Genomic DNA, 115,343 nt, shown 5'->3' on the forward strand with positions numbered 1-115,343 from the left:
GAAGATCTGGATATCCGATAGAATCGCTTTCGATCTTTTTCAGATTTTCTTGAAGCACCTTCTGATAAATTGGAAGGAATTGAAACGGCAGCTCGTCTCATTTGACTTGTTAAGCCAAAAGTTTCAGCCTTTGGATAATTTTCAGTTAATCTGTAAATCTCACTAACTAATTCGACACTTTTTTTGTAAACGTTTAACTGTTTGTGATTCAAATTGATCATAATACCCCGTGTTGATTAATGATTCACAAATAAATACTTAAAAAAATTCAATCTGAAAAGTCAGCAAAGTTCACCTTTGCCTTTTCACTTTTCACCAAATAGAAAAGACATGAAAAACTTAAAACTCACGGAACGACTCGGACTTGTAAGCTATCGTAATCAGGCAAAGTCGGAGATAAAGGCACATATTGTTGTTGATACGGACATTTGTAATTCAAGCTGTCCGCATAAATGTACTACCTACGTTTGTCCCGCAAATTGCTATACGATGGACGACAACGGCAAAGTTCACTTTCAGGTAGAGGATTGCATTGAATGTGGCACCTGCATGTATGCCTGTGACCAGGGAGCGGTAGACTGGAATTATCCGGACCCTGAAATCGGCCGTGGTGTTACCTGGAATTTCGGGTAATTAAAAACCTAAATTCTGAAGCTTATCATCCTTTGTAGCCAGGGGAAATTCATTCAGCAAGGCCGTTGCTACAATTAAACGATCGGCCGGATCATCTGGAAAATCGGCAGGTAATTTGTCCTGGGCTAAAATCACATCCTGATCAATCGGTATCACTTTACAAACCTGAGGCCTTGTAGCCATTTCAATCCATTTTTTGAAAGAAGGCTTCAGGTCAATCACTCCTTTTCGGGCCAGCATTTCCGTTTCCCAAACCGAAGCGGCTGAAATGGCAATTTCGCGTTGCGCTGCCGACTCATCCAAAGTTTCCCTCTCCTCCTTAGTTAAAGGTCCTTCATCCAACAGCCACCACAACCAGACGTGCGTATCAAGTAAAATCATTCTTCAAATCCTGATTTATCGGCGGAAAGCCCGGACGCTGTTCCCTTCCCTTTTAAATCTTTCCAGGGAGTACCCTGAACATCCTTCGTTTGGTCAAGCTCATTGGTTAATGACCGGATGATAAGGTCTTTGAGGCTAATGCCTTCTTCAACAGCCTTTATTTTGGCTTTTTTCATCAGTTCGTCGGGTAAATCTACAGAAGTTCTCATGCCGCTAAACTATGCATATTTATGTTTATATGTCAACGTTATAACATCTCGTATTTTTTTGAGTAGAAAAGATGATTATGTATCCTTCAGGATCTAAAATAATGCAACCATCAAGACATGAAATTTTCGAAATTCTGCTTTCTGTTTGTCACTTTTTTCACTTTTATCCTATGCAATTTTACGGCTCAGGCAAAAGAATATTCCATACCTGAGCTAAGGATAGAAGTATCGGTAAATCCCGATGGCACTGTCACCATTACCGAGCACCGGACTTATGTATTTGATGGGGACTTCTCGTGGGCCAATTATGAACTTCCCAAATCCGGCTTTTCAGCCATCCGGAATATCCAGGTTTCTGAAAACGGATCTGAATATGTAAACCTGAACTCAGAAGAGCCCGGCACTTTTCTGGTGGAAGAATCGAGCCGTTCGTTCAATATTAAGTGGTTTTATGAGGCGGAAAATGAGGAAAGAGTGTTCACTATTTCCTACACCCTTGAGGGAGCGGTAGTAATAGGGCCGGAGTGGAGTGAGTTGTTTTGGAACTATGCGGCTGCCGGGCGGGAGAAATCCACCGATGAGTTATCCATTCTCTTTCAACTGCCTGAGGTGGTTGCCGACTCCAATGTGCATTCCTGGGTGCGTGAACCGGCCTGGGAGATAGAGTCAACTTCTTTCGATAGAGGGCTGCAATTTACCGGTTCTGATATTAGTCGTAGTCAGGCGGTAGTGATAAGAACTGTATTCCCTACTTCTGTTTTTGATCCCAGCCGTATCAGTATCACCGACCGGGGTTTTTCACTTGCATGGGCCCGGAATGACGAGGCCAATTACCGGGAGCAACAAATCGCGGAAGCGGAAGAACGCGAACGCATGATGACCTACGGCATTGAGTTGGCTGTAATCATTGCTGGTTTAAGCATCCTGTGCTTTATCTATTTTTATCGAAAATATGGAAGCAGACATCAGATCAATTTATCCCGCAATGAAAGCTTAATGATTCCCGGAAAGCAACAACCCGCGGCCATTGGCTGGCTTCTCATGCACCGAACGATCACCGGCGCACATGTAACGGCCACTCTTCTCGATTTAGCCCGGCGGGCATATTTTGTGATCAATGAAGCCGAACCTGAAAAAGATGACAGCTGGTTTGCGAGTGCTTCTACTGAAAACACCTTCCATATTACAGACGCTCAAAAAGAGCCGGATTCAACCCTTACAGAGTGGGAGTTGTCTCTGCTCAGTTTCGTAAAAGAACGGATTTCAGAGGGACATAACGACATCAGCAAAATATTTAAGTTTACCGATGGTAACGTTTCCAAGTGGTATAGCAGCTGGAAAGATGAACTTAAGTCCTTTGCCGAGAAACAGGGCTGGATAGATGCGGCAAGCTATAAGGGAGCCTGGTGGAATTTCGGCATTCAAATGATCTTCATGCTGACAGCTTTGGCCGGTATTTTCATCCTTCATCCCGTAGCTGGCCTGGCAGCGATTGTTGTATTTGTAGCTTCAGTATTATCCCTTTCTATCATCCGCAGAACGCCGAAGGGTGAAGAGTTGTACAAAAGCTGGAAAAATTATCAGGAAGCACTAAAAAATGCCAAGGATTATTCCATACCCGACCATCACCTCGGCCGGCATTTTATTTACAGCATCGCATTTGGATTGAGTAAAGATCATATCGAGCACATTTTTGAGCAGAATCCCGGGGCCGCATCTGCTATTACCTGGATAATTATTATGCCGGGAAGCGACAGTACACCGGCGAGTATTGCCACCTCATTCAGTAATCTCGCGGCAACCGGAACAATATCCTCGGGTGGAGGGGTTTCCGGTGGGGGTGCTTCGGCAGGATCAGCCGGTGGAGGCGCCTCAGGTGGAGCCGGTTAAATAAATAATTTACTTTGCCTTACAACACTATATTAGAATCTACCCCTTATTTGAAACTTAAGTAGTTCACACTTGTTGGAATAAGTGAAATTCCAATCAATCAACCACAAAAATGAACTACTTATTCAAGAGACTTAGATTTTTATCGCTATTAACGGTACTTATAGGTGTATTTGCTTTCACCGCGTGCAACACGAACAGTGGATCGGGTACCGGAACTATGAAAATTTCTTTGACCGATGCTCCCGCTGCTTATGATGAAGTTAACATCGAAATTCGGCAGGTTCTTGTAAATCAGGATGAAGATGCTGATGAACCCAACGATAACGGTGAAGACAATGATGAAGGTGAGGAAGACAACGGATGGTACTCCATTCTGGATGACTCCATGACCGTGAACCTGTTGGACTATCAAAATGGAAACACCCTTGAGTTAGGTGAGACTGAACTTGAAACCGGACAATATAATCAGGTTCGTCTGATACTCGGTGATGATAACACCGTGGTAGTAGATGGCGAAACTTACGCTCTTGCCACGCCGAGCGCACAACAGTCGGGACTCAAGCTTTTGGTGAACGCCAATGTAGAAGAGGATCAGGTATATGAGTTAGTTATCGACTTTGATGCTTCTCAATCTATTGTAGAAACCGGAAATGGGAATTACATCCTTAAGCCGGTACTCCGCACTGTTAATTTAGAAGAACAGGCGAGTATTGCAGGAACCGTTCTGCCGGTGGAAGCCGAGCCCTTTGTGTACGCCATAGTTGGGCAAGATACTGTTGGGACTCAGCCTGACAATGAAGGTAATTTCAAACTTGTAGGGCTTGAAGATGCCACCTACAACGTATCCTTCAACCCCACTAACGATGCCTACGCCGATTCCCTTGTAGAAGGAATTGAACTTGAAGACGGTGAGGAATTTGAGTTTGAGGAAACCATTGAGTTAGAAAGTTCCGGAGTTCTCAACTAATCCAATTCGTTAATTATATCGTATATAACAAAGCCCGCTTTTTTAGCGGGCTTTTTTTACATCAACTATTCACAAATTAATTTGTTATGCTATGAACCGCATATAACCCATTTGCAAACCCACAATTATGAACGCCCAAGAGTTTTACGAAAAACTGAATACCGTTTTTTCTTTCCGGGAGGTTTCTGATCATTCTTTATATACCCCCCTCCCTGACGATTGGTACATTGCCCTCGCTGATGTGAGAGGATCAACAGATGCTATACGCCTTGGGAAATATAAAGAAGTAAACATGGCGGGTGCTTCTATCATCGCGGCATTGAATAACCTCTATAAAAAAGAAGACCTCCTTCCCTACCTTTTTGGTGGTGACGGATCTCTGATAGCACTTCCGAATAAGAAAATTGAGAAGGTCAAAGGCGTATTGGCATTCTGCCGTAAAGCGGTTAAAGATGCCTACGGACTTGAAATGGCCATTGGCATTATACAGGTAAAAGAAATCCGGGAGATGGGACATGATGTAAGTGTAGCCCGGCTGGCTCTGTCCGAATATTTGGATCAAACCATTTTTTGGGGAACCGGGGTAACCTTTGCCGAACAGCTGATAAAGCAAGAAGACCGGCTTAAGGATACTGACCCGGTTGAGGCTGACTTTACCGGATTGGAATGCCGATGGAGCCAGGTGCCCAGCGATAAAGATGAGGTGGCTGCCTACATCATACAGTCATTTAAAAAAGATGATGAAAGAAGTGCTGAAATATACGAGCAGTGTTTTGAGAAGATCGAGGAGATTTACGGCACCGAAGACAGCTTTCATCCCCTGCGGGAAGACGATTTACAAATGACCACCAACCCACTTCTTCTTGGGGTGGAGTGGAAACTCCGAACCCAGCCGCCTTCCCTGTTCAAAAAACTGAAACATATTGGGATGATGATCTTTCAGCTTGTCACCGGGCTATACCTGATGAAGTTCAAAAAGAAAACCTCTGCCACCAACTGGGGAAATTACAAACCCGATTTAGTGCGCCACGCTGATTACAAGAAATTCGGAGACGGCTTGCGCTTCGTGGCCTCCGGCACCATTCAGCAACGAATGGAAATGACTGAGTTTTTGGAGGGCTTATTTAATGAAGGCAGTGTTGTTTACGGAGTTCATGCATCCTTCGCAGCAATGGTAACCTGCTATGTAAGGAGTTACCAAAGCAATCACATTCACTTTGTAGATGGTACCGAGGGCGGCTACGCAAAAGCTTCTCAGGAGCTTAAAAGCCGGAGGGCTCAACTTGAAGCTCAGGTCCATTAAGCAGGAGAAGCCTGATTCAATTTTTTACGAACGACCGGAGCAACTTCTTTGGCAAAGAGCTCAATAGAGCGTAAAAGCTTTTCATGCGGAACGCTTCCCACGCTCATCTGAAGCAGGAACCGGTCATGATTAAAGATCTCATGCTGGTACATAATTTTATCAATTACATCCTGTGGGCTTCCTACTACATTTGCTCCTTTTAAAGTGATTGATGCATCAAACTGCTGTCGACTCATCGGAGGCCACCCTCTCTCCTTTCCGATTTTATCCATGGTAGTTTTAAAAGCCGGAAAAGCAATATCAGCGGCTTCCTGTGTGGTTTCTGCGATGAAACCGTGGGAGTTTATACTCAATGCAGGTTTGGGTTGATTGTGCTCTTCGGCAGCACGACGGTGGAGATCGGCTATTTGTTTAAACTGAGCCGGTTGACCTCCAATAATGGCAATAGCCATAGGCATTCCCATTGCTCCCGCTTCATAGGCCGACTTTGGCGTTCCGCCAACTGCCCGCCATACCGGCATTTTATCCTGATAAGGCTGAGGATATACACCCCTGTTATTAATGGATGGTCGATATTTACCCTGCCAGGTGATTTTCTCTTCTTCCCTAAGCTTCATCAACAACTTCAGTTTTTCGGAAAAAAGCACTTCATAATTTTGCAAATCGTAGCCGAATAATGGAAAAGACTCAATAAAAGAACCGCGACCTACCATAATTTCTGCCCTTCCTTCCGTAAGCAGGTCAATGGTCGAAAATTGCTGAAACACCCGAACCGGATCCTCCGAACCGAGTACAGTAACCGCACTGCTCAACCGGATATTTTTGGTACGGCTCGCAGCGGCTGCAAGCAGCGTTGATGGTGAAGACGAAACGTACTCTTCCCGGTGATGCTCCCCAATGGCATAAACATCCAGCCCAAGTTCATCGGCCAGTTCAATTTCTTCCATCAGGTTTTCAAGCCGTTGAGACGGATGTAACGTTTTCCCGCTTTCAGCATCAGGGGTGTTTTCTACAAAGGTATATATCCCAAATTCCATAAATAAATATATGTCTTCACAACTACGATTATCTAAAAAGGTCAACTCAATAAACTTTGGAGAAGTTCGATTGAATTGCTTGCCTAAAGTATAGAACCGATTTCACATTCTCGGTTCCAAAATATCGAGCTCATTTCTTAACGTGATTTTATGGTTCGTTTAGTCACCAAACTGAATAGAATCGAAAGGATTTATTCTGTTCATTAATTTATGTACTCTAAGTGGCAAACTAAGACTTCTGAAATTGCCTAAAGTGAAATATTAACTCAGGTATTCATGTATATGAATGACAAAGAAGAAAAAAAGCATTCAACTTCACTTAACACCAAGCAAATTGAGTGTATAAGAAATGCATGTATCGAAGCAGCAAAGGAAGGTTTCACGGATGCTTCTATGAGTGGGCTTTGTATGGAAGGTGCTATTGAGGCTGCTATCGGGTCTATTCAATCACTGGATATTCAACAGAAGATTAAGGAAAAGCCTAACGGTGATTAAACTAAAAAGGGTATATCAGGAACCGGCTGAGGATGATGGCTACCGAATTCTTACCGAACGGCTGTGGCCACGCGGGGTTTCTAAAGAGCGTGCTAACCTGGACGAGTGGATGAAAGGGGTAGCACCCAGCCACGAGTTAAGAAAATGGTTCGATCACGACCCTGAGAAGTGGGATGAATTCAAAGACCGCTACCGGAAAGAGTTATTTGGTTCTGAGGCTGTTCAACAACTTATTGACACGGTAGAAAAAGAAGATGTCGTTACCTTTGTATTCGCATCCAAAGATGAGGAACACAACAGCACAGTTGTTCTGAAAGAGTTTATAGAACAACTTCTTTCCGAATAACTTCTACGGATTGATGTTCCTGATCAACCATCTTTTTCAGTTTAATCCAGAAAAACAGAACAGATATAACCGGGAAAATCGCGGCTAAAGCCAGCACGTCAAAAATCCAAGGCCCGCTAAGAGATTCCGGCCATAGTGTAGTCATCAAAACAAGGCTCATTATCAGCAATACTACAGATCCCAGTACAAAGTAGAAGTACTTCTTTTGCATGTTGGCCATGTGATGGAGAAACCAAATCACGCCAACCGTGAATGCTCCCAATAAAGTGGTGTGCAGGTATAGTATTCGCGTACCATGATCAGAGAGCCACATTTCCATTGGTGAAACAGAGGCCACAAGCTGCATCACCGACTTAATCACGAGAAAGAGTAACGGCCAGATCCAGATTGAGATATTACTCCACCTGTTCTTTATAGCGGAATAGACAAACAGCAACACCCCTTCTGCTATAAGTACGCCTCCGGTACGGGCAGCCACCGACAAGTCGAAATTAATAAGTCCGTCAGCAATTCCATACGGGAATGTGAGCGGTGCCCCGATGGCAATCAACCCAATTAACACTGTGGGGGAGACTTCAAATTCATCTTCCTTTAATTGCAAAGCTTTGGCAACCAACCCCATCAAAACTAAAATTACCCACCCTTCAATAAAGGTTGCGAGGAAGAAATGCGTGAGTGCTTTGGGTAACAATACCCCGCCAAAATTTGTCACCTGTAATACTCCAACCGACCAGGCGCCAAGGGAGCTCACAAATAACATCACCAGGGCGCCATCAAAAAATGGATTCGGTGTATATCCTTTCTTTCTTCGGCGGGTGATCCAATATCCGGCCATAAATCCATACCAGCCCAGCATTACCATCCCCGAAAAAATAACAGACAAGGGAAGGGAAGCGTCACCAATAGCTATGGGTTTATACCCATAAAGCAGAAACGGGGGGAAGGACAGTAAGCCAAATATAACAATCCACCAAAGTGCGTTTTTCATTAAACGAACCCCAAAAGCGGCGTGGTAGCCCGAAACGATATCCAGCTTAATCAGGTATAGCGGTAACAGAGACGCCCACCCGAAAAACATCAGGTGTGAATGGGCGTGCCTCATATTCTCCAGGTTCAGATCCACCGGTAGTGGCTCTACAAAACCAAACCGGAAAAGAAAGCCTGTGAAGCCAGCCAGCACAAAACTGAACATGGCCCACTGCCAGATTCCTGAATTTTTTGCTAATGAAGTCATCAAACAATCCCTCTGTTAATTTCTACTGACAAAGAATACATCCATTTCATTAAGGTTAGATGAAGATGTTGCTTATAGTTAATCATACGGTTTTAGAAAACAAGTTCTCTCTGGGCTTGCTTTCCTGAAGTTTGCGGTCGAAGGCCATACAGATATTTCGTACAAATGGAATTCCTTCTTTTGTAACCGTCACTTTACGGCCGTTTATATGAACCAGTCCGTCAGATACCAATTCTTCTAAATCTTCCTTGATCATTTCGAATAAAGGATAATCACCCTCAAACTCCGTTTCAAAACGACACATGATGTTCAGGATATTTTCGCGTAGCAACAGGTCTTCCGTACTCAACAGGTGTCCTCTAAAAACGGGTAAATTTCCCTCTTCCACTTGCTGCCGGTAATCTTTAAGCTTCTTTTCGTTCTGGGCAAAACTATACCAGCTGTCGCTAATGGCCGACATTCCCAAACCGATTAAGGCTTTTGTTGAACCGGACGTGTATCCCATAAAATTACGATGCAGGTCCCTGGCCTTCATTGCCTGATACAAGGAGTCGGACGGCAAAGCAAAATGATCCATACCTATTTCCCGGTATCCGTTTTCAAAAAACATGTGTTTTCCCAGCTCATACAACGCTCGCTTTTCATGATCTTTGGGCAGGTCTTTTTCATCAAACCCCCGCTGACCGTTCCCCTTCATCCAGGGCACATGCGCATAACTGTAAAAGGCAATCCGATCCGGGCGGAGCTCATTCGTTTTTTCAATGGTATTCTCTATGCTTTCCCGTGTTTGATGAGGCAGCCCGAATACCAGGTCATGATTTACAGAAGTGTAACCAATTTCCTGTGACCAATCATGAACCCGTTTCACATTTTCAAATGGCTGAATACGGTTGATGGCAAACTGTACCTGCGGGTCGTAATCCTGAACTCCATATGAAACCCTCCGAAATCCCAGATCATACAAAGTCTGCAGATGCTCTTTGGAGGTATTATTCGGATGCCCTTCAAAGCTGAATTGATAATCTTCTGCGAGTTCCGCTTTCTCCAGTATTCCATTGATAAGTCTTTCAAGATTGGATGTACTGAAAAAGGTGGGCGTTCCTCCACCCAAATGGATTTCCCGAATCATCGGAGTAAGCGGTAGAAAATCCTGGTATAACTGCCATTCCTTTAGTACTGTTTGTATATAAGGAACTTCCACGTCGTGGCGCTTGGTAATTTGCTTATGACACCCGCAAAAAGTGCACAAGCTTTCACAGAACGGAAGGTGAATGTACAGGCTAATCCCATCCGCATAGCTTTCCACGAACGAACTTATCAGGGTAGATTCCCAGTCAGTGGTAGTAAACTCTTGCTCGTTCCAAAACGGAACCGTTGGATAGCTGGTGTAGCGCGGACCTGGTACGTTATACTTTCTGATTAATTTGGTATTCATCATGCCTCATAGATTTATGAAGCCATAATACCCGTTGTTTTTGAAGATTTGGTGAATTCTCAGTTTAAAACATCGAACAAGGAACAACGAACATCGAACTTTGAACTAATGTAGAAAGACACCTTAAACGTTAAAAGTTGGATGTTCCTTGTTGGGTGTTCTTTCAACCCCAGGTTTTAAGCATTAAAAATACCAGTACCCCGGTCACTGAAACATATAGCCAGATGGGGAAGGTCCACCGGGATACTTTTTTGTGGGTTGAAAACTTGCCGCTTAGTGCAAAGTAAAAACTGGAAAGCACCAGCGGCACCACAAAAACGGAGAGGACGATATGCGTTATCAGTATGAAGAAATAAACAGGACGGATAAAACCTTCGCCCATGAACTTGGTATCTCCCAGAAAATGGTGGTACACCACATAGCTCACCAGAAATAAAGAGGAAGTCACAAAAGCTGCGAGATTAAACCGCATGTGTTTCTGAAAATCCCTGCGTTTTATTTCCCGGAAAGCCAGCACTAAAAAAATGGTACTCAGAAAATTCAACCCCGCATTTACGGCCGACAGGTTCTTAATCCATGGAACCGGAGCCTCGGCCCCTTCCTTAAAATAGATCAGCCAAAAAAGAAAAAGTACGGCCACAATACTCAGCCCGGCTATCAGTCCGATGGCCTTCTTCGCGCTGATTTGTTCTAATATTTTTGATGATTCAGGTAAGGTGAAATTTTCAGGCATGTCTAATTAAAACTGTACTTGTTGGGAAAATATATAAATGCTATAAACAGTAATCACCCGTTCAAAATTTCATCAGGCTATAAATTCATCAATCTCTAAAGGTGTTAAACCCGTTTATTGTGCGAAATAAAAAAAGCCTCCCGAACTTAATCAGGAGGCTTTGGTAGTGGCGGGGGCAGGATTCGAACCTGCGACCTTCGGGTTATGAGCCTTACCCATTCTGGCATGATATGGCCTCAAATGTATTCAAAATACCGTTTTACAGCTATTTAAAGCGCACTTGAAAACACACCATATCAAGTTAAACCGCCAAATGTTTGACCTATGTTGTACCCATTTTAGAAAAAGAATCCTTATGTTGTCTCAGGCACTCATTAAAGCAACGTGACTTATGGCTTCTTTAAAGGTACTACTGCGGACAAATAAACAAAAGAAAGACGGCACCTCTCCCCTCGTCTTGCGGATTACGCACAACCGTAAATCACGGTATATATATTTAGGTCAATATCTGGAAGAGAAGTATTGGGACTTTGATAATCAGCGTGTCAAAAAATCCCATCCCAATTCTAAGCGTCTGAATAATCTTATTCTAAAGAAATTGTCAGAAGCGAACGATACTGTCCTTGAGCTTGAGACCAAAGATGATCCGGTCTCTGTTAAACAGATCAAGAATAAGGTCAAAAACAGTAATGCTGATATAAGCTTTTTTGATCTGGGTGAGAAACGTATCAAAGAATATGAAGATAAAGGTACGTTCTCAGTAGCCCGTGCCGATCAGTCGATCTTGAACAATGTTGAAAAGTTTAATGGTGGCAAAGACCTATACTTCCATGAGATAACCGTTTCCTTCTTAGAGAGATTTAAAACCTACTGCCTAACGGAACTCAAACACAAGAAGCGTACGGCCACAAATCAACTGATGCTGATACGCACTCTATATAATAGGGCTATTAAAGAAGGTATTGTGGATGAGAAGAACTATCCCTTCGGTGGTGATAACGTCTCGATTAAATTGAGTTCTGGAAACAAGATTGGATTAACCGAAGAAGAAATCAGAACTATTGAAGAGATGGAGTTCGAAAAAGATACATCCATCTGGCATACAAAAAATATCTGGCTCTTCTCATTCTACTTCGCCGGAGTGCGAATATCAGATGTTTTATCATTAAGATGGTCTGACATTAAGAATGACCGTCTCTACTATGAAATGAGTAAGAACGAAAAGCCTGTCTCTTTAAAGATCCCGGATAAAGCCATTGAGATACTAGAGGCATATAAACCCGATAAACAGTCTAAGAACGATTACGTGTTTCCTTACTTAAAGGAAGCCGATCAAGATGATGAAGAGGATATATTTCGAAAGTCACGGAATGCGGCTCGTCTATTTAATAAGTGGCTGAAAAGAATTGCTGAGCAAGCTGAGATAGATAAGAACTTATCCAACCATATCTCCCGTCATTCCTTTGGTAATATTGCTGGAGAGAAGATTCACCCGCTCATGCTTCAAAAACTTTACCGTCATTCCAACCTTAAAACGACAATTAATTACCAGGCTAACTTCATCAATAAAGAGGCGGATGACGCACTTGATAAGGTCATAGACTTCTAAAAAAAACTACGACATTATTTAATCTTCAAATTGACATTTGCGCTTTATCGATATAGCTTTAAATAGGCTTTACAGGAGCCCGACACTCACCGTCTCGAAGCGCAAAGCACTGTTTATGAGTAATATTCTAATTGTATTAACCTATTGATATGCGAATAGCATTTGGTGAGTGATGTTTGATGCTTATTAAAAAAAGGAAATACAATGAATTCCAATCTACTTCTCATAAAAAAGCTAGCCAAGAAAATAAACAAAGAAGAAGCTTTGCCCCACCATAAAGCTTTAGACAAAGCCTCAATAGAATACGGCTTTAATAATTGGAAGCATGCTCTGAATTCTCATGAATACAATGATGAAGTACCCAGTATACTCAAAAAAGGTACATTGGTATATCTCAAAGAGGCTGGCATTGATGGTATTGTTTTTAATGACGATTCAAGTTTGATTGAATTATGCACCGATAGAGGTGGAAATGTGCTTGCCACTAGAAATGATATTAAAGTTTATAAGAATCAGTCTCGGGCAAAAAGCTTTATGCCACTCAGACTCTACTTGCCTTACGGAATTTGGTATAAAAAAGATGGCACAAAGGTCTTATTCAATAGAAACTATAACCCAATTTGGTCAAAATCTCCGGATGGAGAAATCTCCAAGTCTGATCCAAAAATGTGGGTTGATTTCATTGACGATAAAATCTTTTATGAAGGTACGAGCCTATATTGGGATCATCCTAAAATTATCGAGATCGCAAAAAAGGTGCTTTTGGATTGGGGAATTTCTCCAAAAGATAGTCCCATCAACTGCAACTCATACAATGAAGCACTCAAATTAGGAGATTCATCTCTTATAAATGAAGCTTTTTATGGTGGTAGATAGTAAAATAAGCACATTTAAATAGCTTAAAATTAATTCCTTACAAAGTTTTTTGAGAAATTTTGTAAGGAATACCATTCTCATCGCTCTAACTGTATAGGGGATACTATAGTTATTTCGGGTAGTTCTATACTCCATTCATAATATTTATAATTAAGGTACAGACATATGGCAGATCGAAGAGTAAAGAAAACGGGCAAAGATAGTGACGGGGATATTACATCTCTTTGTGGCGATTGGGGTGAAGCCACAAAAACACAAGCGATCAATCACATAGATGGAAAGATTCACACCTACTATGTTGAAGAAGCAGGCTATAGATCAGATGTTCATACCTATACTGAGAATGGTAAGAAGCACCTTAAAACCTATGCGGATGCCACGTCCGATAACAATCTGGACAATCTTCCAGACTGCTAATCAGCAAACAACTCTTACATGGAAGTCATCTGTCTTGAGACAGAGGCGTTTTATACTCTGATCGACACGGTCGTAGAGCGTCTTGAATCACAATCACCGGACATTGAGAATAAATGGATTGATACTGAAGAGGCCATGAGCCTCCTTGGTATCAAATCTAAAACCACGTTACAAAAGTATCGGGACAACGGGGATATACGTTTTACTCAGCCCCGTAAGAAGATCATACTGTATGATCGGGATTCCATCTTAGATTTTTTGGAGGGGAATGCGAAAGAGACCTTCTAAAATATCGCTGAATTCACTGCAATTAATGAACGGTGCGATCACTGTCGATAATATCCTCTGGCCGTTTCATTTTACGGTACCTGAAATTATGAAGCGATCTCGACGTCTCTTTGCTCATTTCAATGTTTCCCAAAACTTGTTGTCTGAGACTGTCGAATTCACTCCAAGTAATATCTCCCTGATCGGCTTCGGTCAAAAACTCAGCCAACATATGTGTGTACCACTCTTGGTCAATGTCATTAATAAAATATTCTGGGAACTCACCACCGAAATGCTCAAGCAACATTTTGTGTGCTCTTTCCATGTTCTTTTCTGGGATTTCTTCTGGTTTCAAATTCTTCATAGTCGTCCCCTTAATTTTCATAATTATACCATAGATGTCTGAACGTAATCAATACATATCCCTGCTAAGGCAACTCAAAGAGGATGAGCAAAAAGCTATGAATAGGCTACTCCTGCGCCAAGAGGCTGAATATGAAGGTCGAGGCATACGCCCGGGTGAAGACGCATCATTGGATAACAAATTCATTTCACAAATTGAGGCTTTAGAAGACACCTTTGATGAGAGACGATCATCTTTAAAAGATCACAGGAACCAAGATAAGCTCAATGAATTTTACCAAGAATTTATACAAGAGCCTGATCCCTACGGCTTAGGCCAAACTCCGGACGGGACTGACCGCCCTATCGAACCAGATGCAGAATCCGATTATTTCAAAGGCTTTACTCAAGGCTATAAACTTCAAGAGCTAGCCCCTGATATCAATGAAGCTTTTATCAATTCAGGTAATCCGAATGATGAGCGTATTCAGGGTATGAAAGATGGTCGTGAGCAACACGGCAAGGATAAGGATTTGGAGTCTAATATCTCACCTGAGATTTGGGATGAGTTGAATACCAATAAGGGTGAAATCGAAACTGGTCGCTCCCAAACTAAAGAGCCTGATAAGGGCAAGGATATAAACTAATCTTAATTCTGACGTTATTGATCTCGACACAACCATACTAACCTTTCCAAATTCTGGTAACACACCGGATGATATCTGGACACTTCGCGATGCGGTTCAAGGTGTTCAGGTTTTTGGTGGTATTGGGTCTGGTAAGTCTTCGGGGTCTGGTGCAACACTGGCTAAAAAGTATCTCTCCCTTGGTCTTGGTGGATTGGTTTTAACGGTTAAGCCTGATGAGAAAAACACATGGGTTGAATACTGCACCCAAACCAACCGCTTAGATGATCTCATTATCTTAGAAAAGGATGGTGAATACCACTTCGACTTTCTTGATTATGAGTACAATCGGTCGGGTGATGGCTCCGGCATTACCGATAATATTGTGAATGTTCTAAAGACGGTTATACATGCCGGAAAATCAGAACAAGGTCAGATGGCTAATGAAGGGTTCTGGGAAGATGCTCTTGATATGCTTTTATTCAACGTGGTTGATCTGTGTGTGCTTGCTCATGGCAAGCTTAAGATTGATGATCTGTACATTGCGGTTCAAAACCTTCCTAAATCTAAATCTGATGTTGTCCTACCAACATCAGATGCTGATGATCCGTTTGCTCAACTACTCTATCAGGCCAAGCTGAATGTTGCTCGTCAGGCCGAACAAAGAAAGCAGATATTTAAGAAGAATAATCCTGATAAAAGTTTTGATGTTAAGTCCGATAAAGGCTTGGCCTCTTTTAAAAAGGTCATGCATTATTTCATGTCTGACTTTCCGGGCTTAAGTGATAAAACTCGCTCGGTGGTTGAACACTCTTTTTTCGGTTTACTGTTTCGTCTGATCCGTGAACCGATTAAAAGTTTAATCTGCTCCTCTACGCCTAACTTTTCTCCCGATGATTGTTTTAACGGTAAGATCATCCTGATTAATCTACCGATTAAACAGTTCGACAAAGTCGGTCGAGATGCTCAAATATTATTTAAATATGTCTGGCAAAGAGCGATGGAGCGCCGGACAACTAATAACAATAAGATGCCCGTTTTTCTCTGGGCTGATGAGGCTCAAAATTTCCTCCATGAACATGACATTGATTATCAGGCCACCGCTAGAAGCTCAAAAGTTTGTACCGTCTATTTGACTCAAAATCTGCCGAATTATTTTGCGCATTTAGGAGGGCGTTCTGGTGAGTTTCAGGTCAAAAGTTTTCTGGGGACAATGGGGACTAAAATCTTCCATGCCAATGCCGACATGGAGACAAATAAATACGCTTCTGATTTAATCGGTCAACAAGAGATTTGGAAGGAGAATAAAGGCTCACAATTTGTCGGTGGATTTACGATGTCAGAAGGCACATCTCAGGACAGAGATTTTGTTATTCATCCCGAAGATTTTACAGCCATGAGAACGGGTGGACCGATCAACAAATATCTGGTCGATGCCAGGATTCACAGGCAAGGCATGCCGTGGTTTTCTACAACAAGAAATGACAGAAAAATCTCCTTCAAACAATTTATCAATAACAATAAATAACGAGGTACATCATGAAGCAAAAATCATACTTCAAACAAGTGTTCAGACGGACAAACTTTAAACTTGGCTTTCTGTCATTTTTCTACAGCATATGTTCAGTTCCCCGACTTCTCCTTGAGGTCTTTATCCGAAAAAATATGGGGTCAAGATATTTCAGTTTTGGGCTAAGTATTATTCTCTTTTTACTCTTTCTCATCACGCTATTATTTAGTGCTTTCTCACAAGCGGCATCCTATTCAGCTCTTGGTAGTAATGGCTACGGGCTTGGTATATTTGGGATACTCTTTTTTGTCTTTGCTAATAAACGTCGATCAGAAATCAACAGTGACCCGACGCATGTCAGCTTTGATGAATTCAGTTTGTCCACAGGTGAATTGACGGGTTGGTTTAAGTCAAGAAAAGAGAATGGAACAAGTTTACGAAGGATTGAAATCTGGTTTGAGCCCCTTCCCTTTTTTATTGGTGGTTTGGTATTAATGTTTATTCCATTTACTCGAATACTTGGACTCCTTCTTCTCCTTTCCAGTGTGCTTTATTCACTGAGTTACATGGGCGCTTATGCGTTAGCCAGAGATTTTATCATGGATAAAATTGATGAGAAAATTGCCGGAGAAGAAATGGGACAAGCTCTTAAATCTGGTTTCGCCGGACATGAAGCCAGAGGCTTTACAAATCGCTCCCCCATACCAACCGATCAAGAGCATAGAGATCAGCTCTACAATCTGATTTTAAAGCGAGATAAATCAGGTGAACCAACAGCCGTTGCGCAATAAAAATTAAAGAGACATGACAGTGCGTAAACGCCTGTCTCATCTTTCCGAAGCACTGCTTAGGGGAGATGTCTGATAGAATTGCGCACTGCATAACCTTACGCACTGTCATAAGTCAATCTAACGCACTGCACGTTACGCACGAACACCGTATGAGCGTAGGAAACCTGTGATGTTTATCCCATAAATAGACCTTCACTCTAGAGGGAATATCACCGAGAAAATATTATGATACGAATGTTTCAAAGTCAAACTGTGGAGCAGGCTAAGACCTACTTTAACGAAGCTCTCAGTAAGGCGGATTATTACATTGATGACCAGGAATTGAACGGACGCTTTCATGGAAAGCTGTCCGCTCGTCTTGGTATTGAAAATGATATTGTTGAACGCACTGTCTTTCACAAACTGTGTGATAACATTCACCCCATCACGGGGGACAATCTAACACCTCGAACGGTTGATAATCGCCGGGTTGGATATGACATTTCGTTTCACTGTCCAAAGTCTGTCTCCATCCTTCACGCCTTCGGTGATGACGACAGAGTTTTGGATTCCTTTAGAAAAAGTGTTCATGAAACAATGCGAGAAATGGAAGCTGATATGCAGACCAGAGTTCGCATTGATGGACAAAATCATGACCGAGATACCGGGGAATTATTATGGACAGATTTTATTCATCAAACGGCAAGACCGGTTGATGACCATCCCCCTGATCCGCATCTGCATTGTCACTGTTTTACCTTTAATGCGACATGGGATGAGACCGAACATCGTATTAAGGCCGGACAATTTCATAACATCAAAAGAGACATGCCGTGGTACCAAGCCAGGTTCCAAAAAAGGTTAGCCGATAAACTGTCTGAACTGGGTTATGGGATACGAAAAACGGGCAGAAGTTTTGAGGTGTCAATCGTTCCCCAAAAAGCGATTGAGCACTTCTCAAAACGCACCAATGCTATTGGTCAAACGGCTAAAGAATTAGGCATTACTGATCCAGAAGAACTCGATCAATTAGGGGCGCGCACCAGAGGCAAAAAACAATCCTCACGATCAATGCCTGAGCTTAAAAAATCATGGGTCGGGCAGCTGAAAAATGTCGGCATAGATCACCACCTAAATGAAGAGATTGAAACCACGCTCCCAGACCTGAATTCAGGTCAATGTATTGACCATGCTTTGAGTCATTCATTTGCTAGAAAATCGGTTGAACGAGACCGTAGAATTTTGGCTGAAGGATACCTGCATGGTATCGATTCAAAAGCCGTGTCATTGGATGACATTGACCAAGCATTTGAACAAGATGATCGGGTATTCAAAGTCCCTGATGGGAAAGATAAATTATGTACCACTATTCCCGTGCAAGCGGAAGAAAAACGCATGGTTAAATTGGCAAAGGATATGCGAGGCACTGTCAATCCAATCAGCCCGATTATGAATGAAACCGTATTCGAGAATTTAAATGATGAACAAGCGGTTGCCGTCAAACATATCCTCAAATCCAACGACCGTTTGATAATGGTACGTGGTGGTGCGGGAACGGGTAAGACCACCATGATGAAATCGGCTGTCAAGCTCATAGAAGAGACTGAGAGACGTGTCTATGCCTTTGCCCCGACTGCGGACGCCTCACGGGACATGTTGCGCTCTGAGGGCTTTGAAAAGGCTGATACCGTTGCTCGGCTTTTAAAAGATGACAAGCTACAATCAGAGATTAAAGATCAAGTCATTTGGATTGATGAGGCCGGAATGCTTGGTACAAAAGATATGGGTGATATTTTAGAGTTAGCTGATGATCTGAATGCCCGGGTGATACTGACCGGGGATACTCGTCAGCACACGTCAGTCCAACGTGGTGATGCCATGCGTATCCTAAGACAGGTGGCAGGGATTCCAATCCCCTCTGTAAACCGTATCTATCGCCAAAAAGGAAAAGAATATCGTGAAGCTGTTGAGGCCATCAGTTCAGGGGATATATCAGGGGGATTTGATAAACTGGAGTCATTGGGATGTATTGAAGAAATTGAAACCAATGACGTCTCAAAACAATTGGCCAATGATTATTTACAAGCCCAAAAAGAAAAGCGTTCTGCACTGGTGATCTCTCCCACCAATGAACAAGCTCAACTGGTAACGGATGGCATAAGACAAGGATTAAAAAACAGTGGTGAATTAGAAGACAAAGATCGCCCCTACTCTCGATTGAAAAACCTCTACTATTCGAATGCACAAAAGAAAGACTGGCGTTCTTACTCTAAAGGTCAAGTTGTTCAGCTTCATCAGAATATGCCGGGATTGAAAAAGGGATCACAAGCCACAGTCAGTTATGTCGATGATAAGAACGTTAAGATCGCCCAAGATGGTCAGACGCATTCACTCGATTTATTCCGCCCTGATGATTTCGATGTTTATAAATCTTTTGAGATTAATCTCTCTAAAGGTGACCGTATTCGCATTACCAAGAATGGCTTTGATAACAATGGCCGTCGCTTGAATAATGGTAAGATTTTGGAAGTGGACAGCTTTAGCCGTCAGGGTGATATTCGATTAAAGACGCCAAATCGCAGAAATGGCACTGTGTATGAAATTGATAAAGGTTTTGGCAATTTCAATCATGCCTATTGTATTACTTCCTATGCCTCCCAGGGCAAGACAGTAGATCGGGTATTGATTGCTCAACCCTCTGCCACCTTCCCGGCCTCCAACATGAAACAGTTCTATGTTTCAGTCTCTCGTGGCCGTGAGGCTGTCAAAATCTATACCGATGATAAAAAGGATCTTCTGCAAACGATCCACAAAGAAGGTGACCGTATGTCAGTCCATGAACTTGAAGAGTTAGATCAAGGTCGTACCCAATCCAAAACAAAAACCATCACACCTAATAAAGGAGATTATGAACCGGATATCTAAAGAAATACTGGCCGAATTGGATGGTCAGGATAAAGAAGAGTTAGAAGAAAAGGGTTTTAAGTCCGGTGATGTCGGAACCATAGATTTTATCAAACAAGATGGCACTCGCCAGATGTTTCCTTACTCTCAACTCATCACAACTTGGACAGAAAAGTCAGATGAGCATAATCTTATAAAGTTATTCTTTTCCACCCACCACGTATCATTAAAAGGTTTCAATCTAAGCACTCTTTATGAACTTATCAGACAGCAGAACTTGGAAATATTGATTGCCAGAGATGAACGGTATTTGAATACTTCAAAAGACAGTCAGCCATATGTTATTGGCATTGAGATTGAATGGAAAGGAGAGAAAGAGTGAGTATTATTGAGGAAAAAAGCTTTTGATAAATTTTGAAACCTTACCTTTGCCTGTATTAGAGCTTTTAGGCAAATGCATTTTACTCCCATGTAAATTTGCTAAATAGTATAAAATCCTTTTTGCATTTCTATGCTTTTGAAGCAACAAGATATGATCGTCTGGTAAAACCGCACCATATCTTCTTTCTTTTTGAAGGTCTGATAGATCAGAAATTTCTTCCTCTGTTAAAATAAGCTCCTCAGGATCAATAGGTTTTTCTAACTCTTTTCTATTCTTCTTCATTCTTCTTCTTGTTTTGAAGTGCTCGGTAATTCTTCTTCCGGTTTCGAGGAAACATGCGAAGAAATTGCTTCTTTTTCTACTTCGCATTTTAGAAGATTCCTTTCAATCATCCGTTTATATATGATTGCATGGTTGGCAAACACATATGAAATATTACACATAATAAATATGATAAAGTTGCGAACTCGTTTGTCAATTACTAAGCCGTCCTTAATTAACTCAATATTTAAAACTCCAATAAATTCGTCTTTATCAATTATTGGAATACTTATAATGCCAGTTATTGTTTCTCCTATTTCATTAAAATAGTTAATTACTCGTTCTGATGGAGGATCAAACAAGGTAATATGATCGTTTTCTTCGACGTATTCTTTTGTTTTAATAGATACATCATCAAAACGTTTATGAAAGGCATTACGATCCAAATCTTTCAGGTTTGAGTAATATCTTGCATAATGTCCGATAGATTTAAATAGATTATCTCTGACTGTAAAACCATTTTTAATAATTTGAAATGCTATTTTAGGCGCAATAGGAAGAACATTTTCGATCTTCTTTGCAACATTCAGATATATTGATTTGTATTCTTCTGGTCGGTCATATCCCCCCAGACCAACAAGTAATAATCTTCCAAATATTGACTCCTTACCTGAGTAATGGTCAGCCCCACTGACTGGATTGTAAGGTTCATCAGCTTTAGCATTACTGTATTCTAAAATTCTTGATATATCTTCTTCTGAAAATTCCGAACTGTAATAAATCATTAGATTACTTGAAACGGAAATGTTTGAATAAAGTTCTGAGTCGATACTTTGAAAAAGCTGCTTTAAACTGACTTCTAAAGTGGTTGCTGTTTGAGTAAAATTTTCACGCCACTTTTCTGGAGTAATGTCATACTGCTCGATTGGGCTAGTTTCATTCAAGGCTACGTAAAACTCAAAAGCTTTTCTTGAATAATAAGGGTGATCCGCCTTTTCTTGTTGTGATCTCCATAGACATAGTAATCCGCAACCAACGACCACAGCGGATATAGAAAACAATATTGTATCATTAGCAATAATATCCTTAAACACACCTAAAACAGGTATAAGGATGAAATAGCTACTTGATAAGAATTTGTAATATAATATCTCCCTATCTCGGTCCTCCTGCTCTTTTGAATTCCACTCAATAAAGTCAGCCATAGTTTATAATAATAGAAAATTTACTATCTCAATTTATTGGAAGTAAGCACCTAATAAAAATTCATTTTTTTCGTGACATACAGCTAATAGATGCACTAGCATGAACTATGTAAATATATACCAAGGTTGTTGAGCGAATGTCTGTAGGAAATCAAATAAATCAATTTTTTAAGAATCTGAAAGAGTTAGTGAAGCCAAAATTAAGCTCCCAAAAACAGATAAATAGTAGCCAAATAGACAATGACTCTCTTACTCTAAGAGAAAAAATTCAAAGAGATAGAGCAAGAGGTGTAAGCACTATTGGTCATTACAGAAAACGTTCCGAATTTATTGTTGAAAAAACTGAACGCTTTCTTGATGAAGAGGCACGACAAAGAGGCTTTAAAAGAAACCGTGATCTTAAACCTCTCTCAAACAGCCACAATTAAAGTAATCAATAGCCCCATCTGAACAGCAAAGGCCATATAAATTCTATTGAGAATTCTTACTTCCAACTTTGCCAGAGCAGTTTCTAAATCTTCATTATCCAAAAGACCATTAGTCCGAGCCTCAATAACTCGGACAATGGCTTTGATCTGTTTTTGAGAAAACTTGGCGTTTCTCAGAATATGTTCTGGTGAATAACTCACGGTCTCATTTCTTGGCTTTTCACTGATTTTGAAGTCTTATTACTTTGTTCATCAGCTTCACGCACAACCAATTCGACATTGAATCCAAAGAATTCAATTTTCTGGGTCAAACCTTTTTCATCTTTGTGTTCCCAAGCGGCTCCGACCTTTTGCCAGAACTGCTCACCGTCTTTGTTGTCCTTTATAAAAAAGACATTGTGCGTTGGTTGTTTACTCTGTCCATTATCAGACATATTTCACTCCTTTGTTTGTGGGTAGATGCGAAATATGTCACAGAGCGTCATAGTTGACTACGCACATAGAAAAAGCCCGGTTTCCCGAGCTTTTATCTAATTGATGAACAGATGATGTTCATCATGTTCTGTTTGAATGGAATAAAACTCACCATTGAGTTCCATGTCTTGAGCCATAGAGTCATAGTCGATATAGTATTCCAAGCATCGGGGAATATCATAGCATCCAGATGTTAGCTCTTCTGCATAATCAGAGAGGCTTTCATAGCAACCAAGATAGTTGTCTTCCAATACCTCTTTCGCTTTATCAATATCACCATGAATATCTAAAAGCTCTGCGCCAAGGATATCATGCTCTTCAATGAACAGTGCAAATTGGCTGAGTTTCTCTGGCGGATAACCACTTGGATCAAAACCACAGAAATATTCAAAGTCATGGATTTGCCACTCTTCAGCCATTTCAATCGGTGAGGCTTTTAGCATCTTTTGGATATCTGTTTCGATATCCTCCGGATCATTTGCACAATCAATCCATGAACCATGAAGTATGCCGTTATTGTAAGAGGCTAAACAGGCTACATAAACACAAGGTGTATTCATCGTTTTATCCTTTCTTGAAAAAGGAAGAGAGCACTAAGCTCTCTCCTGTTTATTGTTGTTTTCACGGACAACCAATTTGGTTTCTAATCCAAGTAGGCTAATACTTTGATTTAACCCTTTCTGATCTTTGTGAGTCCAAGCAACGCCAACTTTATTCCAGATGGCATTATCACCTTCACCGGATACGGTATAGATAGTGTGCGTAGGTTTTTTAGTTTGATCGACTGATTTCATAATAAACTCCTTTTCTGTTATTGGTTTCGAAATCGAGAAATGACCAATCCAAAATTAGAGACGAGATGTCATGAGCCACACGTTTAAGCGGGCAAGCGTATTGACATGGAGTCGATTTGGATAAATTGACCCGATTCAGAGAAACCAATGCACAAAAGGACTATCAGAGTCGATCTTGAAAAAATACGCACAGACTAAGGAGATAATAGTGATAAGAGCATCGTCTGTGAATTAATTCATATCACCACTTGACTCTGTACCATACTACAACCCTTATATTGATGATGAGCAATAATCAGAACAGAAAAAAGGAGACATTATGCCATTTGTAAAAGGTGAAATTTATCAATGCCCAGACGATAATTGTGGTTGTGAAGTTACTGTTACCAAAGGAGCCCCGGCTTCTTGCAGTGGCAATCAAAACCCGACCTGTTGTTGTGGAAAAACGATGGAAAAGAAGAATTAGCATAATGAAAGGGCACCGAATTCAGGTGCCCTTTCAATTATTAAGGCATAATATAAAAACAAGACTCAATATGGCTTATCATAAATGGCAACAAAACCTTTCATCGTTCCTTGCTCTTTTTACATCATCAGGAACCTTAATTTGTTGTGCAATACCTGCATTAGTTGCAACAGTTGCAGGGGGTGCTGCAGTTAGCTCAATGATTTCGACAATGCCGTGGTTGGTATCTTTTTCTCAATACAAAGAGTGGATTTTTTTGATAGCCGGAATTATGACTGCTTTAAGTGGCCTCCTGATTTTTTTTCCAAAAGGTAAGGTTGCCTGCTCGATAACAGGTGGACAAGGATGTGACGTTGCTGGGAGATATACCAAAGCACTCTTTTGGTTATCAGTAACTATGATAACCATAGGGGCATTCTTTGCTTATGGATATTATCCCATCTTAAGAGTACTGGAGGGTTTATGATAAAGCTAACAACTCCTTTTATACTCATAATAGCGTTTATTATATCAACACCTGTACATGCTCAGGGTGGTCACGGCCCTGTTTTTACACTGGCAACACCTACCTTGGGACAAGGCGAATTGAGTTTTGATGCAATGGCTATGTCAACCAAACATGACAAACAAGCATGGATGCTTCGCCAAAATTGGCATTACGGGGTAACAGAAGATATTCAGCTAAATCTGTCCATTCCAACAAGTTTAAGAAAAATTGCTGCCCCTCCTCATGGCCGTTTGGGAACGATGATGGGAAGTTATGGTGATTTGGAATTATCTGCCCTGTTTCGCTTCTTTAAAACATATCCTGGTGTTGGCAAACGATTTGAATCAACTGTTTTGCTTGGCGGATCAATACCCACAGATACCAAGAGAGGTGGTATAAAAGTAGGCCCAAGTGTAAACGCCGCACTTGTTACGGGATATGCCTCACGATCATTTTATTTTTGGCTCGGTGGCGGTTATCAATACTACGATAAGAGAGGAAGCGACCAGCTTGGCGATATTAAATATATCACTGGCGTTATCGGTTACCGCCCACCAACTTTTCAGCATGATTATCCCAAACCCGATTGGCGGGTATTTCTTGAGAGTGTCACAGAATGGGTCGGTAGCAGTCAATTGAATGGCAACAGTTTATCTGGTTCTGATGGTATGAAAACGCTGATCGGCCCAAGTGTACTTGGCTTGTTTGGAAAGTGGGGTGTCTCGACTGGAATTATGTTTCCGCTATATAACGATTTTAATAACGGAGCCAATAGAGAAGATTATCGCTTGTCTGTTGTTGTCTCCTATTGGTTCTAACATTTAATAAGGTGCTCTTATGAAAAAACTCATTTTACTTTTACTTACCCTCATTCTGTCATTGCCAATTACCGCAAATGCTCAGCTTCTAAAGGTTGAGCAAACAGTATTTGGAATGGACTGTGCTCCATGCGCCTATGGCCTTGAAAAGCGGATACACAAACTTGATGGCGTTGCTAAGGCTAATGTTAGTTTGAATAAAGGGCTTCTCGAAATTTTCTTACTCGAGAATAATAGCCTTACTCTGTCGGTGATTAGAGACGCTGTTAAAGATAGTGGGTTCGAACCTCAATCTGCCGAAATTACAGCCAAAGGTGTATTAAGAAAAGACAACGAAGGCCGTTTTGTACTGAACGTCTCTGAACAAAGTCAGTTATTGCTTCATCATGACAGTTCATTATTTAATAAACTCAATGAAATGATTGGAAAGTCGATAGTTGTTTCTGGTGAGATAGGTGAAGATTCGAACTCTAAATTAAATGTATTAACCTATACGCTTAATGAGTGACATTAGCTCCTGAATTTAGTGTGATTGGATAAAGAAAGACAAATTATGTGGAATACCCCAGACAATAAATATAGTGATATCACGACCTTTAAAATTGGAGAGGTCGCACGTCGTGCAGATGTTAATAAAGAGACGGTTCGCTACTATGAAAAACGAGGGCTAATCCCTGAACCTGACCGCAGGCGTTCCGGTTATCGGATTTTCACGCAACGGCATATTGACCAGATTAAGTTTATAAAACGCTCCCAAGAGTTAGGCTTTACATTAAATGAAATTCAGGAGCTGCTTGACCTTCGAATGGATGAAGAAACGACCTGTTCCCAAATTAAAACCGAAGCGGAAGAAAAATACCAGGATGTGGTATCAAAAATCAGAGATCTCAAAAGGATCAAAGCTACTTTGACTGAACTCATTGATTCCTGTTCGGGGCAAGGCCCCAAAGGGGATTGTCCGATATTAGAAGCATTGGAAGGTGATAGTGAGACAGGCAAAAAACTGAGATAGATTCTATACATATATGAAAGATATACTTCTGCTATCCACAATTACCTGCCCCACATGCGGTATCAAAAGAGAACTAAAAATGACGGATGATGCTTGCCAATTTTTTTGGGAATGCCCCAGTTGTAAATCGGTTATAAAACCAAATCAGGGTGACTGCTGTGTGTTTTGTTCTTATGGTGATGTACCCTGTCCTCCAATTCAAAAGAAGAAAAATTGCTGTTAACAGGTCATGACCAATGCACCGCTACAATCATCCATTTGCCATTCTCACGCTTTAAAACAGCAAGCTCGAGGCTTGTTCTATCAATTTCCCGGTCATTATAGGTTCCCGTCATCTTTGTTAGAGATGTAACCCAGGCTATATTGCCTTCGGTTTTAATCTTTTGTGACAATTGTTTTCTTTCAATTGCACTTAAAAAACGACCGTCAGAGTGAAAATGGTGAGATAAGTACTGCTCTTTGGTCTCGCTTCCTTGTCCTTCTAAGATCACAACCTCATCGTGAAGTAATTGGGACGCTGTTTCGGTATCGTTTGTAATGATAGCTGTCTTAAAATCGTTAAGTGTTTTTTTGATGGCTGCGTTTTGTGAACTGTCTTGAGCCAAGACTGTCATTGATGTTGAAACGAGTATGATGAGTAATAATGGTATCTTTTTCATGTGTTTATTATTTAGAGTTGAGAAAATTCTATGTTTTGAATTTTGATTGTACCGCTTCCTTTAATTCTCAGACCGACATTACCCTTTTCAGGTGTATCACCATGTCCGTGCACCGCCATTTCTTTATTGATATAACCTCTAAAATGGGTGCCATCGCCAACGGCTCTGATAAATTTTAAATCATCGTTTTGATATGCCTTATCAGCAAAGATTTCGGTTTGGCCGTTCTCAATTCGCCCTTGCACAATCTCGCCGTTGGATGTAAGCGTTACAAAGTCATAGTTTTGGTCATCTTGAAGGTGATGGACAAGTTGTATCTCGCCATTAAAAGATGTGATATCAATATAAACATCAAGTTGGATGTTTTGATACGTAGAATGCGTTACGAACAGATTATCAATTTCTTGTTGAGCAGTAATAGTCAGATACGTTGTATTGTTTTCTATTGAGACAGTAGGATTTAACTGGTCGATATCCCCCTTAATCCAATGGAAGTTTTCTTCAAGATCATTCACCGCACTGGCGCTCATATCCCATATCCAGTCTCCATTTTCTTTCTTGATAAAAGTTGACGTGATACTCGTATCTTGGGTGGCCACAGTTGGCTCAGGATTTGATTTCTCAGCCTCTTCTAGGTACTGTCCGGTTCCTACTCCGTAACCATAGACCATAGTTGCTCCATGCTCTCCGGTTTGGAAGAGAAGAAATAGACCTGGCAGAGCTAGAAGAAACATCAGCATTGGTGTGGCGCTTTGTTTCATTTTATCAACCCAATGCAAAATAAGGCGACAGCAAGAGTAGATAGAGAAAAACAGAACAGTGTATAATGCCCAATCAGCATGATTTGTGAGCACTGACTGTGCTTGCGTTGGTAGAAAAACACTATCTGCTGCTGATTGGCCTGTGAAATAGGTGATAATGGCTGATAGTGAACCAAGGACATAAAGTAATGTTGTCTTTTTCTCATCCCACCATTTTTCAGGAAGAAAAAAAGCGATGAGGTTCAACCCAATAGCCAGTATGAGTATGGCTATAGGAAAATGAACAATCATAGGATGAATATTGGGGGCGTAATCAAATAATTCATTCATGGTAAGACCTAGTTTATAAGAGTTGAGTAGCCGAAGGCGAGAATTCCGACTACATTGATGAGAATAAAGAGAGTAACGGCTGCTTTTTTAATCTTCCCACCACCGTCCATTTGCATATCCATGCCTGAGCCATGATGTTTCTTATGTTGCTTATAGAGATAGATCATGCCCCCCGTTACAAATAGAAAGACCATATTCATCCAGAAAGTGTAGTCGATTTTAAATTGTGTGACATCTTGGACGGCTTTTGCTGAGTCGGGAATAATACCGAAGAAGCTAAAACCTGCGTTAAGGATAAGTGCAGTTGCCACAATACTGACGAACATAATTCCTGCAATGTAAAGAGCCACCTTCCAACCATAGTATTTGGCATTGATATGAACCAGTGGCGGTACCATTAGATCGGAATAGATAAAGCCCATGATCCCGGCAAATAGAACACCGTTTTCATTGAGAACTGTAGCGAGTGGAATATTCCCCATAGAACCAATGAATGTGGCTCCGGCGACGAAAGGTGCGACTAAAGCATTTTCTAAGGTGACCAACCAATCGGGAATACCTGTTGCATCAACCAAAAATAAGCTTGACCAAAAACTTTCCGGTACGAGAACAGCGACAAAACCCGCAATGGTAAAGCCGATCAGGATATCTTCCCATGCCATTTTCCAGTCATTAACAAATTTTTGACCAACCAGATGCCATCCCTTTTTACTGGTGATGCGCTCTTTCCAGTTAAAATCGTCTGACATAGCCTCATCTTCATCTTCCAATTTCTCCCGTGCGTGATGAATCCATTTTTGAGGATAGGTCAGCTTAATGAGAATACTACTGATGAGGATAAGAACCAATCCACCAATAATCTCGGCAAGCAGGAATTGCCATCCCAAGAAAATCATAATTAGAATGCCCAATTCAATGACCAGATTGGTGGAAGCAAACATAAAAGCGACGGCTGCTACAAAATGAGCACCTTTTTTAACAAGTGATCGGGCTGCTGCCAAAGCTGCAAAAGAGCATGAGGAGCTGGCCGAACCAAATAATGTAGATAATGAAATGCTTTTGAAGTCCGCATCACCCATATATTTGGTCATTTTCCCTTTAGGCACGAAGGCTTGAATCATCCCGGATACGAAATACCCTAAGATAAAAGCCCAGCCTGATTTCCAGAAAAACCCCAAGGCTGTCTTTGTAGACTCTCCATAAAGTTGAATAAATTCACTCATAATTTTTTATTGTCCTCATATTTTTATTTATAAAAGTATCTCTGCGCCCTCTTTCCCGTCCCGAATGCGAAGTGCATATTCAATGGGCGAGACAAAAATAATTCCGTCTCCAGATGATCCGGTTGAAGCGGATTGCTGTATAGTCTCTATAATGGGTTGAACGGAAGTTTCCTGAGCTGCAATTTCAATTTTTGTCACTTTAGAATGCATGGCAGGAAATTCCAACGAGCCATGTTCTTTATCTGGGTCGGAGTATTGTCCGGCCCCTTCACCTTTAAAGACCGTGATACAACAATGTCCAGCTGCCCGGAGAGATTTGTAGACATCTTCAAGTAATATTGGGCGTATATAGGCTTTGATAAGTTTCATAACCTTTCTATTTAAGTTAATCTTGCAGTTTTAAAAGACGTGCATTAAAGGCGACAATTACGGTGCTCAACGACATCAACCCTGCGCCAAGTGCCGGGTTTAGGATAATGCCATAGGCATATAAAACCCCGGCAGCCAACGGAATGGCTAAAGCGTTATATCCTGTTGCCCACCATAGATTTTGAACCATTTTCTTATAGGTCAATTTCGCAAGTGCAACGAGTGCAGCTACATCTTTAGGGTTGCTTTTTGTGAGGATAATATCGCCCGTTTCTACAGCTACATCTGATCCTGCACCAATAGCAATTCCGACATCGGCCTGAGCAAGAGCGGGTGCATCATTCACACCGTCTCCGGTCATGGCAACTTTAAGGCCTCGGGATTGCACCTCTTTAATTTTGTCGGCTTTCTCGTTAGGCAGAACTTCGGCAAAGTAGTCATCCAGACCTAGCTCTTTGGCGACATAAGCGGCCGTTTGTTTGTTATCCCCGGTGAGCATAATGCATTGGATTCCCATCTCATGAAGTTGTTTAATAGCTGTCTTGGAGTCTTCTCTGATGGTATCACCAAGAGCTATCGCACCGACAAGGTTGTTTTCAATGATGATAAAGACGACCGTTTTACCTTGAGAGGATAAGCTTTGATACTGGTCATCGGGTTGTTCTATGTCTTGTTCTTCTAAATAGCCTGGACTGACAACTTTGATGGATAGCCCATCCACTTTGCCTTCAATCCCTTTTCCGGTAATGGAGTTAAAGTCCTCAATTTCCAATGATTCATCACTGGCTTTTACAATGCCTTGAGCAATGGGGTGTTCAGAATTTTGCTCTAAAGAGGCTGCCAATTGAAGCAGGCGTTCATCTTCATAATCATTGGTATAGTTCACGATATCAGTGACTTCGAACACACCCTTGGTGAGTGTTCCGGTCTTATCAAAAATAACTGCGCCAAGTTTTCTTGCCTCTTCAAAAGCTGTTCGGTTACGGATTAAAAATCCATTTTGAGCGGCTAAATTGGTTGATACGGCAACAACCAACGGCACAGCTAATCCGAGAGCATGAGGGCAGGCAATCACCATCACCGTTACTGTTCTTTCCAACGCAAAAACAAAATCTTCTGTTGTAAAGGCTGTCCAAACGAAAAATGTCAAAAATCCTGCTCCAAGAGCAATTATGGTGAGCCAAAAAGCGGCACGGTTGGCCAGATCTTGGGTTTTGGATTTACTGTCTTGGGCTTGCTTTACCAGATCAATCACTTGGGATAAGAATGAATCCTTACCGGTACGATTGATCTCAATGGTCAGTGATCCTTCACCATTGAGTGAGCCACCTATCACTTCATCATCCTTACTTTTAGAGACAGGTTTGGACTCTCCGGTCATCAACGATTCATTAACGGAGCTATTTCCCTTTATAACAACGCCATCAGCAGGGATTTTTTCACCGGGTTTGATAAGGACCCGATCCCCGGATTTAAGTTCTTTTAATGCAACATCTTTGGTTGAGCCGTCATCTTGAACCAAGTGTGCTTCAGAGGGCATGAGCTTGGCAAGCTCTTCCAAAGCTTTGGACGCACTCATGACCGATTTCATTTCGATATAATGTCCAATCAGCATGATATCGACCAGAGTGACAAGCTCCCAGAAGAATATTTTTCCCTCCACGACAAAAACAACCAGAGTGCTGTATAGATATGCCACACTAATGGCAATGGCGATTAACGTCATCATCCCCGGTTGCTTTTTCTTAAGCTCGTCAATTAATCCCGTTAAGAACGGCCATCCACCATAAAAGAAGACAATACTAGAGAGCACAAAAGAGACGTAAAGATCACCTGAAAATGATAGTACATCCCGTAAGCCCAGAAACTCTTGGATCATAGGTGAAAGGGCTATAATCGGCAAACTTAAAGCCAGAGATATCCAAAACCGTTTTATAAAATCTTGGGCCATGTGTGCATGATGGTCATGATGATCGTGACCATTTGATTTATCATGTTTCATGTCTTTATGAGACATGTGTTCGCTGTGGTCATTGTTATGACTATGGTGCTCGTGATTATGTTCGTGTTCCATGGTTGTTGACTCTATTTATTGGATGGTTTTGATAATGTCCCCACAGCCAAGCATAGATTGACCGTAATAGGGATTTTCAATAGTTTTTTTCGTGCTGAGCCATTTGGACCCTTCTCCCTTATTAGCCATTGAACAAAACTGTACATAGATCGTTTGTTGTTTGTAGTCTTGATTTTCAATTGCTGAAAGTAACTCTATGCTGATTTCATCGAAGGCGTCTCGCAGCTGAGAAATTGATTGGGCTGACTCGGCTTGATTGAGTGCGTCCGCCATTTTATTGTGATGAGAGATGTGTTTGTCTGCATGAGAATGATGACTATTCATGTCATCATTGGTTTTTGCTTCTAAGGTGAAAGCAGCCAGATATTTTTTTGCTTGTTCAAAATCATCTTTTACCAAAGCCTCTTTGATTTTTACGTACTCGCTCACAAGTGTGTTTAAATGTTCATTGTGAGAATGATTGCTATGGTCTTGTGCAAATGCCGGAATACTTATCACCGTTGTAAGTATGAGTGTAAGTAGTGTTTTCATTGTGTCTCTCCTTGATTATTGGTTTTCAATTCTTTCTATAGTTTCTCCGCAAGAGATCATCTGTTCTCCGAAATATGGATTATTGATGGTCTCTTTTTCACTGAGCCAGTAAGCTCCCTTACCATTGCTTGCCATTGGACAAAACTGTTGGTAGTACACCCCTTCTATTTGGAATGTTTTGACAACATTGAGCATGACATTGGATAGATCCATCAATTGCTCTCGTTGTTTAGCCAAATCTTGAGTATTAACCAGTTGAGTAAGCGCTGTTTGTAGAGAGTCCAGTTGGTTCATCCAAATCATGTGCCCCTGTCCGTCCAACAAGCTCATATCGACTTGTTTTAGATCGTATTGCATGCTGTTTACTTCTTCACCTGCTAAATCAGGCTTAGAACTTACAAGTGCATTTTTAAAGTCAATGTAGCTTGCAACCAATTGCGCAACTTGGGATTTAAATGCTTGTGGCGCATTGATATTTGAGCTTTGTGTTCTTTGGCTAGATGAACTCATAGAGGACATTGAGCCCTCATCAGAACCATTCCCAGAACCCTCCATAGTGTGACCTTCATGGCCTGTTCTGACCGGGCGCCCGTCCGGGGTTTTGTTCATCATACTGGCTTTACCTGCCAGTTGAGCAGCACTGTCAATTTTAAACGTACCGTTGGTGACAACTTCTTCTCCCTCTGAAAGCCCTGATTTCACGATATATTGATCGCCAACACGCTGACCGAGGACAACTTCTCTAAATTCAAAGGTGGGCTGAGTGGTATTCGGTTTTTTGACGTAAACCACAGAGCGTTCGCCCGTCCAAAGTACGGCCGATTTTGGAACAAGAATTTGTTCACCTCGGGAGCTTAAATCAGACCGAATACGCCCTTGTGTAAGCATATTGGGTTTTAGTAATAAATCACTGTTTTCAGCTTCTGCTCTGACAGAGACTGTTCGGGACTGGGCATTTAAGACGGGATCAACGAATGTGATTTTGGCGCTAAATTGTTCTCCGGGTAAGGCTTCAACTGTAAAAGAGACATTATCTCCTACTTTGATATTTGCGACATCACTTTCATAGGCATCAAACATGACCCAGACTTTAGACAGGTCGGCCAACTTGAACATGGTTGAGCCTTGTTGAACATGACTGCCCACCTCGATCATTTTGTTGATGACATAACCATTCACCTTGGAAATGATATCGACATTGTTCATAACTGTTTGGGATGCTTCAATCTGATTGATCTGTGCCTCGGTAATGTCCCAATTGAGCAGTTTATTACGAGCTGCTTTATAGAGAGATGGGTTGCGCTCTTTATCTTTTGCAACTTCAAGCAGTTCTTTTTGAGCACTGACGAGTTCAGGAGAATAAATAGAGGCCACACGTTCACCTTGTGAGATATACTCACCTGTAAAATTGATATAGAGTTCTTCAATACGTCCGGGCACATGAGCGGGTAAGGTTTTAAGGCGTCGTTCATCGACCATGACTTTTCCGGGAAGAAGATGTGAAGTAACGGCAACATCTTTAATCACTTTAGATGTTTGAACATCGGCTAGTTTAGTCGCTGCCTCAGACATTGTAAGTTCATAGGGGCTTTCTTCTCCGGCTCCATCTTCTGAGACGGGGATAAGTTCCATACCACAAATTGGGCAGTTACCCGGTTCATTTTCACGGATACTTGGGTGCATGCTACATGTGTAGATGACATTCCCTTCTTCATCGGTATGCACTTGTTCGATATGTTCATCGAGAGATTGAGGTTGGTCTGGGGCTCCACCAAAAAGCAACCAGCCAAGGCTCAATCCGATGAGTATAAGACCGGCTATTTTTGCAATACTTTTAATATCAAATTTATTATTCATGATGACCTTGCTTAGTTTTTAACATTCATTTGTTCGGGCGTGGTGTTGTAAGAGCCGGATAAATACTCCAGATAAGCCACAGCCGTGTTTTGATCGGCGATAGATTGCTCCTGAGCCAATTGAAACTTGAGTAGTTTTTGTTGAAGTCTGAGTAGTTCTTCAAAATCGGCAGAGGATGAGGTGTATTCTTCTAGAAGAATATCTATTGCCTGGCGAGCTCTCCTGATCTGAATATCTTTGTAGAGTTTATTACGTCTTTCTGCGTCTTTTAAATCTGTCAGGGCTTTTTCTAAATCTGTTTTAAGACTGTTTTCAACGGCTTGTTGTTGATCTTGGATAGATCTGTAATTCAGTTTGGCCTGTTTTTCTTGGGCTTGGTATTTCCCTCTCCATAAAGGAATTTTTACACCTAATTTGACCATAAAAGCATCATCACCGTTACCGGAGGGGTTCATATCGGTTCTTTCATCGGTAAAGATATAGTCGAAGCCGACACCAAATTTTGGCATTCCGCTTTTTTGAGCAACATCAATTGATCGTTGTGCAGACAGTGCTTGATAATCAAGTTTTGACAATCTTGGATTTCTCGAGAGTATCTGTTGTGAAAGCTCCACTTCATTTACTGTAAATGGTGTTAATGCTAATCTATCAGAGACCTTGACTGGGCTACTCTTATCTTGGTTAAGAAGTTCATTGAAAGCAATCTCATTTGTTTTGAGTTGATCTTTCAAAAGCTCTAACTGGACTTGCAGATCTTCTTTTTCAATTTGTACCCTTAATACATCAACCTGACTGACTTGACCTGTCTCATAGCGTTGTAAAGAGAGATTTTCAAAGGTTTGCAGGATGTCGATATTTTCTTCAAGAATGTCGATAGACTGATGTAGTAAATAAAGTTTATACCACTGCTGTTTCACTTGGAAAAAGAGCTTATTGCGTGCTTCTTCAAATACTTCGAATTGAGATTTAGCAAGCTCAGTAGCGACATCGCCTTTGGCCGAGAGCGTACCGAACCATGGGAACATTTGGTTAAGACCGATACGGCTTTGTTGCGGTCCAACTCTGGTTTCAATGGGTGAGATGAAATATCCAAAAGATAAATCCGGGTCAGGCAGTGCCGTTACCTGTGGCACTTGCTCCAAAGATGCACGGTATTTTGTAAACTCAGTCTTTAAAGTGGGGTTGTTTTCCCCAGCTATGATGAGGTACTCATCTAGCGACTGACCATGTGATACTTCTGGTATCAGTATGATAAGTGCCAGAGCAAAACTGGTAATGATTGATGTTACAATTTGATTATATCTCATGATGGTAGACTCTTATTGAGTTGAAATTCTTTCCAGATAGCATAAAGCACTGGAACAACAAATAGGGTTATGACTTGAAACAGCATACCTCCAACACTAGGAATAGCCATGGGCACCATAATATCTGCACCTCGTCCTGTTGATGTTAGCACAGGAATAAGAGCCAAAATAGTCGTGGCCGTGGTCATGAGGGTCGGGCGTATTCTTCTGGAGCTTGCCTCTACTACGGTTTCACGAACCTCTTCTATGGTTTTTGGCTTTCTTTTATCGAAAAGTTGGTCAAGGTAGGTTGCCATAACCACGCCCCCGTCTGAGGCTATTCCGAACAAAGCGATAAAGCCGACCCAGACAGCAACACTCAGATTGATGGTGCCCATCTGGAATAACTCACGCATATTTTGACCGAAGATGGAAAAGTCCATAAACCATGGTTGTCCGTAGAGCCAAATCAGTATAAATCCGCCTGCCCAAGCCACAAATATGCTTGTAAAGATCATGCCTGTGGTGGCGGTTGATTTGAACTGGAAATACATGATGAGGAAAATCAGGAAAAGCGCTATGGGCAAGATGATGGATAGTCTTTTTTCAGCTCTGACTTGGTTTTCATAGCTTCCGGCAAATTCATAGCTCACTGATGAAGGAACAACAAGGTTTCCGTCATCAATTTGGCTCTCAAGATATGCCCGAACCCCTTCAACCACTTCAACTTCCGCCATACCATCGACTTTATCAAAGATGACATAGCTGACGAGGAAGGTATCTTCACTTTTAATGGATTGGGCACCTTGACGGTAATCAATACTGGCCAATTGACCAAGAGGAACTTCTGCTCCTGTATTGGTTGGCACAAGCATTTCAGCAATCTTTTGGGGATCATCCCTGAATTCCCGGCCAAATCTGACACGTACCGGATAGCGTTCTCTGCCTTCCACGGTTGTTGTGAGCGGCATACCACCGATACCGACAGCAATGAACTCTTGAACATCTTGGATATTTAATCCGTAGCGGGCTAGCTGTTTTCTATTCCAGTTGATTTCAAGGTATGGTTTACCCACGATGCGGTCGGCAAATACTGATTGACTTTTAACACCCGGCGCTCCTTGAAGCTTTTCCTCAAGTTGCAGAGCAAAGCGGTCAATGGTTTGAAGATCGGGACCTTTAACTTTGATACCCATTGGTGCTCGCATACCTGATTGCAGCATGACTTGACGAGTTTGTATGGGCTGTAATTTAGGGGCGGATGTTGTCCCTGGAATACGTGTTGCTTTGACAATTTCTTCCCAGATATCATCGGTTGATTGAATATGATCCCGCCATTGACGGTAGTATTCTCCACCTGCATCAGGTATAAGCTCTCCCTTATCATCTCTGACGTACGTGCCATCATTATCCACTTTGAATCGAACACGACGACCGTTTTCATCAGTTTTATATTCAGATTTATACTGAATGAGATTTTCAAACATGGAGATGGGAGCCGGATCAAGCGCTGAGTTGGTACGACCACTTTTACCAACAGCTATTTTTACTTCAGGAATGGAACTCACGCGCATATCGAGTTTTTGCACGATATCTTTGACCTCTTCAATACCCGCATGAGGAAGTGTCGTTGGCATGAGTAAGAAGGCGCCTTCATCAAGGGCTGGCATAAACTCTTTACCAAAACCGGGAAACGCATGGGTGGCTGATGACCATACAGACGTCGTTCTAATATTAACCCCTACTTTATCAAATCCTTTTGCCACAAAACCAAAGGTGGAGTTAAAGCCGAGCCAAGCAACAACGCCAAAGATGACCAAACTGGTCGGCAGCGCAAGGAATGATTTTTTATGTTCCAGACACCAACGTATAAGTTGGGCGTAGTATCTGATTACAAACCAAAAGAAAGCTAAGATGATAACAATGAGACCGACTACAAAGATAAGGTTTCCGGTCAATGAGACGCTTGGCCCAAACGGTAACCAGTATTTGGTCAAGAGCCATGTAACAATAGCCACCGTAAGCACATTATTGAGATAGGTCATGCGCTGTTGATGTGCATGTGAAACGAATAGACGACCACCGTTTATGAGCCCAAAACCGATCAAAGCCAATCCAAGCCAAGGTGTAACAAAGGATAAAGACAGAATGCCTGTAAGAATAAGCAACGCATTCCAACCCAGTTTAACCTTTCGCTTATCAACTTTGATGGAGAACAGCCAGTGAGCAAATGGCGGAATGAGTGTAATAGCAATAATAATGGAGGCGACCAGGGCAAATGTTTTAGTATAAGCGAGCGGCTTAAACAGTTTTCCTTCTGATGCAACCATCGTAAAGACTGGAAGAAAGCTTACAATCGTTGTTGTTACGGCTGTAAGAACGGCTGAAGCAACTTCGGTGGTAGCATTGTAGATTACCTCTAATAGGGATTCATCATCGTCCATCTCTTCCATGTGCCGAAGCATATTTTCAGAAAGAATAACGCCCATATCCACAATAGTACCAATCGCAATCGCAATACCGGACAGAGCAACAATATTGGCATCGACATTAAAATAGCGCATAGCAATAAAAGACATCAGAACGGCTATCGGTAACATCGCTGATATCAGTAATGATGTTCTCAAGTTGAGAACCATGACCACAATGACAATTATAGTTATCAGAATTTGTAGGGTGAGTGCCTCTTCTAGTGTGCCCAATGTTTCTTGAATCAGTTCACCTCTGTCGTAAAAGGGGACTACTTCTACTTTAGAAACAGTGCCATCCTGTAACGTTTTTGATGGTAACCCAGGCGATATTTCTTTTATCTTAGCTTTAACGTTATTGATAACCTGCATCGGGTTTGCACCTTGTCGGGCAACCACAACCCCTCCGACTGCTTCCGCCCCTCCTTTATCAAGCAGGCCTCGTCGCAGGCCTGGGCCTCTCGTTACAAATCCAACATCCTGAATTCTAATCGGAGTATTATCGCTGACTTTAACAACAGCTTGTTCTAAATCCTCAAGCTCTTTGATATATCCTAAACCTCTGACCAGATATTCAGCGTTATTGAGTTCCACTGTTCTGGCACCGACCTCACTATTACTCTTTTTCACGGCATTAAAGACCTGAGGAAGCGTCACACCATAGACCTTCATGGAGTTTGGATTAAGCTCAATCTGATATTCTTGAATAAACCCGCCGATGGAGGAAACCTCCGCAACGCCTTCAGCGCCGGAAAGCCCATATTCAACATAAAAGTCTTGAATACTTCTGAGTTCCTGAGGGTCCCATCCAGCTGCCGGGTTTCCCTCTTTATCTCGCCCTTCCAAAGTGTACCAAAAAATTTGTCCAAGCCCGGTAGCATCAGGGCCTAGTGTTGGTTTTGCATCAGCGGGAAGTGTTCCGGCAGGCAAAGCATTTAGTTTTTCGAGAATACGTGAGCGGCTCCAATAAAAATCGACATCCTCTTCAAAGATCACATAAATACTGGATGTCCCAATCATCGAACTGCTTCGGATGGTTTTAATACCCGGAACTGTTAATAATTCTGTTGTGAGCGGATAGGTAATCTGATCCTCAACATCCTGAGGAGAGCGTCCTGGCCATTCTGTGAAAACGATTTGTTGGTTTTCACCTAAATCAGGAATAGCATCAACGGGAACTGGGTCTCTGGGAATTGAATTAAGATTCCAATCAAATGGCGCTGTTGATAAACCCCACCCAACAAGCAGAGTGAGTAGCAAAACTGCCACCAATTTATTTTCAAGAAAAAATCTTATTGTTTTGTTTAACATCTATTTATTCGATTTAGGCTCACATGGTTTTCTGCGCTACGTATTACTATTTCGAGCGCAAAGTGATAATCGTTACTCTGATTTGTATAGTTTGCACCGTGTAAGTGCTTTGAGCAACGTTAAATAATTGTACCTCATAAGGGGTATGAGGTAACTTTTCCTAAATCAGAAAGGTCTCATTCGTCAAAAAGAGAGGCGGTGACGAATAAAATTCGGGATGTAAGTAAGAGTAAAAATCTTTGTCGGTTTGGTCTGTAATTAAAATTTCAACAACGACTAGATCAGGTTGTGAAATTTCGACTTTTGATATTAAAACAGTCTGTTCTTTTATAGAGTTGACCTCAAAAGAACAATCACAATTAATCATTGAATCACAATGATCCCTGAGATCATCCGGCAACTGCTTATCCCCATGTTTTGTAGGGCAATCCGGCATCTCGCTGTGCTGTGATATAGGATTAGGCATGGACATATCGAGACATATTTTTTGAATTGTCCCTGATGATCCAATTAAAAATAACATACCAATGACCACAACAATAATTTTGTTGTAAAAACGAGAGCTTGATATGAAGGTTTTTTTGTCCACATCAAATAATATGGTTTTTTAGAGTTAAATGTAATCAGGTTCAGAGCAAACCGTAAATTCATTGACTCGATTCTAGTAAAAGACCTTTATTTTGTCATATATGGAGATATTGAGAAAAAATTAGATAAAATATTCTCATAATTTGATAAGCTTGTGAGAAATAAAATAAGTCGGAATGCTACACATATGGAAACAGTAGAGTTAAGAATTAAAAATATGGTCTGTGAGAGATGCTGTATGATGGTCGAATCACAGCTACAAGATATAGGACTTGAAGTATTAGATGTTGAACTGGGATCTGCAAAGATAAAACTCCCTAATAAGCCACCTTCTTACGAAAAAATAAGTACTGCGCTAAACAAGCTTAAGTTTGAATTGGTCAGTAGCCGTGAAGAACAGTTGATTGAAGATATTAAACATGCCCTTCTGGATTTACTTAAAAATGAGATTGATGAAGATCTAAGCTTATCAGAGTATTTGGGGAAACAAATAGCCAAAAACTACTCTCAAATTTCCAAAACGTTTTCTGCCATACATGGTCAAACCATTGAACGGTTTTTTATCAATTTGAAAATTGAAAAAGCAACAGAGATGATAAGCTATGATGACAAAAATTTTAGTCAGATTGCTTATTACTTAGGCTATAAAAACTTACAGCATCTCTCACGCCAATTTAAGCAAGTAACCGGAATGACAATGAGCCAGTATAAAGCTGTTCAAAATTCTTCCAGAAAAGGAATAGATAAAGTTTGGGGTAATTAGGTTCTTTTACTAAACAGTCACTTTGTAAGATAAAAATGCAGAGATACACATTCTTTTGGCGTTGGCTGTAGGGTGTATTCAACAGCCCTCTTTTCATTAAAATTTATTGCATAAGTAAACTATAAGTTTACTTTTCAGACTAAAAATAATGATATTCAGACTATTCGTTTATGTTGAAGACCTCTTTGGAGTGGCTTTTCATTAAAAATTATGATATAAGTAAACTATGAGTTTACAAAATGACAAAAAGATAATGTCACTCGTTGACAATTGGCCTAGCGGCATGGTGGCCACATCCACATGGCTGAAAGAGCTTGGTATATCCAGACAGCTTGTACAAAAGTATAAGCAAGGTGGCTGGATAAGCTCTGTTGGTAGAGGTGCCTATAGAAGAACAAATGAACAGGTCAGTGTATATGGCGCAGTCTATGCCTTACAAAAGCAGTTAGAACTCGCCATACATATAGGTGGTGTCTCAGCACTCGATCAACATGGGGTAAGCCATTATCTCCGGCTGAATGAGAAAACACTCTTTCTGTTTTCCAATCACCAAGAAAAGCTTCCGACGTGGTTTCGGAAATATCATTGGTCTAAAGAGCCGAACCATGTCACAACAAATTTTCTACCCTTGGCTATGGGTATAAGAGAGTTGGAGATAAACGGTTTTGAATTAAAGGTATCATCCACAGAAAGAGCCATACTTGAAGCACTCTACCTCACCCCTAAGCAACTGGATCTAGTTGAAGTGTATCAGATCATAGAAGGATTACAGACACTCCGCCCGTCTTTGGTTCAAGAGCTTTTAGAAAACTGTAACTCAATAAAGGTTAAACGGCTTTTTCTCTATATGGCAGAGAAGGCAAATTTACCAGTCTTAAAGCATTTGAAGACGGATAAGATAGATGTTGGCTCCGGTGATCGTACAATCGTTTCACAAGGTAAATATGTTTCAAAGTATGGCCTGACCCTACCACAGGAGTTAGTCGATTATGCTTGAATCAAAATACAAATACCAAGTTGATCTGTTGATTGACGTTCTTCCCTATGTCGATCAAGAAAAGTGCTTTGCCTTAAAAGGTGGAACAGCCATCAATTTATTCATCCGTGACCTTCCCCGGTTGTCGGTTGATATTGACCTGACGTATTTGCCTTTTGATGATCGTAATAAGGCTCTTCAAAATATAACAGAGGCTTTAAAACGTATTAAAGATGCTATTGAGACATCAATACCAGATGCAACGGTTAATGAGGTGGCTGACAGCAATGGTGGTGTTGCAAAACTAACCGTCCAAAAAGATAGAGCCCAAATTAAAATTGAAGTGAATACGGTTTTGCGGGGACACTTATATGATACACAACCCATGCAGCTATCGGAGACCGTCCAGGACAGCTTTGGAAAGTTCGCTGAGATGACTGTTGTGTCTAAAGCAGAATTATTCGGTGGAAAGATTTGCGCTGCTTTAGACCGTCAACATCCAAGAGATTTATTCGATGTCCATTATTTACTAGAAAACGAAGGTATTACAGAGACAATCAAATATGGATTTCTATCTGCCCTGCTCAGCCATGGCCGACCAGTCCATGAGGTTATTGCTCCAAATTTTAAAGATCAAAAAGAAGCTTTTGAAAGTCAGTTTGAGGGCATGACGGATGTTGAATTTAGTTATGATGATTTTGAGAGTACCCGTGTTCGCCTTGTAAAGGAAGTTCAGGCATCCCTGACAGATAGTGATAAAGAACTTCTGATGAGTTTTGTTGATGGTGAGCCGAAATGGGACCTATTTCCCCATGAGCGATTAAAAGATCTTCCGGGGATAAAATGGAAGCTCCTTAACATCGCTAAATTGATTAAAAGTGATCCTGACAAGAACAAAGAAATGCGGGATGCATTGATTGATAAGCTGTAGTAAAAATTGACACGCTTTTAAGTAAGTAAGAAAGGCAAAAAAATGAATGATAGAATTGTGATACTAGGTTGGGGCTCTCTTATTTATGAGCCTCGTGAACTATCAGAACAGATTATAGGCACCTGGATAGAGGATGGGCCCAAACTCCCCATTGAGTTTTCAAGAGTTTCTTCATCTCGAAAAAAAGCACTAACACTCGTTATTGACCCCGATAATGGATCGAAAATAAAAACCTCATATATCATTAGCAAGCGTGAGAAAATTAAAGATTGTGTGGAAGACCTACGTAAACGTGAAGGCACCTCAATAAATAGAATTGGTGTAATAGACCTAAAAGATCGATACGAAAAGAGATTTAAATACCCAAAGGTTGCTGAAAAGATCCAAGATTGGGCTGAGCATAAAAACATTGCAACTGTAGTATGGACAGACCTACCATCTAATTTTGCAGAAGAAAGTAATAACGAAGAGACTTTCTCTGTTGAAAATGCAATTAAACACTTAAATAGTCTCAAACCAGACGGTTTACTTGAAGCAAAAAAATACATTAAGAAAGCTCCCAGATTTGTAGCTACTCCTTTAAGAGCAAAACTCAATTCCACTAATTGGGTTGATCAGTAGCTTCTATCATAGTTATCAGTCTTCCAGAGGATATTATTAATTTCAAAAACCAGTAATCCAATGAGATTGGTAAGTGTTTTAAGTAGAAATAGATGTATTTAGTACAAGGTAGCTTAATTTTAAAATGATTTATAAACTCAAAGATATACCTCAACGGGGCACGCCTCTTAAAGATGAAGATATAACACTGGAACTGGCAGAGAAATGCCAACGTATTGTTGCAGAATTAGTCGTTAGTGAGGGACGTAAATACCTACCTTTATTTGAACGGGTCACCTCCGAACTTGAAAAGCTAAAAGAGCAAGATAGATTACTAAAATTAGCTCATCAGATTGCTTCCTAGTATCAATTCCTTGATACGAAATTGGTATTACTCATTTCATAAATCCTTGTTGTAAAGCTACTGTGCGTAGCCATAAGAAATTTATTTTGAGATAGTGCTCTGGGAGTTAATTATGAACCAGAGAAATACCAAACATACTCATGCTGATGAACTAAGCATGGATGAGCTATATGATTGTTATGAGACTCTTGCACGCATCGTAAAAAGATACGGCAAGGACTACTTACCCCTGTTTGAAAGAGTTCACAAAGAGATAGAATCAAGGAAAGCAGAAAACAGAATGGTTGACATAGCTCACCGAGTCGCAAAAAATAATGATAAAAGTGTTACACATTTTGGTACACAAAATGGTACACATTAAAATTACCGAAAAAAATAAACGTTATATATCAGATACTTAGTGTAAGTAATTTCCATATTCGATTCCCTTCACCCGCTCCAAAATTACGCACATATTTTTTTCAAAAATCCCACGTAACACCCTGAAATAAAAGTTTTTTCCCTTTAGCCTGTACACACACGGTGCGTTGTGTATTATCAAAAGTGGTACACATAATGGTACACATTTTGGTACACATGAAAGGCTCAAGAGATGAACCATTTGATAAAAAGAGGCGATAGATACTATTACAATCGACGAGTCCCAAAGGCTCTTTGGGATCAAATTGATAAGCAACTCATTCGCATTTCTCTAAAAACAGACAGTAAAAAATTAGCTATTCGAAAAGCATCTAAAGTTAATGCTGAAATCGAGGCTTATTGGAACTCATTATTGAATACAAATAAAACGCACAGTGATGAACGCTTTAAAGAAGCGGTGAACCTGGCCAAGCACGTCGGCTTTAATTATGCACCTGTAAATGATCTTGCATCAGGTAGTATTCGCGACATTGCAAAAAGAACTTCAGCAATTAAAAAACATGAGGGTAATCCAAAAGTAGTTAAAGCCGTTCTTGGCACAGTTAAGAAACCTGAGATTACTCTAACACGTTGTTTAGAGATATTCTGGTCTATTACGAAAGACCGGGTCATGAATAAATCTGAAAAACAACTACGTGACTGGCGTAATACTAGGATTAGAGCGATTAATGATCTTAAATCACTGATTGGAGACAAAAGTATCGAGGCTCTAACTCGTCAGGATATGATTGAATTTAGAGACTGGTGGATTGACCGCATCCAAAATGAGGGATTAAGAGCAAATACAGCCAATAAATATCTTGTCTTCATTAAGAATATTGTTGAGACCGTTTCAGATCATTTGAGCCTAAAAATTGACCATCACCTGATTTTCAAGAAAATCACTTTAAAAGAAAAGAAGACAAAAAGCCGAAAGCCCTTTGATAAAGAATATATCAAGAGCGAATTGCTCAATAACATTAAATCTGGTGACCTAAATGACCAAGCTAAAGCAATTGTGCTTATCATGGTAAACACAGGAGCAAGGCCTTCTGAAATTACTAATCTGGAAGAGGCTGATATCAAACTTGACCATGAAATTCCTCATATTGTAATAAGAGAAAATTCACTACGTGAATTGAAGACGCAATATAGTGAACGACGTATTCCTCTTGTTGGATGCTCTTTGGAAGCAATGAAAAAGTTTCCAAGAGGCTTCCCAAGATACAGAGGTAAGACTGACAGTTTTTCGAATTTAGTGAACAAATATCTGCGTCAACATGATTTATCGCCGACAGAGAGATATTCGTTATACTCATTACGTCATGGCTTCCAGGATCGACTAACTCGATCTGGTGTAAATGATAGAATGCAAGCTGAACTTATGGGTCACAAATTCAATCGCCCTCTTTACGGAGATGGCCCTACTTTAGAAAACAAAGTCCAATGCCTTCAAAAAATTTGTATCTAATTATCAGCTGATAATTCAATAATTTCTTCTTCTGAGAACCATTCTTCGTTTAAGATATGCTCTTTTAAAGCCTCCGGTGCATTGGTGTAAGCAACAACAGCTAAGCTTTCTTTTGCTCTACTACACGTAACATAAAACAATCGTCGAGTTCTCTCTATACTGGTTTCTTTACCTTCCGACTCATTTCTGATATCCGTCCTCGTAGGTTCTTTTGCACCAAAAAGTTTCTCATAGCTAAACAAAAATCCTCTAGACTCTTCATCATCCATTATAACCATTACTCTAGGAAACTCTAATCCCTTAACACCCTGATGAGTACCGAATATTGCATCATCATTAATATAGATATGATAGTTTTCAAACTGACTAAAAGGTGATTCAATGGCACTAACAAATGCAAAAACATTTTTAAAGTCAACTGCCTCCGCTTCAATCTCTTCAGAGGATTCACTCCACTCAAAAGCTTGTTTCAATAATTCAGGGACATTGAATAGACCGGAATCTAGAATTTTATTGATTATAGATTTCAATGTTGGGTCATTTCCCTCCTCCCATAGGGAGATAAGAGATTTGGTTTTTAAGTCCGCTTCTTCTAAGATATCGGTTTGATTTTCCTTTTCTCGTATAATTTCAGGTTTAAAAAGTGGTGAGTTTCGTGTCACGACTCTCGATATTTTAAATGCATCATCGCTTCTGTGGCCTTTTACTATTGGTAAAATAATGTCAGAAAAGAATCTCAACTCTGGAAGTGTGCCATCTAGAATTCCTGTTTTTAAACGGTCAGATGCATATAAGGGGTCAAAAAAATCTGAGAACCCCATTCTACTGGCCGCCATATGGTGCTCTAAAATTAAAGCCTTAACTTTAGCATCATTACCTGACCACAGCACATCTTCTGTAATGGAGGCCATATCTTCCATTACTTTTTTCTCTATTTCTTGTTTATCGACATCTCCAGAAACAACAAAAAGCCTTACTATCCCATCGTTTGCTTCTTCGATCGCCTCTTGAATATGGTCATCATCATACGATCTTATTTTATTAATTAACTCGATTACCCTTTTAGGAGATCTGTAATTTATTTTCTTACTTGGTCTTTTCCAGTCTTGGGGTAACTGTTTCCCTAAGTCCTTTTTTCCATCCATATATATTCTTTGCATCATATCCCCAAATAGACCCAAAGAAAATTTTTTGCTTTTTTCTGATTGTACCTTAAATAAAGCCTCAATCAGATCTTTATTAGTATCCTGACTTTCATCAATTAACAGAATTGGAAATTTCTGCGTTAGAATCTCTTTCATCATCTCATTATCCGATAAGAAGTCGGAACACATTTTTATGACTTCAGTATGGTTTACGGAATCTCTTGAAAAATTATCTCCATTGGGGTTATAGCTGAACTTTTTTATTGAGTTTAGATTTTCAAGTCTAACTCTTTTTGATTCAATTTTTTTAATTCTGTCAGCATGAGTTTTAGTTCCTTCTCTGCCTTTAGAAATCAATTCTTCTAGCTCTTCAATTCTAAGCTCAGTGTCTATTCTCAGCCACTCACGAATATCGTTTTGATATGACTGTATTAATGACCAGGCAAAACTATGAATAGTTGAGACCGAGAAAAGGTTATCATATTCAAGTCGTGACAGGATCTCATCTCTTGCCCCATTTGTATAAGTTATAACTCCTATTCTTTGCCCTTTTAAAACCAACTTTTTCTTATAGCGATGTTTTAATGCATTTAATACTGAAACTAGAGAACGAGTTTTACCGGAACCAGCACCCGCAAAAAGGAAAAAGCTCTCTGGCTTATCTATGCTCAGGTATCCTAAAAGTTCCGTATCCAATTCAGTTAATTCTGTTATGTTGAGTTTACTCATCATTAGCCTCTGGTTTTATCGCTTCCTCAACAAAATCCGTATTGCTAAGGCTAGTTTCGACCCAACTCAAACCATCTGAAATATAGTCAGGCACTTGTAATTCAGAAGGCTCTTGGTGAAAGAGTAAATCCAAGGCGAAATCACCTTTATTACCTTTTCTAAGAGAGTCGAATATCTCTTTACTCGTAGTTTCCAGGTCATCAAGGTCTAGTTGGTCTTTGAATTTCTTGATAAGTCCAACCCCGTCAATTTTTTGAAAGATTTCTACATTTTGATAAAGCAAAGAATCTTCGAATGTATATGGGATTATCTTTTTGGGGGCTTTTTTGGAACCAAGATTTATCCAAGTTTGATATGCTACTCTAACTAACTTGTCTTCAGATACTTTTCCATCATCTCCCAGATCAACCAACTCATCTACTTTCTGTAGTTCAGGTAACCAATTTTTTATTGTATAATTTTGGGTTTCTTGATCCTCTCCATGTTTTGGAACACATGCCTTCAATTTACCTTTCTCCCCCTTTTGACCGGAATCTAAATCAGTAATAATAAGAGTGATAATTCCTAAATTCTCAATCAATGGTCTCAATCTATGAGCATGGCTCCCTCCTATTTCCAAAATTGAAATATAAGCTGATGTCAATTTGGGAAAATGGTTTTCAATAAAATGTGGTAACAAGACTCTTTCAGCCGTTCCCTCAACTAAAATTACCGCATCAGCAAAGAATAGATCAGAATGAGTAGTTTTTAGATACCTAATCGCAAACTTTGGGGTCTCATCATCCTCCCCAAAAGTATCAGATAAATTGATAATGACTGAAATTGGTGCTTCACTTTTTGATTGTGATGGCAATCTCTTGAAGTATCGTAAGCTATTGAAGTCAATTTCATGAGCTATATGATTAGAGTGAGTACTTATTACCAACTGAGTACTAAAACCTTCCTTATCATTACCTTCATCATCTCTAAGATTCTCATTAAACCTAAGAACATCATACGCCTTCCTCACAAACACTTGCTGTACTTGTGCATGTAAATGTGCCTCTGGTTCTTCAATTAACACTAAATGTAGTGGTTCGTATTTTATCTCTTCGAGTGAGTTAAAATCTTCTGCCTCTATTTTACCAACCTTCATCCAATCATCTCGGTATCTAATCAACTTGAATACCATTGATATTAAATTCTGATACCCAAGTCCGTTATATATCTCGGGTAAGCTGATTGGATTATCTTTATCAGAATCATCCTCCATCAAACCAAATTGAACTGCTGACTTATGGTTAAGACTATCTATTGGTTTAACTTCGGATGATATATTGATATTTGGATTACCAAATCCTGGATAGTTTAGCTCTTCTAGTTCAGTCAAAGATGAGTTAAAACTTTCTTTTAGAGTCTCATCAAATATTTTTTTCGCACTTTCTATAGTCTCTAATGCTTTTATATCTGATACGTTTGGTTTGTCAGTCGGATTTAAATGTTTAGAAAAATATTCTCTTAATTGTGTTGATAAACTACCATAATTCTGTGCTGTATCATTCGGATCTGAAAAGCCTCTTTGAGCATTTATTATATCTATTCTTATTAGTCCCTCAAAAGGATTGCTCTCTATCGGTGTACTATCTTCACTGAGCTTTTGAAGAACTGCATTGCCTTTATCAACCTTCTCTATTTTGTCTGGATCTAGCAAATATGCACTAACATTGAAGTGTGAAATTAACCCCTTCTTTTCTAGATAATCCCAAATAGTAGCTGGCCAAAGCTTTAAATCTGATTTTGCTGACTCCTTTATCTTTTGAGCATCTTGATAACTGCTACGGTAGTCTTTATATAGCTTTTCTATATCTTTCGGCTCAATGACAAGCCTGACTCCCAATAGTCCACCTCTCCAACTCAGTTTAGGTATAAGGTTGCTGACATATTGTATTTCATTGCTTTTTACTTGAAGCCAAACATCTAATTTTGGCATTAATTCATGCCATTTATCCAATGAAAGGTCTGGCTCTTCCTCTTCTATATGAGTTGCCCAAGAAATTCCTATTTCATTAATCTGTGACCAATTTGAAAGAGTAATATCCTTCGTTTTAAACCGGTTTTTATCTTTAAGGAAACTTATTAGTGCATCCATTGCAGAAGTTTTACCGCTATTATTAGCACCAACAAATAAAGTCTGTTTTTCAGAGAAGCTTAATCTGCATGATTTTAATTTTCTAAAGTTTTCTATTTCAATAAAATCTATTTTCACTTCATATTCCCCGTTTAATTAAAAATCAGACGCTTCAACTTAATCGTCAGTAACACTATAGCTTTAAAGTCAAAATTTCATCCTCTCAGACAATTTTATTTATAATTTAATGTTCATACCGCCATTGTTTAGGCAAATTAATTACAATTCTATTGTGCAAAGCACCATAAACAAAATATAGCAATGTCAGTATATTAGACCCTTATTATTGCATAGCACAATCTTTATAGCCCTATAAATACTGGGTTTTCGCTAGACAGGATATCTATTTTACATATATAATTCCTCTCAATCGCTACTCACTGAGTATGTTGATTGAGTAGTAAAACTCCTTTCACAAGCTGTGCGTAGCGATAGAGCGAAAAGCTCTTTAGAACGATAGATGGCAACTATTCAGACAAAGGAGATGCAATTATGAATAAGCCAGAAATCGTCTATAAGCCAAAATCCAGACAGGATTTTTTAGAAGATGTGGTCGGTGACCTTGTTCGACTTAGACACGACAAAGGTATGACCCAAGAAGATTTGAACCATAGGATCGGTGTAGCTGATCGTCTGGTAAGCAAATGGGAATGTGGTATCAGAACCCCCACGTCTTTTAACTTGTACTGTTGGGCTGATGCTTTGGACGGAAAACTAAAAGTAGTTCCTAACCCGGAACGTCCTATTAAATCAAAATCAGGACAAATGGGTTTTGTCGATTACAACGACACATATGAAATTACGGCTGATAAGAACCAAGTGGCTATGGCCGCTTAATCTAATATCCTAAAAACATTTTTTATCAGTTTAAGCAATACGGGGCTGGATGATATCCAACCCCGTATTTGCGTTGCGGTAAAAATTTTAATGAGGGCAAGGCTGATATTCGGTGGGGAATCGCCCAGTCTGCACAAATGATAATGCGGAAGATTGGGGATACCGAATAGCACTTGTATAACCTTGCGGGAATGTTCTTTAGAATAACCCCTTATTTCTCAACGATGTGTAGCCACCAGGTGTAAGTATTAAATGGTCATCAACCGGAATACCTAAAAGCTTTCCTCCCTCATTCAGTCGCTTTGTAAGGCTAATATCGGCACTACTTGGTTTTGTGTTACCGGACGGATGATTGTGAGCCAGTAAAATGCTATTGGCCGCCGATTTGATGGCGTAAGCAAATATCATTTTAGGATCAACAATTGTGGCTGTTGCCCCTCCTTTGGATATTTCAGCTAATCCCTTAACGCCTTTGGCATTATCAAGAAACATGACATAGAAGGACTCTACTAGCTCCATTGTCCCTTCTCGCCAATTCTCACGAAATATTTGATGGGCTAAATCTGGATTGGTTACAACCGGGCGATCAAAATCTCGTCTGTCGGTGATATACACCAATTCAACCTCAGTGACTTTAAATAAATCTATTCTCTCTGACATAAAACCTCCTTTAATAGATTTGGAGGCATTTATATCCCTAATCATGGGGTATTAGTACGCACATTGCTCTTTAATTAATAGTATTGTAGGATGACACATCTTGACACTGTTTTTTATTATTATTGTGCATAACAAATCAAACTCATTAATAACCCCGGTTTCCCTAAAAGATGAATCTAAGCGAATTAGTAGAAAAATATGATGCTAAAAGAGATGAATATCTGAAATCAGATTATAATGAAACTCAAGTAAGAGCTGATTTTCTAGACCCTTTTTTCGAATTGCTTGGATGGGACATCAAAAATGAAAAAAACAAACCAACAAATGAAAGAGAAGTTCTTTTAGAAGAACCCTTGAAAGGAACAGCTTCTGAAAACACCAAAAAACCAGATTATACTTTTCGACTTTTTTCAGAAAGAAAGTTCTTTGTTGAGGCCAAAAAGCCAAATGTTAGTGTAGAAACCAATCCTGAAAATGCAAAACAAGTTCGTAGATATGGGTTCACGGCTAAGCTAAAAGTCTCGGTACTTACGAACTTTGAATATCTGTTGATTTATGATTGTTCTCATAAAGTTGAAAAAGACGATAGTCATGATAAAGCCCTCATTAAGACATATCACTATAAAGAATATGAAGATAAAATTGATGAGATTAGAGCGTTATTAGGCCATGAATCTGTCTATTCAGGGCAATTTGACAAAGAGTGGCAAAGTATTGAAGAAAAAATAAATCGTTATAATGTCGATGATTTATTTCTAGACCAAATAAATGACTGGCGAACAAAACTTGGTAAGGAAATTTTTGAACATGAACCGGACATAGAAGAAGAACGTCTAAACGATTATGTTCAAAGTTATATAAACCGAATTATATTTTTGCGTGTTTGTGAGGACAGAAACCTTGAAGAGTACCAAACTTTATTAGGATTTGCCGATAAGAAAGATTTTGAAGCTCTGATTAAAAAGTTTAATCAAGCTGATAAAAGATATAATTCAGGGTTATTTGACCAGTTCCTCTCAGACAAAATTATTGGGAATGTTAGCTCAGTATTCTGGGATATTATTAAGCAATTATACTACCCTGAAAGCCCCTATTCATTTTCTGTTTTTTCCTCGGATATACTTGGTAGTATTTATGAGATTTTCCTTACTGAAAAACTCACACTTAAAAAAGAAGGAATTGAACTAGTCACAAAACCTGAAAAAGTTGATCGTGACGTCGTTACTACTCCTGGCTTTATAATTAAATCTATTCTTAATCAGACTGTCGTTCCTTTTTGTAAAGACAAAAGTATTGATGAGATACTATCAAGCAAAATGGCTGATATTGCTTGTGGATCGGGAGCATTTCTTATCGAACTCTATCAGTTACTAAACGATCAGTTGATTGACCTATTTTTAAAGGAAGACAAAGATAAACTAGTTCAAACCAACATAAACACCTTCAAGTTACCGTTTGAGACAAAGCAAGAAATACTACTCAATTGCATCTATGGTATAGATAAAGATTATAACGCAGTCGAAGCATCTAAGTTTGGGCTACTTCTCAAACTTCTCGAGGGAGAAGATAATAAGTCTATTGCAGTTAATGAGCCAATACTACCTGATCTCAGCAACAACATAAAATATGGGAACTCTCTGATCTCTACAGATGACGTGGATGACAGAGAGGATTTTGAAGAGATCAACCCCTTCAACTTTGAAGGTTTAAATTTTGATGTAATCGTAGGTAATCCACCTTACATGAAATCAGAAGACATGAAGGAGTTCACCCCTAAAGAATATCCTCTTTATAAAACCAAATACCTCTCCTCCTATAAGCAATTTGATAAGTATTTCGTTTTCGTAGAGAGAGCAATAGAAGTCTTAAAAGATGGTGGTTATTTAGGGTATATAATACCAAGTAAGTTTTTGAAAGTCGGTGCCGGTAAGAAGTTGCGGGAATATTTACAAAATGAAGGTTATTTAGACAGACTACTCTCTTTTGGTGCAAACCAAGTCTTTAAAGAGACCACTACATATACATGTATTCTAATCATTGAAAAAACTAGTTCTGACTCTTTCGAATACAATGAGATTCAAAGTCTAACTGATTGGAAAGTTTCAAAGGATGAAATTGAGTATCAGCAAATAAATACAAGTGATCTTGACGAAGAGGTTTGGATCTTGGTTCCACCATATCTTATTGATGTTTACGAACAAATAAATTCACAAAGTTCATCACTTGAACAGATAGTTGGCAGTGATGGTGTTTTTAATGGAATTCAAACAAGTGCTAATAGAATATATATTTTCCAACCAGAACGTGAAGACGATAATTACTATTACTTCACTAAGAATGATAGAGAATGGACAATTGAAAAAGAATTGACCAAACCTTATTTCAAAACATCAAGAGGGGATGATAGCCTACACACCTATAGACCATTTAAACCTAATGCTCGGGTCTTTTACCCCTATAGAAAAACAGATACTGGAGTAAGTCTTGTAGATTTAGACGAAATTGAAGATAGATTCCCTAAAGCCTTTGAATATATATCCCATTATAAAGAAGACTTGGAAGACAGAGATATTAAGCCTGAGCCTGAAACAGACAACGAATGGTATAGATATGGGAGACATCAAAGCTTAGATAAATGTGGTCTCCCTCAAAAAATTATTGTTGGTGTTCTTTCTCAGGGAGATAAGTATGCAATAGATTATCATGGAACATTAATATCTTCTGGTGGAACTGCTGGTTACTGTGTTGTGTCATTACCAGAAGAATCAAATTATTCAATTTACTACATACAAGCCCTTTTAAACTCAAAGTATCTAGAATGGTATTCAGCGCTCATCGGCGAAGTATTTAGAGGGGGATTTATTGCCCGGGGTACAAAGGTTTTAAACAAACTACCTATTAGAAATATTAACTTTGATGATGAAAATGAAAAAGAATTACACGACAAAATTGTAGAGTTACAGGAAGACTTAATAAAGATATTCACTAAGATAGATGAGAATTCACGAAATCCTAGACAACTAGACCAACACAGAAGAAAATTTGCAGTAGTAAAAGCCGAACTTGATAAGAAACTTGAAGAGCTTTATCAATTAGGAGACGAAGATTCACTCATACCTATGATACAAGATATTTATGCAACTGATTAAAAACGCATCTGAGGAAAAGCTTAGAGGTGGTTTTTATACCCCGGAAGAAATTGCTTCATTTATTTTAAAATGGGCAATGAACGGTAGTGACAATTATTCAATACTAGAGCCAAGTTGTGGGGACGGTGTTTTTCTTAAATGCTTGCTAAAGGATTCCTATCAATTTGAAAACATCACAGCGGTTGAATTTAATCCCTCAGAAGCAGAAAAAGCCGCAAAAATTGAGTTGCCAAATAAAGAAGTTATAAATGAAGACTTCCATGTTTTTTGTAATGAAACAAAAGATAAATATGATTTGGTAATAGGCAATCCACCATACATACGCTACCAATACTTCGCTGAAGAGCAGCAAAAGCAAGCAGAAAAGATATTCACAAAAGCAGGGCTTAAGTATTCTAAGTTAACAAATGCTTGGGTCTCATTTGTTGTAGGATCTACACTCTTGTTAAAAGATGAGGGTAAGATTGCTTTTGTAGTTCCTGCTGAACTTCTGCAAGTATCATATGCCCAGCAACTAAGAGAATTCCTAGCACGTGAATACAACAAAATAAATATAGTTTCATTTGAGAAGCTTGTCTTTCCAGATATTCAGCAAGAAGTATTGTTGCTGTTATGTGAGAAAAACAAAACTGACAAACATAGAATAGAGCATCTTGAAGTAAAAGACGCTTCTTCTTTGGCCAAATTAGATGTCAAACGATTAAAAAGTCCAAAAAAGAAAATTGATTTTGAGAATAATAAATGGACTTTCTATTTCCTTGACCAAGAAGAGATCGACTTCTTAGAAAATGTAGCGAGCTCAAAAAAAATCCCAAAAATTGGTGATTATGCAAAAGTCCAGGTTGGGATTACTACAGGCGCAAATTCTTATTTTACTGTCCCACTCGATACAGTCCAAAAATATGATCTTCATGATTTCGCAAAACCAATGGTGGGAAGAAGTGTCCAAGTTGATAGTGTAATATTTAATACTGTTGATTGGAATAAAAATAGAGAAAAGGACGTAAGAGCTCATCTATTAGTATTTCCACCAGAGAAACAATTGAATGGCCATGATGGGGCTAGAGAGTATATTAAAAAAGGTGAGTCAGATGATGTTCACACAGGTTACAAAACAAGTATAAGAGATGATTGGTTTGTTATCCCATCGGTGAAACTTTCAGATGCATTGTTCATAAGAAGGAACCATCTATTCCCGAGATTGATAGCCAATCAAGCCAAAGCATACACAACAGATACTATGCATCGTGTTTTTTTAGATAAAAAAACGAAGATTAAACCCTTTGTCGCTAGTTTTTATAATTCATTATCTCTTGCTTTTTCTGAAATTTCTGGTCGTTCGCATGGTGGGGGTGTTCTTGAACTAATGCCTAGTGAAACTGAAAGTGTTCTATTGCCCTATGATGAGTCACATGAAGAATTTCTAGACAAAATCGACTCAATGATGAGATCAGATGCTTCTATTGATTCCATTTTAGAGTTTACTGATAAGAAAATTCTTCATGATGGATACGGCCTTAGTAAAAAGGAAATCAAGTTGGCCAATAGTATTTGGAAGAAGCTTTCTAACAGAAGATTGAACAGGAAACATTAATGTCGGATATAAAATTATTCAAATTAGATGGTGACAAGGCTGTTGAACTAGAGGGTACATCAGCAAAGGTAGAAAAGTCTCTGCAAGCAAGAATGGAGACTAACTTGGATACTTATCTCGGGGTAAGTTATTTAGAGACTGAATATTCAACAGGATCAAATCATGGTGGAAGAATTGACACCCTGGGCATTGATGAAAATGGAAGTCCTGTAATTATTGAGTATAAAAGATCAATGAATGAAAATGTCATTAATCAAGGTCTCTTCTATTTAGATTGGTTACTCGATCACAAGGCTGAATTTGAGTTGTTGGTTATGAATAAGCTTGGTAACAAGTATTCGGAAAATATTGACTGGTCAAGCCCCCGATTATTATGTATCGCAGGTGATTTTACTAAGTATGATGAGCATGCAGTAAAACAAATGAATAGAAATATCGAACTAATTAGATATAAGAATTTTGGAGATAACCTACTCTTATTAGAATTAGTGAATGTGGCCGAGGCCAATAATAAAGCTACTTCATCAAATCGAAGTGTAACTCAAAAGAATGTCTCAGATTATTTGAGTGAAGCCGATTCTGAATTAAGTGACCTCTATCACTCTTTAAGGGACTATATGCTGAATTTAGGTGATGATGTCCAAGAAAAGACTTTAAAGCATTATGTAGCCTACAAGAGAATTAAAAACTTTGCATGCGTAGAAGTTCATCCACAAAGCAAAAAGCTTTATGTGTATATAAAAATAAACCCGGATGAAGTTGAGTTACAAGATGGTTTTTCAAGAGACGTGAGAGAGATTGGCCACTATGGTACAGGTGATTTAGAGATCACTTTGAGAAAACAAGATGATCTTGAACGTGCCCAATCTCTCATATTCAAGAGCTACGAGCTAAGTTAAATCCCTTAAAGTTTGACCTATGTTGTACCCAAAATAAAAAAGGCCGCTAAAAGCGGCCTTTAAGTAGTGGCGGGGGCAGGATTCGAACCTGCGACCTTCGGGTTATGAGCCCGACGAGCTACCAGCTGCTCCACCCCGCGGTGAAGGCTTTCAATATACGACTTTTACCTAACCGATATCAAGAGATTTTTTAGATTTCTTGTTAATCTTTCAGTGTTCGATTTTGTAATTTTCAGGAAACTCGAATTAAAGGAATTTATGATAGACAGCAAGCAAGCGATAGCACTGGAAAATGAATACGGAGCACATAATTATCACCCCCTGCCGGTAGTGTTATCGAAGGGAAAGGGTGTGCATGTCTGGGACCCTGAAGGAAACAAGTATTATGATTTTTTATCGGCCTATTCTGCTGTCAACCAGGGTCACAGCCATCCTAAAATAATCCAGGCTTTAACCGAGCAGGCTAACACGCTCAGCCTCACCTCCCGCGCTTTCTACAATAATGTGCTTGGAGAATATGAGAAGTACATCACCGACTATTTTGGGTTCGATAAGGTACTTCCCATGAACACCGGTGCCGAGGGAGTTGAGACGGCTATCAAAATTTGTCGGAAATGGGCCTATGAGAAAAAGGGGATTCCCGAGCAGGAAGCTCAAATCATTGTATTGGAGAATAACTTCCATGGGCGGACTACCACGGTCATCTCTTTTTCCAATGATCCGGATGCCCGTAAAAATTTCGGCCCTTATACTCCCGGCTTTATCAAGATACCTTATAATGATATAGATGCACTGCAAGAGGCTTTAAAACAACCGAATATTGCCGGCTTGCTGGCCGAGCCGATTCAGGGAGAAGCCGGAGTCGTGGTACCTGATGATGGTTACATCTCGAAAACAGCCGCCCTTTGTAAAGAAAACAATGTGCTTTTTATCGCTGATGAAATTCAGACCGGTATTGCACGAACCGGAAGCTTACTTGCCGTGTGCGGGGATTGCACCTGCGCCGGTAATTGCGAGCGACAGCCTACCTACACCAAGCCCGATATGCTCATTTTAGGAAAGGCCTTATCCGGAGGCGCTTATCCGGTTTCAGCGGTGCTGGCTGATGATCATATTATGGAAGTCATCAAACCCGGGCAGCACGGCTCTACTTATGGTGGAAACCCGCTGGCATGTAAAGTTGCCATCGCCGCTTTAGATGTAGTGCAGGATGAGAAACTGGCTCAGAATGCACGCAAGCTGGGCAACATCTTCCGGGATGAGATGAATAAACTGGTTGAAGAATTTGACCTGTTTGTGAAGGTGCGCGGCAAAGGATTACTGAATGCCGTCATTATCAACGACTCTCCTGATAGTGATACCGCGTGGAGATTTTGTGTAGCCCTTAAGGACAACGGACTACTCGCAAAACCAACGCATGGTAACATCATTCGCTTTGCGCCACCTTTGGTTATGACTGAAGAAGAGCTGATGGATTGTGTCGAGATCATCAGAAAAACCGTTACTCAGTTTAAAGAAAGTAAGTAGTTCCTTAAACCCCGAGCCATTCTTTCAGTTCGGGAGTTTTATTGCGGCTGATGATGATTTCATACTCCACCGGCGGGGTGAGGTTTACCGTAACTTGTCCTTTGAAGTAAGGCTCCAGATCCTTCACAGAATTAATATGTGCAATAAACTGACGGTTCAGCCTGAAAAACAGTTCAGGGTTCAGCATCTCTTCAAGTTCGGCAAGGGTGAAATTGATGATATACTTTTTCTTTTGGTTCGTTACCAGCCAAACCAATTTATCGCTGGCCATAAAATAGGCGATTTCATCTACCTTCAGCGGAAACAACTTCCGGCCCAGTTTAACCAGGAAACGATCTTTGTAGTTATCTTCATTCAGTATCTCTTTCGCAAATTTAAAAGCAGGCCCCTTTTCAAAGGTCTTTTTAACCCGTTTATATTTCTCTAATCCTTTGGCAATATCATCGCGGGTAATGGGCTTCACCAGGTAATCGATACTGTTTAGCTTAAATGCTTTAAGTGCATATTCATCGTAAGCCGTAGTGAAAATAATGGGCGTATTTATCTCAATGTTGTCCAGCGTTTCGAAGCAGGGCCCGTCTGCCAATTCCACATCCATAAAAATTAAATCCAGGTCATGCTTTCTGATTTCAGATAATGCTTCCTCGCCGGTTTCAACGGCAGCCACAATCTCTGCATCTTTCTGTACGGCCTTTATATGTTTTGAAATCTGCTTGCTGGCGGGAGCCTCATCCTCACAAATAAGAATTTTCATCACACATTCATTTTTAGTATTGGTATCCGAACCACAAACTCGTGCTCGTTCTTTTCAATATGCACCGGTTTATTCGTAAAGTATTTATACCGATCGGAAATATTTTTCAGCCCTACTTCCGTGCTTTTAACCGAACTCTTTTTGGGTTGAAGGTTATTTCGGACTTCAAGTTGATCATCTCCCTTTACCTTAATTGAAATCTCCATCGGGTGCCGGGAGGAAATCTCATTATGTTTCACTGCATTTTCAACCAATATTTGCAGCGTTGCCGATGGCACCCTGTAATCTCCGTGTCCGTTTGCAGAAATATTGCAGGTCAGCTTTTCATTGAACCTGATTCGGAGTAAGAACAGGTAGTTTTTTATGAATTCAATTTCATCCCGCAGTAATACCAGCTCTTCGTTTTTTTGGTTGAGTACATACCGGTAAATGTCACTCAGCGTATCCAGATATTTTTGAGCCAGTTTAGGGTCTTCGTCAATTAAGGCGTTCAATACGTTAAAATTGTTGAACAGAAAATGAGGACTTATCTGAGCCTGAAGCACACTCAGCCTTGCTTTTGCGTTCTCCTTTTCAAGGATCTCATTTTCCAGTAACGACTTTTTCCACTCTTTAATAATTACATCAGCATTCACAAAAGCGGCAATGGAAAGCGAAAAGCTGAGGGCAAAAAGATTGTACTCTATCATTCCGGGAAACCAAACGCTCATATCCCACAAGGTTTGATATAACAGCACCATTACCGGGGTTACGATAGCGGGAGTCAGTATTGCCGTACACCCGATTTCGGCCCAAAGCCGCTGTGGTACTTTTTGCTGCCAGGGGATCCACCTTTCCAGCCACTGGCTTTTCAGGGTATGAACCTCGAATAACGCAATCAGAATAATAAAAACGGCTATGGAATACTCCACGTGTGAGTACAGGGTCATGTCCGCAAAATCATACCCCCTGATCAAATACAAAAGCGTGTACGAGGGCATGGCCAGCGTAAAAGAAATAATGAGTCTGTTTTTAAGGGTGTTAAACCTCATGGGCTTTCCCGATGTGTATTCAATTTAAAAATCTTCAGTTTCGGCCATTTATCCAGTACAGGTTCTCTGTCTTCCCCATAAAAGCCCCAGGGGCTGTTTCCAATATAGAACAAATCACCATTTACCCAAGTGCCCAACGTGGGTTCATTTAAATCTGCTCTGGCCTGGTCGGGAAAAGTAAGAGTTTCAGCCATTGCACGGCCGGCGTTATCCAAACGGATTTGAGCCACTCTTTTTGGGGTGGTTCCATTCTGGAGAATAGTCAGAATGCCGCCCTTCTGGTAAATACCATCTCCTCCTCTCAGCCATTCATTGTCTTCCATCAAACGTTGAATTTTTCCGGTACCCATTTCAATGCTATACACTCCTGTAATATAGTCGGACAGGTATAAATACCTTTCGTCATCCGATAAAGCCAACCCCTGCAGGTTCCACCATTTCTCATGTTGAAAAGCTACTTTCAGTACATCATTATTAGCAATGGTAAATACCACAGGGTTTCGGCTATCTGATATATATACTTCTCCGCCTTTTGTTATCGTGAGGTCTCCGAATATGCGATCCCCCTCAGCCCGGTAACTGTTAATAATTTGCCCGGTTTTCTTGTTGATTTTCAAAACGGCTGATTTCCCGTCTATCTCCTCTTTGTACTCCGAAAATTGAGGCATCACGGCCGTGGTCACCCACAGGATATCCGGCTCAACAGGATCAACGGATATACCTAACGCCGACCAAAACCCCGATGCTTTTAAATCCGCAAACAATACAAGTTCTGCTTCTTTTGGATTGAATCTATAAATCAACCCTTCTCTGATATCCGTCAGGTAAAATTCTCCGGTTTCCTTGTCATAGGCCATTCCTTCGGGATGAAAACCCGGCTTATCAAACTCAAAGGCTACCTCACTGGTGCTATTTGTTCTCTGTATATCGGACACGGTTTCTACCAGCTTATCCCATTCCGGTAAGGTTCTCAGAACACCAAAATCTGAAGTATCCAACACCGCCGGAGAAGCATAAAAGTGCAGCAGCACTTCAAGCGTTTGAAGGGCTTGATCGCTTTCGTTATTCATCATGTATCCTTTGGCAAGATTATACATGATCACCGGATGATTTGGGCGGAGTTCATTTGCCCGTACCATGCTTTCTCTGAATGTCAGCACATCCCCTTTCTTTAAAGCCTCCTGCCCTTCGCTGTAAACCTGTATATACGATTGTGCTGATAAATTCACCGACAACAGTGAAAAAGTGACAACAGTAAAGAGCTTCAGTGATTTTAGCATCGCAATAAGTTTGTATAATTTTTCGGCAAGTTAAATGTACCCTGCTATTAGTTATTTTTTTTCTGGATGAACATTCACCTTCAGCTGATGAAGTTATCGACCTGATGAGTATAGTCGTTAAGAATTATGCTTAGATGCATTTCTTCTTTGGGAATCCCTTTTCATCCATAAAAAATGTCATTCCACTTTTGCGCATGAGCTAAGATTGCCGGTCTTCATTAACATGTACACTGAATACATTTAATTTCATTCTGCCCAAATCAATACTGCTATGTTGCCTATACCTTCAACTTTAATACTTTCTCTTTGTTTGTTAATCGTCACACTCGGGTGCACTACACCGTCTTCAACAGATCGAAAAGAGCAACCGGGGTCATCATGGGATAAGAAATTTCGGTTAAGCAACGGAATGGTAATTGAGGTTTTTGTACCTGAAGATTACGATCCGGATTCAACGTATCCATTGCTGTTACTTAACGATGGTGAGGACATGTTTGGTGGCGGTTCCTGGGGAATGGACCGGGTGCTTCAGAGATTAATTTCGGATCAGAAAATCAAACCTGTGATTGCAGCCGCTATTTACAATCAGGGGCAACGAATGAATTGGTACATCCCCTACGAAGACCGTTGGATTACCACTAACTGGGGGCCTTATACCCCAAGTGCATCCGGCTATGCACAAGACATTTTTGATTATGTGATTCCTTATATGGATGAACACTTTTCTGTGGATACCAGCGAAGTCGCAATAATGGGAGCTTCTTTAGGGGGACTAATCTCAACCTGGATGGGGCTTAAATTTCCTGAAAAAATAAAATACTCAGCAGGACTGTCCGGTTCTCTTTGGGTAGCTGATTACAGCATCTTCTCGGAAGTGGAAGGCTCGTACGATTCCGGACAAAAATTCTGGTTCGATATCGGCACCACCGAATGGAACTACTATGTTCCCCTATATACTGAACTTGACAAGCATGGTGTTACACCCGGCGAGAACAGTTTTTATTATGAAGTACCAAATGCAGCTCATGTTCCATCAGACTGGCTCCAACGCATACACCTGCCTTTATTAGCTTTCTTCAGTCCCAAAACAAACCCTGTTCCGGAATCACTTGAGGTTGTTCTTGAGTGTATTCCCAGCCAGTCTACTCCGGGAAGACACTTCAGAAGGCTTAACCCAATCATTACGCTGACTAATGGAGTTGAATATTCGCTTGCCCACACCGCTTCTTACTCAGTGTTAAGTGGCGATGCAGAACTGGGTTCAGAGGGCAGCTTCAGAAATAATCCCCAAACTGAAATTGAGATATTAGTAGAATATGACTCCTTTTCAGAAGCCGTAGATATACCGGTGGGCTGGTGTCCATAACATCTCTATCACTCGCTCCGAGCACAACCTGAAATACGCTCATTTTAACTTTAGTGAATTTAAACGCTATTGAGAGGTCAATACCTATTTGGTAGCTTCCAAGAAACAGTAAATTTATTGCAGGAGCTAACAATGCGAGATAGTATGACAATTACCCCTGATCAGGTTCGATCTGTGTTAAGTAAACATATGCTTACCGATGGTTATGAGATGGTACTCGACCTTGAGGAAAGCGAAGGACCTTATCTTTACGACTCCAAGTCGGGTAAACGCTATCTCGATTTCTTTACTTTTTTTGCTTCTAATCCATTGGGGATGAACCACCCGAAACTGGCTCAGGATGATGATTTTATTGCCAAATTAGGTCGTGTAGCCATTAACAAACCGTCCAATTCCGACATCTACACGAAGGACATGGCCGAGTTTATGGAATCATTCGACCGTGTGGGAATTCCCGATTACATGCCCTATTCCTTTTTCATTTCCGGTGGAGCGTTAGCTGTTGAAAACGCCATGAAAGTTGCCTTTGACTGGAAGGTGCAGAAGAATTTCGAAAAAGGATACCGGGAAGAGAAAGGGCATAAGGTGCTTCATTTTGAAAAAGCATTTCACGGGCGTTCGGGCTACACGTTGTCGGTCACCAATACGGTTCCCAACAAAGTAAAATACTTTCCAAAATTTGACTGGCCCCGTGTAATCAGCCCTGCTATGACCTACCCTGCCACCAAAGAAAATGTACAACATACGGCCGCTCAGGAGCAATTAGCTCTTGCTCAGGCCGAACGATATTTCGAGCAGTTTAAAGATGACATCGCCTGCATTCTGATTGAACCTATACAGGGAGAAGGTGGCGACCGTCACTTCCGACAGGAATTCCATCAGGCGCTCAGAGATTTAGCTGATAAACACGAAGCCTTACTGATCTACGATGAAGTTCAAACCGGAGTTGGCATGACAGGTAAATTCTGGGCTCATGAGCATTATGTTAAACCCGACATCCTCGCGTTTGGTAAGAAGGCGCAGGTATGTGGCATCCTGGCCGGCAAGCGTGTAGATGAAGTTGAAACCAATTGCTTTCATGTTTCATCCCGTATTAATTCTACCTGGGGTGGAAACTTAGTGGATATGGTTCGCTTCGGCCGTATTCTGGATGTAATCGAAGAAGAGAACCTGGTTGATAATGCGGCTAAAGTAGGGAACTATCTGCAAACCAGACTGGAAGCCCTGGCCGACCAGCACGAGTATTTTACCAATCCTCGAGGTAAAGGATTATTCTGCGCCATCGACCTGCCCGATGGCCACTCCCGCGATGCCGTGATCAAAGAATGCGTGAATAACGGGCTGATGATCCTTTCCTGTGGTCCGAACACCGTGCGTTTCCGTCCGCCGCTTACTATTACGCAAGATCAGATTGATGAGGGGCTGGATATACTTGAGAAGGCATACAAAACTTCGCTGGATAAATGCCCGGTTGCTGATTAACGGCTTGTGAAATCTCTTTTACTTGATCGAAAGAACTTTACTTCCATTAAACAGCAAGTATAAAGAACCAGCAAGCATCACTATGGCAGGAAACATTCCGGGATAGCTGTCTCCGATATGAACCATAATTATGGCAACAATAAAATTTAAAACCATAATCAAAGCGGCTACCCGGACATGAAACCCTACTATATACATTATCCCGCAAAAGAACTGAGCATACACGGATACTACCGCTGAAACTATCGGAAAAGGAAATCCAAATCCTTCCAGGAAAGAGGAAAATTCCAACATTCGGTCCCATGAAAATACATTGTCTTGGGTACCATAAATGAGATGGAAACCAAGCATAATTCGTATGAATATTTCACCAAACTTTGAGTGCTTATTTAAAAACTCGTTTAGTTTTTTCATCCCTTTTTTTTGATTCCCTGGCTATTCCGATAGTACTCAAAAACAGGTTTGGTTGAAAACGGTGTTTTAAAAAACCGCCCGTTTCTCGTTAGAAAAGATAAAGTCAATACGAGAAAATCTGTACCCTCGGCTTTTTACTCAGTGAAAATTCAGACTACCGTAAATTTAAGCGCAGGGAAATCCGATTAAAAACTCAGATGAGCTCACAATTTTACAGGTAAATGCAAAAGTCTTGAGTTCCACATCTACACCAACTGATGACTTTCCGGCTGAATCACCACCTCATTCATAACCGAACCGGAGGGTTGGTTTACGGCATAGAAAACAGCTTCAGCTACTTCATCTGGGGTAAGCATCATGTCTTTTTTGACTTTCATGTTTACCCTGTCATCGTCCCAGAAAGGGGTATCCACACCACCCAGATATAGTAGAGAAAATCTTGTATTGCCCCTTCGTTGCTCTTCAACCAAGGCTTTGGTGAAACCCTGAATGGCGAATTTGGAAGCCGCATATACAGAAGCGTTCTTCATTACATATTTACCCATGGTTCCCGGAAACATAACTACCGAAGTACGTTCGTCTTCTTTCATATTCTTCATCACCGTTTGGGTAACCAGAAACGTTCCATACACATTGGTATCGATGATTTCTTTGGCATCGGCCGGATTGATATCCATGAAAGGTTGTATGATTCCCTGACCAAATGCATTAATCAGTACATCGATTTTTCCAAGCTGATTGGCAATTTCTTCCGTCATTTTTTTAACGGAGGCTTCATCGGTAGCATCCACTTCAATGGCAAAAGCCTCTCCCCCGTTGTCATTAATATCTTTGGCTACTTTTTCTACGTTGGCTTTATTGCGTGAGGCAAGTATAACTTTAGCGTTCTCTTTAGCAAATCGCTTTGCCGTTGCGCTTCCGATTCCACCTGATCCGCCTACAATGAGTACAATTTTATTTTCCATGATGTGATCTTCTTTCTTGATAAATAGTCAACATGGAAAAGTGGAAAACAAGAATATTCGTTCCGTTAATTGTCGGACAGATCCTTCAAAATCACATCACTCCCTCTGTATTCCCCGCTCTCCTGATGATACCAGTGCCGGAACCTCGGAATCGTGATTTCTCCAACCTTATACTCCCCGTCAAACATGAGGATTTCATCAGGGCGGCTTGAATCTTCAGAGTGATCAAATTTCAAAGCAGCTAAGGAATAATCGCTCTTATCGAAATAAAGTACCCAGTGCTTGCTTATCATCGCTTCCTTCAGCTCAATCCTCACTCCGTAAACTTCCTGTCCTTCCAGGGATAAAAGTCCGCCCTCCTCAATGCCTGCCAGCTTATCTTCACTTACCGACATCGGCAATCCATACATCAATTCATAAAACGAACGATAGCCTGCGTTTCGATCTTCACCCAGCCGATATTCATTTACTGTAGCTTCATCAATTTGGGTTGAACCATTTACCAATACCACGGGAGCCCCTTCTTCATCGATTATACGTTCAACCTTTCCAACCTCAGAATCCCGAATTAAACTGAAATAGCCTGTCTTATTATTTAATGTCAGAACGGAATAGCGCTGAGGATTCTGCAACCTGGGTTCCTGAATGCGAATATTTAAAATGGCATCACCCCATTCATTGTCAGGATCATGAGCATTTTTGCTTTGCTTCAATATGTATTCACTATTCTCGCAAAAAGCACCTGAGGTATCACTACTGTTAGAAATTAATCCAATAGTTGTAATCAGTAAAATTAATGTATAGTTCATAGTTAAAGCTATATAGTTCATTTACCTTTAATATATACTATCAGTTATCCTGGTTTGTAATTTCTGAAATGAAATTCAGGATTATATTCCAGTTCTCTTCTACATCATTACCTACCCTTTCTTCTACCAGCAATGAGGATCCATGAACTCCATTTTCAGCCAGGTAATACTGATGTCCGCTTTCATATACTATTCTCAATTGATCCTTAACACTTTCAATTTCTGCTTCACTTTTTGGTCTCACTACCAATACAGGCGTTTCCATGTTTGTCAAATATTCATCCGGCTTACAGGGTGCCATCGGACCTCCCGAAGCCGGTGAGAATGCAATGACTCCTTTAATGGATGAACTGTTTTTTGATCCTAACTGAATAGCCAATGAGCCACTGTAACTGCTTCCCCATGCAATTATATCACCTGAAAATCGTGAGGTATTCTTAGCGTAATTAAGCGTAGCTTCAAGATCTTTGTAAGCATCACAATAGGTATAGGGGTTAGTCTCAAACTCGGCAATTGTTCGGTTATACTTACCATATGTTTGCCCGCCCATACATTGGTCTATTGCCAGAATATTATAGCCTTCCTTCAGTAAATCAGGGATGATTGGATTGTACTCTGCCCTTGAATTTGAACCACCCTGATGAAATAATAGAATCAATGGAGAAGTGGAATCTTCTATATAAAGGTTACCATAGATTTTGACTGAATCAGAAGTTGAAAAACTCACTTCTGTAAATGATCTGTTATCTCCCTTATTAACTGAACAGCTATATAAAAACACAGTTAGCAAAGCCAGAGTTACTATTTTGAATTTAGTTGTGTTCATTTCACCCTTTGATACAATATTCTCCAGTTAAGCGACCAGCTCTCCCCACCATCCTGTGAAGACTCCCAGTCCCAGGTAAAAGAGTCTTTTTCAATATCATAAAATACCATACGACTGATGATGGTACCTCCTTGTGGACCCGGCCTTTCTGCTGTTTGAAAAATTCTTTTATCTCCATCAACCGATCCTTTCAGGTCGATATAGCCGCCCTGATTATCTACCCAAGCCTGATGCCATGATTGAAGCTGCGGATTATAAACCGAAACGCTCCTGCCTTTATATCCTTCCAGGGCTCCTCGGGTGGCCTCAAAATTTTCCTGAATAACCACACCGTCCAGAATTTTCTCAATGGTGTTTGTTCCTTCCCCTGCATTCCCCTGATTGTCAGTCCACGACAATTCCCATTCTCCAACCCAGAAATCGAAGTATGCTTCCGGTTCTAAATCAGAGATACTTGTTTGAGCATACGATGTAGTGTTAACAGCCAAAGCCATCACAATTAGAATCATAATTAATTTCATAGCAGAACCATTAGTTGAAGGTTGACTGAATCATACAGAATCTGGCTGATAGTACCCTTGTAAAAAAGACGAATTTCTGGCTAACATTCACTATTATTTTGCGTTGAAAGACACGAACAGCATAGGAGGAGTCACATTTTATGGATTATGTTGAATATTCGGCGCCGGTTTCTGTCAGCCATCTTGTAGAATCTTATTGGGTAAGCACGCTCCATCCTGATGATTTTGAACAGGATTTTGACTTCATAATTCCTGACGGCAGCACGGATGTTATCTTTATGCTGAATGGGAATTATTTGAGAGACGATGAGGAAAACAATGAAAAGCATTTAGTCGAGTATTGCAGCTTGGTCCCGGCATTCAGAAAAGCCGTGAAGGTATATCAAAAACCGTTTACAAAATGCCTGGGAATGCGATTTAAGCCCGGGGCTATTCAACAACTAACCGGAATTAGCCTGCAAGAATTAAGCGAAGTGGGATACCCCCTTCAGCAGCTAATGCCGGAATTAGCCGATCTCGCTATGGATGAGGCGTTAAAAAAGACACCAGCTCCAAAAATTATTGATCAGATTAACTCGTGGTTGGTCACTCAGGTTAAAGAACCAAGACAGGATCATGTAATTTCAGCTTTTATTGCCGAAGTGATAAAAAGACAGGGCGGTGTTACCATCTCTGCATTCTGTGAGTCTTTCGGGATGCATAAATCTACCCTTGAAAAGAATTTTAAGCACGCCACCGGACTTTCACCCAAACAATATGCCAACCTGATCCGCTTTAATTATTTGCTTAATCAGTTAATTTTTTCCGGGGCCAGCCTCACCGAAACGGGGTATGATTTAGGCTATTTTGATCAAAGCCATATGATCAAAGACTTCAAAAAAGTGATTGGAATCACTCCTAAAGAGTTTTTGGACAAGAATTTCACCGTACCCAAGCTGGCGGCTCTATCTATTTCAAATAAACGAGCTCATTTCCGATCGGCTCAAATCTGATCAGGCTTCCATTGCTTTAGGGATCACGCTTTCATAAGTCTTCTCGGCGGCATCTACGTTCAGTGAAACCAAATTTTTGATTTCGAGGGAATCCCCTTTAACCACGCCTAATTCAAACATGGGCACGTTGGCTTTTTCAAAGTGGTGTTTGGCCGTCTGCAATTCTGCTGCCGGAATAGTAATGACCACTCCTGACTGAGCTTCACTAAACAGAATTTCATGGGTTGATCCTTTCATCGTTTCCACAGAAACTTCTGCTCCTTTCTTCCCGAAGATAGCCATTTCTGCCAGGGCAATGGCCAAACCGCCATCAGATACATCATGGGCGGCGGTAATCAATCCGGTTTGAATGGCAGTCAATAATGCCTGCTGAAGGTTTGCTTCGAACTTAAGATCTATTTCAGGTGCGTCACCGGTGGTGAGTTCATGGATGGTCTTCAGGTATTCACTTCCACCCAGCCCTTTTCGGTCAGCTCCTATATAAAGGACGATATCACCTTCTTTTTTGAAGCCGGGCGTCATCAGGTGTTTCTCCACATCTTCAATCACCCCTAACATCCCGATGATAGGCGACGGGAAAATAGCTCCGTTCGGGTTTTCATTATAGAAACTCACGTTTCCACCGGTTACCGGAGTGTTGAGTGTACGGCAGGCATCGGCCATTCCGCCTAATGCTTCTTTGAAAGTCCAGTACACTTCCGGCTTATACGGGTTTCCAAAATTCAGGCAGTTGGTGATGGCCATGGGTTTGGCGCCGGAACAAACTACATTTCGTGCCGATTCAGCCACCGCGATTTGCCCTCCTTTACGAGGATTCAGATATACATACCGGCCATTACAATCGGTTTTGGCCACCAATCCTTTGTTACTTCCTTTGATGCGAATCACCCCGGAATCAGAAGCTCCGGGACCGGTTACGGTATTGGTGCGAACCATGGTGTCGTACTGCTCATGCACCCAGCGCTTGGATGCAATATTCGGCGAGCCAAGCAACCGGGTTACCGTTTCCGAATAATTATCATGATGCTCCAGGGAATCAATATCAAAGTTCTGAACTTCATCAAGGTAAGCCGGCTTCTTCGTTTCCCGGATATACTGAGGAGCTCCTCCTCCCAGCACCAGGTGTTCCGCCGGAATGTCGGCTTTAATCTCGCCGTCTTTCCAGTAGGTTACATTCTCGGTATCCACAACTTCACCGATCACTACTCCGTGCAGGTCCCATTTTTCATATACATCAATGACCTCCTGCTCACGTCCTTTCTCGGCAACAATGAGCATGCGCTCCTGACTTTCTGAAAGCAGTAACTCATAAGCCGTCATACCATCTTCACGGGCTGGCACTTTGTCCAGATCAATTTTCATTCCCTGTCCGCCTTTGGCTGTCATCTCGGACGTTGAGCACGCGATTCCAGCCGCCCCCATATCCTGCATACCAATTACAGCCCCGGTTTTCAGCACTTCCAGGCTGGCTTCAAGTAATAGCTTTTCGGTAAAAGGATCGCCTACCTGAACGCTCGGTCGTTTGGCTTCACTTTCTTCACTGATTTCTTCGGAAGCAAAAGTGGCACCGTGAATACCATCCCGGCCGGTACTTGCCCCTACAATAATTACCGGGTTTCCAAGTCCTTTTGAAATGGCGGATGCGGTCTCTCCCTCTTTCACCAGTCCGATACTCATGGCGTTAACCAGCGGATTGCCTTCATAGCTTTCGTCAAAGCAAACTTCTCCTGCAATGACCGGTACGCCGAATGAATTTCCGTAATCTCCGATTCCCCGAACCACACCGTCCAGCAGATAACGAACGCGGGGGTTTTCCATCGAACCAAACCGCAGAGAATTCAGGCTTGCCACCGGGCGGGCTCCCATCGTGAAGATATCGCGATGAATACCACCCACTCCCGTTGCCGCTCCCTGATAGGGTTCAATAGCCGACGGGTGATTATGACTCTCAATCTTGAAGGCGCAACCGAGTCCATCACCTAAATCCACCAATCCGGCATTTTCTTCACCGGCTCCAACCAACAGGTTTTCACCTTCGCTCGGTAGTTTTTTTAGCTCAACGATGGAATTTTTATACGAACAATGTTCACTCCACATCACCGAATAAACGCCCAGTTCCGTAAACGTTGGTACCCGACCTAACCGGGTTTTTATCATTTCAAATTCTTCTGCATTCAGGCCATGTTCCTCGGCCAGTTCGAGCGTTACTTCCGGTTCTTGAATCGTTGTTTGCGACATTCCGATGGAGTGATTGAAGCGTTATGGTTTCAGAAAGTCCAAAGGTACGATTATTTGTGAAAAGGCTCTAACTCACTTGCCGCCTTTCTATTTTTTATTGAACCGTTCGTGGATCGCTTTCTCCAGTTCTTCACGGTGATCGGGATGCGCAATTCCGGTCAAAGCTTTTGCACGCTGGCATAGATTCTTTCCATACAAATTGGCCACTCCATATTCTGTTACCACGTAGTGAACGTGTGCCCGGGTTGTTACTACTCCGGCTCCCTGCTTTAAAAAAGGAACAATTCGGCTGATTCCTTTATTCGTTGTTGATGGCAGCGCAATGATGGGCTTACCTCCCGGCGAAAGTGAAGCTCCCCGTATGAAATCCATTTGTCCGCCAACCCCTGAGTAATGATAGGTTCCGATAGAATCTGCACATACCTGTCCCGTTAAGTCCACCTCTACCGCGCTGTTGATGGCCGTCACTTTTGGATTTCGGCGAATCACAGCGGTATCATTGATATAGGCGATATCGAGCATGGCCACGGCCGGATTATCATCTATAAAATCGTAGGTTTTTTTGGATCCCATCACAAAGCCGCTTACAATTTTACCGGGGTGAATTTTCTTCTTTCTACCGTTAATGATTCCTTTTTCAACCAGCTCTATCACTCCGTCCGAAAACATTTCTGTGTGTACGCCGAGGTCCTTATGATTCGTCAGGCTTTTTAATACCGCATTAGGGATGGCTCCAATCCCCATTTGCATCGTTGCGCCATCGTCAATCAGTTCTGCACAATACTTCCCGATTTTGAGTTCAGCCTCGTTGGGTTCCGGTGCCACTTGTTCGGGTAGTGGATCGTTGGTTTGTACCAAAGCATCAATTTCGTTTACGTGTATCAGGCCATCACCATGCGTTCGTGGCATATTGGGATTCACCTGTGCTATTACATACCGAGCCGACTGAACCGCAGCCACCGCTGCATCCACCGAAACCCCAAGCGAACAATAACCATGGCTATCCGGTGGGGAAACGTGAACCAAAGCTACATCCAGTGGTAATATGTTATTTCGGAACAGGTTTGGAACCTCACTCAGAAATACCGGAACGTAATCCCCGCGCCCTTCATTAACAGCCTTCCTTACATTGGCCCCAACGAAAAGTGCATTTACAAAAAAGCTGTCTTTGTATTCGGGATCAGAGTACGGGGCCGGACCTTCGGTGTGTAAATGAATTACTTCCACATCTTTGAGCTCGCTGTGGCGGTTGGTCATTGCTTTTACTAAAGGTACCGGCGTGGCTGATACCCCATGTACAAATACACGGTCTCCTGAATTAATAGCCTTTACTGCTTCGTCTGCTATCTGATATTCGATCATAGGTAATGCCTTAAATTTTAATTTCGCTTATGATAATCATCAAATGTGAATATTCTTTTAAGAGATCCGGTGTTTAAAAAAATTCTAAATACAAAAATTACTCCTTCACTTGTTGATCGGCATCTGAAAACTTCTTAAAATCTAATATTGATATTAGAATATGAATATTCATTTAATAATCTCCTATGCGGTTAATATCACAGGGGGCTCAATATGCCATCTCGGCCATCATAGCGATATCTAAAAGTTCGGATGATGAGGGTGTGGTGTCGGCTTCCCATTTATCAAAATCTCTGAACTGCCCAACGGCCTATCTTTCTCAGATACTGGCCAAGCTCAAAGAACCTGGCATCCTTAACTCCCGAAGAGGACTAAACGGTGGGGTGTATTTAGCCAGGCCGGTGGATCAAATAACACTTATGGATGTAATCGCTGCCATCGATGGAGTCGAGTTTTTTAATAAATGCTTTATGGGAATTGAGGGGTGCGGCCATGTCGAACCCTGCCCTTTTCATGCATTCTGGTCGAAGGAACGAAAGAAAATAGAACAGTGGCTTAAAGACACCACCTTCGATGAGGTTGATAAGCAGATGTCACAGAATTGGTTTGACTTGCGTTTGCAATTTTCTAACGGAGTTCCTTCTTTGAAATAATGGTAAAGGCGGCTCCAACCATATCAACTACAGAAGTATGCTACCACTGCGGAGAAGTATGTCATGAATCAACAGTACGCTCTCAGGACAAGCCCTTTTGTTGTACCGGCTGCCGGACGGCCTTCCAAATTCTGGACGAAAGCGGACTCTGCTCCTACTACGACCTTGAAAGCAATCCCGGCATCAACCTCCGAAATACCCGCTCCCGCACCCGGTTTGATTATCTGGAAGATGAAGAGGTGATTTCACGGATAGCCGATTTTCAAAACCAGCAGCAGCTCTCTGTTTCTTTATACATCCCGAATATTCACTGCACCTCTTGTGTTTGGCTGCTTGAAAATCTGCAAAAACTGGATTCCGGCATTCTGCAAACCAAAGTCAATTTTCTAAAGCGTGAGCTGGATGTACTTATTGATACCGAATCTACGTCCCTGCGTAAAGTTGTTGAGCAATTAACCACTATTGGGTACGAGCCGGAAATCCGGCTCGACAAGCTGGATGCCACAACCTCCAAATCGCACCAAAATCGATCGTTGTGGCTGAAGCTGGGAGTAGCGGGCTTCGCCTTCGGAAACATTATGCTCTTCAGTTTCCCGGATTACCTGGATGTGGGCAACAGCGGACTTGGCGGGCAGTTTCATGTCTTTTTTGGGGTTTTGAATATCATACTCGCCCTGCCGGTGCTTATTTATAGCAGCAGCGATTACCTGAAATCCGCATTTGCGGCTTTGAGTCAGCGAGGGGTGAACCTGGACGTTCCTATTTCCATAGGTATCATCGCTCTTTTTGGAAGAAGTGTCTATGAGATTGTGACCGGCACCGGAACCGGCTACATGGATTCTTTTACCGGACTCATTTTCTTTTTATTGATCGGGAAATTGGTTCAGCAGAAAACGTTTAACCGCCTGTCATTCAACCGCGACTATAAATCCTACCTTCCCATTGCCGTGAACGTTACCGACACTTTCGGTGCTGAGAAATCAGTTTCGCTGGATAAGCTGGTTCCCGGAATGGAAATCAGACTACGTAATCAGGAACTGGTGCCTTGCGACTCCACCCTGCTATCCGAAAAAGCTTATGTGGATTACAGTTTTATTACCGGTGAGTCCGACCCGGTTGAAGTTTCACAAGGCGAGTTGATCTATGCCGGGGCTAAATTGATTGGCACTTCTGCATCGTTCAAAACCGAAGAAGAAGTTGAAAACAGCTATCTCACCAAGCTGTGGAACCATGATGCCTTCACCAACAATGAGAAAGAGCTCAAGCTTACAAGCTTTGCCGACCGAATCAGTCCCTATTTTACAGTATCTGTTTTGGGGATTTCTGCATTTGCAGGAATGTATTGGCTGCAGGCTGCAGGCATGGAAATGGCCCTCTCGGTTTTTACAGCCGTATTGATTATTGCCTGCCCCTGTGCCCTCGCGCTATCCACTCCGTTCACATTAGGATCGGCTTTAAATGTATTGTCACTGAACGGTCTTTTCGTCAAAAACCACCTTTTGCTCGAAAATCTATCCAAAGCCGGTGCTGTGGTATTTGACAAGACCGGCACGCTTACCAATAAAGAAGAAGCCAATGTAGTATTCAGAGGGATGAACTTAACTGAAACTGAAAAGGCGCTGATATATTCTACCTGTAAACAATCGGTTCACCCCATAAGCCGAAAAATTACTGATTTCATCGGGAAGAACGCTCAGAATTCCCTGAAACCTGAGAGCTTTTATGAAGTATCCGGGAAGGGAATTTTTGCTTGTGTTGATGGGCGATTTATTTGCATTGGCTCTCGCGCATTTCTGGCTGAACAGACTAAAACTCCCCTGTCCGAAATTCCGGAATCAGATTTCAACGGTTCGGTTGCACATGCCTCCATTGACGGTGAATATCTTGGATACTTTGGGATTAGAGCCGGGTTCAGGGTGGGTGTATCTGATCTCCTTCAATCTCTGAAGACGAGATTTCTCACTTATCTCATTTCCGGTGATAACGAAACCCAGAAAGAAGAATTTGAAGGATATTTTACAGAGCAACAATCCCTGCTATTCAACAAATCACCGGAAGAAAAACTGGAATTTATAAAGCAGCTTCAGAAAGAGCATCAAAAGGTGGTAATGATCGGGGATGGATTGAATGATGCCGGGGCTTTAAAACAAAGTGATTTTGGTATCGCCCTTTCTGACGACATCAGCTCCTTCTCCCCGGCCTGCGATGCCATCCTGGAAGGAAAGTCTCTTAAAAAACTGAACAGCTTTATCGAATTTTCACAGGGAAGCATGAATATCATCATCATGAGTTTTGTGCTTTCACTTTTATACAACACGGTAGGACTGGGCTTTGCCATCACGGGTCATCTTTCCCCATTAGTGGCAGCCATTCTGATGCCGCTCAGTTCTATCAGTGTGATGGTATTTACCTTTTTAACCACGCGCTATAAAGCGCAAAAACTGGGGCTGGCTATATGGAAGTAATTTACCTGCTTATTGCCTTCAGTTTAATGGTCGCTTTAATCTTCCTGGGATTGTTTTTCTGGGCAGTGAAAAGCGGACAGTTCGACGATCAGTACACTCCATCGATGCGGGTACTTTTTGACGATACGAATTCAAACAAAAAAACAACTAACCACAAAAATCGGGATGAGTAATGTCATCATTAGAAACCTTTCATTACGATAACGAAATCGTCCGGAAATTCGGGATAGCCACTATCATCTGGGGCTTAATCGGGTTTATCGTTGGGCTAACCATCGCCCTGAAACTAATTTATCCGGACTTCCTCGGCTTTATACCGGAGCTGTCTTATGGCCGGCTGCGACCGCTGCATACCAATGCTGTGATCTTCGCCTTTGCCGGAAACGCCATATTTTACGGGGTCTATTATTCACTTCCACGGCTTTGTAAAGCCAGTATGTGGAGTGAGAAACTCAGTAATATTCACTTTTGGGGCTGGCAGGCTATTATTGTTTCGGCCGTATTAACCCTTCCTTTCGGGATTAACACCAGTAAGGAATATGCTGAGCTGGAATGGCCTATTGATATCGCCATCACTCTTATTTGGGTGATTTTCGGTATTAACATGATCATGACCATCCTCAAGCGTCGTGAAAAACACCTGTACGTAGCCATTTGGTTCTACATTGCTACTTTTATCACCGTGGCTGTACTGCACGTGGTTAACTCTTTTGAAATGCCGGCCACTTTCCTGAAAAGTTATCCGATTTACGCCGGTGTTCAGGATGCCCTGGTTCAGTGGTGGTATGGTCACAATGCGGTGGCATTCTTCCTTACCACGCCCTTTTTGGGGATTATGTATTATTTCATCCCGAAAGCAGCGAATCGACCTATTTTTTCCTATCGGTTATCGATCGTTCACTTCTGGTCACTGATTTTCATTTATATCTGGGCCGGACCTCATCACCTGCTTTATACTGCACTGCCGGGATGGGCGCAGGCCTTGGGTACGGTTTTCAGTTTAATGCTGATTGCACCCAGCTGGGGTGGTATGCTTAACGGTTTGCTTACCCTTCGCGGAGCCTGGGATCGGGTTCGTGAAGATCCCGTTCTCAAATTCCTCGTAGTGGGTGTTACCGCTTACGGTATGGTTACTTTTGAAGGCCCCATGCTTTCCATCGCTAACGTAAATGCCATTGCTCACTACTCCGATTACATTATCGGTCATGTGCATAACGGTGCCCTGCTCTGGAATGGTGGTTTAACCTTTGCGATGCTGTATTACATTACACCGAAGATCTACAAGACCAAGCTTTATTCTGTGAAGCTGGCCAACGTCCACTTCTGGTTTGCTACACTTGGTGCCATCTTCTATGTGATCCCTATGTACTGGGGTGGAATCACTCAAAGTTTGATGTGGAAACAATTCACTGCTGAAGGTCTTCTGCAATATCCAAACTTCCTGGAAACCGTAACTCAGATCATCCCCATGTATGCGCTGCGTGCGGTAGGAGGAACGCTCTTCATTATAGGAGCAGCTATCGGTAGCTATAATATCTTTAAAACTGCCCGCCAGGGTTCGTTGGAGAAATCTGAAGTGGATGAAGCTCAGGCAATCATTAACCCGGCAGAGGGACATAAAGAAAGCTGGCACCGTCGCCTTGAGTCCCGCCCGATCCAAATGACAGTATTGGTATTGGTTGTAATTTTGATTGGCGGTATTGTGGAATACGTCCCAACGGCTCTTGTGAAATCAAATGTGCCTACCATTGAAAGCGTGAAGCCTTACACTCCGCTGGAAATTGAAGGCCGTGATATTTACATCGCCGAAGGTTGTAATAACTGCCACTCGCAGATGATTCGTCCTTTCCGCTCCGAAACCGAGCGTTACGGCGAATATTCCAAAGCCGGTGAGTTTGTTTACGATCACCCACACTTATGGGGATCAAAACGTACCGGCCCCGACCTGCACCGTTTAGGCGGCAAGTATCCGGATTCCTGGCACGTGCGTCACATGTATGACCCGACGTCTACTTCACCGGGCTCCATCATGCCGGCGTATCCATGGCTCTTCACTCAGGATATGGACAAAGAATCCATTCCGGCTCGTATTAATGCGCTCAGAAGTGTAGGCGTGCCTTATGTGGAAGGCTATGAAGAAATTGCCATTCGCGATCTGGAGGCACAGGCTCAGGAAATAACCCAAGGGTTGAAAGAAAATGGCTTTGATCAGATTGAAGGAATTCAGATCACTTCCGACAAGAAAATCATCGCCATTATTGCCTACATGCAGCGGCTGGGAGTTGACATTAAAGGGGAAGAAAACCCCTGGGAGTCACTTCCATCCAGCGACCGTATCCAGGCAAACTTCAAACCGCAGGAGGAGTAATCATGTACAAGAATGTATTACGTGCGATCGAAGATATTGGGATTTACCCGAGCATCTCCCTCATTCTGTTTTTCACCTTTTTTGTGGTCATGTTGATTTACCTGATCAAGAAAGGAAAACATCATTGGGATGATGCCGCACGCCTCCCCCTCGAAGACGACAAGATGAACTATAACCAATCAGAGCAATGAAAATATTAGACGACGAAAAAGATCTGCTACTCGACCACGAGTACGATGGAATCCGTGAACTGGACAATCATATGCCTGTTTGGTGGTTATGGTTGTTCTACTTCACCATTGCGTGGGGTGTAGGCTACATGGTGTATTATTATATGCTGGGTGGTCCTTCTCAGGAAGAACTCTACGAGATGGAAATGGCTGCCGCCGAGGAAAAGTACAACCTGGACAGTGGCGGTGGTACAGAACCTCAGGGTGAGTCTGACTTTACCTGGGCGTACCTCGATGACGAGGCCAGAATTGAGGAAGGGAAGGAAATCTTTATGAGTAACAACAACCTTTGCTACACCTGCCACGGCAGTAATGGCGAAGGACTTGTTGGCCCTAACCTCACCGACGATCTCTGGATCCACGGTTGCTCTGCTGATGAAATGGCTGCCAGTATCATCGAAGGCTTTCCGGATAAAGGAATGATTGCCTACGGAAGTGGCGCACCCATGTCGAACGAAAAGGTCCAAAGCCTGATCAGCTATATTGCCTCCATACAGGGAACCGACCCTGCCGGGGCAAAAGCCGCTGACATGAGCCGCGCTCAACCCTGTACAATTGAGTGATTTTAATGATAAAGTGATGAGTGATAAGTGAAGCATGCGGATAATAGCGCAAGCGGACGCTTGAACCATTTTAGTTCATAAACCATAATTGTGTGAGTGATAAGTAGGCCATCATAATTAACAAAAGCCTACTTATCACTTCATCACCCTATCACTTTATCACATTCATAAAATCATCACAAAAGAAAAATACATTAGGGCATTATTTGAGGTCGAATAAACGAGAGCGAAGAACATGGCATCGTTAGAGGAAAAAAGAAGAATAGATAAGAAACAGTTTCGCGACCACCTTGCTACCGTTAGCGAGGAAGGCAAGCGCAACTGGATTTATCCAAAAAAACCAAGCGGCAGGCATTACAAAGCACGCAATGTGGTGGCTGTACTTTTACTTGCCTTTTTCTTCTCCGGACCGTTTATCACCATTAACGGTAATCCCCTGTTGCTGCTGAATATCATTGAGCGCAAATTTGTAATCTTCGGGGTTGCTTTCTGGCCGCAGGATCTGCATCTGCTCGTTTTTGGGATGCTGGCCTTTATCCTGTTTGTGGTTCTGTTTACCACCATCTTTGGCCGACTTTGGTGCGGATGGGCTTGCCCCCAAACCATTTTTATGGAAATGGTTTTCCGACGAATAGAATACTGGATTGAGGGAGATGCCGCTGACCAAATCCGGCTCAACAAAAAGCCCTGGAATTTTGAGAAAATCTGGAAAAAGACGACCAAACACGGAGTCTTCTTTGGCATTGCCTTCCTGATTTCGAATATGTTCCTGGCTTACATTATCGGCCCCGATCAGTTGTTTGAAATCATCACAGATCCACCTTCTGAACATCTTGCCGGTTTAAGCTCCATGATTATTTTCAGCGGGGTCTTTTACGGCGTATTTGCATTTATGAGAGAACAGGTTTGTCATTTTGTGTGCCCGTATGGACGGATGCAATCCGTGATGCTCGACAATAACTCCATCAACGTGATGTACGATTACAAACGTGGAGAAACCCGGGCCAGCGTTAAAGACCGGTATCAGCTGGAAAACCGAAAAGCCACACTCGAAGATTTAGGCTTCAGCGCCAATGAAACTTTTGGTGACTGTATTGACTGTTACCAATGCGTGAAGGTTTGCCCGATGGGAATCGACATCCGTAACGGGACTCAACTTGAGTGTGTGCATTGTACCGCATGTATTGATGCCTGTGATTCTGTAATGGACAAGATTGATAAACCCAGGGGACTTATCCGGTACTCTTCGGAGAACGCAATCAAAGAAGGAGAACAAAAAGTACTTACCCCACGGGTTGCCGGTTATTCAGGCATTCTGATTGTTCTGTTAGCCACATTCATTACGCTGCTAACCTTACGTCCGAACACGGAGACTTCTATTTTGCGTGAGCCCGGAACTTTATACCAGGAACTTCCAAACAATATGTACAGCAATATTTATAACCTCAAAGTACTGAACAAAACCTTTGAAGATCTTGACTTCGAGCTACGACTTGAAAGCCCCGAAGGGGAAATTGTATCGCTTGGAAATGTGGATATTATTCCTTCCCAAAATTCTGCCGAAGGGCGTTTTTTAGTGAAACTACCGGAGAGTGAACTATCCGGATCGCAAACCGAACTTACCTTTGGTGTATACTCAAATGGCGAAAAACTTGAAACCATAACCTCCGGATTTTTAGGTCCGGCAAGCAACAGCAATAATTAATCCTATGAAAAAATTTAACTGGGGAACCGGAATTGTATTGGCGGTTACCTTATTTGTGATTGCCACTTTGAGTGTAGTAAGCTACCTCATCTCGCTGGACTTTTACCTTGTATCCAATGATCATTATCAGGAAGGCGTTGAGTACCAGCAGACCATCGATAAAAAGCAGCGGGCAGAAAACCTCGAAAATCCGGTTGTGGTACTCTTCGATGAACCCACGGTTTCCATCAAGCTGATGTTCCCGAAAGAAATTCTAACAGATTCCCTCTCCGGTAACGTTACATTCTATCGACCCAATAACCCCGAGTTGGATAAAAGATATAAGCTCAACCTTGATCAGGAAGGCCGGCAATCAATACCCGTGGGTGAGTTTGAGGAAGGCCGATGGAAGCTAACCGTAGAGTGGCAATCTGATTCTCTGCTGTACATAGAAGAGAAGAATATTTTCATATAACTGTGATACATGGAACTCTGGACCGGTTTTACCTTGGGGCTTTTAGGCAGTTTTCACTGCATTGGCATGTGCGGTCCCATTGCATTAGCTATACCGGGCCAAAATCGGTCAACCGGAGCCATGCTGTTTCGGGGGATACTCTATAACCTGGGACGCATACTTACCTATGCATTTATAGGCTTTGTGTTTGGGATTTTAGGTCTGGGCGCAACTATTGCCGGATACCAAAATGCGCTGTCTATAGTACTTGGGGTGCTCGTCATTGTATTCGCGGTTTTTCCTCACATAAAACTTCCCGCTAAAGTAAGTTCGGTTTATACGGATTTCACCACAAGAATAACCCGACATATTTCCGGCCTGTACAAAAGCAATTCACGATTTTCATCGTTCTTTATAGGATTGCTGAATGGCTTCCTCCCCTGCGGATTTGTGGTAACCGCTCTTGCAGCTGCTTTAATTACATCGACTACCTTTCACAGTGCTCTTTACATGGCATTGTTTGGATTGGGTACCCTGCCTGTGATGTTGATGATGAATATGGCTCCGGGATTTATCTCTCCAAAGCTTCGATCTAAATTACGCCCCTTCTCTTCCTATTTTGCCATTATCATTGGTTTGTTATTGATCTGGCGCGGGTATTCCATGATGACCGGCGGACATGCAATGATGCATTAACCAGCGAGTCAGATCCCAAGCTTATTCAGAAGCTCATCAAAATCATCGAAAATTAAGTCGGCTAACTTATAGCCTTGCTCAATCGGTGTTTGGGTGTACCAGGCTACTTTCCAGTTTGCTTTGGAACCACCCACCACATCGGACGTGAAGGAATCTCCCACATACAGAATATCTTCCCGATTCACCCCGGCTAACTTTGTGGAATGGTCAAAGATTCTGGGATCCGGCTTCATCACCCCAACATCCTCAGAAATGACAATTTGACGGGCGGTCTCTTTTAAATTAAACTGATCAATTTTCAGGCGCTGGGTTTCAGCAAATCCATTGGTGATGATACCTACTTCATATTTTTCAGCTACTGCTACATACGCTTCTCTGGCACCAGCAATCCATTCCCAATGATTCCGGTAATAATTCATATAAACTTTACCGGCTTCTTCATGCATATTCTCATCCAGGCCAAGTTCCTGAAAGGTCTCAGAAAATCGGCGCCGGTGTAGTTCATGCCTGTCAATTTCTCCCCGCCCGTATTCTTCCCATAATCCTTTGTTTATATGATGATAGGTTTCCAGAAGGTTGTCTTCCGAAATACCATTAAACATATCAAAATGCTGATGCACATCTCTGAGTCCGGCTTGTTCTGCCTTTTTGTGATCAAGGAGCGTGTCATCTAAGTCAAAATAAATGAATTTAGGATTCAGTTGTGACAATGGAACAGTTTTTGATTATTGTTGGAATGAAATTTCAGACCTTTGAAAGTCTTTGAACCTTAATATAATTCAGTCCGTAGCAGGGCGATAAATAAACAACTAAATCACTACTCATGAAAGCTAAATTTTGGATTATTCTCGGAGTTATTGCACTCTTCGTTTTTTATGGAATCAGCGTTAATAACAGCCTGGTTTCCCAGGAAGAAAATGTAAACAGCGCCTGGGCTCAGGTAGAAAATCAATATCAACGCCGTGCCGACCTCATTCCTAATCTCGTAAATACGGTTCGCGGTGCTGCAGATTTTGAGTCTGAAACCCTGACTGAAGTAATTGAAGCACGCAGCCGTGCCACTTCTGTAAATATTGACGCCAGCGACCTGAACAATCCACAGGCTTTCCAACAATTCCAGGAAGCCCAGAGCCAGTTAAGCGGCGCCCTCTCCCGGTTATTGGTAACGGTTGAACGATATCCGGAATTAAAAGCCAATCAGAATTTCAGGGACCTTCAGGCACAACTTGAAGGAACCGAGAACCGAATTGCCACCGAACGGCGGCGCTTTAACCAGGCCGCGCAGGCTTACAACACCAAAGTACGCCGGTTCCCCGCTAGTATGATTGCCTCCATCGCCGGCTTTGAGCAGAAGGAATACTTCCAGGCCGATGAAGGAGCCCAGGAAGCCCCAACCGTAGATTTCAGCAATTAAATATAGACTTTAGATAAAAGACATGAGATTTAAGACAAAGGAGTAGTCTTAAATCTTATGTCTAAAATCTCAATACTAAAAAACCAATGGCCAAATTTCTTACCGAAGAGCAGGAAAAATCAATTATTGAATCTATTAAGGAGGCAGAGAAAGAAACCTCCGGAGAAATCAGGGTTCACATCGAAAAAAAGTGCAGTGCTGAATCTCCCTTACAGCGGGCGCAGGAAGTCTTTGGCGAGCTGAAGATGCACGAAACCGAATTACGAAACGGTGTGATCGTTTATGTGGCCTGGAAAGATCACAAGGTTGCCATTTGGGGAGATCAGGGTATCCACGAAAAAGTGGGACAGGAATTTTGGGAAGAGGAACTCAAACTAATTCTCGACTACTTTAAAAAAGAAGACTATGAAACCGGTTTAAGTGAAGTGATCCTGCAAATCGGGCAAAAACTCAAAGAATATTTTCCTTATCAAAAAGACGATGTGAATGAGCTTTCAAATCAGATCAGCTATACTAAGGAAGACAAACAAGACGAGAGCGATGCGTAGATTATTAAGCCTGTTCCTATTTTTAAGTTTAACCGTAAGCGCATTCAGTCAGGATTTTTTGCCGGACCGCCCCACCGGAATGGTGAATGACTTTGCCGATATGCTCTCTTCTTCTGAAGAACGACGGCTTGAGAATAAACTGCGCAGCTACCGTGATACCACAACCAATGCTTTTGTGATTGCAACCATTGAAAGCCTGCAGAATTACCCCATTGAAGATGTAGCTACCAATCTATTCAACTCCTGGGATATACAGTATGAGCAGCGCAATAATGGCGTTTTAATTTTGATTTCTGAACAGGACCGGGAAATGCGCATCGAAGTTGGATATGGACTGGAAGGTGCTATCCCCGATATCATGGCAAACCGGATTATCAATGATGTAATGACCCCGAGCTTCCGCGCCGGGGATTTCTATGGCGGACTGAACCAGGCTACGGATATTCTTATTGATTTAGCTGCCGGTGAGTTTGAAGGGTTTCCGGAACGCAGAACTTCTTCCGACGATGAGGGCATTCCCATTGACCTGATCATCCTTTTTATCATCCTCATTTTCTTCCTGGTTTCTAAAGGGAAAGGAGGAAAAGGTGGTCGCCGGCACTCTCTTGGCTCCAACGGTATTATCTTCTTTGGCGGAGGATTTGGCAGCGGCGGAGGCAGTTCCTTCGGAGGCGGTGGTGGCGGCTTCGGTGGTTTTGGCGGCGGTGGAGGCTTCAGCTCCGGCGGCGGCGGTGCCAGCGGCGGCTGGTAATTTTGGCTATCCGGAATTAAGAATTCAAAATGAAAATTTAAAATTGACCTGACTCAATTTTTAAATTTTCATTTCCTAATTTTGAATTTCCAACGCTTGCTCGAGGTCGGCGATGATGTCTTCTGCACCTTCAATGCCAACGGAAATGCGTACCAGCCCGTCAGTGATACCGGCCTGCTTTTTTAAGTCCTCATCTACAATAGAGTGCGTCATAGAAGCAGGATGCTGAATCAGGGTATCGACAGCTCCCAGGCTTACCGCCAGCGTGCACAGCTTTACATTGTTCATCAGCGATACACCAGCCTCGTAACCACCTACCAGTTCAAAGGCAATCATTCCTCCATATCCGTCTTTCATAATGGAAGATGCCAAAGCATGTTGTGGGTGTGACTCAAGTCCCGGATAAAAAACATGATCCACTTTTGGATGATCCTCAAGGAATCTGGCTACTTTCATACCATTTTCGGCATGTTTCTTCATTCGAAGCGGCAGCGTTTTGACTCCATTCAGGGTAAGCCAGGCATCCATAGGTCCGGCAATGCCTCCCAAATTTTTTCTGAACAGAGCTGCTTCCGATTCTTCATACACTTCTTTTTTGGCAACCATCACCCCGCCAATAACCGAGCCATGTCCGCCTATGTATTTTGTTGTTGAATGAACGACAACATCGGCTCCTAATTCAAACGGACGAATGTGATACGGAGTGGCAAATGTATTATCGACCATCAGTTTAGCGCCATACTCTTCCGCCAGTTGCGAAAGTGCTTTTATGTCCGCAACCGTCATCGTAGGATTGGCGATACTTTCAAGGTAGATGAGTTTGGTTTCCGGATGCTTTTTCAGTTCCATTTCAACCTGAAATAAATCAGACATATCGGCAAACGAGCAGCTCATTCCCATCACCGGAACTTCCTCTTTCAAAAACTGACTGGTACAGCCATACAGAGCATCCTGAGCTACAATATGTCCTCCTTTGGCAAGTGCAATAATTCCCGTTGTAATGGCGGCCATGCCGCTACCAAAAGCCATTCCGGCGTAATCTTCAGGATTGTCCAGCGAATAGGTTTCCAACTCACAAACTGCTCTTTCAAGAGCTTCAACAGTTGGATTTCCCAGTCGGGAATAAACGTGGCTTGCCCCGCCCTCTTCGTGACGAAAAGCCTTAGCGCCGGCTTCTACATCATCAAAAACATAGGTGGATGTTTGATAAATGGGCGTTGCGTGTGACCCATATTGATCTTTTTTCCCTTCTCCGGCATGTACGGCAACGGATTCTAATGTGGGTTTAATCTTCGTTTTCATCATAAACTGGAATTGGAGATTGATCTTTAATGGTATTCAGCACAATGCTGGTATGCAGACGTTCAACGTCGGGCAGGGTCGTCAGCTTATTTCGCATAAGCTGCTCATAATCTTTGGTGTCTTTAGCAACCACGTGCAGTAAAAAATCACCATCGCCTGTGGTGTGGTAACAGGCTAGTATTTCGGGGATCTCTTTTATGGCAGAGGTAAACTCTTCCAGCAAGTTTAGCTGGTGAACGCTTAAGGTTACTTTCACAAAAGCCGTGAAGCCCCGGCCGACTGACTCTTTATTAACCTTGGCGCTATATCCTTCAATAATCCCTTCCCGCTCTAATCGGCGAACCCGCTCTAAAGTAGGCGTGGTTGTTAGTTCAATTCTTTTGGCCAGCTCGTTATTAGCCATCCTTCCCTCTTGCTGAAGAATGGCGATAATCTTTTTGTCGGTGGCATCAAGCTTGGGAGTTGACATAGAAGAAGGACTTACTATAATTACTCTACAATTATAAATAATTATCCTTCAAAAATATATATTTACAGATATAAAAACTGTTATGCAAATAAATAAGGCATAAAATTCTATATATAATTATTTCATAGAATTTAATTCTTCAGAGGCGACAACTTTCCTGCACTCTTTGAAATAATATGCTGCGATATGCTTCTCTTTCGCTCCCTTTTATCCTACCAAAATCACCTGAAGATCCATCAGGTTGTTCCCGGTGGCACCGGTTTTGAGCATGGTATCCATTTGTTTGTGGAAGTGATAAGAGTCGTTATTCTGGAGGAAATTCTCCGGCTCCAGTTTGTTTTTTCGGGCTTGTAAAGTCGTGCCGGAGTTAATGATAGCGCCCGCGGCATCGGTTGGACCGTCAATACCATCGGTGGCAAAACTGAGTAACGAAATGGAGTGCTGGCCTTCAATCGAAATAGCTGCATTAAGGGCCAGCTCCTGGTTTCGGCCGCCCTTTCCTTCCCCTTTCACATCCACTGTACTCTCCCCATAATAAACCAGAGCAGCCGGGGGCTTCATATCGGATTTTTTGCTTAGAATGGAGATAGCATCACTGCATATTTTCTTGGAAACCTCTTTTACATCTGTATTGTAGGCTTCCTCACTCACCTGCACATTAAATCCTTGGTCACTTAAATATGAGCCAACATTCTCCGCCAACATTCCGGCTCCTGAAATCACGTTAACCTCATGTTTTTTCCAGTTTGAAGTTTCAGGCTTTGGGGTTTCGGGGCTGTCGCCATGCATCCCTTTGGAGAGATGAATACGAACCGAATGCGGAACATCATCCCACAGCTTAAATTGCTTAAGAATCTGAAAGGCTTCTTTAAAAGTTGAAGGGTCCGGTACGCTTGAGCCGCTGCCTATCACTTCGGGTTTATCTCCGGGTACATCAGAAAGAATAATGGAAATAAGTTTATGCTCTTTCAAAAGCTGCCCCAGCCTCCCACCCGCTGTCTCTGAGAGATGTTTTCTGACCACATTAATCTGCTTGATGGAGGCACCGGAGTTCAGCAACAACTCAAAAGTTTTACGGTATTCTTCGATTTCAATACCGTCGGCCGGAATGCAGAATAACGATGAAGCTCCGCCCGATAATAGAAACACCACCGTATCTTCTTCAGGTATTTTTTTCGCCAGCTCCCAAAGTTCGTACGAGGCCGACACTGAATCATCATCCGGATAAGGATGGGCACCCTTAAATACCTGTACCTGATTCAATTCCCGTGAGCTTTCAGGGGCAATCACCATTCCGTCTTTTATTTGGGAACCGAAATAATCCTCCGCCTCCTTAGCCATCTCAAAGGAGGCCTTTCCTGCCCCCAAAACCCAAATTCTACCCTCTGTCTGAAAGGAGGATAAGATGCCCGGCAAATCCGGGTCAAAAAAATTCCCATCCACAATGTTATCAACAACGTTTTCTAATAGTGAGCGATGCTGATCTGATTTTTCACTCATTAAATCCTTCTCTTTATCAATTAAAACCAACGATACCTGAAATTCAGCCTCATCTGGAGGCAGCACATATCTATTCTAAATATTAAGCATATTCTGCAGCCTTTTCATTGGGGAATGCGTCTGCATAATTCACCCAAACCATCCATAGGATAAATATCACGATGTAGAAAATGGCCGTGGTAGAGTAGTCGTGGGTGAAGTCAAAAAACTCAGGCCACTTTGCCTGGGTGATGGTTAGTATCACCACTCTTATGATGTTTACCAGATAGATAATCCCGATCCCCACAAAACAAAAGCTTAGTTTATTTTTCCAGTCGCCCGGATAAGCCAAAATAAACCCGAGGAACAACCCCATTGCGGCAATCCCATTACAGCCATCTATAATTTCAATTCCGGGATACTCTCCGATTCCAATAATCCGGTTTACCGTAAAAACATCGAACCCAAACATTTCTATAATGCCCGCACTGGTGCCAATAATATTCAGCGACAACCAATAGTCAAGATCCCCGGCCGGAAGCAGCCACAGCTCATACAAAATGTACCATCCAATAAAGATGACCAACGCTTTGGCTATAAATTTTAAAATCGGAGAATTCATGTAAATCTGATTTATTAAAGCATCATAAAAATCCTGAGCCAATATAAAACCTTGAACTCCAATTTATTCAAAGATTTTGAAAACAGGATTACCCGGCACACACCATTGAAAAAATCAAATTTTACACAATCCTGAACGATATTAATCATACAAACCGTTATCTTGGAAGCGTTTCCAACAAACAAATTTAAACAGATAGTAGTATAGAAATTATGGATGCCGTTTTAGACCGAGAGTTATCATTTGAGCTTACAGAGGATCAGAAAATGATCCGCGATAGTGTAAAAGAATTTGTAGAACGAACTGTAGCTCCTTCGGTAATGGAAAGAGATAACAGTAAGGAATTTCCGCACGATATTGTTAAGCAATTGGGAGAGTTGGGAATGCTCGGCATCTACCATGAAGAGCAATATGGCGGTGGCGGTTTTGATGTAGTCAGCTTTTGCCTGGCCCTTGAAGAGATTGCCCGTTGGGATGCCTCCCTTGCGCTCACCGTTGCTTCCCATACTTCCCTGGGTACCGGACATATTGCTATTGCCGGAAATCATGAACAAAAATTGAAGTATATGCCCGCTCTCACTAAAGGTGAAAAGCTGGCTGCCTGGTGTTTGACCGAACCGGGTTCAGGAAGTGATGCTTCCGGGATGAAATCCACAGCCATTAAAGAAGGCGATAAGTACATTCTGAATGGCTCCAAGATTTTTATCACCCAGGGGTCTGTAGGTGATGTGTATGTTGTACTCGCAAAAACGGATCCATCCAAAGGGGTGAAAGGAATTTCTGCTTTTATCGTAGAGCGCGAATGGGACGGCGTTAAGCCCGGTGAAGGCATGCACAAGCTGGGCATGAATTCATCCGATACAACCGAAGTGGTATTTGAAAATGTGGAAGTTCCGGCTGAAAACCTCCTCGGTAAAGAAGGTCAAGGTTTTATTGACACGATGAAGGTTCTTGACGGAGGCCGTGTAGGGATCGCTGCTCTTTCGGTAGGTATCGCTCGCGGAGCGTTGGAAGAGTCACTCAAATACTCCATGGAAAGAAAACAGTTTGGTCAGGCCATCGGGAATTTCCAGTATATGGAAGGAAAAATGGTGGACATGGCTACTGAAATTGATGCCGCCCGCCTGTTGGTTCACCGTGCAGCCTGGCTTAAAGATCTGGGTAAACCCTACACAAAAGAGGCTTCAATGGCTAAGCTGTTTGCTTCAGAGTTATCGGTTCGCGCAGCTGATGAAGCCGTTCAAATTCACGGCGGCTATGGTTACACCAAAGAATATCATGTAGAGCGATTTATCCGGGATGCCAAACTCATGACTATTGGGGAAGGAACTTCGGAAGTACAGCGACTGATCATCGCCAGAGAACTTAAAAAAGGTTTAGCCTGATCAGCTGAAGGTCCTATTGTTGTTGGAATCAAAAGCCTGTAGTTCTCTGAGATCTGCAGGCTTTTTTTGTTACATCTGCTGATAATCTCTTTCGGCCTGAAGCATATTTTTCTTACTATCCATCAAACGAACATCAAGATAAAAACTCAACGCAATGTCCAAGAATCTATTCAACATCGATGATGCTTTTCTTTTTGAATCTGAACTGAATGAAGAAGACCGGCTCATCATGGAAACGGCCCGGGATTATGCCCAAAGCAAACTCGAACCCCGTGCCTTAAAGGGAAATACCGAAGAGTATTTTGATCAGGATATTGCCAAGGAAATGGGTGAAATGGGACTGCTTGGAGTAACTGTTCCCGAAGAATATGGAGGCTCCGAAGCCAGTTATACCGCCTATGGTTTAATTGCACGGGAAGTGGAGCGCGTGGATTCCGGATACCGGTCTTTCATGAGCGTGCAATCGTCGCTGGTGATGTACCCCATCTCAGAATTTGGGACTGAAGAACAGAAACAAAAATTCCTTCCCAAGCTGGCTGCCGGTGAAATGATCGGCTGTTTTGGATTGACTGAACCTGATCATGGTTCTGACCCAGGCTCCATGGTAACGACAGCCGTAAAAACCGATGGCGGCTGGGTGTTGAACGGGGCTAAAATGTGGATCACCAACTCCCCCATTGCTGATGTTGCGGTAGTTTGGGCCAAAGCCAAGGAACATAAAGATGACAAGGGCGTAATCCGCGGCTTCCTGGTTGAAAAAGGGATGGATGGATTTTCAGCACCGGCTACCAAATACAAAATGAGTCTGCGTGCTTCGGAAACCGGTGAGCTGGTTTTTGATGATGTATTCGTTCCCGATGAAAATGTGTTCCCGGATATCAAAGGATTAAAGGGCCCTTTCATGTGCCTCAACTCTGCGCGATATGGAATCGCATGGGGAACCGTAGGTGCTGCTGAGTTTTGCTACCAGCAAGCCCGTGATTATGTATTAGACCGGAAGCAGTTTGGCAAACCCCTGGCTGCCAATCAGCTTATCCAAACCAAACTGGCCAATATGATGACGGATATAACGCAGATGCAAATGTTGGCTTACCGTTTGGGTAAACTAAAAGACGAAGGGCGTGATCATCCTTCTATGACTTCCCTCGCCAAGCGGAACAACTGTGGCAAAGCTCTTGAAATCGCCCGCATCTCCCGTGATATGCACGGCGGCAACGGTATTACCGGCGACTACCGGGTTATCCACCACATGGTGAACCTGGAATCGGTAAACACCTACGAAGGTACTTATGATATTCACGGACTCATTCTTGGAAGAGAAATTACCGGCATTCAGGCCTTCACCCCAAAAGGGAATGATTAAATAAAATTCATTACTTTGGATTATGGAATGGAAAGATCACATAGTTTCAGAGCCCAAGGTTTTATTTGGAAAGCCTCGGGTTAAAGGTACCCGAATTTCGGTTGAGCTTATTTTGGATAAGCTGGGAAACGGTGTTACTAAAGAAGAACTCATGGAATCTTACCCTAATCTTACCGAGCACCAAATCCAGGCTTGTATATCCTTTGCTGCTGATAAGTTGAAGTCCGAAGTCGCTTATTCGGATGAAAAGTGAAAAATCAGTTGTAGTAGATGAGAGTGTTGACTTCCGCTTTATTGAAGCACTTCAAAATCATCATATTTTAACCCATTCTATTTTAAAAGAATCGCCGGGCGTAAGTGATGATCAGGTTTACATATAGCAAATCAGTCAAGCTCTATACTTCTTACTGAAGACAAAGACTTTGGTGAACTTGTAATAAGACTCGGAAAAAATCATAGCGGGATCATTTTAGTCAGAATAGATGGAAGGCCCAACGAACATGAAATTGACAGAGCTTGCAGATTGGTAACGGAACACTATAAGGAAATGACAAATAATTTTTCTGTTATTACTGAAAACAAACTTAGAATTAGAAAGTTAAATTAACCATGAACACCCTCGGTAACATCATCTGGTTTATTTTTGGTGGAATTTTTGTGGCTATTGAGTATGCCATTTCAAGCCTGATTTTATGTCTTACCATTATCGGTATTCCATTCGGAGTTCAGACCTTCAAGCTGGCCAAACTATCCCTGTTCCCTTTTGGAAAGAAAACGGTGGTGAATGAGAAATCCGATGGTTGCCTTTCTCTTGCCATGAACATCCTCTGGATTCTCGTGGGCGGCATCTGGATCAGTATTACCCACATTGTTTTTGGAGCTATACTGTTTTTAACCATCATCGGGATTCCGTTCGCTAAGCAGCATTTCAAACTGGCATCGGTTGCTTTATTACCCTTTGGGAGAGATATAGTTAAAGACTAATTTAGTCTTCTTCCAAATATTGGTATTTATAAGTATTTACAAGACCTTCCTGCAACTTTGTGATACATTCCTGGAAAAGGAGGATCATCATGGAATCACTGACTTCAAAAATCATAGCGGGTTTTATTCTGGTGTTTATAATTCTTCAATTTTTTGGACCTGATACTTCTTCTCCGGCAGCCGATCCCTCCAAAGATTTCATCGTCAATTCTCAACCACCGGAGCAGGTAACCTCTATTCTTAAAAGTGCTTGTTACGATTGCCATTCCTATCAAACCAACTATCCCTGGTATTCAAATATTGAGCCGGTATCGTGGTGGCTGCAGGACCATATTGAACACGGCAGAGATGAATTCAACATGTCGCTATGGTCTGACTATTCCTCAAATCGTGCCGATCATAAACTGGAAGAGGCCATCGAACTGGTTGAGGAAGAAGAAATGCCTCTGCCTTCCTACACCTGGGTTCATGGGGATGCCAGACTTACACCGGAACAACGAGATCTACTCACAGAATGGTTTAGCTCACTAAGAACAAAAATTTCTGACAATTCTGAGGAAAATTAGTCTCTTTTTCCGTCAAGAAACTAAAAGCATAAGATTAAAGATTTTTTCAATTCATTGATTTACTTTAAGCCACAATCTAAAAAACAGGTATGACGCTTAAAGAGCAGCTTTTAAACAATACAGACGTTTTTATTGATAAGATCAACGAGTTCACCGATGCGCAATTTAATCTAAAGCCCGATTCGGATTCATGGTCGGCAGCGGATGTGTTGGAACACGTTTACCGCTCTGAATTTGGAGTACCCCGGCTCTTCACCGGTGAAACGAAGAAGCTTAACGACCGCAAACCCGATGCGCACGTTTCCCGGATGAAACAACGATTCCTTGAATCAGATGCAAAAATGGAAGCCTCCGGTGTGATACTTCCCACAGAAGGAAAAAAATCCAGGGAAAGCCTGATCGAAAAATTTCGCAGTAACAGGATTAAAATTGCCGGTCTCATCGAAGACCTTCCGGCAGATGAATTATGCCTTAAATTTGAACATCCTGTATTTGGTTTATTAACCCGCATGGAGTGGGTTCACTTCAGTATCATTCACAGTCAGCGTCACCAGAAACAACTCGATCGTATTCAATCGCAACTTCAATGAAACCAAGGACCGATATCTATTTTCATCCAGAAAGACTATTCAACATGATGCGAGTGACCGTTGCCACCATCACCCTTGTATTGGTTGGTGCATTTTTTCCATTAAATAGCCATGCTCAGGAAACTTCCCTTACACCCGGAGAAGAAGTTGTTTTTAAAAGTGGGAATATTGTTTTGAACGGAACCCTGGTTTTACCTGAGAATGCCGAAAATGTACCTGTACTTGTGTTTTCCGGTGGAATGTATGAATGGGGAGATCATCATCCGCAGCGTGAAATTTTTATCCGGGAAAACCTGGAAGCGGTTTTCCCACCGGCCGGCATAGGTGTACTCTATTATGATCCGCGCGGAGTCGGAGAGTCAGACGGGCGATGGGGCCGTGCTTCGTTAACCGATTTCGCTGATGACGCCAAAGCAGCCATTCAGTACCTGAAACAAAGAAAAGAAGTAGATCCCGATCGGATTGGTATCGCAGGATTGGGTGAAGACGGCTGGATGGCTCAAATTGTCGCAGCAACTGCACCCGGTCAAGTTAAACTTATGGCCTCCCTTGCCGGTCCTACGTTCGACCCTACCCGGCAGCTGGTTAATGAATATCACAGCGGGTACGTTTGTAACGGACAAGACAGTACCACTGCATACAGGAAGGCGGTACAAAAAGCACAATCTCACCAAAACTGGGTTTCGGTACTGCCTCTTACCAAAAGGTGGCGACATATGAACATGAAGGTTGGGTTTGAACCTGAAACTTATCTCAGTGACATCAACATCCCGTCCTTATTTCTTTTTGCTGAAAATGACGGACAGGTTTATCCGGATTGGGCTATGGAAAGTCTTCGGGAAATATATCCCGACTCGCTCCCTTCAAACTTTACCGTTCATACCATTGCCGGTGCCAACCATTTCTTCCATGTAGTGCCCAAGTGCTACGACTACCTCGAGGAAAGCCAGAGTGTTCAAAAAAACTTCTCCTTTCGGTTCAAAGAAGTTTTCCAAGACTGGATTTTTGAAAACCTCTAGCCGGGTTTATTTATTAGATCTCGTGGTAGTAGATGCACCGCTGCATCATACCTCAGGGAAACTCTGCTTTTACACTGGTTCCGCCGCTCCGCTGCGGAACCTCATTGTGAGGCTCCGCCTCAAGTTAGTTAACAGGGGAATAGAGTAAAGATATGAATGCAGTATTTGAGGCGGAGCCTCGGGTGGGCATTGCGGAGCAGAGCGCCGCAACGAGAAACAAATCCATCATTCGGCTCGCCTGAACCGGATTATGACCGGGAATTAAGCAAGAGCCGGATGATGAATGATACCGGTATGGAGCCTTAATGCAATCTCATCCATCACCCCGTTTCTCACTTGAACCACATAAGGGCCCAATTCACAGGAAACGGAATGATGGAGTCAACGACCCCTTTGACTTGAACCAGACAATCAGGCTTCTACTTATCCTACTTCCACCGCTCCGCTGCGGAACTATATTGCAAGGCTTCCGGGACTCCCTAGTGAGATAGTGGCCGATACAGCAAAACTTACTTTTTCTGCCAGCTCGCCTTCAACACTTTATCTCCCACCATAATCCGGTCTACCACGTCCATTCCTTCAGTCACTTCACCGATAATGGTATAACGTCCATTCAGATGGGGTGCCCAGTCGTGCATCACAAAATACTGGCTGCCTTCCGTGTCGGTTCCCGCGCTGGCAATGCCTGCCATTCCCCTTCGGTATTCTTTACCGGAAGCTTCGGTTGGGACCACATAATCCGGCCCGCCAAATCCATCACCTGTTTCCACATCTCCTCCCTGTATCACAAAGTTCGGTGCTACGCGATGGAAAGCTACGGAATCATACGCTCCGGCACGGGTAAGGCTGTCAATTCCCGAGATTGTTGCAGGAGCAGAAAGTACATCCATGGCAATTTTGATGGTTCCCTCTTCTGTCTCCAGCACCCAGACAGGCTCAAAGTCCAGCTCTGCCAAACGTTGCCAATCCGGAGTTCTGAATGTCGGAGGTTCGGCTTCGGCATCCGGCACATCCCAACCCTGATTTGCCAATGTGGAGTTAAGTGCAGGGTTTCCTTTTGCAGCCAGAGAATCAATCAGATCCTGAGCTTCATCACGAAACCGCTCGTATAAAAATCCGGCCATCGATTGGTACACTTCAATATCTTCCGGAAGCTGATAGTTGGTCAATAGTTGTTCAATTCGGTTGAAGTCTTCGTCTAAAATCACCCCGGCTGATTCCATAAACGATGCTGTTATATAAGTGATGGAGCGATCTCCCCTTTCAAGTAAATCAAAAACCAGATCTCTTACGCTCTCTTTCAGTGATGATTTCTGGCTCTCCTCCAGATCAGCCCACCAACCCGACATTGCCTGGGCGGCAAACAAAGCTTCCATCCTGTTTGAACTGCCGGCATATTCTTCCAGCTTCTGCAGGAATTCATCTGCATTCAAAGCTTTTCGATAGATATGTAACTTTTTAATCAGCAAATACTCCTGCCCCTCAGAAAGTGACTCTGACAGACTCAGGTATTCATCCGCTTCACTCATTGCGATAATACCGGAAAGACGAACTGATGCTTCTTTCTGTTCGTTCTCAACTATTTTTTCACTGATAACCGCATCAAAACTGCCTTCTTTTTCGGGGTGATTAGCGATCCTGTTCAAAGCCACTTCATTCACAACGGGGTTGGGATGATCAAGCAGTCTTGTGTACACCTCTTCAAGCTTTGGGCTCCATCCGGCATTCGAAACCTGATTTGCCAGTTCTACCGCAAGCTGCACATTCATTTCTGATATATCTTCCACCGGGAGGCGATTAAGTGTCCATTCTGCATCGCTTTTAAAAGCTATTCGAAGTGCATACTGACGGATGTACGGACTTTCCACCCATTCATACGCTTCCCAAATGTTGGTTCTTATTTGTTCATCTTCAATGACCTCATCGCCCCGGTAGAGTCCATAAAAGTAGGCTCGGTATAAATCCTCATCCTCCAATACAGCTGCATAACGGAGAATACTTCTGCGGGATGATTCGGGGATATCGTACTCCATCATCAGCCGCCCCATGGCTAAGGCCGAATTATACTCGTAGTCAGAATCAGGGCCTATAATTTCATCAAAATTGCGAATTAACAGATCTAATGACTCCTGATTACCCTGTTGCCCCAATACCAGGCTGATCCCCTTTCTCATTGAAGCTCTTCTGTTCCACAGATCGTGCAAACGGGTTAACTGTTCATCTGTAAGTTCGTGTGCGCTCAAAGCCATCCAACCCAATTCGGTATTTGCATACTGGGCTTTGGTCACAAACGCATCCATATCCTCAACCGGCGTACTGATGAGCGCCCGCCACGCTTGAGCCTGAACAAAAGAATCCGGGTGTTCGGTGTAGGCTAACAGAGAATCCGCATTACGATCAAAAACGTGCCGGTACAGCTCCGGGTACTCATCCGTTAAAAGTTCTGAATATGCACTTTCCTGCATACATGATGTGGTGAGAAAAGCCACAAAAGTGACTACAATCAAAACACACATACTTTTTACACATTTAGTATTGAACTTCATACACAAACTCCGTTTATTACACATGTTTCTTACATTAAACTTCTTTCGCCATGGATAATGCACATTTGACTCGTAAACAGCACGAATTTTTCACTTTCATTGTCGACTATAAAAAAGAGAATGAAGTGTGGCCAACTTACCGAGAGATAGCCGACCATTTCGGGTATGCATCTCCAAATAGCGTGACCCAAAATATACAGGCACTGCTGAAGAAAGGCTATTTAGTTAAAAGAAATGATGAGGAGTATGACTTGCCCTCCGATAAAAAGAGTCTTTTGGGTGAAACCGAAGAGCAAGAAGGTATTCCGGTTCGTGGGTTGATTGCAGCCGGCTCGCTTCAGGAAGCCGTTGAGGCAAACCTGGGCAGCATCACACTCGATACCCTGTTCCCGGATCTTGATGACTTGTTTGCATTGAGGGTTACCGGCTTCAGCATGAAAGATGTGGGAATCTACGATGGTGATTTTGTGCTCCTCATGGATACGGATGTCAAAAATGGAGATATCGGAGCCGTACTGTATGATGGAGAAACCAGCCTGAAGAAAATTTACTGGGATGATAATGGCCTCAGGCTGGAACCCGCCAACGAGGAATATGATGATATCATCATAGAACCGGATGTGTTCGAAGAAGTCCGAATCATTGGTAAATACATCGGTCACGTAAACCGACAAGGATTTCAGCGGGCTATCCCTTTAGTAGCTTAAATTAAGGCAAAGGAGAATCTTCATTCAGATGAGTGGGAAGATCTTTGTCATCCAGAATGGTGGTCTTCTTATTAGGCACTTTTAACTCATCGGCTATGGTAAGAAAACGGCCGTTCGCATCCTTACGCGCCTCATGTAGCTGAGAGTCTTTAATCCATGCCCGGCCGCCGTCTCTTTGAAGTCTTTTTGTATTTTTATACTTAAATGCTTGTTCGTGAAGCGAAGGTAGCTTTTTCATAATAATTGCCTGATTTTCATTTCTCTAAATTTAAGTGAAGTTTCTGAATTTATCAGTATAGATTTGCTTTGTTTTGTCTGATCTAAACGTTATCTTTTCAAGCTCTGAATTAAACGCAAAGAAAGAAATTAATCGATTATGTACGCTATTGTTGAAATCGGCGGACACCAATACAAAGTAGCAGAAAACGACGTGCTGTTTGTGGACAAGCAAAACGCCGACGGTAAGAAGCTTACATTTGATAAAGTGTTGCTGATTAAAGATGACAACGGAAATGTTAATATTGGAACTCCTGTAGTTGAAGGAGCTGAGATTTCCGCTACGATCCTGGATACGGTTAAAGCTGACAAAGTATTAGTATTCAAGAAAAAACGCCGTAAAGGATACCAGAAACTTAATGGACACCGTCAGGTAATGTCTCAGATTCAAATCGAGAGCATTTCCACCTCGGGTTCTACTTCAAAAAAGAAAGCCGCTAAGAAAGATGACGCTCCTGCCCCTAAAGCAGAAGCCAAAGCATCAGCTTCCAAAAAAGAAGAATCTGCTGATTTAGATTCAATGACGGTAGCTGAACTCAAAGACTTGGCGAAAGAAAAAGGCCTTACCGGATACTCAAGTATGAGAAAGGCCGAATTGATTGAAGCATTATCATAAATTTTCATTACTAAACCCTTACTGTTATGGCACATAAGAAAGGTCAAGGTTCAACAAAAAACGGTCGTGATTCAAACCCAAAGATGTTGGGTGTTAAAAAATTCGGTGGCGAGTTTGTGCGAGCCGGAGGAATTATCGTAAGACAACGCGGAACCAAATTTCACCCCGGTGAAAACGTTAAAAGAGGCGGCGATGACACTTTGTTCGCAACTTCTGACGGAACCGTGAACTTTGCTGTTCGCTCTGGCGGACGTAAGCACGTGAATGTAGATCCTATTAACTGATTTACATTTTAAAAATTTCTAAGCCCCGCTCTTGATGATTTAAGTGCGGGGCTTTTTTTATATCTTGATGCTATGAAAAATCCTGATATACCCGGCCTCGATCTCCCCGTCAATAACATCTATTGCATTGGCAGAAATTATGCCCAGCACGCAAAGGAATTAGGAAATAAAGTTCCAAAAATCCCGCTTGTTTTTATAAAACCTTTAGGTACCATCTGCTATAATGAGGCAACCATTCAACTTCCCGTACAGACCAATGACGTGCATTACGAAGCAGAGATTGTTGTGGCTATTTCCAAAGAAGGTAAAAGCATCGCTCAGGAATCTGCCCTCGATTATGTAGCCGGATACGGAGCCGGTATCGATTTTACGGCCCGGGATATTCAATCCATTTCCAAAAAGCAGGGACAACCCTGGACTATTGCTAAAGGGTTCGACAATTTTGCTCCCATCAGCAACTTCGTGCCCGCTGAAGAAATTGCGGATCCGACCGACATAGATATCAAGCTCTTTCATAATGGCTTTGTTAAACAGCACGGAAACTCTTCGGAAATGATTTTTTCTGTGGCCAACCTGATATCTTTTCTTTCGGGAATTTTCACCCTTCACCCCGGAGACCTCATCTTTACCGGAACACCTGAAGGAGTGGAGCCTGTTGAGTCAGGAGATAAGCTGGAAGTGCTGCTGAATAATGGAACCTCATCCTTAACGGTGAACATCGGGTAAGCTTTGCGATTTTTTAGTATAGCCATCTTTTCATTTTTCATAACTGCGGCAAATGTTCAGGCACAGGAATACCTGTGGCCATCCGCATCCGGCAATTACCTGAGCTCTACCTTTGGGGAAACGCGATCCGCTCACTTTCATGCCGGACTGGATATTAAAACCTGGGGACGGGAAGGCTACAAAGTTTTTGCTTCCAGAGACGGAATCCTTTTTAGATTGCTCGTCACAGAACGCGGTTACGGAAACGCTATTTATCTTCAACATGATGACGGAACATTCACCGTTTACGCTCACCTTCAGCGTTTTAACGACCAATTTCAGTCCATTGCAGACTCGATAAGGCTACAGGATTTTTCCTTTGAAATGGATGCCTTCCTCGACACTCTGGCTATACAAGTAAACCAAGGGGATGTAATTGGATATACCGGATCGACTGGGATTGGCCCACCCCATCTTCATTTTGAAATCCGGGACTCACTGGAAACACCGGTCAATGCGTTGAGAACCAATTTATCCATCAAAGACGACCTCCCTCCAGTATTTTCTTCGCTTATTGTTGAGCCTTTGACAAAAAACTCACGGGTAAATGGGCAGCCCGCCTCCAATTACATCAGGGCAGGTAAAGGCAGGGAAGTGTTCGATTTTGGTGAAGTAAAACTAACCGGAAAAGCAGGGTTGGCCGTGAATGTGTACGATCGGGCCAATGAGGTTTATAATGCCTACGCGGTTTACTCGCTGGCATTGGTTCAGGATTCGGATACGTTGTTTTATCAAGAACTGAACCGGTTTGACTACAATGAGAGTAACGAAATGTTTCTGGATCGGATAGCTCCTTTCGGATCAACCAGGCGTGGGCATCAGCGGCTGTTCCGAAAAGATGGTAGTAAGAACCCCTTCTACCTGATCACTAAAGATAGTGCTCAAATAAGCGTATCGGATTCTGCGGAAACTTACACAATCGTTGCCTCAGACTACTTTGGCAACACATCCAGAGCAACGGTAACATTTGTTCCGGACACCCTTTCAAAGTCTTCATCGACCTCTCTAACCCCAAATACGGATGAATGGTACTGGACTGAAAACTGGGCTTCACCTGACCTTCAGAACACCCTTGATCTGACACAACTCAACACTGGATTTATGTGGGAAGAATCTCAGCACATTGTTCGGGTTGACTCTGCAAAGCAGTTGCAATTTGCCCGTTTCATTCCCGGAACCGCTCAAAAAATTATCACTCCCGACCGGCAGTTAACACTGCGATTTAGTGATCAGGCTTTTTTCGACACGCTGACTGTTGCTGCTTCCTATGAAATGGATAATGAAGCAATCAACATCTACGTGCAGCCTGAAATGCTCCCCGCAAAGTCCAACTTTGGGCTGGAATTCTTTCTGGGAGATTACTTTGAAGCCGGCAACAACTATCGCCTTTTCCGAATTGATGCTTCAGATGGAGATACAAGCTATGTGGAATCTGAATTGACAGGAAGAACACTCCACGCCCGTCCATCATCACTTGGCGAGTTTACGGTTTTAGCCGATAATGAAGCCCCGGAAATCTCCGGTCTTAACATCTACAAAACGGACTATGGAAAATGGCGGGCTTCGGTACGGGTTACCGATGATCTTACCGGTATCGAATCATCTTCTGCCAAATTCATCATAAATGGACAGCGAGGAATCGCTGAATACGATTACGAAGAAGAGCTGCTGATTTATTACCTGCCTGATTTCACCCCTCAAGCTGCAAATACAGCGGTTGTTGAGATTAAAGATAAAGCCGGAAACATAGCTTCAAAAGAGTTTCAAAACTAATTTCCGGCTTCTAAACGGTGGTTAGAGATGCGCAATACAGCTAATTTCAACCAGCACATTTTTCGGCAGTGTTTTAACAGCCACCGTTTCTCGTGCAGGGGGATCTGATTTAAATCGTGCTCCATACACTTCATTCACGGCGCCAAAATCATCCATACTTGCCAAAAATATGGTGCATTTAAGTACGTGTGAGAAATCGATGCCGGCCTCGGCAAGAACAGCTTTAAGATTGTCCATAACCTGAGCAGCTTGTTCAGCAGCGGTTTCACCTACCAGTTCCATGGTTTCTGGATTTAATGGGATCTGTCCGGAGCAGTAAAGCGTTCCGTTATAAGAGGTTGCCTGACTGTAAGGGCCTATAGCAGCCGGTGCATTGTCTGTAGCATGTATTTTTTTCATGAATATATTCCTTAATGATTATGGTGATATAAAAATCTAAAGCATGTGCGCTAATAAATTGCAGAAAGCAGCACATATGACTATTTTTGACAACATATACATTTGACCCGATTTCAACCAAATTCAATTTTATAATAAAATGAAAAAGCTACTTAGAAACTTACTTTCAGCGGTTCTTTTTGTAGGGATCCTTGCTAGTTGTGAAACGACAGATCCTTTGATTGAAGAGGCGCAGAAGAATATTTTCACTCAGAATTATGACTCTGCCCTTGCCGTTTTAGACCGTTCCATCCAAAACAACCCTGAAAGCGGCCTTCCCTATTACTACAAGGCCATGACGTATAAAGAAAAAGCAAGAACTATACCTCAGGCAGGTGAGAGAAAAGGAACCTATGAGAATTTCAGAGAGTCTGCTGTAACGGCTCGTGAGAAATTTTCCGCCCAGGAAGAAGTTCCTTCTGAAGCCGGAGACGTGGATAATCTTATCCTCAGTACCTGGGGCTTTGAGCATAACAAAGCTATTGAGTATGTAAATGATGACAGCCTGAAAGCTACGGTAGAAGAACCTATCAAAGTTGCTGTTGCTCACCTTGAAAATGCTGTAATCATCAATCCTGACAGTACCCTTTCCTGGGATATTCTTGCTCAGGTTCAAAGCATTAACGGCAACTATGCCGGAGCCATTGAAGCTCTGAACACTTCTATGGAAATGAAGGGCAACCCTCCTTCTGAAGACTTCTTGCGACTGGGAACTTACTACAGAGAAAGTGAGCAGCCTGAAGAAGCAATTAACGTACTGGAAAACGGCGTTGAATCTTACCCGGACAGTGTACAGCTGGTACAGGTTTTAGCTGATGTGTACATGCAGGCCGGACAAAGAGAAAAATCTATTCAGACGATTGAAACACTGATTGAAAGAGATCCGGAAAACGCTCAATATCACCTGGCGCTTGGTACTCAGTTACTGCAGGCTACCACCGAGATTTCTGAAAAAATCACCAGTAACTATGACGAGATTTACGACTTAGGCACTGAGCTTCGAAACAACCGCAACAGAGCGGATGCTATTAATGCCTCTATCGACTCTTTGGTATCTGTGAATGAAGAGCTTACTTCAGAAATGAATGGGTTGAGCGACCGCGCAGAATCTGAACTGATCAGAGTTACGGAATTGCGCCCTGAAGATCCTAAGGCTTACCAGTATCTTGGTATTTCTTTCACCAATAAAGCAGCCGCTTTATACGAGAAAAGAAACTTTACCCAGGATAACGAACTTGCCAGCGAGCTTGACAAACAAGCTAAAGAAGAGCTTCGCGAAGCCATGAAATACTACGAAAAAGCAGTAGAGCTTGAGCCTGACAATACGGCCAACTGGCAATCACTGTCTCGCATTTATGTACAGCTCGACATGCAGGAAAAAGCTGCCGAAGCTATGGATAAAGCAGGCATGTAATCTCACCTATCAAAAAATTTAATATGACTATTTCAAATTTTACCCGGCTGACAGGCTTACTTCTGGTGGCCGGGTTTTTTATTTCCTGCAGTACATCACAAGTTAACATTGATGAACTGCTTGCAAATAACAAGTATCAGGAAGCTATCACCGAAATTGATAACCGGCTTGCTGAAAACCCCGAACAACCTTCCCTTTACATTCAAAAGGCTACCATTAATGCCGATTTAGCCCATCAGGCAGACCCGGAATTAAGAGCCAAATTTTACGAAAATACGGCCGATAATTTTGAGTTAGCCGTAGAATACGGGGCTGATGCATCCCAGGTTTCTGTGATAGATAGCCTGCGGCAGCAGTATTGGAAAAAAGAGCACAATGCCGGTCTTCGGATTTCAGAGAATGAAGATATTTCTGAACGATACCAGCGCGCTGCTATTCATTTTCAAAACGCACTTATTTTGCGGGAAGATGCCGTCAGTTCTTATAAAAACCTTTCGATTGCACAGTTTAATGTGGGAGATTTGGATGATGCCATCCAAACACTCGAAACGGCCCTGAATTATACCGATGAAGATCCGGTAGAAATCTATGAAAACCTTGGGTATTTACATCTCGAGAAAGGAGATCCTGAACAAGCGGCATCTTACTACGAGCAGGCCAATACAAATATGCAGGAAGACATGAACCTGGCTTTTGGATTGATCAATGCCTACATCTCGGACGGAAACAGCGAACGGGCTTCTGATATGCTTGAGAATCTGGTTGCAGAATATCCGAATAATGCCAACCTGAGAAATGTATATGGCACCCAGCTATACCAGATTACTTCCGGCATTTTACAAGACCTGAAGCAAGCCTATTCGAGTAATGATACTATGCTTGTTGAGCAGATTAAATTTGAAGCAGAAGGAATGGGCGATGAAGCCGAAACGGAGCTGATCGAAGCTTTCAAAAGAGACACCTCTAATACAGAATACCTGGAAAGCCTTGCTGTTTTTTACAACAACCTCTCAGCTCAGTACTTATCACTTCTACCCGTCGCATTTGAGAACGACAGAGCCAGCCTCGAATCCAAAGCTTACACACTTATCAACTTTGCGATTGATTACTACGAAAAATTAGTTGTAATAGATCCGAACAACGAAGAGTACACCAGTAAACTCAGCGTTCTCAAAACTTTAAAAAATCGCAAAACTGCCTCAGCAGATAATTAATTATGAAATTTAATACCAAGACGATTCATGCCGGCCAGAAGCCAGAAGAAACTTCAGGCGCGGTAATGCCTCCCATTTTTCAAACTTCAACATACGCTCAGGAAGCCCCCAACAAACACAAAGGGTACGATTATGCCCGCGTTGGGAACCCCACTCGCACAGCTCTTGAGCAAATGATCGCCGGTTTAGAAGGAGCTGACGAAGCCGCTTGTTTTTCCAGCGGTGTCGCAGCTATGGATTCCCTGATGAAAATGTTGCGTCCGGGCGATCACGTTGTGACGACTAATGATTTATATGGAGGCTCCTACCGGTTATTTACCAAGGTATTCGAGCCCTATAGGATTGATTTCACTTTCGTTGATATGACGGATCTGGAGAAGGTAAAGGACGCCATCACCCCACAAACAAAGCTGATGTGGATTGAAACTCCAACTAATCCTTTGCTCCGTATTGTAGATATCGAGGCGTTGGTAGGATTAGCTAAGCCCAACGATATTCTCACGGTAGTTGATAATACTTTTGCATCTCCATACCTGCAGAGGCCGCTCGAATTTGGAGCTGATGCGGTGCTCCATTCCGCGACCAAGTATCTGGCCGGACACTCTGACGTTATTCACGGTGCGGTTGCCAGTTCCAACCAGGAGATTATGGAAAACCTTCGGTTCCAAACCAAAACATCCGGTGCAGTACCCGGGCCCATGGATTGCTATCTCACCTTACGTGGCATCAAAACTTTGAGTGTACGCGTTCAGCGTTCTGTTGATAATGCTAAGCAAATAGCTTCATTTCTGGAAAGTCATGATAAAGTTGAGTCTGTATTATATCCCGGCTTGTCATCACATCCACAGCATGAATTAGCTGCTAAGCAAATGGATGACTTCGGAGCTATGCTTTCCTTCATCCTGAAAGATGACTCAATTGAAGCCGCTACCAAATTTATGAGTAACACATCCATCTTTACCTTAGCTGAAAGTCTGGGCGGTGTGGAATCATTAATAAGTCACCCCGCTTCTATGACTCACGGCTCCATCCCTAAAGACGTTCGGGAAAAAGCAGGACTTAAGGATTCTTTAATTCGTATTTCGGTGGGAATTGAAGACGCTGACGACCTCATCGATGACCTGAAACAGGCATTTTAGTATATCATCATTCCTGAGCCTTTAGTATCTTTCAGGCGCTAAAAAAGCGCTTACAGAAATCTAATTTAAAACTTATTCCGATCATGCGAGACGTTGTAATTATATCTGCAAAACGAACCCCCATGGGCTCCTTTGGAGGCAGCCTTTCTTCCTTTTCTGCACCCGAGTTGGGCGCATCCGCCATCCTTGAAGCGGTAAAATCAGGAGGCATCAAGCCCGACGATGTTCAGGAGGTGGTTATGGGTAATGTTCTTTCAGCAGGTATCGGGCAGGCACCGGCCCGGCAGGCAGCTATGAAAGCAGGACTTCACGAGCGAACCCCTGCTACCACGGTCAACAAAGTGTGTGCTTCAGGCATGAAGTCGATTATGATCGCAGCCGACCAGATTCGTTTAGGCGAAGCAGAGATCATTGTAGCCGGAGGAATGGAGAGCATGAGTAATGTTCCCTACTATCTGCCTAAGCAACGTTTTGGCGCGAAATATGGGCATGTTGAAGCCGAAGATGGTATCGTGAAAGACGGGCTTTGGGATGTGTATAACAAATACCTGATGGGTAATGCCGGAGACCTTTGCGCCCGGGAATGCAACATCAGCCGCGAAGAGCAAGACGAATACGCCATCAACTCTTACAAAAGAGCCATCGAGGCGACTGAGAAAGGCTACTTCAAAGACGAGCTCATCAAGATCAAAGTTAAGGATCGCAAAGGTAATGTTACCGAAGTAGAAAAAGACGAAGAATTGGGTAAAGTTCGTTTTGAAAAAATTCCTGAATTGCGACCGGTATTTGATAAAGAAGGAACCGTAACGGCTGCCAATGCTTCCAGTATTAATGATGGTGCAGCCGCTGTTTTAGTGATGAGCGCTGACAAAGCCAAAGAACTCGGACTAAAGCCATTAGCAAAAATATTGAGCCATGCCAGTGCTGCTAAAGCGCCCGAATGGTTTACAACTGCACCGGCCGATGCCATCCCCATTGCGCTTAAGAGAGCCGGGCTGACCAAGAATGACATCGATCTTTTTGAGATAAATGAGGCTTTTTCGGTTGTCGCTTTGGCAAACAACCAGATTCTGGAACTCGACCCTGAGAAGGTAAACATACATGGAGGTGCCGTAAGTATCGGTCACCCCCTCGGATGTTCAGGAGCACGGATTATTGTTACCCTCATCCATGCCCTTCGCAGAACGAAAGGCAAATACGGATGTGCGGGTATCTGCAACGGCGGAGGCGGAGCTTCCTCCCTCGTGCTGGAAATGCTTTAAAAGCACATAGCCCGCTTATATTTTTAAGCGGGCTATTTTTTTATTGACATTATTATTTCACCGACCTATTATAAAGCAGACCTGAAACAAACGACTCTACTGTATAGACCAAAGCTACTATTCATTTATCGTTAACTAAACATCAGCGCAGAGAACATTCTCATCTTACAGGTCAATCTTAACTCGAAGTACTATATCCTTATATAGAAAAACTGCTACAAAACCTTAAGCGTTAATACGCGAAACCAGTAAACGATTAGTTCCTTTATGCTTAACAAGCTGCTTTATATTAGTGGTTTGCTTTGCTTATTGATTGCTGAAGTAGCAAATGCCCAGCAACTGAAAGTAGTAGCAGAAACAGACTCATTTACAGATTACGAGTTCTCCAATGAGAAGCTCGAAATCCTGTCTCCTTATGGGTTGATGGTTCCCGTTTCCGGTAATACCCCTCGTTACCAGGTTCTTGAGCAGGCTGTCTCTACTATTAATCGTGAAATTTCCCCGGAACAAGCGACCGTTTTAGCTCTTTCTGATAACTCTAAGCCACTGATTGAGATCTCAGAACCCGGAATTCAACGCGGCCAAAAAGTAAGCGCGCTCAGTATAAATATTGCCCGCTATGGGGAAAGTGGTACGAAAGTTCTGCGAAAATTCAGAATTCGGGTTTATAAAGACGGAGATACCCGCCTTCCACAATTAACAGCAGCCAAGCAAAACAACAGCTCCCTATTTGATGAGGGAACCTGGTACAAAATCCCCATCACCAAGAACGGAATTTATGCACTGGATGCTACCTACCTTGAGGATCTGGGGATTGAAGTCAGCGCTATTGATCCACGCAATATCCAGCTTTGGGGAACCGGAGGCTATCAGCTGCCTGAAGCAAACGACCAGCCCCGACCGGAGCTAACCCAGATTCCTGTTATTGTTGAAGGGCAAAATGACGGCACTTTTAATGCCAATGACCGCGTAATTTTCTACGGAAATTCACCACACCAGATACTCAGAGACAGCATCGATTTTGAACACCGCCTTCATCCTTACAGTAACCAATCTTTTGTATTTCTGACCGTTTCTGATGCTCCCGGAGACCGGCTTGCAGCTGTCAACACCAATCTCTCCCCTTCCCGAACCATTACCTCCTTTCATGATTTTAGCTGGAAAGATGAAGAGCTCTATAAGACTGAAGAAAGTATAAAGTCAGGCCGGCACTGGTTTGGGCGGCGATTTGATGCCTCAAGCAACGGTACTTCCATCCCTGTTTTTGCAGATACCCTTGCCGGTATCATCCCCAATGAGCCTATTACCGTAGAAGGTCAATTTATCAACAGGTCCACGAATTCTGCCAACTTCGAAGTCTCGGTAAACAATCAACAAATTGAAACGGTGAATATCCGGGCTATTTCCTGCTTAAGCAGCTGTGGGAGCTGTTATAACTGTAGTTCCGGGGATTCCGGTGTGGAGGGCTCCTTCAAAACCAGTTTCACCCCATCTATTCAAGATGGAATTATTGAGGCTGAGGCTACTTATAATCACAGCGAATCAAGCTCAAGGGGCTTTTTGGACTGGTTCCGCGTGGTAGTTCGCAGAGAACTTCAGGCACAGAATAATCATCTGTATTTCTATTCCCCCGCCGATGGTTCTTCCAGTGAACTTGCTCAATACCGGCTCTCCGGGTTTGACAACCAGCCTGTCATTCTTGATGTAAGTAATGTAACCCAACCGAAGCTATTGAGTTCAACCGGATCTAACGGAAATTATAGCTTCAATTATTATTCAGGGGATGACTTACGGTTTGTGGCTCAATCCAGCTTTTTCGAGCCGGCCATGGGCACTTTAGTAGCCCCTCAAAACCTGAAAGGAATTACCGATTACCCTGACTATATCATTGTTACCTCCGAAGAGTTTCGGGAATATGCCGAAGACCTTGGAAATTACAGGGCTCAAAAGGATGGATTAAATCCCGTTATTGTAACCCAGGAACAAATATTGAATGAGTTTTCGGGCGGGGTTGTCGATCCATCTGCCATTCGTGATTACACAAAATTTTTGTACGACCGTGCTTTGAACAACGGGCAGGAGCCTCCAAAATATTTGCTGCTTTTTGGGGATACCACCTTTGACTACAAGAACATTATCAGCAATGGCTTCCAAAATTATATCGTCACTTATCAAAGTGATGAATCGCTGAATAGAATACAGTCTTTCGCTACCGATGATTTCTTCGGTTTTCTGGATGACAATGAGGGAGATTTAACCGGTGGGCAGACCAGCAACTCGCATTACCTGGATATTGGATTGGGCCGAATTTCTGCACAAACACGGTCAGAAGCAGCAATAGCCGTCCAAAAAATTAAAACCTACGAAGATCCGGCCAACACTGGCAGCTGGCAAAACCTGTTAACCTTTGCTGCCGATGATGACTTCCCTGATTCCGGCGACCGAGACATACACGTAGTTAATGCCGATGAAACGGCCCAGCGTATGAACTTCATAGAGCCTGGACTACGAATCAAAAAAGTGTATGAATTTGCCTACCCGGTTGAGATTACCGGATCGGGACGAAAAATACCCGGTGCCACCGATGCTTTCATAAGTTCATTTAACGAGGGTACGCTGGTTATGAATTATTCGGGCCACGGAAACGAGCAGACGCTGTCTGATGAGGAGTTATTCCTGTCCAATTACATTCCCAACCTGACCAACCGCGATCAGTTAGCTGTGCTTGTAACAGCTACTTGTCAGTTCGGCCGATACGACGATATCGATGCCCAATCTGGTGCTGAGCAACTACTTTTTGCAGAAAACGGTGGTATTGTAGGAGCATTTACAACCACCCGGGTCGTCTTCACAAGTTTTACCATAAGTGCAGGAAATAACTTCGGATTGAACGTAGCCCTCTCCCAACGCATGGTTGAACGTAATCCCGATGGAAGCCCACTTCGATTGGGTGATATTTACATGCGTACAAAAAATTCCAGTATCGGCAGTTCTACCGTTGTTGCTTCCCGGAACAGTAAAAAATTCATTCTTATTGGTGATCCCGCTACAAAATTCCGCCTGCCTGAGCAACAAGCCGACCTGACATCCATCAACGGCTACACAGAAACCGGTGAAGATACCACACTCACCATAAAGGCTCTTGATCAGGTTAACCTGGCCGGACAGATAAAAGACCTGCAGGGAAATCCATTACCAAATTATAGCGGAGAGGCGGTTATTACGGTTATGGACGCCCCTCGTAACGTGCCTCTGCCATCTGATCGAGAATGGGTTGCCCAGGACAACTGCCGGCTTTCTGGCTGTGATTATGAATCGGAGAACGATATTCTTTTTAAAGGCAAGGCCGCCATCACTAACGGGGAGTTTACCTCTTCTTTTATAGTACCAAAAGACATCAGCTTTTCAGATAACACCGGCCGTATCATTTTCTTTGCTAACAGCAATGGACAAACTGCAGGCGGCTCATATACAAAAGTACGCTTTAACGGAGTTAACGAAAACGCGGTTGACGACGGGTCGGGACCACAAATGGATGTATTTCTGAACGATGAACGCTTTGTAAACGGAAACCTGGTGAACAGTTCACCAACACTGATAATTGAACTTGAAGATCAATCTGGCATAAACACTACAGGAACAGGAGTAGGACATGAAATAATTGCTACAATCGATACAGAACCACAACAATCGTTCGTCCTCAACGATTTTTATGAGGGCAGTTTAAATGATTTCACGCGGGGGCGTATCGAGTACCCTCTGGATCAACTTCCGGAAGGTAGCTATACCCTTAAAGTTCGAGCGTGGGATGTGCACAATAATCCTTCAGAAGAAGAAGTTTTCTTTGAAGTAGCATCGAGTGAGGAGTTAACCGTCAGAAACGTGTTTAACTTCCCTAACCCGATGAATAATGCCACCCGATTCAGCTTCGAACATAACCAGCCCGGTAATCCACTTGACGTATCAGTTCGTATTTATACACTGAGTGGCAAGCCGGTCCAACACATTGAACAGTCACTCATAACTACAAGTTCTTATGCCAGTATTTCATGGGATGGCCGTGACCGGGATTATGATCGCCTGGGTAACGGTACTTATATTTATGTGCTTCGGGTTGCAACAAATACCCCGAAAGGAAGACAAACAGCAGAGCAAGTCGAAAAGCTCGTAATCATACGATAGCATCGTAACTTAACCCTGAATCTCTTATATTCAACTATCTTAAATTCGTTTTTTATGAAAAGGACAGTATCCATTATAGCAGCAGCATTATTTTTAATGCCTGCCATCACATATGCACAGGTTGCCATTACAGCGGTGCCCTTTCTACAAATTGAACCGGATTCACGCGGTGCCGGTATGGGTAACACCGGAGTAGCTATTGCAGACAATGCATCTGCGCTATTTTGGAATCCCGCCGGTTTAGCCTTTCAAAAAGGTAATAACCAGGCCAGTATCACCCACTCGAACTGGTTGGCCAACTTTAACGTGAGTGACCTTTTCTACGATTACGTGGTAGGCAAATATTACGTTGAAGGCATTGGCACCTTCGGTGCTCACTTAACTTACCTGAACCTGGGAGAGCAAGTGGAAACGGATGAAACAAGTCCGGAGCCGATCTCCCGATTCCAGAGCTATGAAGTGGCGCTCGGTGGATCTTATGGATACCAGGTGAGTAAAAACTTTGGGGTTGGAACCAGTCTTCGCCTTATTTACTCCAGTTTAGCCAGCGGTACTTCCATCGCAGCCCAGAAAGTAAATCCGGGAAGTAGTGTGGCTGTAGACCTTTCCTTCTTATATAAGACGGACACGTTCTCGCTTGGAGGAAGAGATGCACGTTTTAGCTTTGGATCAAACCTATCAAACCTCGGGCCCGGCATCCAGTACACCGACAACGCCCAGAAAGACCCCCTGCCAACTGTACTGCGCTTCGGGTGGTCGTTCGATCTTGATCTGGATGATGAAGGCATTAACCGCATCACCGTTGCCAACGATATTTCCAAAATCATGGCCCGTACCGATAAGTTTGAAGTGCAAAGCGGTGACTCAACCGTTATCGAAACCAAAGCTGTAGGTCCCATTGAAGCCCTTTACAAGTCATGGAGCAGCTTCGAGCGTTTTGACGGACAGAATACTGTCGAGGTTGGGCTGATGCAGCAGTTTATGATTGGAGCCGGTATTGAATACTGGTATGCGGATCAATTCGCTCTGCGTGGCGGTTATTATTTCGAAGATCCCCAAAACGGTGATCGTGAATACATTACTTTTGGCGCCGGTATCCGCTATAGTTTTCTGGGTGTTGACTTCAGTTATATAAAAACGCTTGAAGAAGATCACCCACTTGCCAACACCCTGCGATTCAGTTTGCTTATTGACTTTTAATACATGCAGCATTTGAAGTTTTTCATGAGGAGCATGTTAGTTTTTAGCATGCTCTTTCTATTTTGGAACCGCCACACCCACGCTCAACAGATTCCCGTTAAGCGTTCTCACGCTATTTCCAAGCCCCAACCGGTAATGAGTGAGAACCTGAACGCGACCGGAACGCTTAATGTGGTTGCCATTATGGTTGAATTTCAACCGGACAGTAATCGTCTGACTTCCGGAACCGGGATTTTTGGCCCCGATGGCATGGACGGACTTCCTTATTTGGCTAATGCTGAAGACTTCCGGATTGAACCCCTTCCGCACAACCGAAGTTATTTTGAAGCTCACCTTGAGTTTGCTAAGAACTATTATGAGCAATCCTCCGATGGTCAGTTAACTATCGATTATCAGGTACTTCCGACTATTTATCAGCTCCCGAAAAAAATGGAGGAATACTCCCCAACCGGAGAAACCTTTACGAACGAAAAAGTAGCCGAGCTTGCCCGCGATGCCTGGCAAGAAGTTGAAAATGGTCCAAATTTTGATGCTTCCGGACTGGATCCTGAAACCACTGCTTTTGTCATATTCCATGCCGGGGTTGGGCGCGATATTGAGCTAACGGGCACTAATCTAGACATAACCCCTTTTGACATCCCTTCCCTTTACCTTCGAAAAGAAAATCTTGGGCAGCTTCTAAATGATCCTTCTTTTAACGGATTTACTGTAAATGATGGCTCGTTTCGTGTCACAAACTCCATGATTCTCCCAAGAACAGAAACACGCCGCGGGCTTGATATTCAGGATAATGAATTCGCTTTTCCCCTTTCCATAAATGGGCTTTTGTGTGCATCTATTGGAAGTCACCTTGGCTTACCGGATTTATTCAACACTGAAACCGGAGACCCCGCAATTGGCCGCTTTGGATTGATGGATGGAGCCGGATTCTTTTCCTACAATGGACTGCTTCCTCCCGAACCTTCTGCCTGGGAAAAAATGTATTTAGGATGGGAAACCCCTTTTGAAATTGATGTGAACCAAGCGGGTGATATTCAGCTTCCGGCAAATTCCCTCGATCAACCTAATGCCATTGCAAAATACAAGCTCTCCGATTCCGAGTATTTCCTGATTGAAAACAGGCACAGAGATCCCGATGGAACCGGAATTACGCTGACTATCCGACAACCCGATGGCAATGAAGTTCAGCAAACCTTTACCAATCAGGATGAAGCCTTTGTATTTCAGCAGTCAGAGTTCGACACTCTTCTGCAGGCCGGAACTTTTGTGAATGCCTCAAATTTTGATTTCAGCCTTCCGGGCGGACTGGATGTCGGAGAAAATGAAAACGACCCGTCTGATGACAGAGAACTTAATGGCGGGATTCTGATCTGGCATATTGACGAGGCCATGATCAACCTGCAGCTACAAAATGAGCGTGTAAATGCAGACCCTGCACGGCGTGGCGTGGATTTGGAAGAGGCCGATGGTGCCCAGGATATAGGTCCCGGAGTACCCGGAGCACTGGATAACAGCGCCGCTTTTGGATCCGCTTTTGACTTTTGGTGGAGTGGCAACGACTACCGCGTGATTTTGCAATCGGGACAGGAGCTCAGCTTCTATCAAAACAGGTTCAGCTCCGACACCCGCCCGGATAACAAAAGCAATTCGGGGGCTCCCTCCTTTTTTGAGCTGTACGATTTTTCCGATAATCTCCCCACAGCTTCGTTTAAAATCCGCCCAGACGAACCCAATTCCGATTTATATACCTCGGACTTTACGGTACAGCTGGATTCCTCCCAAAGCTATTTCACCGGCGATGATCCCTACTTCAATTACTTTCCGCTTTCCCTGTCTGTTTATGAAACCGCAACCGACACTTTTTTGATTGTTCCTTCTCAGCAATCGGTGACTGCTCTTTCTACTTCTGATCCTGAGAACATGCAGTTTCAGCTTTCTGATGCCCCTGTTCAGCAGCCATTTATTGGAACTGAATTGGTATTGGGGGGAAAGCCCGAAGCAGGCACTCCTGATATTACGATCGCTTCCGTTTCATGGAACTCAAATACCCAACAATTTGACACCAGCTGGACAGCTACGCTCCCGGCCAACCGTGGCTTTCTGAGCTCTCAAACCGGCGAAACTATTTTAGCTGATTTTACTGATGCGGGATTGACGGCCGATAACGGTAACCCTACCTCAGAAGGGATTCCTCCTTTTCAACGCTCTGAAGTTATCAGTGGTGAGTTTTCCGAAGCGTATGATTCCGGCGTTTCATTCTCATCCTTAAGCGGGTATGCTTATACACCTGTATCTGATCAAAACCGGCTCTATACAGGCGCAATCATGCTTGGTAACCGGGTCATGTTCTATGTTTTTGAAGATAACCGGTTTGTATTGGTTGATCCTGAATCCGACCAAAGAGAGCTCCCTGTTTTTGAAGAAACAGCCGCTGAATGGCCGGCAATCCTTGACGATGCCACTACCCTTCGGGTTGATAAAACCAATAATCAGCTCATTGCAAATAACCGGCTTGGATCTACAGAGGATTATTATCCCGTAGATGCACCGGACGGTGTGCAGTTTATTGGTACTCCACTATACACCGACCTGATAGCATCCGGTTCGGAATATGCAACATTGGTCGTCGGTCAGGATAGTCTGTCCCAAAACATTTTTGCTTACAACAATCAAGGACAGCTGATTGATGGCTTCCCGCTTTATGTTGGTAAGGCAGTGACCTCTATGACTCAGCCTATTCACCCGATTATTTACAGAGGAAACTTATATGCCGTCAGTCATGACGGAACGGTGAAATCATGGAATCTGACTCAGGTTACCGATACCAAATGGGCAACCCGATATGGGGAGGCCCCATTCAATAAGGTATCAGCCCGTGTTCAACCTTCGGAAAATGAAACTCCTTCCGGTTTTGGTGTTCTGAATGAAACAGAAACCTACAACTGGCCAAACCCGGCAACAGATCATACCAACATACGTTTTGAGCTTGCAGAACCCGGCGGGAACGTCCAGATTACGGTAATAACCATGAGCGGACGTATCATTTTTGAACAATCCCTTAGCTCTCCCGGAGGCTTTCCTCAGGAAGTTCAGGTTCAAACCGGTGACTGGGGAAGCGGAGGATACGTTGCCCGTGTTAAAGCCACCGTTGACGGTAAAACTGAAACCAAACTCATTAAAATCGGAGTCGTGCATTGATGAGAAGATTTAAGCTAATTTCGGTTTTATTTCTGCTTCTGGGGCTGGCTCCATTTTTATCTCAAGCCCAAACAGATGTGCGGTTCTACGATTATCCCATGAATCACCTGGATTGGTACACCATCGAAAGTGAGCACTTTCTGGTGCACTTTCAGGAAGGCAACAGCCGCTCGGCACAGGTCGTCTCCCGCATTGCAGAAGAAATCCACCCTCCGATCACAGACCTTTACCAATACACCCCGGATGAGAAAGTAAGTATTGTGCTCAAAGACCGGGAGGATTACTCCAACGGCGCCGCTTACTTCTTCGATAACAAAATTGATATCTGGCTTCCTGCTTTAAACACTCCCCTGCGTGGCACTCACAACTGGCTGCGAAATGTGATCACCCACGAATACACTCACATCATCCAAATTCAGAAGGGGATGAAGCGGAGTCGCAAAATTCCGGCTTTCTACTTGCAGTGGCTGTCGTACGAAGATGTGCGTCGCCCTGATGTGCTTTACGGGTTCCCCAATGGCATCATAACCATGCCTTTTGCAACGGTGAATATCCCGGCCTGGCTTGCCGAGGGTACGGCTCAGTATCAAACAGCCGGGCTTTTATATGAAACGTGGGACAGCCACCGCGATATGATTTTACGAACGCGCATCCTTACTGACACCTACTTTTCGCTTCAGCAAATGGCTACTTTTTCCTCCA

The 115,343-nt window shown here is 42.4% G+C and carries 113 protein-coding genes and 1 tRNA gene (2 of these 114 running past the window's edge); 68 read left to right on the forward strand and 46 right to left on the reverse strand.

Annotated features, from left to right (window positions below):
* Nucleotides 1-221: the 5' portion of a four helix bundle protein gene (locus NM125_RS02880; RefSeq protein ID WP_255132671.1), read on the reverse strand. It extends 124 nt beyond the left edge of the window; the window shows 221 of its 345 coding nt (coding positions 1-221); the start codon lies at nt 219-221; the stop codon falls past the left edge of the window.
* A gap of 109 nt (nt 222-330) precedes the next feature.
* Here NM125_RS02880 and NM125_RS02885 point away from each other — a divergent pair, with 109 nt between their 5' ends.
* A complete protein-coding gene (locus NM125_RS02885) occupies nt 331-633 on the forward strand; it encodes a ferredoxin family protein (protein ID WP_255132673.1) in 303 nt (100 codons plus the stop codon).
* Here NM125_RS02885 and NM125_RS02890 read toward each other — a convergent pair whose 3' ends face one another.
* Together NM125_RS02890 and NM125_RS02895 are read right to left on the reverse strand one after the other, a co-directional pair.
* Entirely contained in the window at nt 634-1,014 is a 381-nt protein-coding gene (locus NM125_RS02890; RefSeq protein ID WP_255132675.1) for a type II toxin-antitoxin system VapC family toxin, read from the reverse strand.
* Complete coding sequence (locus NM125_RS02895; protein ID WP_255132677.1) at nt 1,011-1,223, reverse strand: hypothetical protein; 213 nt, start codon at nt 1,221-1,223, stop codon at nt 1,011-1,013. The genes NM125_RS02890 and NM125_RS02895 overlap by 4 nt, the downstream gene beginning before the upstream one ends.
* Nucleotides 1,224-1,340: 117 nt before the next feature.
* Here NM125_RS02895 and NM125_RS02900 point away from each other — a divergent pair, with 117 nt between their 5' ends.
* From NM125_RS02900 to NM125_RS02910, 3 genes are all read left to right on the forward strand, one after another.
* The gene (locus NM125_RS02900) at nt 1,341-3,113 is read left to right on the forward strand and encodes a DUF2207 domain-containing protein (protein WP_255132680.1); all 1,773 of its coding nucleotides are present in this window, start codon (nt 1,341-1,343) and stop codon (nt 3,111-3,113) included.
* A gap of 220 nt (nt 3,114-3,333) precedes the next feature.
* The gene (locus NM125_RS02905; RefSeq protein WP_255132681.1) at nt 3,334-4,083 is read left to right on the forward strand and encodes a DUF4382 domain-containing protein; all 750 of its coding nucleotides are present in this window, start codon (nt 3,334-3,336) and stop codon (nt 4,081-4,083) included.
* Between the two features lie 127 nt (nt 4,084-4,210).
* Nucleotides 4,211-5,386: a DUF3095 domain-containing protein gene (locus tag NM125_RS02910; protein WP_255132683.1), complete on the forward strand. Its 1,176-nt coding sequence runs from the start codon at nt 4,211-4,213 to the stop codon at nt 5,384-5,386.
* On the opposite strand, the gene NM125_RS02915 is transcribed toward NM125_RS02910, so the two are convergent.
* Nucleotides 5,383-6,423: an LLM class flavin-dependent oxidoreductase gene (locus NM125_RS02915; RefSeq protein ID WP_255132685.1), complete on the reverse strand. Its 1,041-nt coding sequence runs from the start codon at nt 6,421-6,423 to the stop codon at nt 5,383-5,385. The genes NM125_RS02910 and NM125_RS02915 overlap by 4 nt on opposite strands.
* 282 nt (nt 6,424-6,705) lie before the next feature.
* On the opposite strand from NM125_RS02915, the gene NM125_RS02920 reads away from it, so the two are divergent.
* Nucleotides 6,706-6,918, forward strand: a complete 213-nt coding sequence (locus tag NM125_RS02920; protein WP_255132687.1) for a hypothetical protein — start codon at nt 6,706-6,708, stop codon at nt 6,916-6,918.
* Nucleotides 6,911-7,264: a DUF488 domain-containing protein gene (locus NM125_RS02925; protein ID WP_255132689.1), complete on the forward strand. Its 354-nt coding sequence runs from the start codon at nt 6,911-6,913 to the stop codon at nt 7,262-7,264. The genes NM125_RS02920 and NM125_RS02925 overlap by 8 nt, the downstream gene beginning before the upstream one ends.
* On the opposite strand, the gene NM125_RS02930 is transcribed toward NM125_RS02925, so the two are convergent.
* The 3 genes from NM125_RS02930 to NM125_RS02940 form a co-directional block, all read right to left on the reverse strand.
* Complete coding sequence (locus NM125_RS02930) at nt 7,239-8,498, reverse strand: hypothetical protein (RefSeq protein WP_255132691.1); 1,260 nt, start codon at nt 8,496-8,498, stop codon at nt 7,239-7,241. The two genes, NM125_RS02925 and NM125_RS02930, sit on opposite strands and share 26 nt — an antisense overlap.
* Nucleotides 8,499-8,580: 82 nt before the next feature.
* Complete coding sequence (hemN, locus tag NM125_RS02935) at nt 8,581-9,933, reverse strand: oxygen-independent coproporphyrinogen III oxidase (protein WP_349294177.1); 1,353 nt, start codon at nt 9,931-9,933, stop codon at nt 8,581-8,583.
* A gap of 163 nt (nt 9,934-10,096) precedes the next feature.
* On the reverse strand, nt 10,097-10,666 hold the full coding sequence (locus NM125_RS02940; RefSeq protein WP_255132695.1) for a DUF420 domain-containing protein: 570 nt from the start codon (nt 10,664-10,666) through the stop codon (nt 10,097-10,099).
* 391 nt (nt 10,667-11,057) lie between these two features.
* On the opposite strand from NM125_RS02940, the gene NM125_RS02945 reads away from it, so the two are divergent.
* The 4 genes from NM125_RS02945 (at nt 11,058) to NM125_RS02960 (ending at nt 13,856) form a co-directional block, all read left to right on the forward strand.
* Nucleotides 11,058-12,275 carry a site-specific integrase gene (locus NM125_RS02945; protein WP_255132697.1) on the forward strand — a complete coding sequence of 406 codons (1,218 nt, stop codon included), beginning with the start codon at nt 11,058-11,060 and terminating at the stop codon, nt 12,273-12,275.
* A 204-nt stretch (nt 12,276-12,479) separates the two neighbouring features.
* Nucleotides 12,480-13,151, forward strand: a complete 672-nt coding sequence (locus NM125_RS02950) for a hypothetical protein (RefSeq protein WP_255132699.1) — start codon at nt 12,480-12,482, stop codon at nt 13,149-13,151.
* A gap of 165 nt (nt 13,152-13,316) precedes the next feature.
* On the forward strand, nt 13,317-13,568 hold the full coding sequence (locus NM125_RS02955; protein ID WP_255132701.1) for a DUF3892 domain-containing protein: 252 nt from the start codon (nt 13,317-13,319) through the stop codon (nt 13,566-13,568).
* A gap of 18 nt (nt 13,569-13,586) precedes the next feature.
* Complete coding sequence (locus tag NM125_RS02960) at nt 13,587-13,856, forward strand: helix-turn-helix domain-containing protein (protein WP_255132703.1); 270 nt, start codon at nt 13,587-13,589, stop codon at nt 13,854-13,856.
* Nucleotides 13,857-13,878: 22 nt separating this feature from the next.
* Here NM125_RS02960 and NM125_RS02965 read toward each other — a convergent pair whose 3' ends face one another.
* Entirely contained in the window at nt 13,879-14,199 is a 321-nt protein-coding gene (locus NM125_RS02965) for a hypothetical protein (protein ID WP_255132705.1), read from the reverse strand.
* A gap of 34 nt (nt 14,200-14,233) precedes the next feature.
* Here NM125_RS02965 and NM125_RS02970 point away from each other — a divergent pair, with 34 nt between their 5' ends.
* From NM125_RS02970 to NM125_RS02990, 5 genes are all read left to right on the forward strand, one after another.
* Complete coding sequence (locus tag NM125_RS02970) at nt 14,234-14,824, forward strand: hypothetical protein (protein WP_255132707.1); 591 nt, start codon at nt 14,234-14,236, stop codon at nt 14,822-14,824.
* 193 nt (nt 14,825-15,017) lie between these two features.
* Nucleotides 15,018-16,331 (forward strand): TraM recognition domain-containing protein, encoded by a 1,314-nt coding sequence (locus NM125_RS02975; RefSeq protein WP_255132709.1) that lies wholly within the window; start codon nt 15,018-15,020, stop codon nt 16,329-16,331.
* Between the two features lie 11 nt (nt 16,332-16,342).
* Nucleotides 16,343-17,104 (forward strand): hypothetical protein, encoded by a 762-nt coding sequence (locus NM125_RS02980; RefSeq protein WP_255132711.1) that lies wholly within the window; start codon nt 16,343-16,345, stop codon nt 17,102-17,104.
* 225 nt (nt 17,105-17,329) lie between these two features.
* Entirely contained in the window at nt 17,330-20,008 is a 2,679-nt protein-coding gene (gene mobF / locus NM125_RS02985; protein ID WP_255132712.1) for a MobF family relaxase, read from the forward strand.
* The gene (locus NM125_RS02990; protein ID WP_255132714.1) at nt 19,992-20,369 is read left to right on the forward strand and encodes a hypothetical protein; all 378 of its coding nucleotides are present in this window, start codon (nt 19,992-19,994) and stop codon (nt 20,367-20,369) included. The genes mobF and NM125_RS02990 overlap by 17 nt, the downstream gene beginning before the upstream one ends.
* A 3-nt stretch (nt 20,370-20,372) precedes the next feature.
* Here the strand turns inward: NM125_RS02990 and NM125_RS02995 are convergent, their stop codons facing one another.
* A complete protein-coding gene (locus tag NM125_RS02995) occupies nt 20,373-20,651 on the reverse strand; it encodes a hypothetical protein (RefSeq protein ID WP_255132716.1) in 279 nt (92 codons plus the stop codon).
* Entirely contained in the window at nt 20,648-21,835 is a 1,188-nt protein-coding gene (locus NM125_RS03000) for a hypothetical protein (RefSeq protein ID WP_255132717.1), read from the reverse strand. Before NM125_RS03000 ends, NM125_RS02995 begins: the two co-directional genes overlap by 4 nt.
* 137 nt (nt 21,836-21,972) lie before the next feature.
* Here NM125_RS03000 and NM125_RS03005 point away from each other — a divergent pair, with 137 nt between their 5' ends.
* Entirely contained in the window at nt 21,973-22,263 is a 291-nt protein-coding gene (locus NM125_RS03005) for a hypothetical protein (RefSeq protein ID WP_255132719.1), read from the forward strand.
* On the opposite strand, the gene NM125_RS03010 is transcribed toward NM125_RS03005, so the two are convergent.
* From NM125_RS03010 to NM125_RS03025, 4 genes are all read right to left on the reverse strand, one after another.
* Nucleotides 22,246-22,464, reverse strand: coding sequence for a hypothetical protein (locus NM125_RS03010; RefSeq protein ID WP_255132721.1), 219 nt, complete (start codon nt 22,462-22,464; stop codon nt 22,246-22,248). The two genes, NM125_RS03005 and NM125_RS03010, sit on opposite strands and share 18 nt — an antisense overlap.
* Nucleotides 22,461-22,697 (reverse strand): hypothetical protein, encoded by a 237-nt coding sequence (locus NM125_RS03015; RefSeq protein ID WP_255132723.1) that lies wholly within the window; start codon nt 22,695-22,697, stop codon nt 22,461-22,463. Before NM125_RS03015 ends, NM125_RS03010 begins: the two co-directional genes overlap by 4 nt.
* Before the next feature lie 96 nt (nt 22,698-22,793).
* Nucleotides 22,794-23,297 carry an antirestriction protein ArdA gene (locus tag NM125_RS03020; RefSeq protein ID WP_255132724.1) on the reverse strand — a complete coding sequence of 168 codons (504 nt, stop codon included), beginning with the start codon at nt 23,295-23,297 and terminating at the stop codon, nt 22,794-22,796.
* Nucleotides 23,298-23,330: 33 nt separating this feature from the next.
* Nucleotides 23,331-23,531 (reverse strand): hypothetical protein, encoded by a 201-nt coding sequence (locus NM125_RS03025; RefSeq protein ID WP_255132726.1) that lies wholly within the window; start codon nt 23,529-23,531, stop codon nt 23,331-23,333.
* 536 nt (nt 23,532-24,067) lie between these two features.
* On the opposite strand from NM125_RS03025, the gene NM125_RS03030 reads away from it, so the two are divergent.
* Genes NM125_RS03030 through NM125_RS15860 form a run of 5 tightly spaced genes read left to right on the forward strand, consistent with a single transcriptional unit; the run spans nt 24,068 to nt 26,537 of the window.
* Nucleotides 24,068-24,463 (forward strand): hypothetical protein, encoded by a 396-nt coding sequence (locus NM125_RS03030; protein WP_255132728.1) that lies wholly within the window; start codon nt 24,068-24,070, stop codon nt 24,461-24,463.
* Complete coding sequence (locus NM125_RS03035) at nt 24,460-25,302, forward strand: hypothetical protein (protein ID WP_255132730.1); 843 nt, start codon at nt 24,460-24,462, stop codon at nt 25,300-25,302. The genes NM125_RS03030 and NM125_RS03035 overlap by 4 nt, the downstream gene beginning before the upstream one ends.
* A 19-nt stretch (nt 25,303-25,321) precedes the next feature.
* On the forward strand, nt 25,322-25,810 hold the full coding sequence (locus tag NM125_RS03040; protein ID WP_255132731.1) for a heavy-metal-associated domain-containing protein: 489 nt from the start codon (nt 25,322-25,324) through the stop codon (nt 25,808-25,810).
* Nucleotides 25,811-25,834: 24 nt separating this feature from the next.
* Nucleotides 25,835-26,314, forward strand: a complete 480-nt coding sequence (locus tag NM125_RS03045; protein ID WP_255132733.1) for a MerR family transcriptional regulator — start codon at nt 25,835-25,837, stop codon at nt 26,312-26,314.
* A gap of 13 nt (nt 26,315-26,327) precedes the next feature.
* Nucleotides 26,328-26,537 carry a GDCCVxC domain-containing (seleno)protein gene (locus tag NM125_RS15860; RefSeq protein ID WP_284700145.1) on the forward strand — a complete coding sequence of 70 codons (210 nt, stop codon included), beginning with the start codon at nt 26,328-26,330 and terminating at the stop codon, nt 26,535-26,537.
* A 4-nt stretch (nt 26,538-26,541) separates the two neighbouring features.
* Here NM125_RS15860 and NM125_RS03050 read toward each other — a convergent pair whose 3' ends face one another.
* The 10 genes from NM125_RS03050 to NM125_RS03095 form a co-directional block, all read right to left on the reverse strand.
* A complete protein-coding gene (locus NM125_RS03050) occupies nt 26,542-26,973 on the reverse strand; it encodes a YybH family protein (protein ID WP_255132735.1) in 432 nt (143 codons plus the stop codon).
* A gap of 11 nt (nt 26,974-26,984) precedes the next feature.
* Nucleotides 26,985-28,064 (reverse strand): DUF2231 domain-containing protein, encoded by a 1,080-nt coding sequence (locus NM125_RS03055; protein WP_255132737.1) that lies wholly within the window; start codon nt 28,062-28,064, stop codon nt 26,985-26,987.
* 8 nt (nt 28,065-28,072) lie between these two features.
* Nucleotides 28,073-29,287 carry a permease gene (locus tag NM125_RS03060; protein WP_255132739.1) on the reverse strand — a complete coding sequence of 405 codons (1,215 nt, stop codon included), beginning with the start codon at nt 29,285-29,287 and terminating at the stop codon, nt 28,073-28,075.
* A 27-nt stretch (nt 29,288-29,314) separates the two neighbouring features.
* On the reverse strand, nt 29,315-29,656 hold the full coding sequence (locus NM125_RS03065) for a P-II family nitrogen regulator (protein WP_255132742.1): 342 nt from the start codon (nt 29,654-29,656) through the stop codon (nt 29,315-29,317).
* Between the two features lie 16 nt (nt 29,657-29,672).
* The gene (locus NM125_RS03070; protein WP_255132744.1) at nt 29,673-31,673 is read right to left on the reverse strand and encodes a copper-translocating P-type ATPase; all 2,001 of its coding nucleotides are present in this window, start codon (nt 31,671-31,673) and stop codon (nt 29,673-29,675) included.
* 72 nt (nt 31,674-31,745) lie between these two features.
* Entirely contained in the window at nt 31,746-32,261 is a 516-nt protein-coding gene (locus NM125_RS03075) for a DUF3347 domain-containing protein (RefSeq protein WP_255132745.1), read from the reverse strand.
* A 15-nt stretch (nt 32,262-32,276) separates the two neighbouring features.
* Entirely contained in the window at nt 32,277-34,118 is a 1,842-nt protein-coding gene (locus NM125_RS03080) for an efflux RND transporter periplasmic adaptor subunit (RefSeq protein ID WP_255132747.1), read from the reverse strand.
* 11 nt (nt 34,119-34,129) lie between these two features.
* Nucleotides 34,130-35,425: a TolC family protein gene (locus NM125_RS03085; protein ID WP_255132749.1), complete on the reverse strand. Its 1,296-nt coding sequence runs from the start codon at nt 35,423-35,425 to the stop codon at nt 34,130-34,132.
* Nucleotides 35,422-39,183 carry an efflux RND transporter permease subunit gene (locus NM125_RS03090; protein WP_255132750.1) on the reverse strand — a complete coding sequence of 1,254 codons (3,762 nt, stop codon included), beginning with the start codon at nt 39,181-39,183 and terminating at the stop codon, nt 35,422-35,424. Before NM125_RS03090 ends, NM125_RS03085 begins: the two co-directional genes overlap by 4 nt.
* A 160-nt stretch (nt 39,184-39,343) precedes the next feature.
* Nucleotides 39,344-39,772: a hypothetical protein gene (locus NM125_RS03095; protein WP_255132752.1), complete on the reverse strand. Its 429-nt coding sequence runs from the start codon at nt 39,770-39,772 to the stop codon at nt 39,344-39,346.
* A gap of 186 nt (nt 39,773-39,958) precedes the next feature.
* Between NM125_RS03095 and NM125_RS03100 the strand changes: the two genes are divergently transcribed.
* The 6 genes from NM125_RS03100 (at nt 39,959) to NM125_RS03125 (ending at nt 45,275) form a co-directional block, all read left to right on the forward strand.
* Nucleotides 39,959-40,534, forward strand: coding sequence for an AraC family transcriptional regulator (locus NM125_RS03100; RefSeq protein WP_255132754.1), 576 nt, complete (start codon nt 39,959-39,961; stop codon nt 40,532-40,534).
* Between the two features lie 226 nt (nt 40,535-40,760).
* Nucleotides 40,761-41,531: a type IV toxin-antitoxin system AbiEi family antitoxin gene (locus tag NM125_RS03105; RefSeq protein ID WP_255132756.1), complete on the forward strand. Its 771-nt coding sequence runs from the start codon at nt 40,761-40,763 to the stop codon at nt 41,529-41,531.
* Nucleotides 41,524-42,441, forward strand: a complete 918-nt coding sequence (locus tag NM125_RS03110; RefSeq protein WP_255132758.1) for a nucleotidyl transferase AbiEii/AbiGii toxin family protein — start codon at nt 41,524-41,526, stop codon at nt 42,439-42,441. Before NM125_RS03105 ends, NM125_RS03110 begins: the two co-directional genes overlap by 8 nt.
* 42 nt (nt 42,442-42,483) lie before the next feature.
* On the forward strand, nt 42,484-43,062 hold the full coding sequence (locus NM125_RS03115) for a hypothetical protein (RefSeq protein ID WP_255132760.1): 579 nt from the start codon (nt 42,484-42,486) through the stop codon (nt 43,060-43,062).
* A gap of 124 nt (nt 43,063-43,186) precedes the next feature.
* On the forward strand, nt 43,187-43,405 hold the full coding sequence (locus tag NM125_RS03120; RefSeq protein WP_255132763.1) for a hypothetical protein: 219 nt from the start codon (nt 43,187-43,189) through the stop codon (nt 43,403-43,405).
* Nucleotides 43,406-43,997: 592 nt separating this feature from the next.
* On the forward strand, nt 43,998-45,275 hold the full coding sequence (locus NM125_RS03125; protein WP_255132765.1) for a DUF6538 domain-containing protein: 1,278 nt from the start codon (nt 43,998-44,000) through the stop codon (nt 45,273-45,275).
* Here NM125_RS03125 and NM125_RS03130 read toward each other — a convergent pair.
* Both NM125_RS03130 and NM125_RS03135 read right to left on the reverse strand, forming a co-directional pair.
* Complete coding sequence (locus NM125_RS03130; RefSeq protein ID WP_255132767.1) at nt 45,272-47,152, reverse strand: UvrD-helicase domain-containing protein; 1,881 nt, start codon at nt 47,150-47,152, stop codon at nt 45,272-45,274. The genes NM125_RS03125 and NM125_RS03130 overlap by 4 nt on opposite strands.
* Nucleotides 47,142-49,394 carry an AAA family ATPase gene (locus tag NM125_RS03135; protein WP_255132768.1) on the reverse strand — a complete coding sequence of 751 codons (2,253 nt, stop codon included), beginning with the start codon at nt 49,392-49,394 and terminating at the stop codon, nt 47,142-47,144. The genes NM125_RS03130 and NM125_RS03135 overlap by 11 nt, the downstream gene beginning before the upstream one ends.
* A gap of 414 nt (nt 49,395-49,808) precedes the next feature.
* Between NM125_RS03135 and NM125_RS03140 the strand changes: the two genes are divergently transcribed.
* Nucleotides 49,809-50,153, forward strand: a complete 345-nt coding sequence (locus NM125_RS03140; protein WP_255132770.1) for a helix-turn-helix domain-containing protein — start codon at nt 49,809-49,811, stop codon at nt 50,151-50,153.
* A gap of 198 nt (nt 50,154-50,351) precedes the next feature.
* Here NM125_RS03140 and NM125_RS03145 read toward each other — a convergent pair whose 3' ends face one another.
* Nucleotides 50,352-50,813 (reverse strand): JAB domain-containing protein, encoded by a 462-nt coding sequence (locus tag NM125_RS03145; protein ID WP_255132772.1) that lies wholly within the window; start codon nt 50,811-50,813, stop codon nt 50,352-50,354.
* Between the two features lie 170 nt (nt 50,814-50,983).
* On the opposite strand from NM125_RS03145, the gene NM125_RS03150 reads away from it, so the two are divergent.
* Genes NM125_RS03150 through NM125_RS03160 form a run of 3 tightly spaced genes read left to right on the forward strand, consistent with a single transcriptional unit; the run spans nt 50,984 to nt 56,455 of the window.
* Nucleotides 50,984-53,962, forward strand: coding sequence for an Eco57I restriction-modification methylase domain-containing protein (locus NM125_RS03150; RefSeq protein ID WP_255132774.1), 2,979 nt, complete (start codon nt 50,984-50,986; stop codon nt 53,960-53,962).
* On the forward strand, nt 53,949-55,556 hold the full coding sequence (locus NM125_RS03155) for an Eco57I restriction-modification methylase domain-containing protein (RefSeq protein WP_255132776.1): 1,608 nt from the start codon (nt 53,949-53,951) through the stop codon (nt 55,554-55,556). Before NM125_RS03150 ends, NM125_RS03155 begins: the two co-directional genes overlap by 14 nt.
* Complete coding sequence (locus NM125_RS03160; protein WP_255132778.1) at nt 55,556-56,455, forward strand: DUF5655 domain-containing protein; 900 nt, start codon at nt 55,556-55,558, stop codon at nt 56,453-56,455. The genes NM125_RS03155 and NM125_RS03160 overlap by 1 nt, the downstream gene beginning before the upstream one ends.
* 67 nt (nt 56,456-56,522) lie before the next feature.
* Here NM125_RS03160 and NM125_RS03165 read toward each other — a convergent pair.
* Nucleotides 56,523-56,595 (reverse strand) — tRNA-Met (locus NM125_RS03165).
* A 118-nt stretch (nt 56,596-56,713) separates the two neighbouring features.
* Here NM125_RS03165 and rocD point away from each other — a divergent pair.
* The gene (gene rocD / locus NM125_RS03170) at nt 56,714-57,982 is read left to right on the forward strand and encodes an ornithine--oxo-acid transaminase (protein WP_255132780.1); all 1,269 of its coding nucleotides are present in this window, start codon (nt 56,714-56,716) and stop codon (nt 57,980-57,982) included.
* 4 nt (nt 57,983-57,986) lie between these two features.
* On the opposite strand, the gene NM125_RS03175 is transcribed toward rocD, so the two are convergent.
* Genes NM125_RS03175 through NM125_RS03185 form a run of 3 tightly spaced genes read right to left on the reverse strand, consistent with a single transcriptional unit; the run spans nt 57,987 to nt 61,047 of the window.
* Entirely contained in the window at nt 57,987-58,736 is a 750-nt protein-coding gene (locus NM125_RS03175; protein ID WP_255132782.1) for a LytR/AlgR family response regulator transcription factor, read from the reverse strand.
* Nucleotides 58,736-59,767 carry a sensor histidine kinase gene (locus tag NM125_RS03180; protein WP_255132784.1) on the reverse strand — a complete coding sequence of 344 codons (1,032 nt, stop codon included), beginning with the start codon at nt 59,765-59,767 and terminating at the stop codon, nt 58,736-58,738. The genes NM125_RS03175 and NM125_RS03180 overlap by 1 nt, the downstream gene beginning before the upstream one ends.
* Nucleotides 59,764-61,047, reverse strand: coding sequence for a hypothetical protein (locus tag NM125_RS03185; protein ID WP_255132786.1), 1,284 nt, complete (start codon nt 61,045-61,047; stop codon nt 59,764-59,766). The genes NM125_RS03180 and NM125_RS03185 overlap by 4 nt, the downstream gene beginning before the upstream one ends.
* Before the next feature lie 409 nt (nt 61,048-61,456).
* Between NM125_RS03185 and NM125_RS03190 the strand changes: the two genes are divergently transcribed.
* Entirely contained in the window at nt 61,457-62,413 is a 957-nt protein-coding gene (locus tag NM125_RS03190) for an alpha/beta hydrolase (RefSeq protein ID WP_255132788.1), read from the forward strand.
* A gap of 144 nt (nt 62,414-62,557) precedes the next feature.
* Nucleotides 62,558-63,895, forward strand: coding sequence for an L-lysine 6-transaminase (lat, locus tag NM125_RS03195; protein WP_255132790.1), 1,338 nt, complete (start codon nt 62,558-62,560; stop codon nt 63,893-63,895).
* A gap of 18 nt (nt 63,896-63,913) precedes the next feature.
* On the opposite strand, the gene NM125_RS03200 is transcribed toward lat, so the two are convergent.
* From NM125_RS03200 to NM125_RS03220, 5 genes are all read right to left on the reverse strand, one after another.
* The gene (locus tag NM125_RS03200) at nt 63,914-64,309 is read right to left on the reverse strand and encodes a DoxX family protein (RefSeq protein ID WP_255132792.1); all 396 of its coding nucleotides are present in this window, start codon (nt 64,307-64,309) and stop codon (nt 63,914-63,916) included.
* A gap of 245 nt (nt 64,310-64,554) precedes the next feature.
* Nucleotides 64,555-65,274: an SDR family oxidoreductase gene (locus NM125_RS03205; protein WP_255132794.1), complete on the reverse strand. Its 720-nt coding sequence runs from the start codon at nt 65,272-65,274 to the stop codon at nt 64,555-64,557.
* 65 nt (nt 65,275-65,339) lie between these two features.
* Entirely contained in the window at nt 65,340-66,083 is a 744-nt protein-coding gene (locus NM125_RS03210) for a DUF6503 family protein (protein ID WP_255132796.1), read from the reverse strand.
* A gap of 40 nt (nt 66,084-66,123) precedes the next feature.
* Nucleotides 66,124-66,909: an alpha/beta hydrolase family protein gene (locus tag NM125_RS03215; protein WP_255132798.1), complete on the reverse strand. Its 786-nt coding sequence runs from the start codon at nt 66,907-66,909 to the stop codon at nt 66,124-66,126.
* The gene (locus tag NM125_RS03220; RefSeq protein ID WP_255132800.1) at nt 66,906-67,430 is read right to left on the reverse strand and encodes a DUF1579 family protein; all 525 of its coding nucleotides are present in this window, start codon (nt 67,428-67,430) and stop codon (nt 66,906-66,908) included. Before NM125_RS03220 ends, NM125_RS03215 begins: the two co-directional genes overlap by 4 nt.
* Nucleotides 67,431-67,570: 140 nt before the next feature.
* Between NM125_RS03220 and NM125_RS03225 the strand changes: the two genes are divergently transcribed.
* Complete coding sequence (locus NM125_RS03225) at nt 67,571-68,422, forward strand: helix-turn-helix transcriptional regulator (RefSeq protein WP_255132802.1); 852 nt, start codon at nt 67,571-67,573, stop codon at nt 68,420-68,422.
* Here NM125_RS03225 and purL read toward each other — a convergent pair whose 3' ends face one another.
* The gene (gene purL, locus NM125_RS03230) at nt 68,423-70,660 is read right to left on the reverse strand and encodes a phosphoribosylformylglycinamidine synthase subunit PurL (RefSeq protein ID WP_255132804.1); all 2,238 of its coding nucleotides are present in this window, start codon (nt 70,658-70,660) and stop codon (nt 68,423-68,425) included.
* Nucleotides 70,661-70,747: 87 nt separating this feature from the next.
* Nucleotides 70,748-72,022 (reverse strand): acetyl-CoA hydrolase/transferase family protein, encoded by a 1,275-nt coding sequence (locus tag NM125_RS03235; protein WP_255132806.1) that lies wholly within the window; start codon nt 72,020-72,022, stop codon nt 70,748-70,750.
* Between the two features lie 185 nt (nt 72,023-72,207).
* Here NM125_RS03235 and NM125_RS03240 point away from each other — a divergent pair, with 185 nt between their 5' ends.
* From NM125_RS03240 to NM125_RS03280, 9 genes are all read left to right on the forward strand, one after another.
* Entirely contained in the window at nt 72,208-72,675 is a 468-nt protein-coding gene (locus tag NM125_RS03240) for an RrF2 family transcriptional regulator (protein ID WP_255132808.1), read from the forward strand.
* Nucleotides 72,675-75,140: a heavy metal translocating P-type ATPase gene (locus NM125_RS03245; protein WP_255132810.1), complete on the forward strand. Its 2,466-nt coding sequence runs from the start codon at nt 72,675-72,677 to the stop codon at nt 75,138-75,140. The genes NM125_RS03240 and NM125_RS03245 overlap by 1 nt, the downstream gene beginning before the upstream one ends.
* Nucleotides 75,131-75,313 (forward strand): cbb3-type cytochrome oxidase assembly protein CcoS, encoded by a 183-nt coding sequence (ccoS, locus tag NM125_RS03250; RefSeq protein WP_255132812.1) that lies wholly within the window; start codon nt 75,131-75,133, stop codon nt 75,311-75,313. The genes NM125_RS03245 and ccoS overlap by 10 nt, the downstream gene beginning before the upstream one ends.
* On the forward strand, nt 75,313-77,508 hold the full coding sequence (gene ccoN / locus NM125_RS03255) for a cytochrome-c oxidase, cbb3-type subunit I (RefSeq protein WP_255132815.1): 2,196 nt from the start codon (nt 75,313-75,315) through the stop codon (nt 77,506-77,508). The genes ccoS and ccoN overlap by 1 nt, the downstream gene beginning before the upstream one ends.
* 2 nt (nt 77,509-77,510) lie before the next feature.
* Entirely contained in the window at nt 77,511-77,699 is a 189-nt protein-coding gene (locus tag NM125_RS03260) for a cbb3-type cytochrome oxidase subunit 3 (RefSeq protein WP_255132816.1), read from the forward strand.
* Nucleotides 77,696-78,301: a cbb3-type cytochrome c oxidase N-terminal domain-containing protein gene (locus NM125_RS03265; protein ID WP_255132818.1), complete on the forward strand. Its 606-nt coding sequence runs from the start codon at nt 77,696-77,698 to the stop codon at nt 78,299-78,301. Before NM125_RS03260 ends, NM125_RS03265 begins: the two co-directional genes overlap by 4 nt.
* A 235-nt stretch (nt 78,302-78,536) precedes the next feature.
* A complete protein-coding gene (ccoG, locus tag NM125_RS03270) occupies nt 78,537-80,006 on the forward strand; it encodes a cytochrome c oxidase accessory protein CcoG (RefSeq protein WP_255132820.1) in 1,470 nt (489 codons plus the stop codon).
* Nucleotides 80,007-80,010: 4 nt separating this feature from the next.
* A complete protein-coding gene (locus NM125_RS03275) occupies nt 80,011-80,460 on the forward strand; it encodes a FixH family protein (protein WP_255132822.1) in 450 nt (149 codons plus the stop codon).
* A gap of 9 nt (nt 80,461-80,469) precedes the next feature.
* Complete coding sequence (locus NM125_RS03280; RefSeq protein ID WP_255132824.1) at nt 80,470-81,135, forward strand: sulfite exporter TauE/SafE family protein; 666 nt, start codon at nt 80,470-80,472, stop codon at nt 81,133-81,135.
* Between the two features lie 8 nt (nt 81,136-81,143).
* On the opposite strand, the gene NM125_RS03285 is transcribed toward NM125_RS03280, so the two are convergent.
* The gene (locus NM125_RS03285) at nt 81,144-81,845 is read right to left on the reverse strand and encodes an HAD family hydrolase (RefSeq protein ID WP_255132825.1); all 702 of its coding nucleotides are present in this window, start codon (nt 81,843-81,845) and stop codon (nt 81,144-81,146) included.
* Between the two features lie 113 nt (nt 81,846-81,958).
* Between NM125_RS03285 and NM125_RS03290 the strand changes: the two genes are divergently transcribed.
* From NM125_RS03290 to NM125_RS03300, 3 genes are all read left to right on the forward strand, one after another.
* Nucleotides 81,959-82,549, forward strand: a complete 591-nt coding sequence (locus tag NM125_RS03290; protein ID WP_255132827.1) for a LemA family protein — start codon at nt 81,959-81,961, stop codon at nt 82,547-82,549.
* A gap of 86 nt (nt 82,550-82,635) precedes the next feature.
* A complete protein-coding gene (locus tag NM125_RS03295; RefSeq protein WP_255132829.1) occupies nt 82,636-83,097 on the forward strand; it encodes a TPM domain-containing protein in 462 nt (153 codons plus the stop codon).
* Complete coding sequence (locus NM125_RS03300; protein ID WP_255132831.1) at nt 83,090-83,848, forward strand: TPM domain-containing protein; 759 nt, start codon at nt 83,090-83,092, stop codon at nt 83,846-83,848. The genes NM125_RS03295 and NM125_RS03300 overlap by 8 nt, the downstream gene beginning before the upstream one ends.
* Nucleotides 83,849-83,923: 75 nt before the next feature.
* Here the strand turns inward: NM125_RS03300 and NM125_RS03305 are convergent, their stop codons facing one another.
* The 4 genes from NM125_RS03305 to xrtX all read right to left on the reverse strand — a co-directional run bounded on the left by NM125_RS03305 (nt 83,924) and on the right by xrtX (nt 87,720).
* On the reverse strand, nt 83,924-85,150 hold the full coding sequence (locus NM125_RS03305; protein WP_428236997.1) for a trans-sulfuration enzyme family protein: 1,227 nt from the start codon (nt 85,148-85,150) through the stop codon (nt 83,924-83,926).
* The gene (locus NM125_RS03310; RefSeq protein ID WP_255132835.1) at nt 85,134-85,619 is read right to left on the reverse strand and encodes an Lrp/AsnC family transcriptional regulator; all 486 of its coding nucleotides are present in this window, start codon (nt 85,617-85,619) and stop codon (nt 85,134-85,136) included. The genes NM125_RS03305 and NM125_RS03310 overlap by 17 nt, the downstream gene beginning before the upstream one ends.
* A 207-nt stretch (nt 85,620-85,826) precedes the next feature.
* Nucleotides 85,827-87,119, reverse strand: a complete 1,293-nt coding sequence (locus NM125_RS03315) for a glycerate kinase type-2 family protein (protein WP_255132837.1) — start codon at nt 87,117-87,119, stop codon at nt 85,827-85,829.
* A gap of 82 nt (nt 87,120-87,201) precedes the next feature.
* Nucleotides 87,202-87,720, reverse strand: a complete 519-nt coding sequence (xrtX, locus tag NM125_RS03320) for an exosortase X (RefSeq protein ID WP_255132839.1) — start codon at nt 87,718-87,720, stop codon at nt 87,202-87,204.
* Nucleotides 87,721-87,932: 212 nt separating this feature from the next.
* Here xrtX and NM125_RS03325 point away from each other — a divergent pair, with 212 nt between their 5' ends.
* From NM125_RS03325 to NM125_RS03355, 8 genes are all read left to right on the forward strand, one after another.
* On the forward strand, nt 87,933-89,105 hold the full coding sequence (locus NM125_RS03325) for an acyl-CoA dehydrogenase family protein (RefSeq protein WP_255132841.1): 1,173 nt from the start codon (nt 87,933-87,935) through the stop codon (nt 89,103-89,105).
* 154 nt (nt 89,106-89,259) lie between these two features.
* The gene (locus NM125_RS03330) at nt 89,260-90,468 is read left to right on the forward strand and encodes an acyl-CoA dehydrogenase (RefSeq protein WP_255132842.1); all 1,209 of its coding nucleotides are present in this window, start codon (nt 89,260-89,262) and stop codon (nt 90,466-90,468) included.
* Between the two features lie 22 nt (nt 90,469-90,490).
* A complete protein-coding gene (locus NM125_RS03335) occupies nt 90,491-90,721 on the forward strand; it encodes a DUF433 domain-containing protein (protein ID WP_255132844.1) in 231 nt (76 codons plus the stop codon).
* 123 nt (nt 90,722-90,844) lie between these two features.
* The gene (locus tag NM125_RS16035) at nt 90,845-91,075 is read left to right on the forward strand and encodes a DUF5615 family PIN-like protein (RefSeq protein ID WP_432419284.1); all 231 of its coding nucleotides are present in this window, start codon (nt 90,845-90,847) and stop codon (nt 91,073-91,075) included.
* A 2-nt stretch (nt 91,076-91,077) separates the two neighbouring features.
* Nucleotides 91,078-91,452 (forward strand): YccF domain-containing protein, encoded by a 375-nt coding sequence (locus NM125_RS03340; RefSeq protein WP_255132846.1) that lies wholly within the window; start codon nt 91,078-91,080, stop codon nt 91,450-91,452.
* A gap of 89 nt (nt 91,453-91,541) precedes the next feature.
* Nucleotides 91,542-92,018, forward strand: coding sequence for a heme-binding domain-containing protein (locus tag NM125_RS03345; RefSeq protein ID WP_255132848.1), 477 nt, complete (start codon nt 91,542-91,544; stop codon nt 92,016-92,018).
* An 89-nt stretch (nt 92,019-92,107) separates the two neighbouring features.
* Nucleotides 92,108-92,608 (forward strand): DinB family protein, encoded by a 501-nt coding sequence (locus tag NM125_RS03350; RefSeq protein WP_255132850.1) that lies wholly within the window; start codon nt 92,108-92,110, stop codon nt 92,606-92,608.
* Nucleotides 92,605-93,627 (forward strand): alpha/beta hydrolase family protein, encoded by a 1,023-nt coding sequence (locus NM125_RS03355; protein WP_255132852.1) that lies wholly within the window; start codon nt 92,605-92,607, stop codon nt 93,625-93,627. Before NM125_RS03350 ends, NM125_RS03355 begins: the two co-directional genes overlap by 4 nt.
* A 509-nt stretch (nt 93,628-94,136) precedes the next feature.
* Here the strand turns inward: NM125_RS03355 and NM125_RS03360 are convergent.
* Nucleotides 94,137-96,173: a peptidylprolyl isomerase gene (locus NM125_RS03360; protein ID WP_255132853.1), complete on the reverse strand. Its 2,037-nt coding sequence runs from the start codon at nt 96,171-96,173 to the stop codon at nt 94,137-94,139.
* A gap of 50 nt (nt 96,174-96,223) precedes the next feature.
* Here NM125_RS03360 and lexA point away from each other — a divergent pair, with 50 nt between their 5' ends.
* Nucleotides 96,224-96,880 carry a transcriptional repressor LexA gene (gene lexA, locus NM125_RS03365; RefSeq protein WP_255132855.1) on the forward strand — a complete coding sequence of 219 codons (657 nt, stop codon included), beginning with the start codon at nt 96,224-96,226 and terminating at the stop codon, nt 96,878-96,880.
* Between the two features lies 1 nt (nt 96,881).
* On the opposite strand, the gene NM125_RS03370 is transcribed toward lexA, so the two are convergent.
* Complete coding sequence (locus NM125_RS03370; RefSeq protein WP_255132857.1) at nt 96,882-97,118, reverse strand: hypothetical protein; 237 nt, start codon at nt 97,116-97,118, stop codon at nt 96,882-96,884.
* A gap of 138 nt (nt 97,119-97,256) precedes the next feature.
* On the opposite strand from NM125_RS03370, the gene rplU reads away from it, so the two are divergent.
* From rplU to NM125_RS03390, 4 genes are all read left to right on the forward strand, one after another.
* Complete coding sequence (rplU, locus tag NM125_RS03375) at nt 97,257-97,772, forward strand: 50S ribosomal protein L21 (RefSeq protein ID WP_255132859.1); 516 nt, start codon at nt 97,257-97,259, stop codon at nt 97,770-97,772.
* 26 nt (nt 97,773-97,798) lie between these two features.
* Entirely contained in the window at nt 97,799-98,056 is a 258-nt protein-coding gene (rpmA, locus tag NM125_RS03380; protein ID WP_255132860.1) for a 50S ribosomal protein L27, read from the forward strand.
* 72 nt (nt 98,057-98,128) lie between these two features.
* Entirely contained in the window at nt 98,129-98,782 is a 654-nt protein-coding gene (locus NM125_RS03385) for a fumarylacetoacetate hydrolase family protein (RefSeq protein WP_255132862.1), read from the forward strand.
* Nucleotides 98,783-98,785: 3 nt separating this feature from the next.
* Nucleotides 98,786-100,594 carry a M23 family metallopeptidase gene (locus tag NM125_RS03390; protein WP_255132864.1) on the forward strand — a complete coding sequence of 603 codons (1,809 nt, stop codon included), beginning with the start codon at nt 98,786-98,788 and terminating at the stop codon, nt 100,592-100,594.
* 21 nt (nt 100,595-100,615) lie between these two features.
* Here the strand turns inward: NM125_RS03390 and NM125_RS03395 are convergent, their stop codons facing one another.
* Nucleotides 100,616-100,993: a RidA family protein gene (locus NM125_RS03395; protein ID WP_255132866.1), complete on the reverse strand. Its 378-nt coding sequence runs from the start codon at nt 100,991-100,993 to the stop codon at nt 100,616-100,618.
* 139 nt (nt 100,994-101,132) lie between these two features.
* On the opposite strand from NM125_RS03395, the gene NM125_RS03400 reads away from it, so the two are divergent.
* The 8 genes from NM125_RS03400 to NM125_RS03435 form a co-directional block, all read left to right on the forward strand.
* Nucleotides 101,133-102,446 carry a tetratricopeptide repeat protein gene (locus tag NM125_RS03400; RefSeq protein WP_255132868.1) on the forward strand — a complete coding sequence of 438 codons (1,314 nt, stop codon included), beginning with the start codon at nt 101,133-101,135 and terminating at the stop codon, nt 102,444-102,446.
* 23 nt (nt 102,447-102,469) lie between these two features.
* Nucleotides 102,470-103,660 (forward strand): tetratricopeptide repeat protein, encoded by a 1,191-nt coding sequence (locus NM125_RS03405; protein ID WP_255132870.1) that lies wholly within the window; start codon nt 102,470-102,472, stop codon nt 103,658-103,660.
* A gap of 2 nt (nt 103,661-103,662) precedes the next feature.
* Nucleotides 103,663-104,799 carry a cystathionine gamma-synthase gene (locus tag NM125_RS03410; RefSeq protein WP_255132872.1) on the forward strand — a complete coding sequence of 379 codons (1,137 nt, stop codon included), beginning with the start codon at nt 103,663-103,665 and terminating at the stop codon, nt 104,797-104,799.
* An 83-nt stretch (nt 104,800-104,882) separates the two neighbouring features.
* Nucleotides 104,883-106,061: an acetyl-CoA C-acyltransferase gene (locus NM125_RS03415; RefSeq protein WP_255132874.1), complete on the forward strand. Its 1,179-nt coding sequence runs from the start codon at nt 104,883-104,885 to the stop codon at nt 106,059-106,061.
* A 267-nt stretch (nt 106,062-106,328) separates the two neighbouring features.
* The gene (gene porU, locus NM125_RS03420; protein ID WP_255132876.1) at nt 106,329-110,243 is read left to right on the forward strand and encodes a type IX secretion system sortase PorU; all 3,915 of its coding nucleotides are present in this window, start codon (nt 106,329-106,331) and stop codon (nt 110,241-110,243) included.
* Nucleotides 110,244-110,297: 54 nt separating this feature from the next.
* Nucleotides 110,298-111,443 (forward strand): type IX secretion system outer membrane channel protein PorV, encoded by a 1,146-nt coding sequence (gene porV, locus NM125_RS03425; protein ID WP_255132878.1) that lies wholly within the window; start codon nt 110,298-110,300, stop codon nt 111,441-111,443.
* 3 nt (nt 111,444-111,446) lie between these two features.
* Nucleotides 111,447-114,641 (forward strand): T9SS-dependent M6-like inactivated metalloprotease, encoded by a 3,195-nt coding sequence (locus tag NM125_RS03430; RefSeq protein ID WP_489886126.1) that lies wholly within the window; start codon nt 111,447-111,449, stop codon nt 114,639-114,641.
* A protein-coding gene (locus tag NM125_RS03435; RefSeq protein WP_255132881.1) for a hypothetical protein crosses the window boundary here: on the forward strand, nt 114,641-115,343 show its 5' portion. The gene runs 2,660 nt beyond the window's last position; 703 of the gene's 3,363 nt are visible here — the first part of the coding sequence; its start codon is at nt 114,641-114,643; its stop codon lies beyond the right edge, outside the window. The genes NM125_RS03430 and NM125_RS03435 overlap by 1 nt, the downstream gene beginning before the upstream one ends.

It is taken from the genome of Gracilimonas sediminicola (genome assembly GCF_024320785.1).
GTDB classification, from domain to species: domain Bacteria; phylum Bacteroidota; class Rhodothermia; order Balneolales; family Balneolaceae; genus Gracilimonas; species Gracilimonas sediminicola.

Coding starts and splice junctions, on each gene's coding strand:
- NM125_RS02885 (WP_255132673.1), top strand. CDS start 331: ATGAAAAACTTAAAACTCACGGAACGACTCGGACTTGTAAGCTATCGT.
- NM125_RS02890 (WP_255132675.1), bottom strand. CDS start 1,014: ATGATTTTACTTGATACGCACGTCTGGTTGTGGTGGCTGTTGGATGAA.
- NM125_RS02895 (WP_255132677.1), bottom strand. CDS start 1,223: ATGAGAACTTCTGTAGATTTACCCGACGAACTGATGAAAAAAGCCAAA.
- NM125_RS02900 (WP_255132680.1), top strand. CDS start 1,341: ATGAAATTTTCGAAATTCTGCTTTCTGTTTGTCACTTTTTTCACTTTT.
- NM125_RS02905 (WP_255132681.1), top strand. CDS start 3,334: ATGAAAATTTCTTTGACCGATGCTCCCGCTGCTTATGATGAAGTTAAC.
- NM125_RS02910 (WP_255132683.1), top strand. CDS start 4,211: ATGAACGCCCAAGAGTTTTACGAAAAACTGAATACCGTTTTTTCTTTC.
- NM125_RS02915 (WP_255132685.1), bottom strand. CDS start 6,423: ATGGAATTTGGGATATATACCTTTGTAGAAAACACCCCTGATGCTGAA.
- NM125_RS02920 (WP_255132687.1), top strand. CDS start 6,706: ATGAATGACAAAGAAGAAAAAAAGCATTCAACTTCACTTAACACCAAG.
- NM125_RS02930 (WP_255132691.1), bottom strand. CDS start 8,498: ATGACTTCATTAGCAAAAAATTCAGGAATCTGGCAGTGGGCCATGTTC.
- hemN (WP_349294177.1), bottom strand. CDS start 9,933: ATGAATACCAAATTAATCAGAAAGTATAACGTACCAGGTCCGCGCTAC.
- NM125_RS02940 (WP_255132695.1), bottom strand. CDS start 10,666: ATGCCTGAAAATTTCACCTTACCTGAATCATCAAAAATATTAGAACAA.
- NM125_RS02945 (WP_255132697.1), top strand. CDS start 11,058: ATGGCTTCTTTAAAGGTACTACTGCGGACAAATAAACAAAAGAAAGAC.
- NM125_RS02950 (WP_255132699.1), top strand. CDS start 12,480: ATGAATTCCAATCTACTTCTCATAAAAAAGCTAGCCAAGAAAATAAAC.
- NM125_RS02955 (WP_255132701.1), top strand. CDS start 13,317: ATGGCAGATCGAAGAGTAAAGAAAACGGGCAAAGATAGTGACGGGGAT.
- NM125_RS02960 (WP_255132703.1), top strand. CDS start 13,587: ATGGAAGTCATCTGTCTTGAGACAGAGGCGTTTTATACTCTGATCGAC.
- NM125_RS02965 (WP_255132705.1), bottom strand. CDS start 14,199: ATGAAGAATTTGAAACCAGAAGAAATCCCAGAAAAGAACATGGAAAGA.
- NM125_RS02970 (WP_255132707.1), top strand. CDS start 14,234: ATGTCTGAACGTAATCAATACATATCCCTGCTAAGGCAACTCAAAGAG.
- NM125_RS02980 (WP_255132711.1), top strand. CDS start 16,343: ATGAAGCAAAAATCATACTTCAAACAAGTGTTCAGACGGACAAACTTT.
- mobF (WP_255132712.1), top strand. CDS start 17,330: ATGATACGAATGTTTCAAAGTCAAACTGTGGAGCAGGCTAAGACCTAC.
- NM125_RS02990 (WP_255132714.1), top strand. CDS start 19,992: ATGAACCGGATATCTAAAGAAATACTGGCCGAATTGGATGGTCAGGAT.
- NM125_RS02995 (WP_255132716.1), bottom strand. CDS start 20,651: ATGAAGAAGAATAGAAAAGAGTTAGAAAAACCTATTGATCCTGAGGAG.
- NM125_RS03000 (WP_255132717.1), bottom strand. CDS start 21,835: ATGGCTGACTTTATTGAGTGGAATTCAAAAGAGCAGGAGGACCGAGAT.
- NM125_RS03005 (WP_255132719.1), top strand. CDS start 21,973: ATGTCTGTAGGAAATCAAATAAATCAATTTTTTAAGAATCTGAAAGAG.
- NM125_RS03015 (WP_255132723.1), bottom strand. CDS start 22,697: ATGTCTGATAATGGACAGAGTAAACAACCAACGCACAATGTCTTTTTT.
- NM125_RS03020 (WP_255132724.1), bottom strand. CDS start 23,297: ATGAATACACCTTGTGTTTATGTAGCCTGTTTAGCCTCTTACAATAAC.
- NM125_RS03025 (WP_255132726.1), bottom strand. CDS start 23,531: ATGAAATCAGTCGATCAAACTAAAAAACCTACGCACACTATCTATACC.
- NM125_RS03030 (WP_255132728.1), top strand. CDS start 24,068: ATGGCTTATCATAAATGGCAACAAAACCTTTCATCGTTCCTTGCTCTT.
- NM125_RS03035 (WP_255132730.1), top strand. CDS start 24,460: ATGATAAAGCTAACAACTCCTTTTATACTCATAATAGCGTTTATTATA.
- NM125_RS03040 (WP_255132731.1), top strand. CDS start 25,322: ATGAAAAAACTCATTTTACTTTTACTTACCCTCATTCTGTCATTGCCA.
- NM125_RS15860 (WP_284700145.1), top strand. CDS start 26,328: ATGAAAGATATACTTCTGCTATCCACAATTACCTGCCCCACATGCGGT.
- NM125_RS03050 (WP_255132735.1), bottom strand. CDS start 26,973: ATGAAAAAGATACCATTATTACTCATCATACTCGTTTCAACATCAATG.
- NM125_RS03055 (WP_255132737.1), bottom strand. CDS start 28,064: ATGAATGAATTATTTGATTACGCCCCCAATATTCATCCTATGATTGTT.
- NM125_RS03060 (WP_255132739.1), bottom strand. CDS start 29,287: ATGAGTGAATTTATTCAACTTTATGGAGAGTCTACAAAGACAGCCTTG.
- NM125_RS03065 (WP_255132742.1), bottom strand. CDS start 29,656: ATGAAACTTATCAAAGCCTATATACGCCCAATATTACTTGAAGATGTC.
- NM125_RS03070 (WP_255132744.1), bottom strand. CDS start 31,673: ATGTCTCATAAAGACATGAAACATGATAAATCAAATGGTCACGATCAT.
- NM125_RS03075 (WP_255132745.1), bottom strand. CDS start 32,261: ATGAAAACACTACTTACACTCATACTTACAACGGTGATAAGTATTCCG.
- NM125_RS03080 (WP_255132747.1), bottom strand. CDS start 34,118: ATGAATAATAAATTTGATATTAAAAGTATTGCAAAAATAGCCGGTCTT.
- NM125_RS03085 (WP_255132749.1), bottom strand. CDS start 35,425: ATGAGATATAATCAAATTGTAACATCAATCATTACCAGTTTTGCTCTG.
- NM125_RS03090 (WP_255132750.1), bottom strand. CDS start 39,183: ATGTTAAACAAAACAATAAGATTTTTTCTTGAAAATAAATTGGTGGCA.
- NM125_RS03100 (WP_255132754.1), top strand. CDS start 39,959: ATGGAAACAGTAGAGTTAAGAATTAAAAATATGGTCTGTGAGAGATGC.
- NM125_RS03105 (WP_255132756.1), top strand. CDS start 40,761: ATGAGTTTACAAAATGACAAAAAGATAATGTCACTCGTTGACAATTGG.
- NM125_RS03110 (WP_255132758.1), top strand. CDS start 41,524: ATGCTTGAATCAAAATACAAATACCAAGTTGATCTGTTGATTGACGTT.
- NM125_RS03115 (WP_255132760.1), top strand. CDS start 42,484: ATGAATGATAGAATTGTGATACTAGGTTGGGGCTCTCTTATTTATGAG.
- NM125_RS03120 (WP_255132763.1), top strand. CDS start 43,187: ATGATTTATAAACTCAAAGATATACCTCAACGGGGCACGCCTCTTAAA.
- NM125_RS03125 (WP_255132765.1), top strand. CDS start 43,998: ATGAACCATTTGATAAAAAGAGGCGATAGATACTATTACAATCGACGA.
- NM125_RS03130 (WP_255132767.1), bottom strand. CDS start 47,152: ATGATGAGTAAACTCAACATAACAGAATTAACTGAATTGGATACGGAA.
- NM125_RS03140 (WP_255132770.1), top strand. CDS start 49,809: ATGAATAAGCCAGAAATCGTCTATAAGCCAAAATCCAGACAGGATTTT.
- NM125_RS03145 (WP_255132772.1), bottom strand. CDS start 50,813: ATGTCAGAGAGAATAGATTTATTTAAAGTCACTGAGGTTGAATTGGTG.
- NM125_RS03150 (WP_255132774.1), top strand. CDS start 50,984: ATGAATCTAAGCGAATTAGTAGAAAAATATGATGCTAAAAGAGATGAA.
- NM125_RS03155 (WP_255132776.1), top strand. CDS start 53,949: ATGCAACTGATTAAAAACGCATCTGAGGAAAAGCTTAGAGGTGGTTTT.
- NM125_RS03160 (WP_255132778.1), top strand. CDS start 55,556: ATGTCGGATATAAAATTATTCAAATTAGATGGTGACAAGGCTGTTGAA.
- rocD (WP_255132780.1), top strand. CDS start 56,714: ATGATAGACAGCAAGCAAGCGATAGCACTGGAAAATGAATACGGAGCA.
- NM125_RS03175 (WP_255132782.1), bottom strand. CDS start 58,736: ATGAAAATTCTTATTTGTGAGGATGAGGCTCCCGCCAGCAAGCAGATT.
- NM125_RS03180 (WP_255132784.1), bottom strand. CDS start 59,767: ATGAGGTTTAACACCCTTAAAAACAGACTCATTATTTCTTTTACGCTG.
- NM125_RS03185 (WP_255132786.1), bottom strand. CDS start 61,047: ATGCTAAAATCACTGAAGCTCTTTACTGTTGTCACTTTTTCACTGTTG.
- NM125_RS03190 (WP_255132788.1), top strand. CDS start 61,457: ATGGTAATTGAGGTTTTTGTACCTGAAGATTACGATCCGGATTCAACG.
- lat (WP_255132790.1), top strand. CDS start 62,558: ATGACAATTACCCCTGATCAGGTTCGATCTGTGTTAAGTAAACATATG.
- NM125_RS03200 (WP_255132792.1), bottom strand. CDS start 64,309: ATGAAAAAACTAAACGAGTTTTTAAATAAGCACTCAAAGTTTGGTGAA.
- NM125_RS03205 (WP_255132794.1), bottom strand. CDS start 65,274: ATGGAAAATAAAATTGTACTCATTGTAGGCGGATCAGGTGGAATCGGA.
- NM125_RS03210 (WP_255132796.1), bottom strand. CDS start 66,083: ATGAACTATACATTAATTTTACTGATTACAACTATTGGATTAATTTCT.
- NM125_RS03215 (WP_255132798.1), bottom strand. CDS start 66,909: ATGAACACAACTAAATTCAAAATAGTAACTCTGGCTTTGCTAACTGTG.
- NM125_RS03220 (WP_255132800.1), bottom strand. CDS start 67,430: ATGAAATTAATTATGATTCTAATTGTGATGGCTTTGGCTGTTAACACT.
- NM125_RS03225 (WP_255132802.1), top strand. CDS start 67,571: ATGGATTATGTTGAATATTCGGCGCCGGTTTCTGTCAGCCATCTTGTA.
- purL (WP_255132804.1), bottom strand. CDS start 70,660: ATGTCGCAAACAACGATTCAAGAACCGGAAGTAACGCTCGAACTGGCC.
- NM125_RS03235 (WP_255132806.1), bottom strand. CDS start 72,022: ATGATCGAATATCAGATAGCAGACGAAGCAGTAAAGGCTATTAATTCA.
- NM125_RS03240 (WP_255132808.1), top strand. CDS start 72,208: ATGCGGTTAATATCACAGGGGGCTCAATATGCCATCTCGGCCATCATA.
- NM125_RS03245 (WP_255132810.1), top strand. CDS start 72,675: ATGGTAAAGGCGGCTCCAACCATATCAACTACAGAAGTATGCTACCAC.
- ccoS (WP_255132812.1), top strand. CDS start 75,131: ATGGAAGTAATTTACCTGCTTATTGCCTTCAGTTTAATGGTCGCTTTA.
- ccoN (WP_255132815.1), top strand. CDS start 75,313: ATGTCATCATTAGAAACCTTTCATTACGATAACGAAATCGTCCGGAAA.
- NM125_RS03260 (WP_255132816.1), top strand. CDS start 77,511: ATGTACAAGAATGTATTACGTGCGATCGAAGATATTGGGATTTACCCG.
- NM125_RS03265 (WP_255132818.1), top strand. CDS start 77,696: ATGAAAATATTAGACGACGAAAAAGATCTGCTACTCGACCACGAGTAC.
- ccoG (WP_255132820.1), top strand. CDS start 78,537: ATGGCATCGTTAGAGGAAAAAAGAAGAATAGATAAGAAACAGTTTCGC.
- NM125_RS03275 (WP_255132822.1), top strand. CDS start 80,011: ATGAAAAAATTTAACTGGGGAACCGGAATTGTATTGGCGGTTACCTTA.
- NM125_RS03280 (WP_255132824.1), top strand. CDS start 80,470: ATGGAACTCTGGACCGGTTTTACCTTGGGGCTTTTAGGCAGTTTTCAC.
- NM125_RS03290 (WP_255132827.1), top strand. CDS start 81,959: ATGAAAGCTAAATTTTGGATTATTCTCGGAGTTATTGCACTCTTCGTT.
- NM125_RS03295 (WP_255132829.1), top strand. CDS start 82,636: ATGGCCAAATTTCTTACCGAAGAGCAGGAAAAATCAATTATTGAATCT.
- NM125_RS03300 (WP_255132831.1), top strand. CDS start 83,090: ATGCGTAGATTATTAAGCCTGTTCCTATTTTTAAGTTTAACCGTAAGC.
- NM125_RS03305 (WP_428236997.1), bottom strand. CDS start 85,150: ATGAAAACGAAGATTAAACCCACATTAGAATCCGTTGCCGTACATGCC.
- NM125_RS03310 (WP_255132835.1), bottom strand. CDS start 85,619: ATGTCAACTCCCAAGCTTGATGCCACCGACAAAAAGATTATCGCCATT.
- NM125_RS03315 (WP_255132837.1), bottom strand. CDS start 87,119: ATGAGTGAAAAATCAGATCAGCATCGCTCACTATTAGAAAACGTTGTT.
- xrtX (WP_255132839.1), bottom strand. CDS start 87,720: ATGAATTCTCCGATTTTAAAATTTATAGCCAAAGCGTTGGTCATCTTT.
- NM125_RS03325 (WP_255132841.1), top strand. CDS start 87,933: ATGGATGCCGTTTTAGACCGAGAGTTATCATTTGAGCTTACAGAGGAT.
- NM125_RS03330 (WP_255132842.1), top strand. CDS start 89,260: ATGTCCAAGAATCTATTCAACATCGATGATGCTTTTCTTTTTGAATCT.
- NM125_RS03335 (WP_255132844.1), top strand. CDS start 90,491: ATGGAATGGAAAGATCACATAGTTTCAGAGCCCAAGGTTTTATTTGGA.
- NM125_RS03340 (WP_255132846.1), top strand. CDS start 91,078: ATGAACACCCTCGGTAACATCATCTGGTTTATTTTTGGTGGAATTTTT.
- NM125_RS03345 (WP_255132848.1), top strand. CDS start 91,542: ATGGAATCACTGACTTCAAAAATCATAGCGGGTTTTATTCTGGTGTTT.
- NM125_RS03350 (WP_255132850.1), top strand. CDS start 92,108: ATGACGCTTAAAGAGCAGCTTTTAAACAATACAGACGTTTTTATTGAT.
- NM125_RS03355 (WP_255132852.1), top strand. CDS start 92,605: ATGAAACCAAGGACCGATATCTATTTTCATCCAGAAAGACTATTCAAC.
- NM125_RS03360 (WP_255132853.1), bottom strand. CDS start 96,173: ATGAAGTTCAATACTAAATGTGTAAAAAGTATGTGTGTTTTGATTGTA.
- lexA (WP_255132855.1), top strand. CDS start 96,224: ATGGATAATGCACATTTGACTCGTAAACAGCACGAATTTTTCACTTTC.
- NM125_RS03370 (WP_255132857.1), bottom strand. CDS start 97,118: ATGAAAAAGCTACCTTCGCTTCACGAACAAGCATTTAAGTATAAAAAT.
- rplU (WP_255132859.1), top strand. CDS start 97,257: ATGTACGCTATTGTTGAAATCGGCGGACACCAATACAAAGTAGCAGAA.
- rpmA (WP_255132860.1), top strand. CDS start 97,799: ATGGCACATAAGAAAGGTCAAGGTTCAACAAAAAACGGTCGTGATTCA.
- NM125_RS03385 (WP_255132862.1), top strand. CDS start 98,129: ATGAAAAATCCTGATATACCCGGCCTCGATCTCCCCGTCAATAACATC.
- NM125_RS03395 (WP_255132866.1), bottom strand. CDS start 100,993: ATGAAAAAAATACATGCTACAGACAATGCACCGGCTGCTATAGGCCCT.
- NM125_RS03400 (WP_255132868.1), top strand. CDS start 101,133: ATGAAAAAGCTACTTAGAAACTTACTTTCAGCGGTTCTTTTTGTAGGG.
- NM125_RS03405 (WP_255132870.1), top strand. CDS start 102,470: ATGACTATTTCAAATTTTACCCGGCTGACAGGCTTACTTCTGGTGGCC.
- NM125_RS03410 (WP_255132872.1), top strand. CDS start 103,663: ATGAAATTTAATACCAAGACGATTCATGCCGGCCAGAAGCCAGAAGAA.
- NM125_RS03415 (WP_255132874.1), top strand. CDS start 104,883: ATGCGAGACGTTGTAATTATATCTGCAAAACGAACCCCCATGGGCTCC.
- porU (WP_255132876.1), top strand. CDS start 106,329: ATGCTTAACAAGCTGCTTTATATTAGTGGTTTGCTTTGCTTATTGATT.
- porV (WP_255132878.1), top strand. CDS start 110,298: ATGAAAAGGACAGTATCCATTATAGCAGCAGCATTATTTTTAATGCCT.
- NM125_RS03430 (WP_489886126.1), top strand. CDS start 111,447: ATGCAGCATTTGAAGTTTTTCATGAGGAGCATGTTAGTTTTTAGCATG.